The sequence below is a fragment of the Shewanella sp. N2AIL genome (assembly GCF_022690845.1).
Classification (GTDB): Bacteria; Pseudomonadota; Gammaproteobacteria; order Enterobacterales; family Shewanellaceae; genus Shewanella; species Shewanella baltica.
The window spans coordinates 57,672-173,014 of the sequence record NZ_JALBYT010000002.1; the positions used below are offsets into that span (position 1 = coordinate 57,672).

General features: G+C 46.7%; 97 protein-coding genes and 9 tRNA genes (2 of these 106 cut by a window edge). 70 read left to right on the forward strand and 36 right to left on the reverse strand.

Annotated elements, in window-relative coordinates; all coding sequences use genetic code 11:
• The 10 genes from MO387_RS01935 to MO387_RS01980 all read left to right on the forward strand — a co-directional run.
• Positions 1 to 187: the end of an FAD-dependent monooxygenase gene (locus tag MO387_RS01935; RefSeq protein ID WP_199908747.1), read on the forward strand. It extends 1,106 nt beyond the left edge of the window; 187 of the gene's 1,293 nt are visible here — the last part of the coding sequence; the start codon falls outside the window, past its left edge; it ends in the stop codon at positions 185 to 187.
• A 152-nt stretch (positions 188 to 339) separates the two neighbouring features.
• Positions 340 to 927 carry an aminoacyl-tRNA hydrolase gene (pth, locus tag MO387_RS01940; RefSeq protein ID WP_006082736.1) on the forward strand — a complete coding sequence of 196 codons (588 nt, stop codon included), beginning with the start codon at positions 340 to 342 and terminating at the stop codon, positions 925 to 927.
• A 128-nt stretch (positions 928 to 1,055) separates the two neighbouring features.
• Entirely contained in the window at positions 1,056 to 2,147 is a 1,092-nt protein-coding gene (gene ychF, locus MO387_RS01945) for a redox-regulated ATPase YchF (RefSeq protein WP_006082735.1), read from the forward strand.
• A 208-nt stretch (positions 2,148 to 2,355) separates the two neighbouring features.
• A tRNA-Met gene (locus MO387_RS01950) sits at positions 2,356 to 2,432 on the forward strand.
• Positions 2,433 to 2,527: 95 nt separating this feature from the next.
• Positions 2,528 to 2,612, forward strand: a tRNA-Leu gene (locus MO387_RS01955).
• Between the two features lie 45 nt (positions 2,613 to 2,657).
• Positions 2,658 to 2,732: transfer RNA gene (locus MO387_RS01960), tRNA-Gln, on the forward strand.
• A 24-nt stretch (positions 2,733 to 2,756) separates the two neighbouring features.
• Positions 2,757 to 2,831: transfer RNA gene (locus tag MO387_RS01965), tRNA-Gln, on the forward strand.
• A gap of 1 nt (position 2,832) precedes the next feature.
• Positions 2,833 to 2,909: transfer RNA gene (locus MO387_RS01970), tRNA-Met, on the forward strand.
• Positions 2,910 to 2,984: 75 nt separating this feature from the next.
• Positions 2,985 to 3,069, forward strand: a tRNA-Leu gene (locus MO387_RS01975).
• A gap of 41 nt (positions 3,070 to 3,110) precedes the next feature.
• Positions 3,111 to 3,185 (forward strand) — tRNA-Gln (locus tag MO387_RS01980).
• Between the two features lie 498 nt (positions 3,186 to 3,683).
• Here MO387_RS01980 and MO387_RS01985 read toward each other — a convergent pair.
• Positions 3,684 to 4,379, reverse strand: coding sequence for a hypothetical protein (locus tag MO387_RS01985; protein WP_199908824.1), 696 nt, complete (start codon positions 4,377 to 4,379; stop codon positions 3,684 to 3,686).
• Positions 4,380 to 4,850: 471 nt separating this feature from the next.
• Between MO387_RS01985 and MO387_RS01990 the strand changes: the two genes are divergently transcribed.
• From MO387_RS01990 to secF, 7 genes are all read left to right on the forward strand, one after another.
• Positions 4,851 to 5,447 (forward strand): PepSY-associated TM helix domain-containing protein, encoded by a 597-nt coding sequence (locus MO387_RS01990; protein ID WP_006086949.1) that lies wholly within the window; start codon positions 4,851 to 4,853, stop codon positions 5,445 to 5,447.
• 16 nt (positions 5,448 to 5,463) lie between these two features.
• On the forward strand, positions 5,464 to 5,976 hold the full coding sequence (locus tag MO387_RS01995; RefSeq protein ID WP_006086948.1) for a DUF2271 domain-containing protein: 513 nt from the start codon (positions 5,464 to 5,466) through the stop codon (positions 5,974 to 5,976).
• Positions 5,977 to 6,030: 54 nt separating this feature from the next.
• Positions 6,031 to 6,849, forward strand: a complete 819-nt coding sequence (locus MO387_RS02000; protein WP_107948744.1) for a DUF4198 domain-containing protein — start codon at positions 6,031 to 6,033, stop codon at positions 6,847 to 6,849.
• A gap of 367 nt (positions 6,850 to 7,216) precedes the next feature.
• Positions 7,217 to 7,693 carry a transcription elongation factor GreA gene (gene greA / locus MO387_RS02005; protein ID WP_006082729.1) on the forward strand — a complete coding sequence of 159 codons (477 nt, stop codon included), beginning with the start codon at positions 7,217 to 7,219 and terminating at the stop codon, positions 7,691 to 7,693.
• Between the two features lie 414 nt (positions 7,694 to 8,107).
• The gene (locus MO387_RS02010) at positions 8,108 to 8,731 is read left to right on the forward strand and encodes a hypothetical protein (RefSeq protein WP_011847522.1); all 624 of its coding nucleotides are present in this window, start codon (positions 8,108 to 8,110) and stop codon (positions 8,729 to 8,731) included.
• Between the two features lie 227 nt (positions 8,732 to 8,958).
• On the forward strand, positions 8,959 to 10,773 hold the full coding sequence (gene secD, locus MO387_RS02015) for a protein translocase subunit SecD (protein WP_107403985.1): 1,815 nt from the start codon (positions 8,959 to 8,961) through the stop codon (positions 10,771 to 10,773).
• 2 nt (positions 10,774 to 10,775) lie between these two features.
• Positions 10,776 to 11,678: a protein translocase subunit SecF gene (gene secF / locus MO387_RS02020; RefSeq protein ID WP_242325955.1), complete on the forward strand. Its 903-nt coding sequence runs from the start codon at positions 10,776 to 10,778 to the stop codon at positions 11,676 to 11,678.
• Between the two features lie 83 nt (positions 11,679 to 11,761).
• Here the strand turns inward: secF and yhbY are convergent, their stop codons facing one another.
• On the reverse strand, positions 11,762 to 12,061 hold the full coding sequence (gene yhbY, locus MO387_RS02025) for a ribosome assembly RNA-binding protein YhbY (RefSeq protein WP_006082725.1): 300 nt from the start codon (positions 12,059 to 12,061) through the stop codon (positions 11,762 to 11,764).
• A gap of 90 nt (positions 12,062 to 12,151) precedes the next feature.
• Here yhbY and rlmE point away from each other — a divergent pair, with 90 nt between their 5' ends.
• From rlmE to rpsO, 14 genes are all read left to right on the forward strand, one after another.
• Positions 12,152 to 12,781: a 23S rRNA (uridine(2552)-2'-O)-methyltransferase RlmE gene (gene rlmE, locus MO387_RS02030; RefSeq protein WP_006082724.1), complete on the forward strand. Its 630-nt coding sequence runs from the start codon at positions 12,152 to 12,154 to the stop codon at positions 12,779 to 12,781.
• Between the two features lie 29 nt (positions 12,782 to 12,810).
• Positions 12,811 to 14,784: an ATP-dependent zinc metalloprotease FtsH gene (gene ftsH / locus MO387_RS02035; protein WP_011847519.1), complete on the forward strand. Its 1,974-nt coding sequence runs from the start codon at positions 12,811 to 12,813 to the stop codon at positions 14,782 to 14,784.
• 210 nt (positions 14,785 to 14,994) lie between these two features.
• A complete protein-coding gene (gene folP, locus MO387_RS02040; RefSeq protein WP_107403988.1) occupies positions 14,995 to 15,828 on the forward strand; it encodes a dihydropteroate synthase in 834 nt (277 codons plus the stop codon).
• An 80-nt stretch (positions 15,829 to 15,908) separates the two neighbouring features.
• Positions 15,909 to 17,246, forward strand: coding sequence for a phosphoglucosamine mutase (glmM, locus tag MO387_RS02045; protein ID WP_242325957.1), 1,338 nt, complete (start codon positions 15,909 to 15,911; stop codon positions 17,244 to 17,246).
• Positions 17,247 to 17,440: 194 nt separating this feature from the next.
• Positions 17,441 to 18,223 carry a triose-phosphate isomerase gene (gene tpiA / locus MO387_RS02050; RefSeq protein ID WP_242325959.1) on the forward strand — a complete coding sequence of 261 codons (783 nt, stop codon included), beginning with the start codon at positions 17,441 to 17,443 and terminating at the stop codon, positions 18,221 to 18,223.
• Between the two features lies 1 nt (position 18,224).
• Positions 18,225 to 18,560: a preprotein translocase subunit SecG gene (gene secG, locus MO387_RS02055; RefSeq protein WP_006082719.1), complete on the forward strand. Its 336-nt coding sequence runs from the start codon at positions 18,225 to 18,227 to the stop codon at positions 18,558 to 18,560.
• Positions 18,561 to 18,571: 11 nt separating this feature from the next.
• Positions 18,572 to 18,658 (forward strand) — tRNA-Leu (locus MO387_RS02060).
• Positions 18,659 to 18,740: 82 nt separating this feature from the next.
• A tRNA-Met gene (locus MO387_RS02065) sits at positions 18,741 to 18,817 on the forward strand.
• A 173-nt stretch (positions 18,818 to 18,990) separates the two neighbouring features.
• Positions 18,991 to 19,446, forward strand: a complete 456-nt coding sequence (rimP, locus tag MO387_RS02070; RefSeq protein ID WP_006082718.1) for a ribosome maturation factor RimP — start codon at positions 18,991 to 18,993, stop codon at positions 19,444 to 19,446.
• Between the two features lie 29 nt (positions 19,447 to 19,475).
• Complete coding sequence (gene nusA / locus MO387_RS02075) at positions 19,476 to 20,975, forward strand: transcription termination factor NusA (RefSeq protein ID WP_107948734.1); 1,500 nt, start codon at positions 19,476 to 19,478, stop codon at positions 20,973 to 20,975.
• A 25-nt stretch (positions 20,976 to 21,000) separates the two neighbouring features.
• Positions 21,001 to 23,649, forward strand: a complete 2,649-nt coding sequence (infB, locus tag MO387_RS02080) for a translation initiation factor IF-2 (protein ID WP_107948731.1) — start codon at positions 21,001 to 21,003, stop codon at positions 23,647 to 23,649.
• Between the two features lie 57 nt (positions 23,650 to 23,706).
• Positions 23,707 to 24,165, forward strand: coding sequence for a 30S ribosome-binding factor RbfA (gene rbfA / locus MO387_RS02085; RefSeq protein WP_071938402.1), 459 nt, complete (start codon positions 23,707 to 23,709; stop codon positions 24,163 to 24,165).
• Positions 24,165 to 25,130, forward strand: coding sequence for a tRNA pseudouridine(55) synthase TruB (gene truB / locus MO387_RS02090; RefSeq protein ID WP_006086939.1), 966 nt, complete (start codon positions 24,165 to 24,167; stop codon positions 25,128 to 25,130). The genes rbfA and truB overlap by 1 nt, the downstream gene beginning before the upstream one ends.
• 148 nt (positions 25,131 to 25,278) lie before the next feature.
• On the forward strand, positions 25,279 to 25,548 hold the full coding sequence (rpsO, locus tag MO387_RS02095) for a 30S ribosomal protein S15 (RefSeq protein ID WP_006082713.1): 270 nt from the start codon (positions 25,279 to 25,281) through the stop codon (positions 25,546 to 25,548).
• A gap of 172 nt (positions 25,549 to 25,720) precedes the next feature.
• Here rpsO and MO387_RS02100 read toward each other — a convergent pair whose 3' ends face one another.
• Positions 25,721 to 27,775 carry an EAL domain-containing protein gene (locus tag MO387_RS02100; RefSeq protein WP_242325960.1) on the reverse strand — a complete coding sequence of 685 codons (2,055 nt, stop codon included), beginning with the start codon at positions 27,773 to 27,775 and terminating at the stop codon, positions 25,721 to 25,723.
• Between the two features lie 195 nt (positions 27,776 to 27,970).
• Here MO387_RS02100 and pnp point away from each other — a divergent pair, with 195 nt between their 5' ends.
• From pnp to deoD, 11 genes are all read left to right on the forward strand, one after another.
• A complete protein-coding gene (gene pnp, locus MO387_RS02105; RefSeq protein WP_242325962.1) occupies positions 27,971 to 30,073 on the forward strand; it encodes a polyribonucleotide nucleotidyltransferase in 2,103 nt (700 codons plus the stop codon).
• A gap of 192 nt (positions 30,074 to 30,265) precedes the next feature.
• Positions 30,266 to 31,168, forward strand: a complete 903-nt coding sequence (gene nlpI, locus MO387_RS02110; protein WP_107948724.1) for a lipoprotein NlpI — start codon at positions 30,266 to 30,268, stop codon at positions 31,166 to 31,168.
• Between the two features lie 99 nt (positions 31,169 to 31,267).
• Positions 31,268 to 32,848 carry a peptide chain release factor 3 gene (gene prfC, locus MO387_RS02115; RefSeq protein WP_107948722.1) on the forward strand — a complete coding sequence of 527 codons (1,581 nt, stop codon included), beginning with the start codon at positions 31,268 to 31,270 and terminating at the stop codon, positions 32,846 to 32,848.
• 90 nt (positions 32,849 to 32,938) lie between these two features.
• A complete protein-coding gene (locus MO387_RS02120) occupies positions 32,939 to 33,142 on the forward strand; it encodes a hypothetical protein (RefSeq protein WP_012089880.1) in 204 nt (67 codons plus the stop codon).
• Positions 33,143 to 33,152: 10 nt separating this feature from the next.
• Positions 33,153 to 33,917, forward strand: a complete 765-nt coding sequence (locus MO387_RS02125) for a TatD family hydrolase (protein WP_199908822.1) — start codon at positions 33,153 to 33,155, stop codon at positions 33,915 to 33,917.
• A gap of 176 nt (positions 33,918 to 34,093) precedes the next feature.
• The gene (locus MO387_RS02130) at positions 34,094 to 35,353 is read left to right on the forward strand and encodes a NupC/NupG family nucleoside CNT transporter (RefSeq protein ID WP_006086933.1); all 1,260 of its coding nucleotides are present in this window, start codon (positions 34,094 to 34,096) and stop codon (positions 35,351 to 35,353) included.
• 352 nt (positions 35,354 to 35,705) lie between these two features.
• Entirely contained in the window at positions 35,706 to 36,611 is a 906-nt protein-coding gene (locus MO387_RS02135; RefSeq protein WP_011847508.1) for an outer membrane protein OmpK, read from the forward strand.
• Positions 36,612 to 37,029: 418 nt separating this feature from the next.
• Complete coding sequence (gene deoC, locus MO387_RS02140) at positions 37,030 to 37,800, forward strand: deoxyribose-phosphate aldolase (protein WP_006086931.1); 771 nt, start codon at positions 37,030 to 37,032, stop codon at positions 37,798 to 37,800.
• 184 nt (positions 37,801 to 37,984) lie between these two features.
• Positions 37,985 to 39,316: a thymidine phosphorylase gene (gene deoA / locus MO387_RS02145; RefSeq protein ID WP_107948717.1), complete on the forward strand. Its 1,332-nt coding sequence runs from the start codon at positions 37,985 to 37,987 to the stop codon at positions 39,314 to 39,316.
• A 9-nt stretch (positions 39,317 to 39,325) separates the two neighbouring features.
• The gene (locus tag MO387_RS02150; protein WP_006082702.1) at positions 39,326 to 40,540 is read left to right on the forward strand and encodes a phosphopentomutase; all 1,215 of its coding nucleotides are present in this window, start codon (positions 39,326 to 39,328) and stop codon (positions 40,538 to 40,540) included.
• Positions 40,541 to 40,631: 91 nt separating this feature from the next.
• Positions 40,632 to 41,342 (forward strand): purine-nucleoside phosphorylase, encoded by a 711-nt coding sequence (deoD, locus tag MO387_RS02155; protein ID WP_006082701.1) that lies wholly within the window; start codon positions 40,632 to 40,634, stop codon positions 41,340 to 41,342.
• A gap of 92 nt (positions 41,343 to 41,434) precedes the next feature.
• Here the strand turns inward: deoD and MO387_RS02160 are convergent, their stop codons facing one another.
• Positions 41,435 to 42,505: an AhpA/YtjB family protein gene (locus tag MO387_RS02160; protein ID WP_107948715.1), complete on the reverse strand. Its 1,071-nt coding sequence runs from the start codon at positions 42,503 to 42,505 to the stop codon at positions 41,435 to 41,437.
• Between the two features lie 43 nt (positions 42,506 to 42,548).
• Here MO387_RS02160 and serB point away from each other — a divergent pair, with 43 nt between their 5' ends.
• Together serB and MO387_RS02170 are read left to right on the forward strand one after the other, a co-directional pair.
• Positions 42,549 to 43,529 (forward strand): phosphoserine phosphatase SerB, encoded by a 981-nt coding sequence (gene serB, locus MO387_RS02165; RefSeq protein WP_107948712.1) that lies wholly within the window; start codon positions 42,549 to 42,551, stop codon positions 43,527 to 43,529.
• Positions 43,530 to 43,657: 128 nt separating this feature from the next.
• The gene (locus MO387_RS02170) at positions 43,658 to 44,653 is read left to right on the forward strand and encodes an alpha/beta hydrolase (protein WP_107948710.1); all 996 of its coding nucleotides are present in this window, start codon (positions 43,658 to 43,660) and stop codon (positions 44,651 to 44,653) included.
• Here the strand turns inward: MO387_RS02170 and MO387_RS02175 are convergent.
• Positions 44,650 to 47,031, reverse strand: a complete 2,382-nt coding sequence (locus MO387_RS02175; RefSeq protein ID WP_107948708.1) for a PilZ domain-containing protein — start codon at positions 47,029 to 47,031, stop codon at positions 44,650 to 44,652. The two genes, MO387_RS02170 and MO387_RS02175, sit on opposite strands and share 4 nt — an antisense overlap.
• 100 nt (positions 47,032 to 47,131) lie before the next feature.
• Between MO387_RS02175 and radA the strand changes: the two genes are divergently transcribed.
• Positions 47,132 to 48,496, forward strand: coding sequence for a DNA repair protein RadA (radA, locus tag MO387_RS02180; protein WP_011847501.1), 1,365 nt, complete (start codon positions 47,132 to 47,134; stop codon positions 48,494 to 48,496).
• A 131-nt stretch (positions 48,497 to 48,627) separates the two neighbouring features.
• Here radA and MO387_RS02185 read toward each other — a convergent pair whose 3' ends face one another.
• A complete protein-coding gene (locus tag MO387_RS02185) occupies positions 48,628 to 48,999 on the reverse strand; it encodes a PilZ domain-containing protein (protein ID WP_199908745.1) in 372 nt (123 codons plus the stop codon).
• 199 nt (positions 49,000 to 49,198) lie between these two features.
• On the opposite strand from MO387_RS02185, the gene torR reads away from it, so the two are divergent.
• Positions 49,199 to 49,909 carry a two-component system response regulator TorR gene (gene torR / locus MO387_RS02190; RefSeq protein ID WP_107948704.1) on the forward strand — a complete coding sequence of 237 codons (711 nt, stop codon included), beginning with the start codon at positions 49,199 to 49,201 and terminating at the stop codon, positions 49,907 to 49,909.
• Here the strand turns inward: torR and torT are convergent.
• The gene (gene torT, locus MO387_RS02195) at positions 49,906 to 50,985 is read right to left on the reverse strand and encodes a TMAO reductase system periplasmic protein TorT (protein ID WP_199908744.1); all 1,080 of its coding nucleotides are present in this window, start codon (positions 50,983 to 50,985) and stop codon (positions 49,906 to 49,908) included. The two genes, torR and torT, sit on opposite strands and share 4 nt — an antisense overlap.
• Positions 50,986 to 51,043: 58 nt before the next feature.
• Between torT and torS the strand changes: the two genes are divergently transcribed.
• On the forward strand, positions 51,044 to 54,136 hold the full coding sequence (torS, locus tag MO387_RS02200) for a TMAO reductase system sensor histidine kinase/response regulator TorS (protein ID WP_107948702.1): 3,093 nt from the start codon (positions 51,044 to 51,046) through the stop codon (positions 54,134 to 54,136).
• A gap of 77 nt (positions 54,137 to 54,213) precedes the next feature.
• Here the strand turns inward: torS and torD are convergent, their stop codons facing one another.
• The 4 genes from torD to torE form a co-directional block, all read right to left on the reverse strand.
• The gene (gene torD, locus MO387_RS02205) at positions 54,214 to 54,843 is read right to left on the reverse strand and encodes a molecular chaperone TorD (protein ID WP_107948700.1); all 630 of its coding nucleotides are present in this window, start codon (positions 54,841 to 54,843) and stop codon (positions 54,214 to 54,216) included.
• Between the two features lie 91 nt (positions 54,844 to 54,934).
• Positions 54,935 to 57,424 (reverse strand): trimethylamine-N-oxide reductase TorA, encoded by a 2,490-nt coding sequence (torA, locus tag MO387_RS02210; RefSeq protein WP_107948698.1) that lies wholly within the window; start codon positions 57,422 to 57,424, stop codon positions 54,935 to 54,937.
• 15 nt (positions 57,425 to 57,439) lie between these two features.
• Positions 57,440 to 58,618: a pentaheme c-type cytochrome TorC gene (gene torC, locus MO387_RS02215; protein ID WP_006086919.1), complete on the reverse strand. Its 1,179-nt coding sequence runs from the start codon at positions 58,616 to 58,618 to the stop codon at positions 57,440 to 57,442.
• Positions 58,619 to 58,661: 43 nt separating this feature from the next.
• Positions 58,662 to 58,838: a trimethylamine N-oxide reductase system protein TorE gene (torE, locus tag MO387_RS02220; RefSeq protein WP_012587051.1), complete on the reverse strand. Its 177-nt coding sequence runs from the start codon at positions 58,836 to 58,838 to the stop codon at positions 58,662 to 58,664.
• A 526-nt stretch (positions 58,839 to 59,364) separates the two neighbouring features.
• Here torE and MO387_RS02225 point away from each other — a divergent pair.
• Entirely contained in the window at positions 59,365 to 60,717 is a 1,353-nt protein-coding gene (locus MO387_RS02225) for an NCS2 family permease (protein ID WP_107948696.1), read from the forward strand.
• 62 nt (positions 60,718 to 60,779) lie between these two features.
• Here MO387_RS02225 and MO387_RS02230 read toward each other — a convergent pair whose 3' ends face one another.
• The 4 genes from MO387_RS02230 to MO387_RS02245 all read right to left on the reverse strand — a co-directional run bounded on the left by MO387_RS02230 (position 60,780) and on the right by MO387_RS02245 (position 64,709).
• Positions 60,780 to 61,211, reverse strand: coding sequence for a CBS domain-containing protein (locus MO387_RS02230; protein ID WP_006082686.1), 432 nt, complete (start codon positions 61,209 to 61,211; stop codon positions 60,780 to 60,782).
• 115 nt (positions 61,212 to 61,326) lie between these two features.
• Positions 61,327 to 63,228, reverse strand: coding sequence for a lysophospholipid acyltransferase family protein (locus tag MO387_RS02235; protein ID WP_242325965.1), 1,902 nt, complete (start codon positions 63,226 to 63,228; stop codon positions 61,327 to 61,329).
• Positions 63,229 to 63,232: 4 nt separating this feature from the next.
• Entirely contained in the window at positions 63,233 to 64,357 is a 1,125-nt protein-coding gene (locus MO387_RS02240) for a UDP-2,3-diacylglucosamine diphosphatase (RefSeq protein ID WP_242325966.1), read from the reverse strand.
• Between the two features lie 154 nt (positions 64,358 to 64,511).
• Positions 64,512 to 64,709, reverse strand: coding sequence for a hypothetical protein (locus tag MO387_RS02245; RefSeq protein ID WP_242325968.1), 198 nt, complete (start codon positions 64,707 to 64,709; stop codon positions 64,512 to 64,514).
• Positions 64,710 to 65,316: 607 nt separating this feature from the next.
• Between MO387_RS02245 and MO387_RS02250 the strand changes: the two genes are divergently transcribed.
• Positions 65,317 to 65,697, forward strand: a complete 381-nt coding sequence (locus MO387_RS02250; protein ID WP_011845975.1) for a DUF2511 domain-containing protein — start codon at positions 65,317 to 65,319, stop codon at positions 65,695 to 65,697.
• 532 nt (positions 65,698 to 66,229) lie between these two features.
• Here the strand turns inward: MO387_RS02250 and MO387_RS02255 are convergent.
• On the reverse strand, positions 66,230 to 67,588 hold the full coding sequence (locus tag MO387_RS02255; RefSeq protein WP_107948689.1) for a YjiH family protein: 1,359 nt from the start codon (positions 67,586 to 67,588) through the stop codon (positions 66,230 to 66,232).
• Between the two features lie 694 nt (positions 67,589 to 68,282).
• On the opposite strand from MO387_RS02255, the gene MO387_RS02260 reads away from it, so the two are divergent.
• Positions 68,283 to 69,020: a hypothetical protein gene (locus MO387_RS02260; protein ID WP_107948687.1), complete on the forward strand. Its 738-nt coding sequence runs from the start codon at positions 68,283 to 68,285 to the stop codon at positions 69,018 to 69,020.
• On the opposite strand, the gene MO387_RS02265 is transcribed toward MO387_RS02260, so the two are convergent.
• Complete coding sequence (locus MO387_RS02265; RefSeq protein ID WP_107948685.1) at positions 69,017 to 69,910, reverse strand: U32 family peptidase; 894 nt, start codon at positions 69,908 to 69,910, stop codon at positions 69,017 to 69,019. The two genes, MO387_RS02260 and MO387_RS02265, sit on opposite strands and share 4 nt — an antisense overlap.
• A gap of 40 nt (positions 69,911 to 69,950) precedes the next feature.
• Positions 69,951 to 70,961, reverse strand: coding sequence for a peptidase U32 family protein (locus MO387_RS02270; protein ID WP_107948683.1), 1,011 nt, complete (start codon positions 70,959 to 70,961; stop codon positions 69,951 to 69,953).
• Positions 70,962 to 71,098: 137 nt separating this feature from the next.
• Here MO387_RS02270 and MO387_RS02275 point away from each other — a divergent pair, with 137 nt between their 5' ends.
• Entirely contained in the window at positions 71,099 to 71,635 is a 537-nt protein-coding gene (locus MO387_RS02275; RefSeq protein ID WP_107948681.1) for an SCP2 sterol-binding domain-containing protein, read from the forward strand.
• 104 nt (positions 71,636 to 71,739) lie between these two features.
• Here the strand turns inward: MO387_RS02275 and MO387_RS02280 are convergent, their stop codons facing one another.
• Positions 71,740 to 71,988, reverse strand: coding sequence for a YfhL family 4Fe-4S dicluster ferredoxin (locus MO387_RS02280; protein WP_107404010.1), 249 nt, complete (start codon positions 71,986 to 71,988; stop codon positions 71,740 to 71,742).
• Positions 71,989 to 71,992: 4 nt separating this feature from the next.
• Positions 71,993 to 73,360, reverse strand: coding sequence for a tRNA 5-hydroxyuridine modification protein YegQ (gene yegQ / locus MO387_RS02285; protein WP_107948679.1), 1,368 nt, complete (start codon positions 73,358 to 73,360; stop codon positions 71,993 to 71,995).
• A gap of 341 nt (positions 73,361 to 73,701) precedes the next feature.
• Here yegQ and MO387_RS02290 point away from each other — a divergent pair, with 341 nt between their 5' ends.
• Positions 73,702 to 74,544, forward strand: a complete 843-nt coding sequence (locus tag MO387_RS02290; RefSeq protein WP_006082674.1) for an HDOD domain-containing protein — start codon at positions 73,702 to 73,704, stop codon at positions 74,542 to 74,544.
• A gap of 93 nt (positions 74,545 to 74,637) precedes the next feature.
• Positions 74,638 to 76,128 (forward strand): bifunctional diguanylate cyclase/phosphodiesterase, encoded by a 1,491-nt coding sequence (locus tag MO387_RS02295; protein ID WP_107948677.1) that lies wholly within the window; start codon positions 74,638 to 74,640, stop codon positions 76,126 to 76,128.
• A gap of 150 nt (positions 76,129 to 76,278) precedes the next feature.
• Here MO387_RS02295 and MO387_RS02300 read toward each other — a convergent pair whose 3' ends face one another.
• Positions 76,279 to 76,710: a thioesterase family protein gene (locus MO387_RS02300; protein WP_106651272.1), complete on the reverse strand. Its 432-nt coding sequence runs from the start codon at positions 76,708 to 76,710 to the stop codon at positions 76,279 to 76,281.
• Between the two features lie 377 nt (positions 76,711 to 77,087).
• Here MO387_RS02300 and MO387_RS02305 point away from each other — a divergent pair, with 377 nt between their 5' ends.
• Positions 77,088 to 78,068, forward strand: a complete 981-nt coding sequence (locus tag MO387_RS02305) for a chemotaxis protein (RefSeq protein WP_006082671.1) — start codon at positions 77,088 to 77,090, stop codon at positions 78,066 to 78,068.
• Between the two features lie 165 nt (positions 78,069 to 78,233).
• Here MO387_RS02305 and MO387_RS02310 read toward each other — a convergent pair whose 3' ends face one another.
• Complete coding sequence (locus MO387_RS02310; RefSeq protein ID WP_107948675.1) at positions 78,234 to 79,490, reverse strand: adenylosuccinate synthase; 1,257 nt, start codon at positions 79,488 to 79,490, stop codon at positions 78,234 to 78,236.
• 140 nt (positions 79,491 to 79,630) lie between these two features.
• Between MO387_RS02310 and MO387_RS02315 the strand changes: the two genes are divergently transcribed.
• Complete coding sequence (locus tag MO387_RS02315; protein WP_006082669.1) at positions 79,631 to 80,521, forward strand: LysR family transcriptional regulator; 891 nt, start codon at positions 79,631 to 79,633, stop codon at positions 80,519 to 80,521.
• Positions 80,522 to 80,549: 28 nt separating this feature from the next.
• Here MO387_RS02315 and MO387_RS02320 read toward each other — a convergent pair whose 3' ends face one another.
• Both MO387_RS02320 and MO387_RS02325 read right to left on the reverse strand, forming a co-directional pair.
• Positions 80,550 to 81,374: a transporter substrate-binding domain-containing protein gene (locus MO387_RS02320; protein ID WP_107948673.1), complete on the reverse strand. Its 825-nt coding sequence runs from the start codon at positions 81,372 to 81,374 to the stop codon at positions 80,550 to 80,552.
• 336 nt (positions 81,375 to 81,710) lie between these two features.
• Complete coding sequence (locus MO387_RS02325; RefSeq protein WP_107950286.1) at positions 81,711 to 82,142, reverse strand: PACE efflux transporter; 432 nt, start codon at positions 82,140 to 82,142, stop codon at positions 81,711 to 81,713.
• A 90-nt stretch (positions 82,143 to 82,232) separates the two neighbouring features.
• On the opposite strand from MO387_RS02325, the gene MO387_RS02330 reads away from it, so the two are divergent.
• Positions 82,233 to 83,120, forward strand: coding sequence for a LysR family transcriptional regulator (locus MO387_RS02330; protein ID WP_107948671.1), 888 nt, complete (start codon positions 82,233 to 82,235; stop codon positions 83,118 to 83,120).
• A 107-nt stretch (positions 83,121 to 83,227) separates the two neighbouring features.
• Here the strand turns inward: MO387_RS02330 and MO387_RS02335 are convergent, their stop codons facing one another.
• Positions 83,228 to 83,851, reverse strand: a complete 624-nt coding sequence (locus tag MO387_RS02335; protein ID WP_107948669.1) for a TetR/AcrR family transcriptional regulator — start codon at positions 83,849 to 83,851, stop codon at positions 83,228 to 83,230.
• A gap of 393 nt (positions 83,852 to 84,244) precedes the next feature.
• Here MO387_RS02335 and MO387_RS02340 point away from each other — a divergent pair, with 393 nt between their 5' ends.
• The 6 genes from MO387_RS02340 to MO387_RS02365 all read left to right on the forward strand — a co-directional run bounded on the left by MO387_RS02340 (position 84,245) and on the right by MO387_RS02365 (position 93,639).
• On the forward strand, positions 84,245 to 85,483 hold the full coding sequence (locus MO387_RS02340) for an efflux RND transporter periplasmic adaptor subunit (protein WP_107948667.1): 1,239 nt from the start codon (positions 84,245 to 84,247) through the stop codon (positions 85,481 to 85,483).
• A 13-nt stretch (positions 85,484 to 85,496) separates the two neighbouring features.
• A complete protein-coding gene (locus MO387_RS02345; protein WP_107948664.1) occupies positions 85,497 to 88,655 on the forward strand; it encodes a multidrug efflux RND transporter permease subunit in 3,159 nt (1,052 codons plus the stop codon).
• Positions 88,656 to 89,237: 582 nt separating this feature from the next.
• Positions 89,238 to 89,915, forward strand: coding sequence for a methylamine utilization protein (locus tag MO387_RS02350; RefSeq protein ID WP_071938367.1), 678 nt, complete (start codon positions 89,238 to 89,240; stop codon positions 89,913 to 89,915).
• Positions 89,905 to 92,211, forward strand: coding sequence for an EAL domain-containing protein (locus MO387_RS02355; RefSeq protein ID WP_107948662.1), 2,307 nt, complete (start codon positions 89,905 to 89,907; stop codon positions 92,209 to 92,211). Before MO387_RS02350 ends, MO387_RS02355 begins: the two co-directional genes overlap by 11 nt.
• Positions 92,212 to 92,296: 85 nt before the next feature.
• Positions 92,297 to 93,166 (forward strand): DUF3034 family protein, encoded by an 870-nt coding sequence (locus tag MO387_RS02360; protein ID WP_107950284.1) that lies wholly within the window; start codon positions 92,297 to 92,299, stop codon positions 93,164 to 93,166.
• The gene (locus MO387_RS02365) at positions 93,163 to 93,639 is read left to right on the forward strand and encodes a group 1 truncated hemoglobin (protein WP_107948660.1); all 477 of its coding nucleotides are present in this window, start codon (positions 93,163 to 93,165) and stop codon (positions 93,637 to 93,639) included. The genes MO387_RS02360 and MO387_RS02365 overlap by 4 nt, the downstream gene beginning before the upstream one ends.
• A 78-nt stretch (positions 93,640 to 93,717) precedes the next feature.
• On the opposite strand, the gene MO387_RS02370 is transcribed toward MO387_RS02365, so the two are convergent.
• Both MO387_RS02370 and MO387_RS02375 read right to left on the reverse strand, forming a co-directional pair.
• Entirely contained in the window at positions 93,718 to 94,191 is a 474-nt protein-coding gene (locus tag MO387_RS02370) for an NYN domain-containing protein (protein WP_012089839.1), read from the reverse strand.
• A gap of 293 nt (positions 94,192 to 94,484) precedes the next feature.
• Positions 94,485 to 95,348 (reverse strand): helix-turn-helix transcriptional regulator, encoded by an 864-nt coding sequence (locus MO387_RS02375; RefSeq protein WP_012089838.1) that lies wholly within the window; start codon positions 95,346 to 95,348, stop codon positions 94,485 to 94,487.
• Positions 95,349 to 95,541: 193 nt separating this feature from the next.
• Between MO387_RS02375 and MO387_RS02380 the strand changes: the two genes are divergently transcribed.
• Positions 95,542 to 96,453 (forward strand): EamA family transporter, encoded by a 912-nt coding sequence (locus MO387_RS02380; protein WP_107948658.1) that lies wholly within the window; start codon positions 95,542 to 95,544, stop codon positions 96,451 to 96,453.
• A 72-nt stretch (positions 96,454 to 96,525) separates the two neighbouring features.
• On the opposite strand, the gene MO387_RS02385 is transcribed toward MO387_RS02380, so the two are convergent.
• The gene (locus MO387_RS02385; protein WP_107948656.1) at positions 96,526 to 97,293 is read right to left on the reverse strand and encodes a helix-turn-helix transcriptional regulator; all 768 of its coding nucleotides are present in this window, start codon (positions 97,291 to 97,293) and stop codon (positions 96,526 to 96,528) included.
• A gap of 142 nt (positions 97,294 to 97,435) precedes the next feature.
• Between MO387_RS02385 and MO387_RS02390 the strand changes: the two genes are divergently transcribed.
• Positions 97,436 to 98,599 (forward strand): multidrug effflux MFS transporter, encoded by a 1,164-nt coding sequence (locus MO387_RS02390; protein WP_107948653.1) that lies wholly within the window; start codon positions 97,436 to 97,438, stop codon positions 98,597 to 98,599.
• 82 nt (positions 98,600 to 98,681) lie between these two features.
• On the opposite strand, the gene MO387_RS02395 is transcribed toward MO387_RS02390, so the two are convergent.
• From MO387_RS02395 to MO387_RS02425, 7 genes are all read right to left on the reverse strand, one after another.
• Positions 98,682 to 101,825 carry a multidrug efflux RND transporter permease subunit gene (locus MO387_RS02395; RefSeq protein WP_107948651.1) on the reverse strand — a complete coding sequence of 1,048 codons (3,144 nt, stop codon included), beginning with the start codon at positions 101,823 to 101,825 and terminating at the stop codon, positions 98,682 to 98,684.
• Positions 101,825 to 102,934, reverse strand: a complete 1,110-nt coding sequence (locus MO387_RS02400) for an efflux RND transporter periplasmic adaptor subunit (RefSeq protein WP_107948649.1) — start codon at positions 102,932 to 102,934, stop codon at positions 101,825 to 101,827. The genes MO387_RS02395 and MO387_RS02400 overlap by 1 nt, the downstream gene beginning before the upstream one ends.
• Before the next feature lie 210 nt (positions 102,935 to 103,144).
• Positions 103,145 to 103,939, reverse strand: a complete 795-nt coding sequence (locus MO387_RS02405; protein ID WP_011847468.1) for a transporter substrate-binding domain-containing protein — start codon at positions 103,937 to 103,939, stop codon at positions 103,145 to 103,147.
• 191 nt (positions 103,940 to 104,130) lie between these two features.
• Positions 104,131 to 105,333, reverse strand: a complete 1,203-nt coding sequence (locus tag MO387_RS02410; protein ID WP_107948647.1) for a metallophosphoesterase — start codon at positions 105,331 to 105,333, stop codon at positions 104,131 to 104,133.
• Between the two features lie 294 nt (positions 105,334 to 105,627).
• Positions 105,628 to 106,098 carry a nuclear transport factor 2 family protein gene (locus MO387_RS02415; RefSeq protein ID WP_199908742.1) on the reverse strand — a complete coding sequence of 157 codons (471 nt, stop codon included), beginning with the start codon at positions 106,096 to 106,098 and terminating at the stop codon, positions 105,628 to 105,630.
• A gap of 2 nt (positions 106,099 to 106,100) precedes the next feature.
• Positions 106,101 to 106,793: a protein-disulfide isomerase gene (locus MO387_RS02420; RefSeq protein ID WP_107948645.1), complete on the reverse strand. Its 693-nt coding sequence runs from the start codon at positions 106,791 to 106,793 to the stop codon at positions 106,101 to 106,103.
• A gap of 232 nt (positions 106,794 to 107,025) precedes the next feature.
• The gene (locus MO387_RS02425; protein WP_199908741.1) at positions 107,026 to 107,949 is read right to left on the reverse strand and encodes an MBL fold metallo-hydrolase; all 924 of its coding nucleotides are present in this window, start codon (positions 107,947 to 107,949) and stop codon (positions 107,026 to 107,028) included.
• Positions 107,950 to 108,208: 259 nt separating this feature from the next.
• Between MO387_RS02425 and MO387_RS02430 the strand changes: the two genes are divergently transcribed.
• Positions 108,209 to 109,150, forward strand: coding sequence for a LysR family transcriptional regulator (locus MO387_RS02430; protein ID WP_107948643.1), 942 nt, complete (start codon positions 108,209 to 108,211; stop codon positions 109,148 to 109,150).
• 183 nt (positions 109,151 to 109,333) lie between these two features.
• Here MO387_RS02430 and ettA read toward each other — a convergent pair whose 3' ends face one another.
• On the reverse strand, positions 109,334 to 111,001 hold the full coding sequence (gene ettA / locus MO387_RS02435) for an energy-dependent translational throttle protein EttA (protein ID WP_107948641.1): 1,668 nt from the start codon (positions 110,999 to 111,001) through the stop codon (positions 109,334 to 109,336).
• A gap of 189 nt (positions 111,002 to 111,190) precedes the next feature.
• Here ettA and glyA point away from each other — a divergent pair, with 189 nt between their 5' ends.
• From glyA to ribBA, 5 genes are all read left to right on the forward strand, one after another.
• Positions 111,191 to 112,444: a serine hydroxymethyltransferase gene (gene glyA, locus MO387_RS02440; RefSeq protein WP_006082644.1), complete on the forward strand. Its 1,254-nt coding sequence runs from the start codon at positions 111,191 to 111,193 to the stop codon at positions 112,442 to 112,444.
• A gap of 256 nt (positions 112,445 to 112,700) precedes the next feature.
• On the forward strand, positions 112,701 to 113,150 hold the full coding sequence (nrdR, locus tag MO387_RS02445) for a transcriptional regulator NrdR (protein ID WP_107948639.1): 450 nt from the start codon (positions 112,701 to 112,703) through the stop codon (positions 113,148 to 113,150).
• A 146-nt stretch (positions 113,151 to 113,296) separates the two neighbouring features.
• The gene (gene ribD, locus MO387_RS02450; protein ID WP_199908740.1) at positions 113,297 to 114,451 is read left to right on the forward strand and encodes a bifunctional diaminohydroxyphosphoribosylaminopyrimidine deaminase/5-amino-6-(5-phosphoribosylamino)uracil reductase RibD; all 1,155 of its coding nucleotides are present in this window, start codon (positions 113,297 to 113,299) and stop codon (positions 114,449 to 114,451) included.
• A gap of 11 nt (positions 114,452 to 114,462) precedes the next feature.
• Positions 114,463 to 115,119 carry a riboflavin synthase gene (locus tag MO387_RS02455; protein WP_107948637.1) on the forward strand — a complete coding sequence of 219 codons (657 nt, stop codon included), beginning with the start codon at positions 114,463 to 114,465 and terminating at the stop codon, positions 115,117 to 115,119.
• 66 nt (positions 115,120 to 115,185) lie between these two features.
• Positions 115,186 to 115,343: the beginning of a bifunctional 3,4-dihydroxy-2-butanone-4-phosphate synthase/GTP cyclohydrolase II gene (gene ribBA / locus MO387_RS02460; RefSeq protein ID WP_006082640.1), read on the forward strand. 946 nt of this gene lie beyond the right edge of the window; 158 of the gene's 1,104 nt are visible here — the first part of the coding sequence; its start codon is at positions 115,186 to 115,188; the stop codon falls past the right edge of the window.

Sequence of the window (115,343 nt, forward strand, 5' to 3'; positions counted from 1 at the left end):
GGCCCAATATCAGCGCAAGCGCTATCGCGATAACCAACTGATGATGACGGCGATGGATTTGTTTTATGCAGGTTTTAGTAACGATATCCTGCCGCTTAAGCTGCTGCGTAATGGCGCGTTAAAGTTGGCAAACATCAATTCTCCGATCAAAAAGACCGTTCTTAAATATGCAATGGGGCTTAATTAATCCTATGTTGTTCTGCGTTCTGACTCAGTGCGATGACGTGGCATTTGTTGACTTGGGCTTTGAGTGCTAAAATGCCGCGTTTTTAGCAGCTATGGTCAGTTCAGTCGGCGCTCTGCGCGGCTGCCATCGACGAAATAACGATATTGAGTGTCATGAGCGAAATAAAATTAATAGTTGGTCTGGCTAACCCTGGTGCTGAATATGCGCACACTCGCCATAATGCGGGGGCTTGGTACGTATTAGAGTTGGCTCGAATTTGCGGCGTGACTTTAGTGGCCGACAGTAAGTATTTTGGTTTGACCGCCAGAGCCGTATTGCACGGTAAAGATGTCCGCTTATTGATCCCGACGACTTATATGAATTTAAGCGGTAAAGCGGTGGGTGCTTTGGCAAATTTTTTTCGTATCACGCCGGAAGAGATTCTGGTTGCTCACGATGAACTCGATTTGCCGCCCGGCGTGGCTAAGTTCAAGCTCGGTGGCGGCCATGGCGGCCACAATGGTTTGAAAGATATTATTGCTAAACTGGCTAACGATAAAAATTTCTACCGTTTACGCTTAGGTATCGGTCATCCCGGTGATAAAAACCAAGTGAGTGGTTACGTACTGGGAAAAGCACCTGCTAAAGAGCAAGAGCTTATCGATGCGGCGATAGATGAAGCCGTGCGTTCTACTGAGATTTTGTTTAAGCAAGACATGGTGAAAGCCATGAACAGATTACACTCCTTTAAAGCGGAGTAGGTTTTGCCTTTGGCGAGACTCAAGTTAATTAACTAATTAATTCAGTAATGTGCTGCCATAGGGCAGGACGACTAAACCTCGCTGATGAGTGTGACTTGTCAGCCAATAATCGAGAGAAAGGTAAGCATATGGGTTTTAAATGCGGCATTGTTGGTCTTCCTAACGTAGGTAAATCAACGCTTTTTAATGCGTTAACTAAGGCTGGCATCGAAGCGGCTAACTTCCCGTTTTGTACCATTGAACCTAACACAGGTGTTGTACCTGTGCCGGATCCACGTCTGGATGCGTTAGCTGCGATTGTGAATCCACAACGTGTGTTACCGACCACCATGGAATTCGTAGATATCGCAGGCCTCGTAGCCGGCGCATCTAAAGGCGAAGGCTTAGGTAACAAGTTCTTAGCTAACATCCGTGAAACCGATGCCATTGGTCACGTAGTGCGTTGTTTTGATGATGACAATATTGTTCACGTTGCTAACAAGGTTGATCCAGCTGGCGATATCGAAGTCATCAACACTGAATTAGCCTTAGCTGACTTAGACAGCTTAGAGCGCGCGGTTCAACGCCAGCAAAAACGTGCTAAAGGCGGCGATAAAGACGCTAAGTTTGAAGTGGAAGTATTAGAAAAAATGCGTCCAATTCTAGACGAAGCGAAAATGCTGCGCTCAATGGAATTATCTAAAGAAGAACTGGAAGCCGTTGCTTACCTTAACTTCTTAACCTTAAAACCGACCATGTATATTGCTAACGTGGCGGAAGATGGTTTTGAGAACAACCCACACTTAGACGCTGTTCGCGCCATTGCAGCGACAGAAAACGCTATCGTTGTTGCTGTGTGTGCTGCGATTGAATCTGAACTGGCTGAGATGGAAATCTCCGATCGCGATGAGTTTATGGCAGATCTGGGTATCGAAGAGCCTGGTTTAGATCGCGTTATTCGTGCTGGTTACCAATTACTGAATCTGCAAACTTATTTCACCGCAGGCGTGAAAGAAGTGCGTGCTTGGACTGTGCCAGTAGGTGCAAGTGCTCCACAAGCGGCGGGTGTTATCCATACCGATTTTGAACGCGGCTTTATTCGTGCACAAGTCATGTCCTATGAAGATTTTATTGCCCACAAAGGTGAAGCTGGCGCGAAAGAAGCCGGTAAGTTACGTGTGGAAGGTAAAACCTATATCGTTAAAGATGGCGATGTGATGCATTTCTTGTTTAATGTATAACAAGGATTATCCAAGAAGTCAGTCTCGATAAATTAAGCTAAGTACGAGCAATAGTGTGTTATTTAGCACATCTGTTGCTCACTTTGGTGAAGTAATAGCCGAACAGCTTAACCTAAGGGAAATAGCGAAAAAAAGCTGTTGACCTCGATACCTCGAATAAGCATAATACGCCCCGTTCCTCGCTGAGAGGGGCGCGTAATATCGAAGTGGCAATGTAGCTCAGCTGGTTAGAGCACAGCACTCATAATGCTGGGGTCGCAGGTTCAAGTCCCGCCATTGCTACCATTTTATTTAAGAAGCATATTCTTATATAAAATAGACGGCGATTTTACTCTAGCATTGATTGCTAGCATCTCTTCAAGATGTAAACACGAAGCTGTGCGGGAATGGTGAAATTGGTAGACACGCCAGATTTAGGTTCTGGTGCCGCAAGGTGTGAGAGTTCAAGTCTCTCTTCCCGTACCATTTTTAGAAACATCGGCGATAGCGGATGTTTGAAACAGAGTTAGTTGGGGTATCGCCAAGTGGTAAGGCACCGGGTTTTGATCTCGGCATTCCAAGGTTCGAATCCTTGTACCCCAGCCATTTTTTCTCAGTTTCCAAGTTGATTGGGGTATCGCCAAGTGGTAAGGCACCGGGTTTTGATCTCGGCATTCCAAGGTTCGAATCCTTGTACCCCAGCCATGGCAATGTAGCTCAGCTGGTTAGAGCACAGCACTCATAATGCTGGGGTCGCAGGTTCAAGTCCCGCCATTGCTACCATATTTAACTCTGTTAAAGTGATTTATCAGAGAAAAATCCAAAGCTGTTGAAAAAACAATTTTGGTACATTTTGATGCGGGAATGGTGAAATTGGTAGACACGCCAGATTTAGGTTCTGGTGCCGCGAGGTGTGAGAGTTCAAGTCTCTCTTCCCGTACCATCAAAATGCAATCTTCAGAAAGAAGATTAAACACAGTTTATTGGGGTATCGCCAAGTGGTAAGGCACCGGGTTTTGATCTCGGCATTCCAAGGTTCGAATCCTTGTACCCCAGCCAAAAGTTAAAAAGCCTGTCTTCGGACAGGCTTTTTGCTTTCTGGTTTTTCACTATATCCTTACTAATCGTTTTCACTCTCTATCTGCTTTCGCATTATTCGCAGTTTGGTTTCTTTCGCTTTCTTCGTTTAGCATTTCCCTTTTCCCTTTTCCCTTTTCTATCAATGTCCTTGCTATAGCTGGTTTGAATTTCTGTCGTTTGTTTTTATCAAGCCGTTTATAGGTTGGGTAACTCAATAATGATGTATTGGATTTTAAGTCGTCAGCAAGCTGAATAAGCCTTATCTGTTTAGTTCTGGGATTCAGAGAGTGGAGTGAAGCTTAGAGTTAGCAAGCACAACTAATCTTTGAGTGAGCATAAGCGCCAACATAAAAACCAGCGTAACGGCAGGCATAAGAAGCTGGGCTTGGATCAGAATGTCGAACTGGGGAATAGGCACTTTATAAGACGACAGTGAATACCACAGTGCCAGTTGATTAGGCACTGTGGTGATCTGTGTTATTGCTTTTTGACTTCTGGCACGACAGGCAGCGATTTTATTTCCGCTGGAACTGCTGGAACTGCTGGCATTGCAGGTGTGGCTACTTTTGCTGCCGCATCAGTGATCCTTGCTGGCAATACAGCATGCTCAGTGACAGCACTTTGAGCCGCGTTAACCTCACCGGTGGCGACTGCTTTAATGGGATTAGGTAACTGCTGCACTTGATTTGCGCCCGCTTCTAAGGCTTTTTGTTGTAACTTCTGCGGATCGGTATAGTCGGCTAATTCCTTCGGCCAACTTGGGACCAGCTTTTGCGCTTGATTACTGAATTGCTCAGAGATCACTAAGGGCGCGCCGCCCTTCATTAGCATCACTGCCATTTGGTTGGTGTCTGAGTTCCACACTAGACCGGCTTTTTCTGCCATCTCAGGTACAGGAGTATAAGTTGACACTAAATAAATAAGTGGACCTTCCTGCTGGATCTTATCGGCCGTTTTGAGCAGCGACAGAGTGGTATCGTAATTTTTACCCAGCAATTCCTGCATACGGTTTTTGATGAGTGGCTGTTCGAATAAGCCGACATCATTTGGATCTAAACCGACCAGGGGTTTGAGCAGGGCCCACATTAGTTGACCTTGGGGTGACATTAATAAGAGTGGAGCAACACAGGCGTTGAGCATTAACGCGAGCCACAGAATATGCAAGCAGCGCATTTTTTTGAGCAGAGATGTACTCAAGATGATATTTCCTTGGGAGTACCAGCAAGTCGCCGGCGGCGGATTGTAGCCGATTGTAATGAGGTAAACGAGAGGGGGGCGTAAAGTAAATTTTATCCCAAAAAGTTAGCATGAATGTTGGATTTTATCCCTATGAATCTAATGAGTCTTTACAGATGATACCGTAAATAACTTGCTGCTAATTTAATCAAAGATAATGGCTTTGCGTGTTAAATGCAGAATTGTCTGTAAGCGGTTTATTTTTCAGTCTTATTCTTCAATCCTATATTTCAGCTTCTTTTGCAGTATTGAATATGTAAAGTTTGTAAACTTTGTTCTATTTGATAATCGATCTCATTTAATCTAGCACATTAAATTAGTTTAATGCAGCTCATTTCAGTCTTAGGCTGCATAGGGAAAGCCGATTCTGGAGGTATTTCTCTTCGGGTTGCTTTTGAGAGTGCACCATTGAAATTAAGAGTCAGTAAGTCGTCTTTGTCCTTTGCTCGAATTATCCATGTATATGTGTCTATGGCGTTGTTGCTGCTGATGCTGTTTTTTGCGGTGACAGGCATAACGTTAAATCACCCTAATTGGTTTTCTCAAGCGGATCAGGAACCTAAACGGGAGCAAGTGCCCATCCCTGCCTATTTATTACCCGTTGATACACAAGATGCCCAGTGGCGCTTGGCAACGGGCCATTGGCTGAAAAGTGAATGGGCGATGGATATGGCCACTGCTGACATAGATGAAGACGAAATTAGCTTAGTCAGCAAAGGGCCTGGCACTTACCGCAGCCTGACGTTGGACCTGCTCGACGGCCAAGCCTATGTCGAAACCTTAGAGTACGGTGTCGTAGCCGTAGTGAATGACTTGCATAAGGGCCGTAACACAGGCACTGCATGGGCTTGGATACTCGATCTTAGCGCCGTGCTGATTATTTTATTTTCGCTTACTGGGGCTTACTTATTATTGCCTCAAACCAAGCGCCTCAAAAAGTCATTGTTATACATGGTACTTGTCAGCGGTAGTTGCGGACTTGTGTATGTTTATTTCGTTCCATAAGGAGTGTAGACCGAGTATGCGTCATCTTATTCGTACCATTGCGGTGAGTGCTTTGTTTGTGAGTTCAGCTGCGTTTGCGGCGCCACAAATGACTGTCGATTTAACTTTACCTGAAATTACCGAAGGCCAATATCACAGACCCTATGTGGCCGTGTGGGTTGAAAATACCCAAGGGCAACCGGTAAAAACCTTAAGCCTTTGGGTTTGGGATGAAGGCCATAAATGGCTTAAAGACATCCGTCGTTGGTGGCGTAAAGCGGGTCGTGACGATATGAGTTTTGTTGATGGTATTGCATCTGCCACACGCCCTGCGGGTCATTACAAAATCGATTGGGATTTAAAAGATGAGGCAGGCAAAGCGCTGGAACCTGCTCGTTACACTGTGTTTATTGAAGTGGTGCGTGAGCATGGCGGTCGCGATCTCGTGCGACAAAACATCGATTTAGCTGCGGGGGACTTCTCAGTGCAGTTACCCGCCACCACTGAAACCGGCGTTATCGACATACGCTTAAGCGGCATGGCTCGCTGAGCCTGCTGCTGAATATATTGCCCGTACATTACTCGTTAAACTTAAGGAAAAGGCATGAAATTACGTCTTATTGCATTACTTAGCACACTTTGTATTAGCCCGTTGGCAAGCAGCCACGACAGATGGATTTTACCTAGCCACTTTAACGTCTCGGCCGAAAGCCAAGAAGCAGTGTGGATAACCTCTGATGTGTCTGCCAGCAATCAAGTGTTTATGATGGATAAACCTTTCAGCGCCAGTGATGTGCGTGTGTTACTGCCTAATGGTGAGTCAAGCTCTCCAAGCTCAAGTTATACTGGCGGCCGTAAGTCGGTATTTGATGTGCAGTTAATGCAAGATGGCACGTATAAGTTCGAGAAAGAAGTCACGCCGCGTTATTTCTCCCGCTATAAAGTGAAAGGTAAAGAAGGCTTTGTCCGCAGTCGTTTAGATAAAAAAGCGACCGCAGCTGTCATGCCAAAGGGCGCCTCTGAATTAGAAGGTTCTTTAAATGTATCGCGGGTGGAAACCTACGTAACCCGAAATAAGCCGACGGATAAGGTTTTGGCTCCTAAGGGGGAGTACTTGGAACTAGTCCCTGTAACCCATCCAGCGGATATCGTTGAAAATGAACCCGCCACATTGCAGTTTGTTTATGACGGCAAACCCGTTGCAGGTGTGAGTGTTGCGATCATGAAAGACGGTAGCCTATACCGAAACAAGCCTGAAGAAATCGCTTTAACCTCAGATAAAGACGGTAACGTGGCCATGACCTTGCCTGCGGCAGGACGTTATCTTTTACATGCATCTATTGAACGTCCAAGCTCAGACACATCCCTTGCCGATAAAACCGTCAGTGAGATTTTCCTTACGTTTGAAGCTGGACTTGAATAGGATTCAGTCTTCCGCTCAAGTGAGTAAGCGTTATAAGTGACTCGTTATAAATGATTTAGCGTTATAAATGACGTAGCGTTCACAATTAAATGCCCACAACCTCTACGGCGAGTGGGCATTTTTATCTTCAAAACCCTTTATCTATACGGCTATTAATCAATGCAGCCACTATGATTCTATTTGGCTCGCGGATTTAGATTTCATTGCTGGTAACTCTGCTTAAGGTTGGGTAAGCTGCGTCAATGCATTGTTCTTGATGCATCAAAGGCGCATAACGATTAGAATAGCGCAATTCCACCCTCATTTGACTGTGTCGACCTTAGCGTTGGCACGGGTTGCTTTTGTTTTAAAGGAGACGAAAGAAGTTATGACTAAGGTTCCTATGACAGTTGTCGGTGCAGAACAGCTGCGTAAAGAGTTAGATATTCTCAAGTTTGACCGTCGCCCTAAGATCACTGAAGCGATTGCCTCTGCGAGAGAGCTAGGCGACCTGAAAGAAAACGCGGAATACCATGCGGCTCGTGAAGACCAAGGTATTTGTGAAGCACGTATCCGTGATATTGAAGGTAAGTTATCTAACGCGCAAATTATCGACGTCACTAAGATGGTGAACAACGGTCGTATTATTTTTGGCGCCACTGTGACTATTTTAAATCTCGATACCGACGTTGAAGTGACTTATCGCATAGTCGGCGATGATGAAGCGAATATTAAAGAAAACCTGATTTCAGTGAACTCACCGATAGCCCGTGGCTTAGTGGGTAAAAATGAAGGTGATGAAGTGTCGATTACCACACCTGGTGGCATGACAGATTACGAAATCATCTCAGTACAGTATTTATAATCAGTAAATCGATTTAGCTATAGAGTCTGCTAAATCGTGCCGAGAGTGTGATTCTCGCTCGTTCTAAAACCGCCCTAGGGCGGTTTTTTGTTATCTGCTAATTGAGTTTGTATGCGTGTTTAGGATTGCACTTTGCGTTCGAACTTAAGGTTTAGCCAAGGATGGAGAAGGCGCTTCAGGGTTGAACTTGAAAGATGGATAAAGATTAATTTGTCTCTTGGTGCACTTTTACTTAAGCTTCAATTCTAGCTTTATCATAAAGTTTCATCAGAATTAACTCAGTATTGTGTAATTGATTTAGCGCGAGTTTCGCTTTATAAACCCACAGCTAAGTATTAAAAGCTAAGCGTGACTGGGTTTATCTTTCGTTTTATAAGAGGGAACGCTTTGGTAAAACATTGGCGTACAGGATTGATGTTAGTTTGCGTGGCGATCATGTTGATCGCGCACTCGGCTAGCTATACGCCAAAAACCTCAGTACAACGCAGTGATGCCACTCGCCATTATGCTCAGAAACACACAGCTCTGAAGCAAACGGCTCAGATGAACACTGTGAGTCTTGATAGCTCAACTCCCCATGCAAAGCCAAGCACTGAGCCTCAAAGCTTGTCCGATGCCGACGCTATCACCCAAGACAATGCACAGCTCAATGCCCAATCTAATGTACAGTCTGATGCGCAAACCGTTGAAAGTTGCGGCTCATTGCATACTCATGATGCCAATCGCATCAATTCAGACTCAGCATCCCAGCCAGCACCTTGTCCAAGCTCTGATTACGTGAGTCATTCGGACGACTTAAATTTTGCCCCAATAAATTCGCCGCGCTTTATCAGTCTTGCCCAGCACGATGTGCGTGAGGTGAAGCCGGTATATGTACTCGCGTTAGACTTCACCGCCGAACCTACACTCAATGTCGTTGAACCGACCGATCTGGATATCGCATCAGATTGGACCCTTTCTGCCGTATCTTCCCCCGCTCGAATTTCGGGTTGGAAAGTCTCAAATCTTCAATATCGATTTAGCCAACAAGCCGCTTAACCCGCCTATTTAGGTGTGCTATCGACAGGAGTCCACTCCCGTTGAACTTGCATGCCATTGCATTTTTGTTCTCACCGAAACCATCTCTATCGCGGCTACATTCGCTGTGATGACTTGAGTCTAACTGGCTAGATTTGCTGGTGCTCAATGATAGGTTTCGGACTGATATCAATATGTTCGCTTAGCTTTTGATTTAAAAGTTAGGTGATAAATAGCGAGTTAATCCCATGGAAAGAAAACCTAATAAACGGCTGCTAAATCACTATTCAGCTTGGAAATATATAGTCCTTATCGTCACCATCATAGTGATGTTATTCAGTGCCTTGCCAACATTTTATGGTGAGGATGCCGCGGTGCAAGTGGGCGCTAAGGCGGGGTTAACACTCACGCCCGTAGCCCTTAGAGATAAGCTGCAAGCTGAAGGCGTGACGGTAAAACGCATCGACCAAAAAAATGGTGAAACCTTAATTGTCCTCGATGCGGATAACCAACAAACCTTAGTCAAAACCTTGGTTTCGTCTATGGTGACAGAGCCCAAAGAGTTGACCTTATCCCTTGCCAGTGCCGCGCCGAGTTGGTTGCAAAACTTAGGTTTTCAGCCGATTAAACTAGGGCTCGACTTACGTGGTGGGGTGCAGTTTCTACTCGATGTGGATGTTGATCCTGTGTATCAAACTCAGGGTGAGGCGTTAGTTGATTCGCTACGCCAATTCATCCGTGAGCAGAAGATCCGTGGCGCCAGCGTCTATTTGGATCAAACTAACCAGTTAAACCTGACGCTGCCCGATAATGACGCCCGCGCCGCCGTGCGTCAGATGATGAAACAGTCCTATCCAAATTGGCAATTATCCAATACCGATGGCGCGGGTTTACAGATTAAGTTGAGCCAAGAGGAACAAACTAAACTGCGTAATTTGACTGTGCAGCAAAACTTGCAAGTTATGCGCAGTCGTATTGAAGAACTTGGCATCACAGAAGCCTTAGTGCAGCGCCAAGGCGATCATCGAATTCGGATTGAGTTGCCTGGCGTGCAAGATCCTGCAGCCGCGAAAAACGTCATTGGTGCTACAGCGAGTCTGGCTTTTTTCGAGGTGAAAGAGTCAGGCTCTGTGAATGCCATGGTGCTTAACGACAAGTCGGGTAAGCCTATTTATGTGAGCCGCACGCCTGTGCTGGGTGGCGATCACATTGTCGATGCCAGAGCGAGTTTAGGTGAGATGGGCATGGCCGAGGTGAACATTAACCTCGACCGTGTCGGTGGGCAGAAAATGTCTGAGTTCTCCCGAACCAATATCGGCAAACCTATGGCGACGTCTTACAGCGAATACAGCCGTGATGAACAAGGTAAGGCTAAGCAAACTCAAGAGATTATCAGCGTCGCGACCATTCAATCCCAGCTTGGAGACCGCTTCCGCATCACTGGCGCTGGCACCTATCAAGAAGCGCAGCAATTAGCCCTGTTACTGAGAGCGGGCTCTATGACGGCGCCCGTGACGATTGTGGAAGAGCGCACCATTGGCCCAACGCTAGGTGCTGAAAACATTGAAAACGGTTTTGCAGCGCTTGGTCTAGGCATGGGCATTACCTTGTTGTTTATGGCGCTTTGGTATCGCCGTCTCGGTTGGGTGGCGAATATTGCGCTGATTTCTAACATGGTGATCTTGTTCGGCCTACTGGCGCTTATTCCTGGTGCTGTGTTGACCTTACCCGGTATTGCTGGCTTGGTGTTAACAGTTGGTATGGCCGTCGATACCAACGTGCTGATTTTTGAGCGAATAAAAGACAAGTTAAAAGAAGGACGCAGTTTTGCGCTGGCAATTGATACGGGGTTTGATAGTGCGTTTTCGACCATTTTCGACGCTAACTTCACCACTATGATCACGGCTGTCGTGCTGTATTCCATCGGTAATGGCCCAATTCAAGGTTTCGCCTTGACCTTAGGTCTAGGTCTGTTGACCAGCATGTTTACCGGTATTTTTGCTTCAAGAGCCTTGATTAACTTAGTTTACGGACGTGATGCTAGTCGTCATGTGAGGGTATAACCATGAAAAATATTAATCTAACAAAATGGCGTTATGTCTCCAGTGCTATCTCAATTTTATTGATGATAACGTCATTAGCCATCATAGGTGTAAAGGGTTTTAACTGGGGATTAGACTTTACCGGTGGTGTGGTGACTGAAGTTCAGCTCGATAGAAAAATCACCAGCAGTGAGTTACAACCTTTGCTTAACGCTGCCTATCAGCAGGAAGTCTCTGTGATCTCGGCCAGTGAGCCGGGCCGTTGGGTATTACGCTATGGTGATTTAAAGAGTGCTGATACTGAGCAAAGCAATGTCGATATTCAGCAGGCATTAGCGCCACTTAACTCTGAAGTGCAAGTCCTTAACAGCAGCGTTGTTGGGCCGCAGATTGGTCAAGAACTGGCGGAGCAGGGTGGGTTAGCGCTGTTAGTCGCTATGCTGTGTATTTTAGGCTATTTAAGTTATCGCTTCGAGTGGCGACTCGCATCGGGCGCTTTGTTTGCGCTAGTGCACGACGTTGTGTTCGTACTGGCATTTTTTGCGCTGACGCAGATGGAGTTTAATTTAACGGTACTGGCGGCTGTGCTGGCGATTTTAGGCTATTCGTTAAATGACTCGATCATTATTGCCGACCGTATTCGTGAATTATTGATTGCTAAGCCAAAGCTTGCGATTCAAGAAATTAATAACCAAGCGATTGTGGCGACATTCTCCCGTACTATGGTGACGTCAGGGACAACATTAATGACGGTCGGTGCGCTGTGGATCATGGGCGGTGGGCCGCTGGAAGGATTCTCGATAGCGATGTTTATCGGTATTTTAACCGGGACATTCTCATCGATTTCTGTTGGCACCTCATTGCCTGAATTGTTAGGTTTAACGCCTGAGCATTATAAGGAACAAGTGATTTCTGATACGCCTTAGTGCTTTATTTTAATTTTTAGTAAAAACAAAGAGGCCACTCAATTGAGTGGCCTCTTTGTTAACACAATAAAAATCAAGAAAAATTACTTTGCCTTTGGCAAAGCAATCTTCATTTCTGGTGATTGACGATAAATCACCAGAATATGACCAATAAGTTGCACTTTTGCGGATTGAGTTTCACGTACTATGGCATCAACGATGGCATTTTTTAGCTCTCTGTCGGCAGAGGCTACTTTCACTTTAATCAATTCATGATAAGCGAGTGCGCTTTCAATTTCAGCGAGTACACCTTCAGTCAATCCATTGGCACCAAGCAGCACCACTGGCTTTAGCGGATGCGCTAGACCTTTTAAATGCTGTTTTTGTTTGGTTGTTAAGTTCATTTCTACCAACTTTTGCTGAGTTACTGTTGAAAAACGGCTATTCTACCCTTATATAGCCTTTGTGTAACTCTCAATTGTTGCGGATTTTAAATGTCAGGTATAAAACGTACGGCCAGTTCTAATCGCTGGATGCTAGAACACTTTGATGATCACTATGTCAAACTCGCCCAAAAAATGGGCTTGCGATCTCGCGCTGCGTTTAAGCTTGAGGAGATCCAGCAAAAGGATCAACTGATTCGCCCAGGCATGACTGTGGTTGATCTCGGTGCTGCTCCGGGAGGTTGGTCTCAAGTGGCAGTTAAATTAGCGGGAGATAGAGGTAAAGTCATCGCCTGTGACATTTTGCCTATGGATCCCATCGTCGGGGTAGACTTTCTGCAAGGGGATTTTCGTGAAGATAAAGTCCTTCAAGCATTACTTACTCGCGTCGGTGATGCTAAGGTTGACGTTGTGTTGTCTGATATGGCGCCCAACATGAGTGGTTCAGATAGTGTTGATCAACCCCGTGCCATGTATTTAGTGGAGTTGGCGTTAGATATGTGCCATCAAGTATTGGCTCCTAATGGCTGTTTTGCGGTAAAAGTCTTTCAGGGGGAGGGCTTTGACGAATACATGAAAGCGGTAAAAGCAGTGTTTAAAGTCGTTAAAACACGTAAACCAGACTCTTCACGAGCGCGTTCCCGTGAAGTCTATCTTGTGGCGACTGGGTACAAGTTGTAGTAACCTAGCGTTAATAATCGCAAGACTTAATGAGGTCTAGTAATTTGAGTGACATGGCAAAAAATCTAATACTCTGGGTTGTCATCGCCGTTGTGCTGATGTCAGTGTTTCAGGGTTACTCCCCCTCTTCTTCGTCATCGCAGAAGATGGATTATTCTACCTTCTTAGATAATGTCCGTGATGGGCAGGTCGCTACTGTTGAAGTTAAAAGCGACCAACGTACTATTGAAGGTGCTAAGCGAACGGGTGAAAAGTTCACAACTATCATGCCGTTATATGACCAAGATTTAATTAATGATCTTGATCGTAAAGGCATCACCATGAAGGGCCAAGAAGCCGAAGAATCTGGGTTCCTAACCCAAATCTTCATCTCTTGGTTCCCTATGTTATTGCTTATCGGGGTATGGATTTTCTTCATGCGCCAGATGCAAGGCGGCGGTGGCAAAGGCGCGATGTCCTTTGGTAAGAGCAAAGCCAAGCTGATGAGCGAGGATCAGATTAAAACGACGTTTGCCGATGTTGCTGGTTGTGACGAAGCAAAAGAAGAAGTGAAAGAGTTAGTTGATTATCTGCGTGACCCAACTAAATTCCAAAAATTGGGCGGCCGTATTCCAACGGGCGTGCTGATGGTGGGTCCTCCAGGTACAGGTAAAACCTTGCTGGCGAAAGCCATTGCGGGAGAATCTAAAGTACCTTTCTTCACTATCTCGGGTTCTGATTTCGTTGAAATGTTTGTTGGTGTTGGTGCATCCCGTGTGCGTGACATGTTCGAACAGGCGAAAAAATCTGCACCTTGTATCATCTTTATCGATGAAATCGATGCGGTCGGTCGTCAACGCGGCGCGGGTTTAGGCGGTGGTCATGATGAACGTGAGCAAACACTGAACCAAATGCTGGTTGAGATGGACGGCTTCGAAGGTAATGAAGGCGTTATCGTTATCGCGGCAACTAACCGTCCAGACGTACTCGATTCAGCACTGCTGCGTCCAGGTCGTTTTGACCGTCAAGTGGTTGTTGGTTTGCCTGATGTGCGTGGTCGTGAGCAGATTTTGAAAGTGCATATGCGTAAAGTGCCGCTTTCTGAAGATGTCAAAGCAAGCGTGATTGCCCGTGGTACGCCAGGTTTCTCCGGTGCTGACTTAGCTAACTTAGTGAACGAAGCGGCCCTGTTTGCGGCTCGTGGAAATCGCCGAGTTGTGGGCATGGAAGAATTTGAGCGTGCTAAAGATAAAATCATGATGGGTGCTGAGCGCCGTTCTATGGTGATGTCTGAAGCTGAAAAAGAAATGACGGCTTACCACGAAGCGGGCCATGCAATTGTAGGTTGTTTAGTACCAGAGCACGATCCTGTGCACAAGGTCACTATCATTCCTCGCGGCCGCGCACTGGGCGTGACTTTCTTCTTACCTGAAGCTGACTCAGTAAGTCAGAGCCGTCGTAAGTTAGAAAGCCAAATTTCAGTCGCCTACGGCGGTCGTTTAGCAGAAGAGCTTATCTACGGTACTGAAAAGGTGTCGACTGGCGCATCACAGGACATCAAATACGCGACCTCTATTGCGCGTAACATGGTGACTCAGTGGGGCTTCTCGGACAAGCTAGGTCCATTACTGTATGCCGAAGAAGACGGTGAAGTGTTCTTAGGTCGCAGCATGGGTAAAGCCAAAGCCATGTCCGATGAAACTGCAACTATCATCGACGCTGAAGTGAAAGTCTTTATCGACAAGAACTACGCGAGAGCGAGACAGATATTGACCGATAACCTCGATATTCTGCACTCGATGAAAGAAGCTCTAATGAAGTATGAAACCATTGATTCACTTCAAATTGACGATTTAATGAAGCGTCGTGAAGTGCGCCAACCTGCCGATTGGCAAGTGGATGACCATGGTTCTAACGACAAAGGCAGCGGTCATGGTGAACCAGCTGAGAAAGCTGAAGATACTGTGACTACAGCGTCTGCTGAACCAGACTTGAAAGAGCCTGATGAATCACCTGCTAAGTAATTTGTTGTGAGATAAAAGAAAACCCCGTAAAGGGGTTTTCTTGTTTTATCTTGTTAGCAATTTGACTGCGCTGTCATTTATCCACTTTGCCATTACTGATATTTCGCCTTTGACATCAGTCACCTTAGATAGAAAGTGAAGGCTAAAACTAATGACGCTAGTTATACCTATAGGTAAAATCGTAAGTGTTCGTATTACTGGAGTAAATGCGTGTTTGAACTGATTGCTGGCACTAAACGCCTCGCGTTATCTTCGCCCATTGTGATGGGCATTCTGAATGTCACTCCCGATTCCTTTTCCGACGGTGGTCAATATTCTTCCTATGAACTTGCCTGTCAGCATGCCGATGACATGGTGGCTCAAGGCGCGGGGATGATAGACATTGGTGGAGAGTCGACAAGGCCCGGCGCCGCCGAGGTGAGCCTAGCCGATGAACTTGCGCGGGTGATCCCGTTAGTAAAATATGTGGCGACGCACCATGATGTGTGGATTTCGGTAGATACCAGTAAAGCTGAAGTGATGCGTCAAGCTGTCGCTGCGGGTGCACACCTGATTAATGATGTGCGTGCCTTGATGGAACCTGGTGCGCTCGAAGCCGCCGCAGAGTTGCACGTCCCAATATGTTTAATGCATATGCAGGGTGAGCCGAAGAACATGCAGTCTTCGCCAACTTATTATGATGTTATTGAAGAAGTTTCTGGCTTTTTAACCGAGCGGATTGACGCTTGCTTACAAGCTGGGATCCCCCGTGAATTACTCATCCTCGATCCGGGATTTGGCTTTGGTAAAAGCTTAGAACATAACTATGAATTACTGGCAAAGCTCGATTCTTTTACCAAGTTTGATTTACCCGTATTGATAGGATTGTCTCGTAAGAGCATGATAGGGAACCTCTTAGCAAAACCGACCTCAGAGCGTCTTGCTGGGAGCCTTGCTGGCGCTATGATAGCGGCCCAAAAGGGAGCTCATATCATTCGCGTGCATGATGTTGCTGAAACTGTGGATATGCTCAAGGTGTTACAAGCGACACAAGCGTATTTTTAAGCATCGTTATGCTCTCGTTAAGCATTTAATTAATATTATGATCCCAAATCATTGGGACACATTTGAGTTTGTGGGGCGATATGAAAGAACGTAAATTTTTTGGAACTGACGGTATTCGGGGAAAGGTCGGTTCAGGTCAAATGACGCCTGAGCTTGCACTGAAATTAGGTTGGGCAGCGGGTCGCGTATTATCCCGCAGTGGTACCAAAAAGGTGATCATAGGTAAAGATACCCGTATTTCAGGTTATATGTTTGAGTCGGCATTAGAAGCGGGTCTTTCTGCCGCAGGTCTTAATGTGATGTTAATGGGGCCTATGCCCACGCCCGCAGTCGCCTATTTGACGCGTACGTTTCGCGCCGAAGCTGGGGTGGTGATCAGCGCATCACACAATCCTTATTACGATAACGGCATTAAATTTTTCTCGACCGACGGCAGTAAGTTAGACGATAACTTAGAGCTAGAAATTGAAGCCGAACTTGAAAAGCCACTCGTTTGCGTTGAATCACATCTGCTTGGCAAAGTGTCGCGCATTGAAGATGCCCGTGGCCGTTATATCGAGTATTGTAAAGGTAATTTCCCTGCAGAGCACACGTTAACTGGGCTAAAAATTGTGGTCGATTGTGCCCATGGCGCAACTTATCACATAGCACCAGCTGTGTTTCGAGAGTTAGGCGCCGAGGTGATTGCCATTGGTGATAAGCCTAACGGGATGAACATCAATGATAAAGTGGGCGCAACGTCCATGGGCAAGATTTGTGAAACCGTTTTGGCCGAAAGTGCCGATTTAGGTATCGCGCTCGACGGCGATGGTGACCGCATTATGATGGTTAACAGCAAAGGCGAAGTCATCGACGGCGACCAGATTTTATATATTCTTGCCTGTGATGCGAAATCTCGCGGCGTATTGCGCGGTGGTGTGGTCGGCACCTTGATGTCGAATCTTGGGCTTGATTTAGCCTTGCAAGCACTAGATATTCCCTTTGCGCGTTCAAAAGTGGGCGACCGCTATGTGATGGAGTTACTGAAAGAACTCGATTGGCGCATCGGTGGCGAGAATTCAGGGCATATCCTTAATCTTGACCACGGCACAACCGGTGATGGTATTGTCGCGGGGATTTTAGTGTTAGCGGCCATGCGTCGCCAAAATGCCACGCTAGAAGAACTGACTTCGGCGATGGAAATGTTGCCACAGGTGTTAGTCAATGTGCGCTTTGAGGGCGAGCATGACCCACTCAAGTCAGATAAAGTAAAAGCGGCGCAGGCAAAGGTTGAATCTGAGCTTGGGGTGCGTGGTCGAGTACTATTACGTAAGTCAGGTACTGAACCTTTGATCCGTGTCATGGTAGAAGGTGACGATCATAGTGCAGTATTGGCGCACGCAAATTTGATTGCGGATGCCGTAAAATCGGCAAGCTAATATTTGCCTATTTTGTAATGAGTGCGGCTGATACCAATTTAAAATTAAGGTGTTAGCTGCACAAATGAACAGAAATCAGCTTTGGCGTGTAAAAAATAAGCATTCCAACCTGATATCTGAAAAAATTCGAATTTAGCTATTGTAACTTAATAAGTGGTTCGCTATTATTCACGCCGCTTTCAGAGGAGACAGTGATGGCACTCAGACGTCCTATGGTAGCTGGCAATTGGAAGATGAACGGCAGTGCGGCATTAGCCCAAGAGTTGTTCAAAAAATTTGCCTATAAGCTCCAAAATGATTCAGCTGAAGTGGTTTTATGCCCGCCTTCTATCTATCTAGAGAGCGTTAGGCAACTGCTAGAAGCAAACAAGGAAGCGTTAGACGGTTCACTTGTTAGGATGGGCGCACAAAACCTAAGTCAACACGACTTTGGCGCTTATACCGGAGAAGTTTCAGGTCAGATGCTCAAAGATTCAGGATGTCGATATGTGATTATCGGACATTCAGAACGTCGCCGTATGTACGGAGAGACGAGTAATATCGTAGCGGAGAAATTCGCCGCTGCACAAAAGCATGGCTTAACTCCCATTTTATGTGTGGGTGAGTCAGGTCCAGCACGTGAAGCAAGACGCACCTTTGAGGTGATTGCGGAAGAGTTGGATATAGTGATCCAGAAAAACGGCACTATGGCTTTTGATAACGCCATTATCGCCTACGAGCCACTTTGGGCTGTAGGGACAGGTAAAAGCGCTACACCAGAGCAGGCACAAGAAGTTCATGCGTTTATTCGCAAACGCCTATCTGAAGTGTCTCCGTTTATCGGAGAAAATATCAGGATTCTCTACGGTGGTAGTGTAACACCGAGTAATGCTGCAGATTTATTTGCCCAACCTGATGTTGATGGTGGACTGATTGGCGGTGCTAGCTTAAACTCTAGCGAGTTTTTAAGTCTGTGTACCATAGCGATGAGCGCATAATATGTATGAAGTTCTAGTAGTTATTTACTTGTTGGTTGCATTAGGTCTGATCGGCCTAGTATTAATTCAGCAAGGTAAGGGAGCTGACATGGGGGCCTCTTTTGGCGCCGGTGCATCAGGTACTCTGTTTGGTTCAAGCGGTTCAGGTAACTTCCTGACACGCACTACGGCAATTCTTGCCATTGCGTTTTTTACTTTAAGTCTGCTAATTGGCAACTTAAGTGCAAACCACGCAAAAAATGAAGATTCATGGAAAAATTTAGGTTCAGACACTGAACAGGTCACACAACCTGTTGAGCAAGGAACCCAAAAGTCAGAAACGAAAATTCCTGACTAGTAAAAGGTGTCGCCGAGGTGGCGAAATTGGTAGACGCGCAGCCTTGAGGTGGCTGTGACCTAACGGTCGTGCGGGTTCAAGTCCCGCTCTCGGCACCAAATATAACTAAGATAGACGAGATAAGTTCTCTCTTAGTTATTGCAAGAAATGACGATAGTCAATATACTTGCACACAGTTGACGCGGGGTGGAGCAGCATGGTAGCTCGTCGGGCTCATAACCCGAAGGTCGTCGGTTCAAATCCGGCCCCCGCAACCAGCTCCTAGTAACGAATAGTGTTTGAATTCGTTATGGTTTACAGGTTCTTGAAATTAATGACCTCGTGATTACGGGGTTTTTTGTTATCTGGGACTTTTAAATTTGTCGCATACTTCGTATGTGGCGTTGTACTAGGGCTATTAAGCCCTTTTTTGTTTTTTCGGGGGTCAATCTTGGCAACGTTAGAATTCAGACTGGCAGAAATGCTCAAAGTACCTGTGGAAGCATTAGGCTTTCAGCTATGGGGCATTGAATATGTTCAAGCGGGTAAGCATTCCACACTGCGAGTGTTCATTGATGGTGAGAATGGTATCAATATTGAAGATTGTGCCAATGCAAGTCGCCAAGTCAGTGCTGTACTCGATGTTGAAGATCCTATTTCTACAGAATATACCCTAGAGGTTTCTTCGCCAGGCGTTGATAGACCCTTATTTACTGCTGAGCAGTATGCGGGCTATGTGGGCGAGGATGTAAAGCTTCAATTGACTATGCCGGTTGACGGCAGTCGTAATTTAAAAGGCGCCATCACTGCGGTCGACGGGCAAATGCTCTCACTGAAAGTGAATGGTAAAGAGTTAGTTGTCGCATTGGATAATATCCGCAAAGGCAACTTAATCGCTAAGTTTTGATGGTTTCAAGGTGAACGAGGCAAGACGAGATGAATAAAGAGATTCTGCTAGTCGCTGAGGCGGTTTCAAATGAAAAGGCCGTTCCACGCGAGAAAATTTTTGAAGCGCTAGAGATTGCTCTGGCCACAGCAACCAAGAAAAAATACGAAGGTGATATTGACGTTCGTGTTGCTATCGACCGTAAAACCGGTGGTTATGATACTTTCCGTCGTTGGATGGTGGTTGATGATCACGGTGAAGCGTTAGAAAATCCTTACCGCGAAATCACGTTAGAAGCGGCACGATACGAAAATCCAGACATCCAACCTGGCGAGTTTATCGAAGACGATATCGAGTCCGTGGTGTTTGACCGTATTACCACTCAAACCGCTAAGCAAGTGATCGTACAGAAAGTACGTGAAGCTGAACGTGCTCAAGTGGTTGAACAGTTCCAAGATCAAGAAGGTGAGTTAATCACTGGTATAGTCAAAAAAGCAACTCGCGAAAGCGTAGTGGTTGACTTAGGTAATAACGCTGACGGCGTGTTGTTCCGTGAAGATTTAATTTCACGTGAATCTTTCCGTCCAGGCGACCGCGTACGTGCATTATTGTACTCAGTACGTCCAGAAGCTCGCGGCGCACAGTTATTCTTAAGCCGTACTAAACCTGAAATGCTGATCGAGCTTTTCCGTGTTGAAGTACCTGAAATTGCTGACGAACTGATTGAAATCATGGGCGCTGCTCGTGATCCAGGCGCGCGCGCTAAAATCGCCGTTAAGTCGAATGACCGTCGTATCGATCCAATCGGTGCGTGTGTGGGTATGCGTGGTGCACGTGTACAAGCCGTGTCGAATGAACTGGGTGGCGAACGTGTTGATATCGTGTTGTGGGATGATAATCCAGCGCAATACGTGATCAATGCCATGGCGCCAGCCGATGTTGCCTCTATCATAGTTGACGAAGATAACCATTCTATGGATATCGCCGTTGAAGCCGATAGTTTGGCACAAGCCATTGGACGTAATGGCCAGAACGTACGTTTAGCGACACAACTGACAGGTTGGGTTCTGAACGTTATGACAGTGGAAGATATGAATAAGAAACACCAGGCAGAAAGTGCCAAGGTGGTTGAATTATTCGTTAACTCACTGGATGTCGATGAAGATTTTGCACGAGTACTGGCGGACGAGGGCTTTACGTCGCTCGAAGAAGTTGCCTATGTACCTGTGTCTGAACTATTGGCGATTGACGGTTTTGACGAAGATCTCGTTGAAGCCTTACGTGAACGTGCAAAAGCGGCGATCTCAACTCGAGCTCTCGCTACTGAAGAAGCACTGGATGGTGTGGAGCCAAGTGAAGAGTTACTAGCACTTGAAGGTGTTGACAGACACTTAGCCTATGTTTTCGCTAGCAAAGGTATTGTGACTCTAGAAGACTTGGCTGAACAAGGCATTGATGATTTGATCGAAATTGAAGAATTGACAGAAGAAAAAGCAGGTGAGCTCATCATGGCAGCCCGCAATATCTGTTGGTTTGGCGAAGAAGCATAAGTCGATCAACAGGGGGATTTAACTGATGGCAGATACTACCGTAGAGAAATTGGCCACGGAAGTGGGTAAAAGTGTTGAACGTCTGATTGAGCAATTCTCTCAGGCTGGAATTAAGAAAGGCCAAGCTGATAACGTGACTGAAGCTGAAAAGCAACAGTTACTGGATTATCTGAAAAAGCAGCACGGTGGCGAAAATGCGCCAACGAAAATGACGCTGCAGCGTAAAACCGTATCGACCCTGAGTGTGGCCGGTAATGGTGGTCAATCTAAAGATGTTAAAGTTGAAGTTCGTAAAACACGAACTTTCGTCAAGCGTGATGCTAATGAGGCTACTCTGAAGGCTGAAGAAGAAGCGAAAGTCGAAGCAGAAGCTTTGGCAAAAGCAAAGGCCGAAGCAGAAGCTGCAGCGGCAGCGGCAGTAAAAGCGAAAGCTGAAGCAGATGCGAAAGCAAAAGCGGATGCAGAAGCCAAGGCGAAAGCCAAAGCAGCAGCCGAAGTAAAAGTGGTTAAAGATATGTCACCTGAAGCAGAAGCGGCTCGTCTAGAAGCAGAACGTTTAAAAGCAGCACAAGAAGCGGCGACAAAACGTAAGCAAGACGAAGAAGCGGCTAAAGCGGCAGAAACTGCTCGCCTATTGGCTGAAGAACATTCTAAGCGTTGGGCCGAAGAAGAGCGCCAACGTCTAGAAGCCGAGAAAAACGGTGATCACCACATCACGACTTCTAAAGTGGCTCGTGCTGCTGAAGATACTTCTGATCTGGATGAAGAAAAACGCGGACGTCGTGCTCGTAACAAGAGCAACGCCAAAAAACGTGGCGGCAAAGATGCTCGTGACGGCCGTGAAAAACACATGCGTAACCGCAGTACAGCACCTGAGTCTATGGCGCACGGCTTCAACAAGCCAGTTGCAGCGGTAAGCCGTGATGTGCGTATCGGTGAAACAGTTACTGTTTCTGAACTTGCGCATTTAATGGCAGTTAAAGCGACTGAAATCATCAAACAGATGATGAAAATGGGTTCTATGGTCACGATCAACCAAGTGTTGGATCAAGAGACTGCCCAAATGGTTGCTGAAGAAATGGGCCACAAAGTTGTGCTTATCCGTGAAAACGAACTTGAGCACCAAGTGCTTAAAGATCGTGACGATGAAGATGGCATCAAGCAAGAGTCTCGTGCTCCTGTTGTGACTATCATGGGTCACGTTGACCACGGTAAAACGTCATTACTCGACTATATTCGCCGCGCTAAAGTGGCTGCTGGCGAAGCCGGTGGTATTACTCAGCATATCGGTGCATACCATGTTGAAACTGAAAACGGCATGATCACTTTCCTTGATACTCCTGGTCACGCCGCGTTTACCGCAATGCGTGCCCGTGGTGCCAAGGCAACGGATATCGTGGTGTTAGTTGTTGCTGCCGATGACGGTGTAATGCCGCAAACTATCGAAGCAATTCAACATGCTAAAGCCGGTAACGTGCCATTAATCGTGGCTGTGAACAAGATGGATAAGCCGGAAGCGGATATCGATCGCGTTAAGAGTGAATTGTCGCAACACGGTGTTATGTCTGAAGATTGGGGTGGAGACAACATGTTTGCCTTCGTTTCAGCTAAGACAGGTGAAGGCGTTGACGAACTGTTAGAAGGTATCTTACTGCAGGCTGAAGTTCTCGAACTGAAAGCGGTACGTGATGGTATGGCTGCCGGTGTGGTCATTGAATCACAATTGGACAAAGGTCGCGGCCCAGTTGCTACGATTTTGGTTCAAGAAGGTACGCTACGCCAAGGTGATATCGTCCTGTGTGGTCTTGAGTACGGTAAAATCCGTGCAATGAAAGACGAGAACGGTCGTTCAATCACTGAAGCGGGTCCATCTATTCCTGTTGAAATTCTGGGTCTGTCAGGCGTTCCGTCTGCAGGTGATGAAGCAACAGTAGTACGTGATGAGCGTAAAGCGCGTGAAGTAGCCCTGTATCGTCAAGGCAAATTCCGTGATGTGAAACTGGCACGTCAGCAAAAATCTAAGCTAGAAAACATGTTCGCGAACATGACTGAAGGCGAAGTGAAAGAACTGAACATTGTTCTTAAAGCAGACGTACAAGGTTCACTCGAAGCGATTACTGACTCGTTAACCGGTCTGTCTACCGACGAAGTGAAAGTGAACATCATCGCTCGCGGTGTGGGTGCTCTTACTGAAACGGATGCAACCTTAGCGGCAGCGTCTAACGCTATCCTGGTTGGCTTTAACGTGCGTGCCGATGCACAAGCGCGTAAGACAATCGACAGCGAAAGTGTTGATTTACGTTACTACAGCGTTATCTATAATTTGATTGATGAAGTTCGTGCAGCGATGACAGGTATGCTGTCTCCTGAATTCAAACAACAAATTATCGGTCTGGCTGAAGTTCGTGACGTGTTCAAATCACCTAAGCTGGGTGCAATTGCTGGCTGTATGGTTACCGAAGGTACCATCAAGCGTAGCGCACCAATTCGCGTACTACGTGATAACGTTGTTATCTACGAAGGTGAACTTGAATCGCTACGTCGCTTTAAAGACGACGTTGCTGAAGTTCGCAATGGTATGGAATGTGGTATTGGCGTTAAGAACTACAACGATGTTCGCGTAGGCGACCAAATCGAAGTATTCGAAACCGTCGAGATTGCTCGTACTCTGTAACGATAATAAGGGCGGCTTTAGCCGCCCTTATCAATTTAAGCTATGGTAAGAAATATTATGGCAAAAGAATTCAGTCGTACTCGTCGAATCGCTCAGCAGCTTCAGCAAGAACTGGCTCAAGTGCTACAGCGCGACATGAAAGATCCTCGTATTGGCTTTGTAACCGTGAATGACGTTGATGTCTCACGCGACCTTAGCTATGCCAAAGTCTTCGTGACTTTCTTCGAGGAAGACAAAGCCGTTGTTCAAGAAAAGCTAAACGCTTTGATCAGCGCAGCTCCTTATATCCGCACTTTAGTGGCGGGCCGTATGAAGCTGCGTGTGATGCCTGAACTGCGTTTTATCTATGATAGCTCGCTCGTTGAAGGTATGCGCATGTCTAACTTAGTTAGCCAAGTGATCAACCAAGACAAAGCGAAGCAGAAGCAATTTGGTAGCGAAGACGCATCAGTTGAAGATGAAGTCTTAGGTGATGATGTTGCCGATGATGCAGATGAAACGGAAGGTAAAGATTAATGGCTCGTCGTCCAAAAGGTCGTTTTATCGATGGGATAGTGCTGCTGGATAAATCCACTGGCATGAGTTCTAACTTTGCATTGCAAAGGGTAAAGCGCTTTTTTAATGCGAACAAAGCAGGGCATACGGGCGCACTCGATCCGTTAGCGACAGGTATGTTACCTGTGTGCTTAGGCGAAGGGACTAAGTTTTCCCAGCATCTGTTAGATGCCGATAAACGTTATTTGGTCACCGCAAAGCTGGGCGAGCGAACGGATACCAGTGATTCCGATGGCGAAGTGGTGCAAACCCGCGCCATTGATTTTACTGAGGCGCAGTTATTAACCGCGCTTGATTTCTTCCGTGGTGAGACTCAGCAAGTGCCTTCTATGTATTCCGCGCTTAAATATCAGGGCCAGCCCCTGTATAAATATGCCCGTGAAGGCATTGAAGTGCCGCGCGAATCTCGCCCTATTACGGTATTTGAGCTTAATTTCATCGGTCTTGAAGGCGATGAGCTGACCTTAGACATTCATTGTTCTAAGGGCACTTATATTCGCACTATCATAGACGACCTCGGTGAAATGCTCGGTTGTGGCGCCCATGTCATCATGTTGCGTCGCACTCAAGTTGCACAATATCCCTATGCAAGAATGGTTTCCTTAGAACAACTTGAAGCGCTTGTTGCTCAAGCACATGAACAACAGATAGATCCGAGTGTACTTCTTGATCCGCTGTTATTACCTATGGATACGGCTGTGGCCGATTTCCCTGAGGTGAATGTGCCAGATGCAATCGCCCCTTACTTAATGCAAGGTCAGGCTGTTCGAGTCCCTGTTAATGCAGACTTGAAAACCGATGAACTGGTGCGTATCACTTTAGGTGACATTCGCCGATTTGTGGGGATTGGCACTATGAACGAAGACGGCCTACTCGCGCCGAAACGACTCATAGTGATCCATGACGAGCCTGCAGAAACTGATTAGCCCGCTATCCATGAACAAATTAATAAATTAGTTCATGGATTAGTCTCCACCTTTTATTGCGCTAGGGTGGGTTTCTGGGTAGAATAGCGCGCCCTCTGGCTGAGTTAGTGATCGGCTAGAGATTCATATTATTTATTTGGAGATATACATGTCACTAAGTACTGAAGTAAAAGCAAAAATTTTGGCTGATTTTGGCCGTTGTGAAAACGACACTGGTTCAACTGAAGTTCAAGTTGCTTTGTTAACTGCGCAAATCAACCATTTGCAAGCTCACTTCAAAGAGCACATTCACGATCATCACTCACGTCGTGGTCTGTTACGTATGGTTAGCTCACGTCGTAAGTTAACTGCTTACCTGAAACGTACTGACGTAGCACGTTACACTGCACTGATCCAAAAGTTAGGTCTACGTCGTTAATTTCACGTCGACTAACGCAAAAAAGGAGGCTTAAGCCTCCTTTTTTATTGCCTAAAATTCAGTAGATGATTACGTTAAGCTTTGTAGGATTTAGGCCTGAGCATGTCGATAGTATTATGCCTATGACGCTGGCCTTAACACCGCCTAAACCTTAGCGCTGATTAAATTAACCTCAAGCTCCACGTAAGCCATCCAGAGTGCTTATCGTTGCTGTCTGTGTTGCTATATACAACGCTTCAAATTCCGCTTGGGGCAGGGGTTGGCTAAAATAGAAGCCTTGGCCGACTTGGCACTGATTCTCCTTCAACCAATCCAATTGCTGCTCGTTTTCAATCCCTTCGGCCACAATGGTCAAATTAAGCTGCTTACCTAACATCAAAATGGTCGATGCGATTGCGCTATCCCCTGGTAAATCGGACACGAAACAGCGGTCGATTTTCATGGTGGTAATGGGCAAATGGCGTAGGTAAGAAAGTGATGAATATCCGGTGCCGAAGTCATCGACGGCAATACCAAACCCTGCTGATTTAAGTTGTTCAAGCTTAGCGATGGCGAGCTCAATGTCGTTCATCAGCGAGGTTTCAGTGATTTCAATTTCCAGCAGTTCTGGTTGGATCTGATAACGTAATGCCATCTGTTTGATATCGGGTACTAAACTCGCGTCGGCGAATTGCTGTGAGGCGACATTAATCGCAATCGGGATGGCATAGTTATATTTCTTCTGCCACTCCCTTAAGACTTTGCAGCTTTGCTCTATCACCCAGCGGCCAATTGGAATGATGATCCCCGTTTCTTCGGCTACGGGAATAAAAGAAACCGGACTGATGAGTCGGCCATCTTTTTGCCAGCGGATCAGAGCTTCACAGGCAATCACTTTGCCCGTTTGCAGATCGAGTTTAGGTTGGAAATACAGCAAAAATTCGTTGTTTTTTAACGCATCATGCAAGGATGCTTCAGTGCGTAAACGCACAGCGGCGCGTTCTGTCATCTGTTGTTTAAAGAAGGCCCATTGATTCGAGCCTGCAGCTTTGGCGCTGTACATGGCAATATCGGCATGACGTATTAAATCTTCTGCGCTGTTACCGTCTTCGGGATAAATAGATATCCCAATTGAGGCCGCAGGATGAATCGCATGTTCATTTAATTGGATAGGGACATTAAGCTGGATAAGTAACTTATCAACAAAGTCAGCGGCTTGATCTGGGGTGTGTACTGTGTCGGCTAAAATCACAAACTCATCGCCACCTAAGCGAGAGACTGTGCCTTTATCGCCAACGAAGCGTTCAAGAATACGGGCGATACGGGCGAGAAATTGATCGCCCAATGCGTGGCCAAGGGAATCGTTAATATTCTTAAATCGATCTAAGTCGATAAACATTAAGGCAAAGCTGCGCTTGTGTACACGCGAACGTTGGATAGTGACTGCGATGGTTTCGAGCAATAGTGTGCGATTCGGTAAGCCCGTTAACGGATCTCGGGTCGCCATTTTGCGCAGTTTGGATTGGGTTTGGCTAAATTGGATAAGAATTTGGTTGAATTTCGAGGTCACTAGGCCGAGTTCATCATCCTTATGCGCATTGGACATAGGTAAGAGGTTTTCGTCCGGTGAGTCGGGTTCAATCTTATCTATGGCCTCACTAATACGCGCGATAGGTTGAGTTAAGAAGCGATGGAAAACCACTGAAAGCACTAAGGTGAGTAAGAGTGCGCGGGCAAGCGTGGCGAAAAAACTAAATCTTAACTGCGAGAAAAGGGTGTTTGTCAGCTCTTGGGTATCGTAGAAAACCGTTAATGTGCCAATGAGCTGCTGTTGTTGGGTGCCTTCGAAATAAAAAGGCCGGTACAGCGGGCGAGAGATTTCTTTAAGATCATCAAATAATTTGTTACTTAAGCTGATAAATGTCTGCGAGTTATTCTTTTTATTATTGCTGACTGACACAAACATGGAACCATCGTCTAGTTCGAACACTGCAGAGCCGACATGCTCAACCTTAATGGCACCTTCTAAGGTTTGACGGGCTAAATTATCATCCAATGCCCAGACAGCATTTGCTGCGGGTTGTTCAACTGAATCAAGGAGTTCTTGCTGTGTAGTCGTCAGTTGTTGTTTGGTTGATACGACGACTAAAGCGATTTCAACAATAAAAATAGCAATGGCAAAAAATAGGGCAGTAAATACGACTAGGTTAGTTTGTTTCCACGTCAGTGACTTAAAACGGCCTGTCATCGGGCGCATCCTTTATGATAATTATTCACCATCTGCGAGAATTTCCGTATCAATGTAAACCGCAACTCTTTGTTGATTTAACCACTTTAGTGAAAAGTTACGTATTTGTCATCATTATCTGCTCTTTATCTATTGATCCGATTTGCAGTATACTTACGCGCGTAATTCAAGGTCATTAATTAAGGAATGGGTCACGTGAATCCTATTGTAAAGAGTTTTGAGTATGGTCAACATACAGTCACCCTGGAAACAGGTGTTATAGCGCGTCAAGCAGATGCAGCCGTTTTAGCGAGTATGGGTGACACGACTGTGTTGGTCACTGTTGTCGGTAAAAAAGAAGCAGATGCAGGTCGTGACTTTTTCCCTCTGACTGTTAACTATCAAGAAAAAACCTACGCAGCAGGTAAAATTCCTGGTGGTTTCTTTAAGCGTGAAGGCCGTCCTTCAGAAGATGAGACATTAATCGCTCGTCTGATCGACCGTCCAATTCGCCCTCTTTTCCCTAATGGTTTCAAAAACGAAGTTCAAGTTATCATTACTGTAGTATCTGTCGATCCACAAATCGAGCCAGATATCATCTCTATGATCGGTACTTCTGCGGCACTGGCTATTTCTGGTATTCCATTCAGCGGTCCTTTAGGTGCTGCGCGTGTGGGTTACATTGATGGCGAATACGTGTTGAACCCAAGTGTTGCGCAACTTGCAACCAGCCAACTGAACTTAGTGGTTGCTGGTACTGCTGGTGCAGTATTAATGGTGGAATCAGAAGCCCAAGCATTACCAGAAGAAGTGATGTTAGGTTCTGTTGTTTACGGTCACGATCAACAACAAGTGGTTATCAAAGCGATTGCTGAATTTAAAGCAGAAGCCGGTAAACCAACTTGGGATTGGACTGCACCAACGCAAGATGCCGATTTAGTTGCCCAAATCAAAGAGCTTGCTGAAGCTGGTTTAGGCGATGCGTATAAAATCCAAGTTAAACAAGATCGTTATGCTCAAGTTTCTGTTGTTAAAGCAGCAGCAAAAGAAGCCTTGTTAGCCAGCAATCCAAGCATTGATTTACGTGAAGTAGACAACTTGCTGGGTAGCTTAGAGAAGAAAGTGGTTCGTGGCCGCATCATCCGTGGCGAGCCACGTATCGATGGTCGTGAACCAGACATGATCCGTGCATTAAGCGTGTTAGCGGGCGTATTGCCACGTACTCACGGTAGCGCATTGTTCACTCGTGGCGAAACTCAAGCGTTAGTCACTTGTACTCTAGGTACTGAACGTGATGCACAGAAGATTGACAGCATCATGGGCGAGCGCACTAACCGTTTCATGTTGCACTATAACTTCCCTCCATACTCTGTTGGTGAAACAGGCATGGTGGGTTCACCTAAGCGCCGCGAAATCGGTCATGGTAAGTTAGCATGGCGCGGTATCAATGCTGTTATGCCTTCTGCTGCTGAATTCCCATACAGCGTGCGCGTTGTATCTGAAATCACTGAATCTAACGGTTCAAGCTCTATGGCGTCAGTATGTGGTACTTCATTAGCTCTGATGGATGCTGGTGTGCCTATCAAGACTTCTGTAGCGGGTATCGCTATGGGTCTAGTGAAAGAAGGCGATGATTTCGTTGTTCTTTCTGACATCTTAGGTGATGAAGATCATTTAGGTGACATGGACTTTAAAGTTGCGGGTACGCGAGATGGTATTACTGCACTGCAGATGGATATCAAGATCGAAGGTATCACTAAAGAAATCATGGATATCGCACTGCAACAAGCCTATGGCGCACGTGTACATATCCTGAACGTGATGGATCAAGCGATTGGTTCACACCGTGATGATATTTCTGATCACGCTCCACGTATCACTGTTATCAAGATCAACCCAGAAAAAATCCGTGACGTTATCGGTAAAGGCGGCGCAGTTATCCGTGCTCTTACTGAAGAAACCGGCACTACGATTGAACTGGAAGATGATGGTACTGTGAAGATCGCTTCTTCAAACGGCGAAGCAACCAAAGAAGCTATCCGCCGTATCGAAGAAATCACTTCAGAAGTTGAAGTGGGTCGTATCTACAACGGTAAAGTTATCCGTATCGTTGATTTCGGTGCGTTCGTGAACATTCTGCCGGGCAAAGACGGTTTAGTACACATTTCACAAATCAGTGATGAGCGTGTTGCTAACGTGTCTGATCACCTTGAACTGAACCAAGAAGTTGCTGTTAAAGTAATGGAAGTGGATCGTCAAGGCCGCGTACGTCTGTCAATTAAAGAAGCACAAACTAAAGAAACTGCCGCTGCTGAATAATGAGTCTTTGACTTATTATTGGCACACACTTTCTAAGTGATTGCATCAAAAGGAGATCAAATGATCTCCTTTTTTGTTTTTGGCATTAAGAAAGTCAGTATTAATCTTAATTCCCCAATAGCAGTCCTGTGGTGGGATTGCTATCATGAAGATTCTTCTGCGTATGTTGGGAATCTAAAAAGGTAGAAATGGATGAGTCTTAAAATTAGAACCGCTGTCGTTGCTGTGCTGGCGGGCGCCAGTCTGTTGTTAGCCGGATGCGCTACCACCCAGTCTCCTTTAGATAACCATAATGATGTTGAAGGTAAGTTGGTTATCGCACCTGTCATGCCCGATTATAAAGTGGAAGTGACGTTAGCGAAGCTCAACGAGATTTTGGCTACGGTCGAATTAACCAATGAGCAGAGAGCCAGATTTCATTACGATCGCGGTGTTATATACGACAGTGTGGGCTTAAGATTGCTCGCGCGCATCGATTTTATGCAAGCGCTGAAGCTGCAACCCGATCTCGCCGATGCTTATAATTTTCTTGGGATTTATTACACCCAAGAAGGCGAATACGCTAGTGCCTATGAAGCGTTCGATGGCGTGTTAGAACTCGCTCCTAACTATGATTACGCCTATTTGAATCGCGGTATTGCCTTGTACTATGGCGACCGTAACGATTTAGCCACTAAAGATATGCAGGCATTTTATGCTGGTGATAATAAAGATGGTTATCGCGCATTGTGGCTGTATTTGATTGATTTTAAAGACGATGCAGTTGAAGCTAAAAAACAGTTAGCTGGAAACCGTAAGAATTTAGACAATGATGCTTGGGCGACCGTTATCGTTGATTATTATTTAGGTACAAAAAGCCATGATGAGGTGTTTGCTGCTGCGAAAGTTGGCTTAACTCATCCAAAAGAATATGCCGAACGTTTATGTGAAGCTTATTTTTACCTGGCGAAAATGGCAATAGAAAACAAGCAATATCAAGATGCTGCTAACTATTTCCGCTTAGCATTGGCAACCAATATTTATGATTTTGTCGAACATAGATATGCGCGGATTGAGCTCGCTAAAGTCAAAGGTTTGCTCGAAGCCACAAAATAACCCTCATCTGCCAGAGCTCATCTCGGGCTTTGCCTAGCCAAGCTCGAACTGAGGCGCTATAATTTGCGCCTTTTTAGCGATACTAGTGCATAGGTTAACATGTCAGGCAATAAAGTAGAGGTCGATAAACGTCGCACCTTCGCGATCATATCGCACCCCGACGCGGGTAAAACAACCATTACCGAAAAAGTGCTGTTATTCGGAAACGCTTTGCAAAAAGCGGGAACGGTTAAAGGCAAAAAATCGGGTCAGCATGCTAAGTCTGACTGGATGGAAATGGAGAAGGACCGTGGTATTTCTATTACTACGTCTGTTATGCAATTCCCCTATGGTGGCGCCCTCGTTAACCTACTCGACACGCCTGGTCACGAAGACTTCTCTGAAGATACCTATCGTACACTGACCGCTGTTGACTCTTGTCTGATGGTCATCGACTCTGCTAAAGGTGTTGAAGAGCGTACTATTAAGTTGATGGAAGTGACACGTCTGCGCGATACGCCGATCGTGACTTTCATGAACAAACTCGACCGTGATATCCGTGATCCTATCGATCTGATGGATGAAGTCGAAAGCGTGCTGAATATTGCCTGTGCACCTATTACTTGGCCTATTGGCAGCGGTAAAGAATTCAAAGGAATTTACCATATACTGCGTGATGAAGTGGTCTTGTATCAAGGCGGTATGGGACACACGATCCAAGAGCGTCGTGTAATTAAAGGCATTAATAATCCGGATCTTGAGAAAGCGATAGGCAGTTACGCTGATGATTTGCGCGATGAGATGGAATTAGTGCGCGGCGCGTCGCATGAATTTGACCATGCAGCTTTCTTAAAAGGTGAGTTGACGCCAGTGTTCTTCGGTACTGCGTTAGGTAACTTTGGTGTGGACCATATTCTTGACGGCATCGTCGAGTGGGCGCCTAAGCCATTACCGCGCGAAAGCGATACACGCGTTATCATGCCTGATGAAGAAAAATTCACCGGTTTCGTGTTCAAGATCCAAGCAAACATGGATCCAAAACACCGTGACCGTGTCGCCTTTATGCGTGTGTGTTCTGGCCGTTACGAGCAAGGCATGAAAATGCACCATGTGCGTATTGGTAAAGATGTTAACGTTAGCGATGCATTAACCTTTATGGCGGGCGATCGTGAGCGCGCTGAAGAAGCTTACCCAGGCGATATCATCGGTTTACATAACCATGGCACTATCCGTATTGGCGATACTTTTACCCAAGGTGAAAAATTCCGTTTCACTGGCGTGCCTAACTTCGCCCCTGAAATGTTCCGCCGTATTCGTCTGCGCGATCCGCTTAAGCAAAAACAGCTCTTAAAAGGCTTAGTACAGTTGTCAGAAGAAGGCGCTGTGCAAGTATTCCGCCCAATCGATACTAACGATTTAATTGTTGGCGCCGTGGGTGTGCTGCAGTTTGAAGTGGTTGTTGGTCGTCTTAAGAGCGAATATAACGTTGAAGCCATTTACGAAGGTATTAGTGTTTCGACCGCTCGCTGGGTTTATTGTAAGGATGAGCGTAAGCTTGAAGAGTTCCGCCGCAAGTGTAGCCAAAACTTAGCACTCGATGGTGGTGACAACTTAACCTATATTGCGCCAACTATGGTCAACCTGAATCTTTCGATGGAAAGGTATCCTGATATTGAGTTTGCAAAAACCCGCGAGCACTAATTAGGTTCGGTTTAGAATAGTTGTTGAAATGGCGGTGAATTCACCGCCATTTTTGTATCTAATGAAATCTAAAAACGGTTCTGGATGTGAATGATGGCGAATTGGATCACAAAGACATGGCAGGTTTATATTCAGTGGTGCGACCGCATGGGGCTGACACCTGAAAATCGTCGTTGTTGTATGCCACGCCTTGAAGATCCGCCATTAGCGGTAAAATGTGCCAAACCGACTACGGCTGACGAAACTGCATTGCCGCCCGAAGCGCATGCAAACGGCCAATCGACCGCAGAGTGAGGTATTTGCAGTGATTGATACCCATGCACATCTAGATTTTGCCGAGTTTGATCTTGACCGCGATGCTGTGGTGCAGCGAATGCGCAGTGTTGGGGTTAATAATCTGATTATTCCTGGCGTGTCCCCCCAACACTGGCACAAACAGCTCGCTGTTGCCGAACAATATCAAACCTATTTTGCCCTTGGCATCCATCCTTGGTTTTGCCCAGAGGATGTTGATGCAGCGATCTTAGCATTAACATCTAAAGTTGCCGCGTTGCTCGAATGTCCTCGTTTTGTTGCTATTGGTGAATGTGGCTTAGATAAGCTTTATTCCTCAGCGTGGCCACAGCAGTTAGCGTTTTTTGAGGCGCAACTGACGCTAGCTAAATCCGTTAATCTGCCAGTGATTATTCATAGTGTGAAGGCACATCCCGAGGTTTTGGCCTGTTTAAAAAAGTATCAATTGCCTAGAGGCGGTGTGATACATGCTTTTTCTGGCAGTGTTGAGATTGCACAGGAATATATCAAGTTAGGTTTTAAGCTGGGAATTGGTGGTTTGATTATGAATCCCAATGCCAAAAAATTACTCAAAACAGTCACTGAACTCCCGCTCGAACACCTCATGCTTGAGACTGATTCTCCGGCTATGACGCCGATAAATGTTGCAGAAAAACGTAACCAACCCGCTAACCTTGTTCTTTTTATAGACAAAATCGCCGCTTTGCAAAAAAAATCAAGTGTTCTAATATCAGAACACTTGATGTTGAATGCAGTGCAACTGTTTGACCTTTAGCTGTTTTTAAATAAACAGGTGTAGGTCGCACTAGCATTCTGCACTAAGCGATTGAAATTAAACTCCAAAAATATGATCAAAACGACGATTTTCGACTTGGGCTCGGGTATAATCTGACTCGGAAATAGGTTGATTAACAACATAATTAAAAAGTGTTAACAATAGGGTGATGGTTAATGAATATATTGATGAGTTTAGTAGGGGTGGTCACCCTACTTGCGATAGGTTTCCTCCTATCGAATAACAAAAAAGCAATTAATTTACGTACAGTGGGTGGCGCTTTAGCTATTCAGGCCGCTTTCGGTGGTTTTGTACTGTACGTTCCTGTTGGTAAAGACATTCTGAAAGGTATGTCTGATGCAGTTTCTAGCGTTATTGGTTACGCACAAAACGGTATCGGTTTCCTGTTCGGTGATTTAGCTAACTTTAAACTTGGCTTCATCTTCGCAGTTAACGTGTTACCCGTTATTGTGTTCTTCTCTTCATTGATTGCTGTGCTTTATTACTTAGGCATCATGCAGTGGGTTATCCGTATTATCGGTGGCGCGCTACAAAAAGCATTAGGTACAAGCCGTACAGAATCAATGTCAGCAACAGCTAACATCTTCGTGGGTCAAACTGAAGCCCCATTAGTGGTTCGTCCATTCATTCCAACTATGACGCAGTCTGAACTGTTTGCGATCATGGTGGGTGGTTTGGCGTCAATTGCGGGTTCAGTTTTGGCTGGTTACGCGCAGATGGGTGTACCTATCGAGTACTTAGTTGCCGCATCATTCATGGCAGCACCAGGTGGTCTATTAATGGCTAAACTGATGCACCCTGAAACTGAAGTTGCTAAGAATGACATGAGCGATTTGCCAGAAGATCCTGACAAACCAGCTAACGTGTTAGATGCAGCTGCAGCAGGTGCTTCATCTGGTATGCACTTAGCACTAAACGTAGGTGCTATGCTGTTAGCCTTCGTTGGTTTGATCGCTATGATCAACGGTATCATTGGTGGCATCGGTGGTTGGGTAGGCATGCCTCAGTTAACACTTGAGCTGATCCTTGGCTATGTGTTCATGCCGTTAGCATTCCTTATCGGTGTGCCTTGGAATGAAGCATTAGTAGCTGGTTCTTTCATCGGTCAAAAGATCGTAGTTAACGAGTTTGTTGCTTACTTAAACTTTGCTCCATACCTGAAAGACATCGCTGATGGCGGTATGGTAGTAGCTGAAACGGGTCTAGCAATGACTGACAGAACCAAAGCGATTATCTCCTTTGCTCTGTGTGGTTTCGCTAACTTGTCTTCAATCGCGATTCTGCTTGGTGGTTTAGGTGCTATGGCTCCTACTCGTCGCCATGACTTAGCTACAATGGGTATTCGTGCGGTTATCGCCGGCTCTTTAGCTAACTTAATGAGTGCGACACTTGCTGGTCTGTTCTTAGCTATGTAAGTTATTGAGCGGCAGTCGGGGGAAACCCCACTAACTGGGTCCTGACCATGCAGGGCGGGACCCAAGTTAATTCAACCATTTTCCAGTAGTGATTCCTGTAGTGAATAGTTTCTCCAATTGAAAAACACAGAATGCAACTGATATGTAGCTGTCATTCTGTCTTTAATGTCGTAGTTCTACGGTTAAGTTAATTAATTGTAATGCAGAAGTCGCGACTTTGTTCACAATTAAGAATTTTGTGTTTGTGATTTTACGCTAGATTATTGAGATTTTTTTTAATCTAGGTAGAATGCGAGCGCCACAAAAAGAACGCTACCCTCGATGGTAGTAAACAAGATAAATGGGGTTGATGATGAAAAACGTTAAAACTTTAGCTTTAGCCGCTACTGCTGTAGCTGCAATCTCTGGCAACGCATTTGCCGCTGACCGTTCTGATATCTACGCAACAGATTACAAGTGGATGCAGTTCAACGCTATGTACTCTGTTGATGAGCACCCAATTGCTGATGGTGCCGATGCTCACCATAACTACTTAGAAATGGAATTTGGCGGCCGTAAAGGTGTTGTTGATCTATATGGTTATGTTGATGTATTCAACTTAGGAAACGAAAGCTCTGGCGACAAGACAGATAACGCTAGCAAGATATTTATGAAGTTTGCACCACGTTTCTCTTTAGATGCCATTACTGGTAAAGATTTATCTTTCGGCCCAGTGCAAGAAGTTTACTTCTCTACACTGTATAACTGGGGTGGCGGTGGTATCACTGGTGTTCGTCAGAATGATGATCCTACTAAAGATCCTGTAGCTATTGCTGGTGATGTTAACATGTCTTTCTGGGGTGTCGGTGCTGATGTTATGGTGCCATGGCTAGGTAAGACTGGCATGAACTTATATGCAACTTACGACCTTAACACTAAAGACTGGAATGGCTACCAGTTCTCTGCTAACTGGTTCAAACCTTTCTACTTCTTTGATAACAAGAGCTTTCTGTCATTTCAAGGCTATGTTGATTGGCAGTTTGCAATGGATGAAGATGTAAGTGGCTTGAATGATTTTGGCCGTACAAACAAGTCTTCAGAAGGTGGTAATGCATTCTTTGGTTTATATTGGCATTCAGACAACTATGCAGTTGGTTATGGCGCTAAGTATTACAACAAAGTATATGGTCTAAATAACCAAGCATTCGCGACTGAAAACTGGGGTGGTTTGGATAGCACTGGTTGGGGTCATTACTTCACAGCTACTTACAAGTTCTAATCACTTGTCATAGTTGCTTGTTGGAGCCGCATTATGCGGCTCCATCTTTGTTTTACCATGAGTCTTTATCTAAGCCTATTAGGCTAACAAGTGGGTTTATATAAAGGTTTGTGTTTTTCTCGCGCTAAAATGGATTTTTCGCGGAAAAGTAGGAGCAAGATTTTATTCGTATCCTCTCTTCCGGTCTTCAAGGATTCAAGTCGTGGTCACTTATAAGTTATTTTAAGTGTCAGGATGCCTATTGTTCTTTATGACTTAGGCAAGATTGAATACCTACAACAAGGTAGTTTGTATAAGCAAATTACTCGGCACCGCCTGAAGGCCCGGCCATAAAAATAATCAAAATAATGCCACCTCTTAAGCGTTGCTTTTATGCGACTGATTTCTATTCATTTAATTTTTATTTTGGAGAGCTATTATGACTGATTTAAAAAAAGCAGCACAACGCGCCATCGAGTTAATGGACTTAACGACTTTGAATGATGACGACACAGATCAAAAAGTGATCGACCTGTGCCACAAAGCGAAAACGGCTGCGGGCAATACTGCCGCTATCTGCATTTACCCACGTTTCATCCCAATTGCACGTAAGACACTCGATGAAATCGGTGCTGAAGATATCCAAATCGCCACTGTAACTAACTTCCCCCATGGCAACGATGACATCGCCATTGCTGTACTAGAAACTCGCGCTGCCGTTGCCTATGGTGCCGACGAAGTTGACGTGGTATTCCCATACCGCGCGCTGATGGAAGGCAATGAAACGATTGGTTTTGAATTAGTTAAAGCCTGTAAAGAAGCCTGTGGTGAAGTCTTGTTAAAAGTCATCATCGAATCTGGCGTGTTAGCTGATCCTGCGCTTATCCGCCGTGCATCTGAGCTTTCAATCGATGCGGGTGCCGACTTTATTAAAACCTCTACGGGTAAAGTGCCTGTAAACGCCACACTCGAAGCGGCTGAAATCATGCTGACAGTGATCAGCGAAAAGAATACCCAAGTAGGCTTCAAGCCTGCCGGTGGTGTGCGTGATGCTGCCCAAGCGGCTGAGTTCCTCGGTGTTGCAGAGCGTATTTTAGGGGCTGACTGGGTTTCACCACGTACCTTTAGATTTGGTGCTTCAAGCCTATTAAACAGCTTGCTGCACACACTAGAACTGGCTGATGCGCCTAAGCCAACTCAAGGCTATTAATCGCAAACTGTCGCTGATTAATACTATCAGCGTATAGCGAGCCTAATTAAGTGTGACCTAAATCTATTTGGCAAACTCAAAACTTCGATAGTATGAACTTGTAATATTGCTACAGTTTTGATGTTTCATTGCAAAGATAAGCACTAGCGACAGGGTTGTTAGTGTCTATCTTGGAGGCAGTATCATGTTTCTAGCTCAAGAGATTATTCGTAAAAAACGTAATGGTTTAGCGCTAAGTTCCGAAGAGATACAGTTCTTTGTTCAAGGTATAACTACCAACTCCGTATCTGAAGGTCAGATCGCCGCATTAGGCATGGCGGTGTATTTTAATGACATGAATATGGATGAAAGAATCGCTTTAACGACAGCAATGCGTGATTCTGGCACTGTGCTTAATTGGCAATCATTGGGACTCAACGGTCCTGTCATCGACAAACACAGCACTGGTGGTGTCGGCGATGTGATTAGTCTCATGCTTGGCCCTATGGCTGCGGCGTGTGGCGGTTATGTGCCTATGATTTCTGGGCGCGGCCTAGGTCATACTGGCGGTACACTCGATAAGTTTGATGCCATTCCGGGTTACCAAACTGAGCCTTCAAGTGAATTGTTCCGCAAAGTGGTTAAAGACGTCGGGGTGGCGATTATTGGCCAAACGGGCGATCTCGTTCCTGCCGATAAACGCTTCTATTCTATTCGCGATAATACCGCCACCGTTGAATCCATTTCTCTCATCACAGCATCGATCCTGTCTAAGAAATTAGCCTGTAATTTAGATGCGTTGGCGATGGACGTGAAAGTCGGTAGCGGCGCTTTTATGCCAACCTATGAGGCATCGGAAGAATTAGCTCGCAGTATTGCCGCTGTTGCAAATGGCGCGGGTACTAAAACGACGGCTTTGCTTACCGATATGAATCAAGTGCTTGCATCTTGTGCAGGTAACGCGGTTGAAGTGAAAGAAGCCATAGACTTTTTAACGGGTGCTTACCGTAACCCGCGTTTATATGAAGTCACTATGGGTCTTTGTGCTGAGATGCTGCTCCTTGGCGGTCTTGCAAGCAATGAAGCCGATGCTCGCGCTAAACTGAATCGTGTACTCGACAATGGTCGCGCCGCAGAACTCTTTGGCAAGATGGTGTCGGGTCTTGGTGGTCCGGTTGATTTTGTTGAAAACTACAGTAAATACCTGCCGCAGTCACAAATTATTCGTCCGGTTTTTGCCGATATGCAAGGTTATGCCTATAGCATGGATACCCGTGAATTAGGTTTAGCGGTTGTGACCTTAGGTGGCGGCCGCCGTAAGCCCGGCGATGCACTAGACTATAGTGTTGGCTTAACCCAAGTGTGTGCCCTAGGCGATAAAGTGGATTCATCGACGCCGATTGCCGTTATCCATGCACAGTCTGAAGCCGCTTTCGCTGAAGCGGAAATTGCGGTGAAAAAAGCGATTCACATTGGTGAAACCGCTCCAGAAAAAACACCTGAGATCTATGCCTATATTCGTGCAGCGGATCTTTAAGGAAGAATTATGAAACGTACCATTATTATGATGTTGGACTCCTTTGGAGTCGGTGCTTCTGCTGATGCAGCAAGCTTTGGTGATGTCGGTTCCGATACTTTTGGTCATATTGCTAAAGCATGTGCTGAAGGCAAAGCCGATATCGGCCGTGAAGGTCCACTTAAATTACCTAACTTAGCGCGCTTAGGTTTAGGCCATGCAGCGATGGAAAGTACTGGCGCCTTTGCCCCAGGTTTTGGCGATAATGTTGAGCTGATTGGTGCTTATGGCCACGCTCAAGAGTTAAGTTCGGGTAAAGATACCCCGAGCGGTCACTGGGAGATGGCGGGCGTGCCCGTACTATTCGAATGGGGCTACTTTAGCGAGCACCAAAATTCTTTCCCTAAAGAACTGACGGATAAGATTTTAGCCCGTGCGGGTCTGGATGGATTTTTAGGTAATTGTCATGCTTCTGGCACAACTATTTTAGAAGAGTTAGGCGAAGAGCATATGCGCTCTGGCATGCCTATTTTCTATACCTCAGCCGATTCTGTGTTCCAAATCGCTTGCCACGAAGAAACCTTCGGTTTAGACAATCTCTATCGTCTTTGCGAAATAACCCGAGAAGAGTTAGAACCTTACAATATAGGTCGCGTTATTGCCCGTCCATTTGATGGTACTGGCCCAAGTGACTTTGCCCGTACTGGCAATCGTAAGGATTATTCGCTCGCGCCACCTGCAAAAACCGTATTAGATAAGCTGAATGAAGCGGGCGGTGAAGTGGTGAGTGTAGGCAAGATTGCCGACATTTATGCTTACTGCGGTATCACTAAAAAAGTGAAGGCGAACGGCTTAGAAGCGCTTTTCGATGCGACCTTAGCCGAAGTGAAATCAGCGGGCGATAACACTATAGTGTTTACTAACTTCGTGGATTTTGACTCTCACTATGGTCATCGCCGTGATGTGGCAGGCTACGCTAAAGGGTTGGAATATTTCGATGCCCGTTTGCCTGAAATGCTCGCATTATTGGGTGAAGACGATCTGCTGATTTTAACGGCGGATCACGGATGCGATCCAACATGGCAAGGTACGGATCATACCCGTGAATATGTGCCAGTATTAGCCTTTGGCGCTGGATTGAAAGCAGGTTCTCTAGGGCGTCGTAAGAGCTTTGCCGATATCGGCCAATCTATTGCGAGCCACTTTAAGCTTGAACCTATGGCCTATGGCGAATCTTTCCTTTAGGCAAATTAGCATTTATTTCGATTTGGCGGCTGACATTTGCCGCCAGTAAACAAAGACTTAAGTCTTAATAAAATAAACAGGGGTTATTTCGATGGCAACACCACACATTAATGCTGTAGAGGGCGCATTCGCTGAGACAATGCTGTTTCCAGGCGATCCATTACGTGCAAAATATATTGCTGAAACATTCTTAGAAAATGTTGAGCAAGTGACTGATGTTCGAAACATGCTAGGTTTTACTGGTACTTACAAAGGTAAGCGTATTTCAGTTATGGGTTCTGGCATGGGTATTCCTTCATGCTCTATCTATGCAACTGAATTAATTCGTGATTACGGCGTTAAAAACCTGATCCGTGTGGGTACTTGTGGTGCGATCAGCACTGACGTTAAAGTACGTGACGTGATCATTGGTATGGGTGCATGTACTGACTCAGCGGTTAACCGTTTACGTTTCAAAGGCCAAGATTTTGCTGCTATCGCTAACTATGAGCTGATGAATGCGGTTATCGAATCAGCGAAAGTTCGAGGCACTAAAATCCGCGTAGGTAACATTTTCTCTGCGGACCTGTTCTACACTCCTGATCCACAAATGTTCGACGTGATGGAGAAGATGGGCGTGTTAGGCGTTGAAATGGAAGCGGCTGGTCTGTACGGTGTTGCCCATGAGTTTGGTGCACGTGCCCTGTGTGTTGTGACTGTATCTGACCACATCCGCACCGGTGAAAAGACTTCTGCAGAAGAACGTCAAACCACATTCAATGACATGATCATCATGACATTAGAAGCGGCGATTACACTGTAACTGTTATTCTGTAAGAGTGTGCTGAAAAAAGGGTTCGCAATGCGAACCTTTTTTTATGTCAATTTTTAGCGGCTTTTCTATAGAAATTACGATTAACCTGTGGAATCTGTGTCGAGGTCGCTTGGTTCACTAGGGTTTTTTGGTGTTGAGGGTTCGGCTACCACGGCTGTTGCTTTCGTCGCCTGTTTTACGCGGCGGACACTTTTCACTTTAGGTTTAACCTTTACAGGTGTTGCTTGTTCCGCATCGTTTGTCGCGTTTTTAACTGCTGAATTATCCTGTAACTCTAATGATTTTTCTGACGTTTTTTCGGCCTTAGTTTGCACGCTGGTCTGAGTGAGTTTATCAGTTTTGGTCTCTGTTTCGGCTTTTGGCGCCTTAGTGGGTTTAGCCGCTTTTTCTTGTGGATGATCAGTGGTCGACACCGGATGATCTTCGGTTTGCACTTGCGCTGATCCATCACTCGCACTTTCAGATGGCCCTTCAGCTGAGGATTCTTTCTTAGATTTTTTCGGCGATTGACGCAATTTAACCCGAAAGCGGCGGCGGTCAAAATCGGCGCGTTTGAAAGACAAAGAGCGTGAAAGCAACATACCAATCAAGCCTGCAACCAGCAGCATGATTTGTTGTTGCTCCATGTTTAAATTATGGGCTTCTTTGATTTCGTTGAAAAATAACTTGGTATCAAGCCTGACTTCGACATAACCTAGATTTTTCCCTTCTTGGATCACGGGCTCTACATAGGGAGGATATTTGCTTAGTAGCAAATTCATTTCTTCCGAGTCAGGATCAACTACATCCTTAGTGATGCTTTGAGCGAAGGATATCCGCATGCCTTGGTCACTGAAGATGGCGGCGGACATTACCTTAGGATCTTCTACTAAAGCGCTGGCGAGCCATTGCAACTGTTCGTCATTTTGCAGTTGTAGCGCGGGCGCGGCACCATAAGCGGTTTGCTGTACCAGTAATCTGGCCATCTTTTGAGTTTGGGACTTTAGAAGCAACTGACCTTGTAGTAGGCTTGTCTGCCACAATTGTACTAAGCCGAATATCAAGGCGAAGGCGGCGGCAATTTGGATCAGTCTACTGATTTTATGGCTTTTCTTAAGCCCTTTAAGATATAACACTTTGACCCTTAAAATGTAGAGCGCTTGCCTAATCATAATTGATTCTGAGTGAGCCCGATAGTTGGAGAATTTAAGTCCGATGGAAAGCTTGAACCAAGATGCGCTTTTTTTGTGGTTAGTCTCTGACCATTCCCCAAGGTTTGAACGCCAAGGGCAAGTGTTTGAACGTTATCAAGAGTCAGCAAACCCCGCTGGTGTTTCGCGTTTGCGGCTTATCTATCAAGATACGTTAGCGCAGGCAGGGATATCGGCCTGGATTGCGGCATTGCCTTCGTCTGACGCTATCGGTATTGCCCATATCGAACGCCAAGTCGGTTTACATTGTATCGAGTTGGCGCTGGTGAATGTGCCTTCTCAGGCACAGTTAGCGGCATTCCCTCAGTCTTTGGCTGAACTGCATATGCTCCATGTTGATTTGCCGCGCTTGAATCATCCCGGCTTATTAGTGATGGACATGGATTCTACGGCGATTCAGATTGAATGCATTGATGAATTAGCGGCTATGGCGGGCGTTGGTGAGCGCGTGGCGGCGATTACTGAACGTGCTATGCAAGGCGAGCTAGATTTTGAACAGAGTCTGCGTCAGCGCGTGGCGCAGCTTAAGGGCGCTGATGCCAGTATTATCACGACTTTGTGCGATAACTTGCCTTTAATGCCAGGGCTTGAGCCCATGCTTTTGGAGCTTAAATCCCATGACTGGCGTTTAGTGGTGGCATCTGGCGGCTTTACGCCTTTTGTGGGTCATTTAAAACAGCTTCTAAGCTTAGATGCGGCCTTTGCTAATGAGTTAGTCATCACTGATGGCAAACTCGCGGGTGAAGTGACGGGTAAAGTCGTGGATGCGCAGTTTAAGGCGGATGTGGTTGAGCGTTGCAGTGAGCAGTGGGGCATTCCAAAAGGTCAAAGTGTCGCTATCGGCGATGGCGCCAATGATATCCCTATGGTGATGGCGGCGGATTTTGGTATTGCTTTCCATGCCAAACCTAAGCTGGCAGCCGCGGCGGATGCCAATATTCGCCACCTCGACCTGCGCGTTTTACCTTATCTGTTGCAAATCTAGGCTATTCATTTATTTGAAATTTGAGCCGAGATGAAAGCCTAAGTCAGGGCTGAGTTAGAGTAATGACTCTTGTCTTTTATTGATGAGCTGGTAGTTTAGGGAGATTGATAAACTACCAGTGACTCATTTTGACTCAGCTCGCTCAAGGCTCAACATCACCCATTTCACAGTCTTCAATCTTTCTGCCGTACCGCGATGGCCAACTGCATCTACGTCAGTTATTACCGTCGGTGCCTGATTTTTCTAAGACGCCTATTCTCATGCTCCATGGCGCCATGTCTAACGGTCGGGTGTTCTATAGCCAAAGTGGCCGTGGCCTAGGTTGTTTTTTGGCTAAGGCGGGATTTGTGGTGTATGTGTTGGATACCGCTGGCAGAGGGCTCAGTTTGCCGAAAATCGATCGTGATTTTACCTTAGGGCAAGGTGAAGTGATCCGCGAGCAATTACCTTTAGTGCAGCAGGCGATTCTCGAGTTACATCAAAAAGCCTGTCAAGAACAGGCGGCTAAGCTTGATTGCAAAATCGTGCCGCCTTCGCAGGTGCATTGGTGCGCCCATTCATGGGGCGGGGTGTTAATGGCGAGCAGTCTGGCCCGTTATCCTGAGTTACAACAAAGTGTTCGTTCATTGCTGACCTTCGGTAGCAAGCGGACGATTCGGGTTAAATCCTTCAAAAAGTGGTTAATGGTTGATGTTTTTTGGAATCGTTTAGCGCCAGGTTTAGCTATGGGCCAAGGTTACCTTGCTGCCGACAAGTTGCGCATCGGTATGGACAATGAAAGCCGCGCCTCATTAGTTCAAAGTATCGATTGGGTGCGAGGAGATTGGCTCGATCACGACGATGGATTTGATTATGCGAAAGCGGCAACATTCGCTAATTGGCCACCAGCTTGGTTTATCTCAGGGCAGAGCGATACTGTGCTTGGGCATCCAGAAGATGTGGCTGATATGGTCGCAGAGTGCGGCTTTAAACGGGTGAAATCAACGCTTCTTTCTAAGGATAATGGTTTTAAACATGATTATGGTCATGCCGATATGCTGACGCATATAGATGCTAGCAGTGATCATTTTCCTAAGATTAGGGATTGGTATTTAAGTTTTGATCTGGCGGTATTAAACAATTAAGACTGTTTTTTATGGATTGCAGGGTATCTTAGTTCAACCTCTTGGGTAATATCTAACAGTTCACCGACACCAATTATCCGCCATAACTGTTCTTCTAATTGTTTAGCTTTATGGTTTGCATGAATATTAATGTATTCCAATTCGCGACGCAGATAACTCATGTCTGGCTTTTCAGTCGCACCTCGGTAAACGCGTAGGGCGAGGAATCGGCCTAACGCTTTGCTCTGATTGATAAAGGTTATCTGAGCATCCACATCACCGACTTCTGTGGCTGAAGTGCATTTCAAAAAGATTTTGCCACGAGATTGACGTATCAACTGGACAAACACTTCAATGAAATCCATATCTTGCTGGGGTTTCATCTGGCGAATAGGTTCGAGGATATCCCGCTTAAAGAATCCATCCTTTAGCAGCGGTGCTAAATTATATTGCAGAGTATCTGACGTGCCAGCGGCAAAAATATCGCTGATCTCATCCTGTTGTGTACCTACGCCTAAACACGCGACTTGAGCCGATTTTGTCGTTTTTTCAACAAAGTAGGGCACAGAATGCAAATCATGCATCAAAATATTTTTTAAACCATCGGCAAGTTCATTCGCTTCACTATTGTTCTCAGTCAGTTGTTCTAACTTTTCCTTATTATGGGCAATCAGTTTATTTAAAAACTCGACCCCCACATGGGGTGTATGGCCCATGACTGCGGTTAAATGCAGTGTTACACCATTCTTACGAGTGCGCACTAAACGGTAAGGGAGATTATCTAACTGTGTTTTACCCGCAATGGTTTGTAGTTTAGGGAAGCTTAACAGTAGCGGTTTATTCGATGAAAACTCTGTCGGATTGTCTAAGGTTAATTGCATGCCACGGCTAGATATATCTAAAGTAATTCCCGTGGCTTTTAGCTTGTCTTGCGTCACGTTGACTAAGGTTTTAAAGGCGAAACGAGCCTCTTGGCGTCGCTCACTAAACTGCATGGAAACTAACTTAATTTGATTGGCGGTTAATCGTTGTTGACCAAAGGTTTTAAGGGCATTGGCATTACTGTTGTCTTGCCAGGCTTTGTAATGCCCTCTGGCATCTTCATTGCTGATATCGATGAGCTGCAGTAAATGACTAAACTGCGATAACTGCTGTTCGACCAGTGGGCTGAATTTAGCCTCATCGCCCGGCAGGGTTGCGCGGCGATAGCCCTTATCATGATAAATTTTATCTTGGGTAACTTTAAAGATCCGCCAGCTAGGTTTGGTCGATGCAAAGCCTAGAAATAAAGGCATCATGCCCTTAGCTTTAAGCTCCGCTAAGGTGGCAGAGTAAAAATATAAGCAGCCTTGGGCATTATAGGTAAAGCTAAAAAATAGCCCGTGGTCGGGATTTTCTGGATGACTCAGCAGTGCCGATATTCGGCTTGGGGTCAGCATGGCTGGTAATTGGCTGATATCATTTTCATCTTGAAAGTAATGCACTATCTGTTGGTTGTCACGGCTGAGCAGCATGTGACTCAAACCTTGGGTTTGAGTATTGAAATACAAAGGCAAGTGGGGCAGGTGAGGTAAATAATGGCGTTCAAATCCGAGTCCTGTTGCACTCACTATCACATCATTGACATCTACCTTGTAACGCAGTTTATAGCCGCGGATTAAATTGCCGAGCATTTCACTTAAGGCTTCGCTGCCACCAAGGCGTTTGAGCCTTAGCCAAATATATTCGCCATTGGTTTGGCTATCGACAATCTGATAATCCACGCCGAGCTGGAGATCGGGATAGTAAAACTCTTCACTGAGTTCCAGTAACTTAACTTTGAGTGGTTGGTCGAGATCGAAGGGATGATTTGCGGCGAGGCGAATACGGGCACCGCCAATAGATAAATCTGCCGTGATCCCAGGTACTTCACCTCGACCGGATTGTGATGCCGCAATGCGAATACTGTAATTCATCCGCTCCTCAGCGCGGTTGAAATAACTGCCCAATACTACGCCTGGCACCATAAAAGGTTCTGGCTCGGCGGCTTCAACCTGAGTCACACCTTGGCGTAATTTTACCCGACGCAGTTGATGGGCATTGAGCACATATTCATACACACCTAAGGTATATTGGTTGCGAAACAGTGACATGGCCTCATGCATACTGCTTTTGGCTGGCTCATCTAAAAAATGTCGCTGTTGACCTAACATGACTTCAGTACAAGGAAGCTCTGATTTATCCCTGAGATCGATAATTCGGGTGCAAGGCGAAGCCAAACGACTCAATTCCATTTTCACAAGAAAACGGGTCGAATTGGTTTCATCTATCGTCAGCTGCTGAAAAATCTCTTGGAAGTTAGGTTCCATGAGTAACGGCTTGAGCTGTTCGATGAGTGCACTATGGTTATCTAAACTCATGTAGGGTTCTTTTTAATGCTTATTTTGTATTGGACTGTTAGTCTTATGTCGGCAGTATTCATCGTTACTTAAATTGATTTTATACAGATTTTAATGAGTTATGGCAAAGAATAAAACAGCGTACGTGTGTAATGAGTGTGGACAAGACTTCCCCCGTTGGCAAGGGCAATGCAGTGCTTGTCAGGAATGGAATACGATTACTGAGGTCAGGCTCGGTGCGGCTTCCCCTGGGCGCAGTACTAAGTTTGTCGGCTATGCCGGCGCGAGCAGTAATGAAGTGAAGACATTAGATCAAATCGATCTCAATGCTATGCCACGAATATTGAGCCATTTCGGGGAGTTAGACCGAGTGCTCGGTGGCGGGATAGTGCCAGGTTCAGCCATTTTGATTGGCGGACATCCTGGTGCGGGTAAGAGTACGCTTTTATTGCAAACCCTGTGTCATCTGGCCGAGCAAATGCCTGCACTGTATGTCACGGGTGAAGAGTCCTTGCAGCAAGTGGCCATGCGTGCCCATCGCCTTGGTTTACCAACCAATAAACTGCGGATGTTATCTGAAACCAGCGTCGAACAAATTTGCGAAGTTGCCCTAAAAGAATTGCCAAAGGTCATAGTGGTCGATTCGATTCAAGTGATGCACATGAGCGATGTGGCATCGAGCCCAGGTAGTGTGTCGCAGGTGCGCGAATCCGCTTCTTACTTAACGCGTTTTGCCAAGGAAAATGGCATTGCCGTGATCATGGTCGGCCATGTGACGAAAGATGGCAGTCTGGCGGGACCTAAGGTATTGGAGCATTGTATCGACTGCTCTGTGATGTTCGAAGGCGATAGTGATAGTCGTTACCGCACCTTGCGTTCCCACAAAAACCGGTTTGGCGCCATCAATGAGTTAGGTGTATTTGCCATGACAGAGCGCGGCTTAAAAGAAGTCGCCAATCCTTCGGCAATTTTCCTTTCCCGTGGTGAAGAAGAATCTTCTGGCTCGCTTGTTATGGTGGTTTGGGAAGGCACGCGGCCGCTACTTGTGGAGCTGCAGGTGCTGGTGGATAACTCGGCCATGTCTAACCCGCGCCGCGTAGCTGTGGGTATGGATGCCAACCGTTTAGCCATGTTGCTTGCCGTGATGCACCGCCACGGCGGTTTACAGATGTCAGATCAGGATGTGTTTGTGAACGTGGTGGGCGGCGTGAAAGTAACGGAAACCAGTGCCGACTTAACGTTACTCTTGGCTATGGTATCGAGTTTTCGCGGGGATATTTTGCCCAGCGATTTAGTTGCCTTTGGTGAAGTGGGGCTATCGGGTGAAATTCGGCCTGTACCCAATGGCCAAGAGCGATTAATCGAAGCCGCTAAACATGGTTTTAAGCGCGCCATCGTGCCTAAGGCCAATGTGCCTAAAAAGCCTCCTGCGGGAATGGAAGTCGTGGGTGTGTCTAAGTTATCCGAAGCGCTAGAAGCGATTTAGTCATTAGGCCGAGTAAAATGAGAGGCTAGCTAAATTTAGGCGCTAGCTGGCATTAAATGCTCCCAAGCGAGATTAATACCAGTAAGCAAAACAGCGCCATTAGGCGCTGTTTGTGTTTGTGAGCGAGTGTCTTAATCTGCGATATTGTGTTTTTCGATAAACAACATAAGTTCGCGATTCAGCAAGGAAGCATCACCTAAGTTCAGCTCCACCATACGTTTTAGGTGGCTGATGCTGTCGACGTCGATGAAGTTACACTTCAAGCCTAATTGGGCATTTTTTTGATGGACCAACTCAGTTTCCATACGGAGCTCAATATCAGATTCGGGCAAGATAAAACTGAGGGTAATAGCATCACCCGAGTGGATAAAATTTTGCGGCTCTTCGACCAGGGCACCATTTAGACTCAAATCGAGAATGGTTGTCTCCCACTGTGCAACACCTTGTTGTAGATGTGCATTCGTGGCAAATAGAATCCGCGAAAACTTGCGCCTTTCGTCCATACCCAATCCTTTTTCTTTCATAGTCTGCTAAGTGTAGTCCCATCAGTGTCCCTAAGCATATGTCATATTGATGTGACTGTAAAAGCAGAGCAATTTTTTGTTCAATAAAGCTACCGAGATCGCATATTTAACCTTTCACTCATATGCAAATATGAAAAAGTATGAATAATTCACGTAAGTAAAATAAGAGAAATTGAAAATGGCTTACAGTGTGCTGGTTGTCGACGATGAAGCGGTTATCCGTGCGCGATTAAAGGGATATTTTGAAAAGGAAGGTTATCGCGTCGTTGAGGCGGCCGATGGCGAGCAAATGTGGTACGAGTTTAATCGCCAACATATCGATTTGATCATGCTAGATATCAATTTGCCCGGTGTCGATGGTTTGAGCCTGACCCGTGAGCTACGCAGCCGCTCCCATGTGGGCATCATTCTGGTCTCTGGGCGGGATGAATCTATCGACAAAATCGTTGGTCTCGAAATGGGCGCCGATGATTATGTGACTAAACCTTTCGAGCTGAGGGAGTTGCTGGTTAGGGTAAAAAACCTTCTGTGGCGGATTTCCCTTGTGAAGCAAGCTGAGTTGGCGATCGCCGAAGAATTATCTCAACCGGACGATGTGATCAGTTTCGAAGGTTATCAACTCGAACTCAACAGCCGCAAATTACGCCATGGCGATGCGTTGATCAAACTCACCAAAGCGGAATTCGAGCTACTGGCAGCATTTGCCCTGCATCCGCAGCAAGTCTTATCCCGCGAGCGTTTAATGCAGCAAACCAGCCACCGTAATCTGGATGTCAATGACAGAACGATCGATGTGATCATACGCCGTCTTCGCAATAAACTCGACACTGAATTGTTTGTCACTATTCATGGCGAAGGCTATTTATTTGCCGCTAAAGTGGACGATTAATACGAGTTAGGTCGCACTTGGTACAGAGGGTAAAAGTCGGCCTCCGCTAGACTGAAATCTAATTGAGACAAAGTGTTAGAGGATGATGTTCGCTTGATGATCGCAGGGCCTATATCGCCAAATGGCTGAGCGCCTTCGAGTTGTTTCACTGTAACATCAATGGCGAGTTTTCCCTGTAATACGACTAGATCATCATTACTGTAGATGACTTTTTCCCGTTTGAGCCCACGCACAATGGCGGGGGATAAGTAACTGCTTACTAGCTTGACTCTGTTACTTAATCCCTTTTGTTTCAAAGTACTAATGGCGGCCTCAATCGCCACTGCGCTGCCGAGAATATAATCTGGCTGCTGAGCTTTAAGCAGCATCTGCAACTGGTCACGATACAAATTGCGATTATTATCGGCGTGCTGAATGGCACTAATCTTGACTTGGCTCCCTTCAAGCGCCTGACGTATACCTTGCTCAACTAAATCAGTGCCACCTAGATTTTCCGGTCCGGCTAGGAGTGCCAAATTTGCCGTTTGTTGCGGATGTTGTGATGTTGCATCGGCTTTGATGAAGTTACCCGCCAGTAGCCCCATTTGATACCAGTTGACGCCAATATGAGTTTTGACTTGGTCGCTATTAAGTTTATTGACTAGGGCTAGCACGGGTTTAGTCAGTGGCGCGGTAAATTGGGCAAGTAAATCAGGGCTGACTGAGCCCAGTAAGATGGCATCATAGTCGCCTTGCATACAGCTTTGCAGCTGAGCCAGTTGCTTATCTATATGGTAATAACTGCCAGCTTCGAAGAGATCGAGTGAGACGCCAAGGGTTTTCGCATGTTGGATCAGTCCATAATCAATGCCAATCCAGTAGGCATCTTTGAGGTGTGGCACTAGGGCACAAATCCGCCAAGGCTGTTGGGCTTTTGTCAGTGGTAAGTAGTTTAATGTTTGGGATTGCTGGATTTTGACATTGAATGGCGTGCGCTGCTCTAATGGCCAAGTGAGGGGTTCACTTGTCGCATAGCCTGAAAACACGAGGCCAAATGTGGCGAGTGTGAGCCATCGTTGCCAATATTTTCGCATCATCCCGTATTATCCGCTAAGCATAATCTTGGGTGGCATTGTAACAGTTTAAGGAAGATGTGTGGCTCCTTTATCTTTATCGCGAACCAGTTTAACCGGTCGATTAATGCTCGCCTTCAGTGTGTTAGGCGTATTGTTGATGCTGCTTGTTAGCTTAGGCAGCTTAAGTCTGCATTGGTTAAAACAGGCCGACAGTTACTTGTACGAAGAGTCACTCCCCGCATCCCAAGCGGCGAGGCAGCTAGTGCAAGCTTCTAATGCTTTGTCCGATGGTGTGCAGCAGTTAGGGCGGGTAGAAGATGAGCGTCAACGGGAGTTTATTGGTCGTAAACTGAGCCTTGAAAGTGTCAATATGTTTAATGGCATCAAAACCTTAACCATATTGGATGTTAACGAAGGCCAAAATCTTAACCAGCTGGCCGAACAAATCATCAGCCAATTAACCTCACTTGGCAAAAGTATGGGTCGGCGTTTGACCATGGGCGATGAACTGCAGCTTAAGGCTCATGAATTGTCCATCGCCGCAGGACATGCCTCCGAATTACTTCAATCTGAGCTCGCCGTGGTGAATTCTGCCATCTTGGCGAAGTTGAGTCAGGCCTATCCTGATATGGCAGGCGCGAAGCGCAGCGGCCGATTACTCGACGATGTGATTGAGGGCGAACTTGATATTCAAGAGCAGCTCAATCGTGCCCTTAAGTTAGTTCATCAAATTGCCTTGTTAAGTCAGTTATTTGAATCCTCCGAATTGCAGTTAGAATTGCAATTAAGTGTGCCGAATTTGCTGGCGACGTTTGCAAGCACGAATCCTTCCCCGAGTTTTACGCTTCCTGAGCCTGAGATGGCGACGGCAATGGAGAGGGCGCTTGCCCATAAGACGGATTCAGTGCCAGCTTCGAGTGACATCAATATCGATTTGATGGCGCTCGATAATGTGCCTGAGATTATTCGCGATCCGGGGCGTTTGCAGGCGTTAAAAACCGAATTAGCAGTGTTGGCGCACACACCGCAAATCATTAAATTGCAGCGGGAATTAAGTCAAACACTGCAGCAGCAACAGCGTCAGCAGCAAGAATTAGCCGAAAAACTCTATGGACTCAATACGCTGGTGGATAGAGCCCTAAATCAACAGCAACAACAGGCAGAATTGGCTCGTAGTGATTATCTACACCAATTGTCCCTTGCTAGGCTTGGGCTTTGGGGCACAGGTGCCTTGATGTTTGTGGTGATAGGCTTTGTGATCTATCGAGTCATTTATCGCGGTATCGCCCTTAGGTTAAATCAGGCGACCGAGGCTATGTCCCGCTTGAGCTTAGGTGACACGAACGTGAGTTTAGAGGCCCACGGTGATGATGAACTGACTGCGATGGCAAATGCTATCGAAGCCTTCAAGCGTAAAACTGCCCATAATCTTAAATTACAGGCTGATTTACGTCAGGTGGCAGATGAGTTGACCGAGCATAAAAAGGCGTTGGAGCAAACCGTTGCTGCCCGTACGCAGGAGCTGGCCGATACCAATAATCGCCTCGATGCCGAAGCCAAGGGCCATGCTAAAGCAAGGCAAATTGCTGAAGAGGCGAGTCAGGCAAAATCCCAATTCCTTGCGACCATGAGCCACGAAATTCGTACGCCTCTCAACGGTTTACTCGGTACATTAACTTTGCTCGGTCACAGTGATCTACCGCCAGCGCAGCAGCAAATGTTAGCGCTATCGCAATATAGCGGCACTTTATTACAAACCGTGTTGAACGACATTTTGGATTTTTCGCGTCTTGAACAAGGGAAACTCAGCCACGAGCCAAGGCCAACCGATATCAATACCTTGCTCGATGAAGTGCTGGCGATCATGGTTGCGGGTGCAAATTTAGCTGGGCTCAGCCTCAAAATGAACAAGCCTAAGTTACCAAGCTGCATCAATATCGATGGGCCTAAGTTGCGCCAAGTATTGTTCAACCTAATCGGCAATGGCATTAAATTTACGCAAGAGGGCTGCGTGACGCTAACTGTTAGTCTGCAAGGCACCCAATTGTCCTTCGTCGTGCAGGACACGGGCGTTGGTATTGTGCCTGCGGCACTTGATAAACTTTTTGTGCCCTACAGTGCTTTACCTAATCAAGGTCGCAGCCGCGGAACTGGGTTAGGGCTCGCTATTTGTAAGCAATTGGTTGAGTTAATGGATGCTAGCGGCCGCGGGATTTGGGTCAAAAGTCAACCAGGAAAAGGCAGTGAGTTTGGTTTTGAACTGGCCTTTAATGAATGCGATATGACCTATGTCAAAGCGGTAACAGAGAGGGTATTAGTGCCTACTCGCCAAGTGCTGGTGGTAGAAGACAATAAAGTGAATGCTATGGTGGCGCAGGGATTTTTAGCGCACTTAGGTCACAAGTCAGTGCTTGCTGTCAGCTGCCTGCAGGCGCTTGAATTTGTCGAGTCTAACGGCTTGGCTTTCGATGCTGTGATGCTGGATATTCAGCTCAGTGATGGCTCTGGAATTGATTTATTGCCGCAGTTAAAAATGTTGATCGCCAATCCTAGTGTGAAGTTTGCCGCCTTTACCGCCCAAATGCAGAGCGAAGATTTACAGCATTATCGCGAGGCGGGATTCGATACTGTTTTGGCTAAGCCTCTGAGTCTACAAACCCTTACTGAATGGCTTGGTGTGGCGGCTTCTCCCTTGTCTGCATCCATTTCATCATCGACCGTTAATGACCAGTTATCTGCGCCGCCTCAAGTCACAACGGAAGCTAAGATTGCAACGACAATAGCGGATGTCGATGATGAGCCGTTATTAGATCTCAAGCAGTTAGCGCAGGATAAGGACGTACTCGGCAGCGAAGCTATGATGTCTATGCTCGATCTTTTTAGTGATTCGAGTCGTGAGCAGCTTGCCAAACTGTCTCTAGCTAATCCCAAGGAAGAGGTAGCCAAATTGCTGCACGGGCTTAAGGGCAGCAGTGCCAGTATGGGATTGATAGCGTTAGCTAAATTATGTAAGGAGTTAGAGCTGGCGCTAAAAGCCAGTGCAAATAAAGACAGTGTAGATAAAGCCAGTGCAAATAACGCGTTGGAGCTTAGTGAATTTCAACGCCTTGAGTCTTGCTGGCAGGCATCCATTGCCGCCTTGAGCCAATGGTTAGCTGCACAAAACGACTGAACTTGCCTGCTCATAAACCCACCTGCTCATCAACCTATTGGATAGCATTAGTCTAAAGATAAGTCGCTCTAGAACGTTTAGCTAATCACCGCCACAGCGGGTTCAAGCTGTGCGATATCTTGCTTCACCCACGCTAAGGTGAGTGTGGCAACGGCACTATAAAAACCGTTTTTGTCGCATTGAGTGAGTTGGTTAATAAATTTTGCTAACCAAGAGTCGACGCAGGTTTGCAAAAAGCTTAATTGGACACTGTCTTCACTGTGACAACATAAGTGCGCCATATAGGCGAGCATCACGGCCAAATGGTCGGCGGGCTCTGGGAAATGACTCTGCACCTGCAGTTTGCTCTGGTGTAAAAATTCACTCATCTGCTGATGTTGCTGACCAAATAGCAGAGGTTCATCTTCACCGCTTAAATACAGGCTAGCATAGGGGGAAGCGCTGTGTTTGGTGCCAACGAGAAATAAGCCGCAGTAATCCGCCGCGAGTTCGAGTAACGTCTCATCATCTTTTATCCCATTGAGCATGCTGCGAATTTTATCCACTGACTGAGTGAAATTAGCCTCTAGGCTAAGCTGTTCCCAGAATTGCTGCGCCGCTTCGCTGGTGAGTTCTTTAAGTCTTTGCTCGTCAACTTCGCGGGCGAACAGTGATGATAACAGCTGATAAACCAAGGCTCTGGCGTGGTTGATATCGACTTGACTCATTGTATATTCCTCAACACGCCCTAGTTTTGGCGCTAAGATTGGATGCTGAAACGCGCCGTGTTCGGCGCATCTCAGCATTTTGGTTCTAAGGTTAGATTTCGACTTCGATAGGACCATCGAAGGAGCTGACCTTAGGCACTTTGCCTTGGTATTTTTCAAACTCGACTAAGCAAGTATAGGCTGAGCAAGCTTGGGCAAGTTTAGAGGTGCCTATGTCTAAAGTGAGGGTGTTAGGATCGCCATAACTACACAGGGCGCCGACTTCAGCCCCACCTTCAGTGCTACCATCTTTACCTACTGGCCCATACCATGCGCCTTCGTGAATCCGCACAATACCAGTAGGGAAGTTGTCCGATACCACAGCACCTGCCAACAGTTGGCCACGGTCGTTAAAGACTCGCACTATATCGCCATCTTTGATGCCGCGCGCTTTTGCGTCGACAGGGCTGATATACACAGGCTCACGGCCATTGACTGCGTAGGTCTCGCGGTATTCTCGCGACTCACACATTTGCGAGTGTAAGCGTTTGTCTGGGTGGCATGACTGCAACCAAATCGGATGCTTGTCAGAGCCAGGACCGCCATGGCTACGCTCGGTTTTCTCCATCCAAGTTGGGTGACCTTTACAGTCATCGTAACCGAATTGATCAATCTTACGGCTAAAGATTTCAATCAAACCTGAAGGCGTGCCTAGTGGATTGATTTCAGGATCGTTTCTAAAGTCTGCATGGCGCGTCCAGACTTCACCGTCACCAAAATGCACATAACCTTGTTTCCAGAAAGTCGCAAAGTCAGGCATCTCAAACTTGCCCGCGTTGGCGGCTTTACATTCGTTATAGAGGGTTTCTAACCACTCCATTTCGCCCATGTTACGGGTGTATTCCTTCTCTTTACCAAGTACGGCGGCAAAGCGAGTGAAGATTTCAAAATCCGACAAGCTATCAAACAGTGGCTCAACCATCTTTTGCATGGCTAAAATACCGCGGTTAGCATAGGCGCCGTACACGTCGATATCGTTGCGCTCATAGGTAGTACAAGCGGGTAGTACGATATCCGAGAAGCGGCAAGTTGCCGTCCAGTTCACATCGACAGTGACCACACACTCAAGCTTATGGAAGGCTTGCTTCATACGGTTTCTGTCTTGGTGATGGTTCCAAGGATTATTACCCGAGAAAATCATCATCTTGATATCGGGGTAAACCACTTTCGAGCCGTTTGCATCAATGGTTTTGCCGGGTTCAAGAATCGCATCAATCCAGCGGGCAACCGGAATCGTGCTGCTCGCGCCCTTGAAGTCTGAGCTATCAAAGAGTGGCTTTTGATTTTCGTCCAAGTTACGGGGGAAAGCACCTGGCGCCGCGGCACCCGATGAAGGCACCCCGATACTCGAGTAGTGATGACCATAGCTGATGCCACCACCGGGTAGCCCGATTTGGCCGATCATGGTCGCCAGTACCGCCGCCATCCAATAGGGTTGTTCGCCGTGTTGCTGGCGCTGGATACACCAACCCATCATGAATTGAGTGCGACCCTTCACTAAGGTTTTGGCTAAATCGCGGATAACATGGGCTTCAACACCACAGATAGGCGCGGCCCACTCTGGGGTTTTGGCGACGCCATCTTTAGTGCCCATCACATAGGGCACAAACTCTTCAAAACCTAAGCTGTAGCCTTGGATAAATTTATCGTCGTAGAGCTTTTTGCTGATCATCTCGTGGGCGATGGCCAGCATTAAAGTCACGTCTGTCTGTGGGTTAACGTAGAGTTGCTCACAGCCTAAATAGGCTTGGGTCTTAGTCACCACAGGGTCGATACTGATGACGCGGATTTTGCCTTGCTTCACTTTCTCTTTTAACTGCGCAAGATAGGCAAAAGACTCGTGGGTTTCCGCATTCCAACCCACTTGCAGGTTCTTATACGGATCGTTCGACCAGAGCACGATAGTGTCGCTGTGTTCTAAGATTAGCGGCCATGAAGTGCCTTGGGCATACACTTCGGTTGAACCTAACACGTAGGGCAGAATCGTTTGGCCTGCACCTGTGGAGTAGTCGCCGATTTTCTTCACATAGTTGCCGTGCATCCCCACAGCACGTTGCATATGACTCGTGCTGGAATGCAGTTGACCCGTGGCGCGCCAACCGGTTTGACCCGCATGCAGACCTGATGGACCGTATTGGGTTTGGACTTCATCTAATGAATGCTTAAACAGTGTTAATGCCTTGTCCCACGTCACGCGAACAAAGCGGAAATCACCCCGTTGATGGGTATTGCTCTTATGACCTTTGAGTAAAAAATCTAAGCGCACCATAGGGTAACGTACACGGGATGGATTGTAGACCATGCCGCGGATGCCGTTAATCATATCCGTTGGATACTTATCTAAGTCGAAGGGTTTCACTTCGGCAATGACGCCGTTTTTACGCTTCATTTTAAAGGCGCCGAAGTGTGAACCTGTGGTTAGCCATTCATCTTCATTGATGCCCGCTTTGGCTAAGGCATTTAAGGGCGCTAACACTGAGCTGCCACCTAAGACAACGAAAGAGGATGAGGCGATACCCTTTAAAAAGTCTCTTCTGTTCATGGTATTACTCCCGAATTAGTGCTCTTTTTTCACAAAAGTTGACGAATGTTCCTGCAGATATTTCTGCACTAGCGCTTGCGTGTCTTGGTCCATATTCACGAAGGCCAACATGCCTTGGAACATTCCCGGCCAAGTATTGGCGTCAAAGTGCGCCTCATCGGGTTGGGTATGGCAAACACTGCAGCTGGAGCGGAAGGTATCGCGGGCATAACCCCAAAGTGGTTGCAGCTCGGTCAGCAGATAATCCTTATCGGTCCAGATTTGTGCTTCGATACGCTGCCATTTAAGGCCTGTCATAGGATCTTCTTTTTCTTCAAAGGTTTGGATAACACCTTCGGTTTCGGCTGCGTCTTTGGTTAACTGTGCCGACAGAATGTTCACGCCAAAGTCCATGTAGATCACGCGGCCAGCACCAATCTTTTTACGCCAGCCATCGATGCCGATCTTGATGCGTTTGCCTTGGGTTTCGAGCACTTTGACTTTCGTTGCTACGTTGAGTGTGCCTGCTTCCACATCGCCTTTATCAGTGAAGAATAAGGGTTTAGTCAGGGCGCTATAGTAAGTTTGATTTGTTTCAACTGAGCTAACACCCGATCCGACTTCTGCAATCAGTTCTGGTGCGCGGGCAGTGCCCATTTCCGGTAAATGGTGAGCAATACCTTTATGGCAATCGATACAGCTTTGGTCGATTTCTGCGGCGCGTTTCATCTGTTTTTGTGCCAGCGGTGACATGGCTTCCCATTTCATCGAGTTGTAGTTGTGGCAGTTTTTGCAGGCTAAGGAGTTGTCGCGGTCGAAACGTTTCCATTCACGGCTCGCCATTTCTAAGCGTTTGGCTTCGAATTTTTCAGGGGTGTTGACTGTGTTAAATAACCAACCCCAGACGTCGTGGGAGGCTTCCATCTTACGGGCGATTTTACGGCTCCAATTATGGGGCACGTGGCAATCGGGGCAGGTGGCACGAACGCCAGAGTGATTCGACCAATGCACAGTTTCCTGCAGCTCTTGGTAGGGTTTGCTTTCCATACTGTGGCAGCTAATACAAAAAGCTTCGGTATTGGTGGCTTCGAGTGCAGTGTTAAATCCGCCCCAGAAGATGATACCCATGATAAAAGCGCTGATGCTGACGGCGCCTAAGGTCAGCGCTTTGGTGGGTTTGTTCAGTGTGCGCCAGAGGTTGGTTAACCACTTCATAATCGCGTCCTCAAAAAGTAACTATATGTTAAATAGATATAAATTAGTGGCCGACAACGCCGCCGAAGGCTTGGATCATCCAAATGATGAAGCCGTAAATACTGATCCCTGCGATAGTGAGTGCGGGGAAGAGTAAAAAGATGATGAACCCGAGCGCTTTTAATTCATTTTTGCGCGTGGATTTCTCTGATGTAGGTGTTTGTATGTTTAGCTTTGTCATTGGGGTCGACTCCGATCGAAAGCGATTTTTGATAGGAGCACTATAGAGGGGAGATATGAATGGACTTGCTTGCTGTGATGAATGGGGTTTGACAATATATGAAAGATTATGAAAACTTTTTAAGGGCGTAAGCTTAGCGCTGCTCTGGCAGACTTTCGGTGGTGATTAATGTGAGTTCAATGGGCAGTTATTGCCTAGGGTTGGGCGGTTTTTTGAACAACTGATTTCGGCTTTTGCCGCTAATTTTTTATCGAAGTGCAGGCGATGTCTTAGCTATCTTTGGGAGATTCCAGTATCATCCGCGGCCAACAACGGCTGCGTCTACATGATTAATGGCTTTTTAATCATCGCGAAGCATCACTGCTTGCAGATCATGGATTTTTCCCACAGTAGGAAAATGATGTGGATCTCTCACCCAAGTCTGATGGATTTGGGGCTCTAATCTGCCGCAGCCAGCGTCGCCAATTGCGTTTTAGGGTAATTGGTACCGACCCCATTTTAAGAGATCACAAGGTATAACAACATTATGTCTGAGCAATTGAGTTCAACAGCCGTACCCTCAGGTTCGTTTCTGGACCGTTATTTTTCTATTCAACAACGTGGCAGCACAGTTCGCCAAGAAGTGATTGCGGGATTAACAACTTTCCTCGCTATGGTCTACTCAGTGATTGTGGTGCCTAACATGTTAGGCCAAGCGGGATTTGATCCTGGTGCCGTGTTTATCGCTACCTGTTTAATTGCATCATTTGGTTCTTTGCTCATGGGTTTATGGGCAAACTTACCTATGGCGATTGGCTGCGCTATTTCGCTCACCGCCTTTACCGCCTTTAGCTTAGTGCTCGGTCAGGGCATGTCGATTCCGGTTACCTTAGGCGCGATTTTCCTAATGGGCGTGACCTTCACGCTTGTGAGTGTGACGGGTATTCGTCAGTGGGTGCTGGCTAATTTACCTAAGGGTATTGCCCACGGTACTGGCATAGGTATCGGCTTGTTTTTACTATTGATTGCGACTAACAGCGTGCAATTGATTGTGGCTAATAGTGCAGGCTTGCCGGTGAAGTTGGGCGACATTAATAGCTTACCTGTTATCGCGACTATTCTAGGTTTAGCGGCAACTATCGGTTTAGAGCGCCGCGGTATACCTGGCGGTATTCTGTTGGTGATTATCGCGTTATCGGTATTTGGTTTAGTGTTCGATCCGAGCGTGAAATACCAAGGTTTGTTTGCCTTGCCTGATTTAACCTCTGAGCATTCACTGATTGGTCAGCTCGATATCATGGGCGCCTTTAATCCTGTGGTATTGCCAATCGTATTAGCGTTAGTGATGACGGCAATTTTCGATGCGACCGGCACTATCCGTGCTGTGGCTGGCCAAGCGAATTTGCTCGATAAAGACGACAATATTGTCGGCGGCGGCAAAGCCTTAACCTCAGACTCCGTTAGCAGCATGGTGGCGGGTTTAGTGGGCGGCGCACCAGCGGCTGTGTATATCGAGTCGGCGGCGGGTACTGCGGCGGGCGGTAAGACAGGTTTAACTGCGACGATCGTTGGCGTACTGTTTTTATTGATGATGTTTTTAGCGCCATTAAGCTATTTAGTGCCAGCTTATGCGACAGCACCTGCTTTAATGTACGTGGGTTTGTTGATGCTGAGTAACGTAGCAAAACTTGATTTTGACGATAAAGTCGATGCCATGGCAGGCTTAACCTGCGCTGTGTTTATCATCTTAAGTTGTAATATCGTCACTGGTATTATGCTGGGCTTCGTGACTCTGGTTGTTGGCCGTATTTGTAGCGGCGAATGGCGCAAACTGAAAGTAGGCGTGCTCGCCATTACCTTAGGTTTAGTGGTGTTTTATATGGGTGGTTGGGCGATTTAAGTTAGGCAAACTGAGTGATTTAAACTGAGTTATTGTAAACAGAAGCGAGTGCAGTCTTAGGATTAGCACTCGCTTTGATTTTGTGCCCGGTATTCACAATAGGCCCGCAGTAAGTCTTTCCAAGTGACAATCCCAACCAACTTACCGTCTTCTAACACCGGCAAGCAGCCTATATCGTTGTCTAACAAGATGCGGGTTGCCGTGTCTAAATTGATGTGGGGCGCAACGGTAACCGGATTACGGGTCATCACTTGATGCACACGTTTTTGCAGGGTTTCTAAATCTCTTGCGGTTTCGGCGCTACTGCCCAAGTTAGGGCTAATGGCACGCAGCAGATCCCGCTCCGATAACACGCCTTCAAGTTGATACTCATCGACGACCAACAAGTGATGAAAGCTCGCTTGGTCGAAGATTTCCTTCGCCACAGTTAATCGGTCGTCCATTTCAACCGTGACGACTCGGGTGCTCATAATATCGGCGATAATGATCGGCATGATGATCCCCTGATAAGCTTGCGCATCCTAGGATGCGCTCTGTTAATGCGCTGCATTACAGTTACTTATAACAGAGTGGTGCATGTTTAGCCAACACCCATTACAAAGTTTTAACTCAAAGATCTTGAACCTCTGGCTCATCATCAGCTGTGATTGGCATCCGCTCCGATTCGGGCAAGTGCGCGCCTATGTAGCGTTGATACTTTTTGCCTTTCAGTTTGTGGGTGTCCACCAGCACTAAACCATCGATACAATCGCCAAAGTCTGCGTCGATACCAAAGGCGAGAAACTTAACCCCATCAGCCTTACACAGCTCACCATATTGCTTGTAGAGCGTCGGCACGGCGGCGCCCATACTCGCGAGTACTTGTTTGAGTTGCTTGAAGTTGCTCTGATAATCCTCGGAGAAATACAAATCATCTAACTTAGCTTTTTGGGATTTGGATAAACCAAAGGGCGACATGGAAACCGCCATCTGCTGCGCAGGCGCAAATTCCCGCGAGTAAAAGTGTACGAGCATTTCTCTGGCGCTGCCGGGCAGTTGATTGCTGATAGACACTGGGCCAAATAGGTAGCGGTATTCAGGGTGTTTGGCGAGATAAGCGCCTATGCCAAACCACAGATAATCTAAGCTGCGTTTACCCCAATACTTGGGCTGCACAAAACTGCGGCCAAGCTCTAAACCTTGCTTCACGAAGGGCATAAAGCTGTCGGCGTATTGAAACAGCGATTGGCTGTAGAGGGCGTTTTCGCCGTATTTGTCTAAGACTTTGTCGCCACTGGCAAAACGGTAGGCGCCGACAATTTCAAATTGCTCTTTATCCCACAGCACTAAGTGCTGGTAGTAGGAATCGTATTTGTCGATATCGCGTCGTTTGCCCGACCCCTCTCCCACGGCGCGAAAGGCGATTTCCCTCAGGCGACCAATTTCCCGCATGATGGGATTGCTGTCGTGGTGCTGGTAAAGGTAAATCAACTTGTTATCTTGCGTTTCCCCTAGCAGTTCGCATTGCTGCAGCGCCGCTTGCAGTTCACGGCGCGATTCGGGATGGGCGATAGCACTTTGGGTGATAAACAGTGGGTCTTTATCTTTGCCGATACGATACAAGTGATTTTTAAGCAGTTTTATCTTGGTCTTGAGTGGAAAGTCCATCGAGCGCACGGCTTCATTGGGAATAAGCTCGCCAATGCGGATCGGCATATTACGTTTGGCCTGTTTGAACATTTCCTTCACCAGCAGCAGTGTGGCGAGTGGCTTGTAAATCATAGATGCGCCGTAGAAGGTCGCAGAGTTTTTGGCATCTAAAAATATCGGCAGTAAGGGCGCATTACAGGAAATCGCCATTTTTAAAAAGCCAGAGTGCCATTGGGTATCACGCACGCCGTTAGGACGCAATCGCGAAACTTCGCCAGACGGGAAAATCAGCACAGCGCCTTCGTTACGCAGGTGCTGGTGGATTTTTTCTAAATGCTGTTTCGGTGTGCCGCCCGTCATATTGCGCACCGGCAGTAAGATTGAGTGCAGCGGTTCCAGTGCCATCAAGAGTTCGTTGGCGACGACTTTTATGTCAGGGCGAATTTCACTGATCAGTTTGATCAGCGCTAAGCCATCGAGTGAACCTATGGGATGGTTGGCGAAGATCACCACTCGGCCTTCACAGGGAATATTTGCTATCTCGTTGGCGGGCACAGTAAAGCTAAAGTCGAAACTCGCTAGCACTTGCTCGACAAAGTCCACACCCTGTAAATAGGCATATTGATTGGCGATATCATTGCATTGTTTTTCATTGAGCAGGTAACGCAGCATGGCCTTGGCGGGTTTAGCGAGCCAAGGTTTGTCGTTGATCGACGGCAGATTTTGTTCAACCATATTATCAACGGTAAAAATCATGCTCTTCGCCTTAAGCGCTGGTGGCTGCACGGCATGGTTATTATGGTTAAGGTTGCTGTTTAGCGTCTGGTCATTGTGTTCCATAGCGTTATCTGATTGATGAGTCATGTTATTTAGTTGATTCATAGTGTTAGGCAACATCCCTTGGGCGAGTTTCGCCGGTATTTGTGTTTGGCATTTGCTGCGCTGCCGTTTTTTGTTGTTTGTTTTTGTGCGTCTCAGGTGGCTGTTGCACTAACGCTATGCTGCTGAGAATATCGAGATTGAGTGTCTGTTCATTCCAGCGACACAGCTGTAATTCACCGTTAAGGGTTTCTGTGATTAAGCTGCAGTTTTCAACCCAGTCACCGTCGTTGGCGTAGATGATCTGCCGCTGCTCAGGCGTACTTTGGGGCGTGCAGTATTGTGCTGCCCTTGGGTGAGTTGAGAGTTCCGGCTGATGGATATGGCCGCAGATCACGCCGTCAACATCGAAATGCTGGGCATAGTTGAGCACCGCTTGGCGATAATGTCCGATAGCGGCTTGAGCCTTACCCACTTTGGATTTGATGTAACTTGCCAGTGACCAATAGGGATAACCTAAGCGTTCCCGCAGGCTGTGGAGATTGCGATTAAGGAACAGTAATAAGTCATATAAATGATCGCCCAATATGGCGTAGAAACGGCCGACACACACATCGGCATCAAACTGATCCCCGTGGAGCATCAACAATTTATGGCCGCCAATCCCGTGGTGAATATGTTGGCGGGCTATTTTGATATTCCACAGGCTTAGCTCGGCATAGGGTTTGATCAGTTCGTCGTGGTTGCCCGGCAGATAAATCACTTGTGTGCCGTTTTGTGCCAGTTCAATGAATTTTTGTAGCACCTTATTGTGGCTATCGGGCCAATGCAGCTTACGTTTCAGCGCCCATAAATCGACTATGTCACCGACTAGATACAAGTGCTGACAACGCGCGGTTTCAAGCAAACTGAGCAGGTAGTCGGCCTTGCAATCTTTACAGCCTAAATGGATATCCGATAGCCAAAGGGCGTTAACTGTGATGCTTGGTGTATGGGGTGATGCCGTCTGGTCTGAAGTTAATGCGGATGGGGTAAAAGATGCTGAATTGAAACGATTTGAGGGTGTTGGTGCAGATGTCAGAACTGATGTAGGTGATTGCGTCGAGCGGTTAAAGATAGGAGGTGAAAGGCTGGGGTCATTTATCTGTCCCTGCGCTGTTGTTTCAAATTCCTTGAAATTAAATCCTGTCATCTCGTATTCACCCCATTAGGCTGTTAACGAATATGAGCTTAGTGAGGGGCTTTGACTGAATGATGAAGTTTAGATGACATGCAGATGACAAAAGGTGGATTAGCCTAGACTGAACCTGTCAAGATTCACATCAGGATGCAATTAGAACCGACAGTTAGTTTGCAGCATGAATTGTCATTGTTTCCCCTGTGACTCGCCATAAACTCGTCCCTGAGGGCTCGACGACGGCATCCATGCCGCCAACGGTCACAGTTGCAACAATGCCAATCTTAATTAACACTTCAGCTGTTCGTTTAGCTAAAAAGCTATTGCCCCAAAGTGGGTTTTGCAGTTCAAAAGGGGAATAGGTCAAGTAAAGCTTTGCCTATATAAAAGTTGATGGTTCGACTTAGAAGTGATGTACCCCATCTTTTTTGTAGTTTGAATGCGTTAATCAAAATCAAAATCAAAATCAAAATCAAAATCAAAATCAAAGTCGTGGGGCTTCACCCCACACCCGACCAAGGAGGACTGCTCGTCCTATCCTCCTTGGATGCTCCATGACGTCCCTAACGGAGTTGAAAGCCCCTTGTGCTCATTGACAAATTTGCTATCGCTTCCGAAGGATGCATCCCTGCACCTGCGAAAGCTAGCTCGCCATCCATGGCGAGACTCACGCCATTTGTCTATTCGCCCTGCGGCAACTCCGAAGGGAGGTGTATTCCTTGGAGTTTTGAGTCGTTAGATAGCGATTCATCAGCAAAAAAATAAGCGTGAAAGAACGAGAAAGCTAAAACGATATCAAGTGATTACCCATCAAACTGTATAAAAAACCGCTACCGCAAAAAAGCAAATTCCTATAGCATCATTTATACCAATTGACACGGATGTGGCAGCGGCCAAGTCCAACAAGCGATTTATGCCCTGCAAACAGCGCAGCGCATAAATACTAAGACGTTAGGACTATATAAGGAAATATCATGCTTAAGCTTTTAAATGTTTTCTCCGTAAGCCTTGTTCTATTTCTTTCCGGTTGCTCTAAGCCAGGACTGGAATTAACGAAAGAGCAATATGGAGAAAAGTGGCCATTAACCGTTTCATCAGGGCATGTAGAATGCAAAAATAATGCTGTTATTTTTCATTCTAATGGAAAAACATATGCTGTAAATGGTGTGGCTAAAACTCAAGGTTACTCTGAAATTAATGCAATCTGGAAAGATGACCCCGCATTTTTTGAAATGGCAGCCGAAATTGCTAAGGCAGAAAATACTGCTGTTGATGAAGTTATAAAATCAATGGGATCGCCAACCAAAATTAGTATTAGTCCAGTTTTGGATAGCGGCCTTAAATTATGTAAGTAATGAAATTTGCCCGTCCTAACAAGGTGCGGCACTCGGGGCCTGCGGCGCTCACAAGTTCGTGCGCATGCGCACGGCGTTAATTTATAGAAATTTTAATCCGAAACTCAAAAATTAGAGTTGGGAATCTAACACGCTTTTGTCCAAAAACGTGCTGTTTATTTCTTTAAAACTTACTGACTACGCCAATGCTAGAAAGGTGAGCCATGGTGATTAGCGAGACGACCGTCCGCCCCATGGACGGGGCGGTCGAGCATCCACGGACGGACTTGCTGCGTGTCGGTGAGCGAATGCCATGGCTCATCATAAGCCAGCACTTAAAGAATTAAATGACCAAGTTTGATCCTTCAGCAGCCTATCCAGAAATTCTTAAAGTACTTCTGTCCAAAAGTGAGTTGTGTGGTGTCGAGTGGAGGTTGTACGATTAAGTCATACGATATAATCAAAACTGTCAGTTCGTGTATGAGTTACTACAAAAAAGGGGAGTCAGTTAACCTGACTCCCCTTTTAGCTGAGCTATTGTTGGCGTTAGCTTTTAGAACAGTAAATGCGCCACACCTGCGATAACAGGCAGAGTCACTAAGGTACGTAGAATAAACACCACGAAGAGCTCAACAAAGTTCACAGGGATTTTACTGCCGATAAGCAATGCGCCCACTTCGCTCATGTAGATCAACTGAGTTACAGACAAGGCCGCAATCACAAAGCGAGTCATATCCGATTCAATTGAGCTGGCCAGAATTGACGGAATAAACATATCCGCAAAACCCACCACAATCGTTTTAGAGGCTTCAGTGGCTTCTGGAATATGCAGTAATTCGAGTAATGGAATAAATGGCATACCCAGATAGTTAAAGATAGGCGTGTGCTCGGCAATAATCAGCGCTAGCGTACCAATGGCCATTACCACAGGAATAATGCCAAACACCATATCGACAACGTTTTTAACGCCTTCATTCAAAACGGCTTTGATGCCACCGGCACTGGCGGCTTTTTCTAAGGCTTTATCAAAACCCCAAGAGAAAGCGTTGTGACCCGCAGGGATCAGCTCATCATCTGGCATGCGTGGGGTATCGTCTATGTAGTTGTCTTTCTTCCACGATAGCGGTGGCAACTTAGGCACAATCACAGCCGCCGCAAAACCGGCGAGACATACTGTTAAGTAGAAGGGCACAAACATGTGCTCTAATTTAACCTGTGAGATCACCACTAGGCTGAAGGTAATCGATACTGCCGAGAACGTGGTGCCGATAACGGCCGCTTCTCTTTGGGTATAAAAACGTGCTTCGTATTGTTTGCTGGTCAGCAAAATCCCCACACTGCCATCACCTAACCATGAGGCCATACAATCAATTGCACTGCGACCCGGTAGATTGAACACGGGGCGCATGATTTTGGTTAGCAGTGTGCCAAACAGTTCGAGTAGACCGAAGTTCAGCAGCAGCGGCAACAACATACCCGCAAAGATAAACACCGAGAACAACACGGGCAGTAAGTCGTTTAAGACTAATGCACCTGTGCTTGAGGAGTTAATGGCCTCTGGGCCTAAGCCTAAATAGGTCAGCACGACAAACACCGCACCTATGATCCGCGTGATCAACCATAAAGGACTGACATTTAATAAGGCATTAAGGAAGTGATTCTGGGCCACAAACTTAGGCTTAAATGCTTTTGACAGCGAAGAGGCCAGCGCCGTAGTCACGATAATCATGGTCACTATGAGGGTTAACACGCCGCTCAATGCGCCTTGCAGTGCTTTAGAGATAATCGCGATTGGAATAGTGATCGCATCGTTGTAGCTGATAGGGGTCATAAATAACAACAGACCGATCAGCGAAGGGACGATAAAGGTGAGTATCGTCTTAATGTTTCGATTTTTATTTTCAGTAGTCAATTTTGTACACCTTAAAGTACGAGTCGTACATGGTAAATTTGAATTAATAGCCGCACATAACGCGCTGTTGACGCCAATTAAGGTGCATTTAAATTCAACTCAAAAACGAGAATGGGGAAGATTACTCGCTTAGCTTGTCTATGTAAAACGATTCGCTAGTTAGTTTGATATAAGCAGCAAAACAGCATAGTTATTTTACTTAAGTTGTCGGTGATATTAGGTCGATACTTCTGGATGGTTTCACATAAAAAATTATTATAAACATGGTGTTATGGATTGTTGTTTCTGAGGGGTTAATCGCTTGTATGATGATGTAGTTAAAACGATTGAGATGTTATTTTTGCACGAAAAAACATCAGCAACTTTGGCATTACAGCCCTCTTGGTTGGTTTTTTGTGCGATTTAAGCGGACTGTCGTGATAACACTTTCTATATAGCGTGGGTAAGCACTGTTTAAGAATGCCACGCTTATGTTCAGTGTATTTTGCTGCTCGGTACATTTTTATGCGACAGGCAGTTAAATCTGCTCAGTGAGATGAGTGATCTTCCTCAGCATCTTGATGTTTTGGAGGCTGACTAAAAAGTCGCTAATAACGATGAAAGTAAAAATATTATTCATAAAGCGGATACCCGCCGCTTTAAATCTTCTCATTTCCATGTAAGTTAGTATCATTCCTATCCAACTCAAGTATTCATGACTGCAAAAGTAGAGAAGGTTAAGATTAAAGGCGGCTCGACCCTGGCCATTAAGTTTGGTTTTCTGGGGATCTTTGGGCTTCTAATCGGTATTGTGATGACTGTTTTAGGATTCGATGATGTCGAGTCCCATCGCTTTAACTTTTTAAATCATACCCTTAGCGAGTTGGGGACTTATGGTCACTCGTCTTTTGCTGTGATCCTTAACGGGGGATTGTTTTTTGGCAGCTTAAGTCTTGTGTTTTATTGTTTGTCTTCGCTACAGCAGGTGATGTCTTTTTGGGGATATCCTTTCTTTATTAGTTTGGCGTGCACTTTTTTAGCCTTAGCGAGCGTGGGATTATTTCCCGTGAACGTGTATCACTTGCACGTTTTAGGGGTGAAATGGTTTTTCTATCTGGGAAGCTTAAGTGCAATTTTCTACTTAGCCTGGGTCTGTCTCGGCAAGTCTTATTTTGGCCGTTGGACAGGGTTATTAGCCCTCATTGTGTTGTGCAGCATGATGACGTTTCTGTATGCGCCGCAATTGGATTTAGGTTTGACCGAAGGCGATAGGCCGTTTTATCAGGAGATGGTATTGCAGCTGCCGCGTCCTAGTTTGTGGTGGCCAGCCCTACTGGAATGGATAGGGCTGGGGAGTCTATTGTGCTGGACCACTGTGCTGCTTTTCAGTCAGTTACACTCCAACCAAGATCGAACCAGCCAAGACTCATGCACAGATCAAGAGTTAGGCTAGGGAGTCGCATGCACAGCAAGGCCTGCTTCTCCAAACCAATAGCCGTTACACTGGGTTGTCTCTAGGTTCGCGTCGCTGCTAATCGCAAAATGTTGAGCATTTTCAGGCGTGTTAATTGCATCGACCAAGGTATTGGCTATGGTGATGCAGTCAAAACTACTGGGTGATACCCGAAACACATCCACCCCCATCTTTGCCATTGTCGTTATTTCACTGCGTAAATCTAAACAGCTAGCGGATTGAGTTTGGATCCCATTGAGCCTGAGCAAAGGCTGCTGCTCTTGGGTTTGCGCGAGTAGCCCTTTGCTGTATTCACTGCACACTGTTTCACAATGATCTTTGGTGAGCTGTTTGTGCCTAGCGGTAAAGCATCGCGCCGAATGGGCGAGGGGTAAATAGCCGTGGCCGAGCACTTCCACTTCAAATGACGGCTTTTGTTGGATCACTTGGCTAAGCCAAGCCTTTGAAAGTTCCACTGGCATCACAAACCTATGCATCCCAAATCGCTGCAAAATGTCTAAACTGGCGCGATTGTAGTTATTGATACTCGCGCCGCAGACGAAGGGCAGCTTGTGCTCGTTGGCGAGATAGACCGCCGCCATATCGTTCGCTTCGACCATAAATTCGCCGTTATCGACTTGGCGTTTTAGCTCAGTGTATTCCGATGGCGCTTCGATTAATGCCAGCGTTGAAATCACGACTTTTTTACCGGCCTGCTTGAGCATTTGTGCCAGCTCCAGATAATCGCCCCATTTGAGTTCGCGCCTGCGACTGCAAACGGCCTCACCTAAATACACTAAAGGGATTTGACTGGCGGCGACTTGCTGATAAAAATCGCTGACCTGTTGTTTTTGCCAGCAATACAACAGCGGGCCTAGGGAAATATGCATAACTTGTCCTTTGTTAATCTGGCGCTTTGTTCATTAATCTTTATTGCCAATCACGCTCGTAGGCGCCAAGTGTAGTGATTTGACCCTCGGAAACTTTTACAAGGGCTTGTTCCCAATGGGGTTGGTTTTGGCTTGTTGAGTACAGCTCAGGATTATCCAGATAGGTGTCTATGGCTTGACGCCAAACTCTCGTGACTTGCTCAACATAGGCTGGGCTGCGTTGGCGGCCTTCGATTTTTAGCGACACTATGCCCGCCTTGGCGAGTTCGGGCAGTAAGCTTAAGGTATTTAAACTGGTTGGTGATTCGAGCAAATACTGCGGCGAATCTTGATCTTCCGTGATGTAACGGCCTTTGCAGACTACGGGATAACCCATCTGTTCATCGAGGGCTGATTTATCAATCAACACATCGTTGAGCAGCGTTAATCGGTTCTGTCCTTCTTCCTGCCAGCGCACGTGTTTTGCTGGTGAACAAGAGCCGCCCGTGTTGGGCGATTGGCCCGTCACATAGGATGACAGTTGGCAACGCCCTTCGGCCATAATGCATAGACTGCCGAAGGCGAACACTTCTAAATCCACTGTGCTGACCTTGGCAAGATCGCGCACTTGTTTCATGGATAACACCCGCGGCAACACGACTCTGGCGATGTTAAAGGCTTCCTTATAAAAGCTCAGCGCCCCGAGATTAGTCGCACTGGCTTGCACCGACAAATGCAGTGGTAAGTGTGGATAATGTTGATGGGCATAATCGAGCAAAGAAAGATCGGCAACAATCAACGCATCCATCCCCAGTTTTGCCGCTAAATCTATGGCTTGATACCAACGATGTTCTTCGCCGGGCTTTGGGAAAGTGTTTAAGGTTAAGAAGATTTTCTTGCCGTATTTTTGCGTGAGCTCAGTGGCTTCTTGCAACTTTGCGGGGGTGAAGTTTAATCCTGCAAACGAGCGCGCGTTGGTGTCGTCTTTTAGTCCTAGATACACAGCGTCGGCTCCGGCATGCAATGCCGACTTTAGCGAGGCCAGATTTCCTGCTGGACACAACAGCTCCATAATGATGCTCCCGATAAAATGATAGCCGCTGAGTGTAGGTAAGATTGAATGGCGATGAATTGATTTAAAACAGGTTTAAGATCATAAAATCCCGATAAACTGGGATATATATGTTTTATTCTTGTAGGGTTTACGCCATGTCCGCTGTTTTTTCCGCAAAAATCGCTCAGCAACTTTTAGAATTCACTCCAAAAGCCATTGGCTTTCCCCTTGCTAAAATGCCCTTTAGCCTCAAAGCGAAAGTGATCAGCCAATTACTTGGGCTGTTACTCGCTGAGCAAGCAGCAGACGATGAACTCGGATTTTTGAGTGATAAATGGGTTGCGATCCGAGTGGATGATTTAAATCTGGCTTTTGAGGTGAGTTTTAATGGCAAGTGGCAAGTCAGAGCGTTAACCGATGCGCAGGTGACCTTTAGTGCCAACTCAGCCGAACTCATACTCGTGGCAGCAGCAAAGGAAGACCCTGACACGCTATTCTTTCAGCGTAAGTTGAGTATTGAAGGCGATACAGAATTAGGGCTCGAAGTGAAAAACCTGCTGCTCAGCATCGAATTTGCCAGTATGCCGACCCCAATTCGCCTCAGCATTGCAAAACTCGCCGCAGTGATTGATCGTCTGCAAATCGAAGCAAAACCAACGGTTATCCTCGCTAAGTCTCCAAGTTTTAATTAATTCTAACTTTGTGTTCCGAAGATATAAAACAAAAAAACCGATGAGAAATCATCGGGGCTTTTTTGAAACTGTTTGCTATTAATAATTTTGTGTCGCTGTTAAGTTTACTTTTGCGTTAGCACAGCAAATTTCACTAACAGTTCGTCGTTGGACTCGACGCGGTTTGGATCTGGGTCGATGCAATCAATTGGGCAGACAGACACGCAAGTCGGTTTGTCGTAATGCCCCACACATTCGGTGCAGCGGTCGGGATCGATTTCATAGATCTCTTCGCCCATAGTGATGGCCTGATTAGGACACTCAGGCTCACACATGTCGCAGTTGATGCAGCTATCGTCGATCAGTAATGCCATGACCTTAACCTAGTTCATGTGGGTTGCGCGTATCCTGACCTTGGGGCAGGTTACGCAGCAAAATACCGTGGCTCAAATCGACTTCTTTTGGCACGGGCAGATACACAGTGTGCCCAGAACCTAAGCCCGCTGCAACCGCTTCAGCCTTGCGATTTTCAAGTTGTTCAATCGTCAGACTGATATTGCCCTGTGGCGTCATCAGTTCGACACTGTCGCCAACGGAAAACTTGTTCTTCACTTCGATTTCAGCCAATCCCGCAAGGTTACGTTTACCCGTTAGTTCACCCACAAATTGTTGGGTGTCACTGACTGAGTAGCCATAGTCATAATTTTGATATTCATCATGCACATGGCGACGCAAAAAGCCTTCGGTATAACCACGGTGGGCTAGGCCTTCTAATTGATTCATTAGGCTGCGGTCGAAATCTTTACCCAATGAAGCATCTTCAATCGCGCGGCGATATAACTGTGCGGTGCGGGCTACATAATAGAAAGACTTAGTGCGCCCTTCAATTTTAAGTGAGTCTATGCCCATTTTTGTTAGGCGCTCAACGTGTTGAATCGCACGTAAGTCCTTAGAGTTCATGATATAAGTACCATGCTCATCTTCAAAGGCTGGCATGTATTCGCCGGGACGATTGGCTTCCTGCAGTAGGTAGATTTGATCCGTGGGCGCACCCGCACCTAAAGTCGTCGGAGTTTCGATTTGTACTGCATTAGGCATGGCAATGATGTCGCCGCTGTCGTTTTGCTGCGCTTCATGTACATCGTATTTCCAGCGACAAGCATTAGTACAAGTGCCTTGGTTTGGATCGCGTTTGTTGATATAACCCGAGAGCAAACAACGGCCTGAATACGCCATGCAGAGGGCGCCATGCACAAACACTTCGAGTTCTATATCTGGGCAACGTTGACGAATTTCTTCGATTTCATCTAAGGATAATTCGCGCGACAGGATCACGCGCTTGATGCCTTGGGTTTGCCAAAACTTGACTGAGGCCCAGTTGATTGCGTTTGCCTGCACGGATAAATGCACCACTTGATCGGGAAACGCTTCACGTACCATCATGATTAAACCCGGATCGGACATGATCAGCGCGTCTGGCTTCATCGCCACTACGGGTTCCATGTCCTTGATATAGGTTTTTAGCTTGGCATTGTGGGGTGCTATGTTGCTCACAACATACAGCTTTTTACCCAGCGCATGGGCTTCTTGTATGCCTGTGGCAAGGTTTTCCATTTTGAAGTCATTGTTACGTACCCTTAGGCTATATCTCGGCTGACCGGCATACACGGCATCTGCACCATAGGCAAAGGCGTAGCGCATGTTTTTCAGGGTTCCAGCTGGAGACAGCAGCTCAGGTTTAAACATAATCACTCTCAAATTGGTTAATTAATCGATGAATAAATGGCGCGGTGCGCGGGGGCGGGATTTTACACAATGAAAGTAGGGTTATGCAAATTGCCCTTACTAACTTTAGTGGTACTTCACATTTTACGAATATAGCGCGTTTAGCTTTGAGCAAGCAGCGAGAAACATTTCAGCTCTGGTGATGATTGATGCAGAAGATTACAGCCGATAATTAAGCCAAAATTGATAACGCAATCATACAATTTATTAACGTCCGTTGCTTTTTTCTACGTATCTAATGACGGTCAGCTGATATACTCCAACTATCCAATGTTCATGTTTACAGATTGATGGGAGCTAAGATGTCTACCGAACATCTACTGTTAGTCAGTTTATTAAAAAAGCTAAAAGATGATGCCTTAGTGCTACCGACGTTGCCTGAAGTGGCGATGCGGGTGCAAGAAGTGGTCGGACGCTCCGATGCGAGCCTTAAACAAGTGGCTGAAGTGATCGGCCAAGATGCGGCGATTTCTGCCCGTATCATTAAGGTAGCCAATAGCGCCTTGTACAGCCGAGGCGTACCCGCTGAAAGCATTAACAGTGCGGTTTCACGCATTGGTTTAATCCAAATTAAAAGCATCGCAACTTCGGTGGCGATGGAGCAATTATTCATTTCCACCAATGAAATGGTGTGGGAGGTCATGGATGAAGTGTGGCGCACCTCAATCGATGTGACCGCAGCCGCCTGTGCCATGTTGCAGATGTATAATAAACGCCATTCAACCAGTCGATTAAATTTTGATACCTTAACCTTAGCCGGACTCGTACATAACATTGGCGCTTTACCTGTGTTGACCGAAGCTGAGGCGCAGCCGCATTTATTTACGAGCATTGATCAATTACGCGCGCTCGTTCGTAAAATGCAGGGGCCATTAGGTCGTGCTGTGTTAAAGAGTTGGGATTTTTCTACCGAAGTGATGGAAGTGGTTGAGCGCTGGGCCGATTTACCTTATCTGCCCGATCACGTCACCTATCTCGACTTTATCCGTGCAGCGGCCTTCTATACAGGTGAATTACGTGCAGGCACTGAGTTAGAACAACGTCTTGGTGTGTTTGTCGCCCGCGGTTTACCCGTGACAACCGATGATTTAGCCAGTGATGAGTTTATGGAAAAATTCCATTCAATTAGAGAAAGTTACCAATAATCGTTAGGCCTAAATGGAACTCAAATGGCACGTGAACACTGAATTGCAGTGCCATTTGATAATAAGCTTACGCGGTAAAGCAGAGGCCAAGGTATGTTCGAAATCGGGTTAGTTGTTGCTTCTCTCATTTTATTGATATTTTCATTATATATACTGCAGGCAAAATATAGATCGCAACGGTCACAGCAAAAATTCTTAGCACAGCTTTGTCTACAGCTAGAGCAACAAAAGATTGAACGCCAAGCATTAAACCTTGGCACGGTTCCCCAAGAGTTTGCGCCGCTCTACCATACCTTAGATGAATTATTGAAGGCCTTACCCGCAAGCGCAGGTAAAGACAAGTTGACTGGACTAGTGAATCGCGTCGGCCTTAAACGTGCGCTGACCTCCATGATGCCGCTGACTCAAGGGACATTAGTGCTGATTGATATTTATCGATTTCGCTATGTGAATGATCTCTTTGGGTTTGTGTTCGGCGATATCCTATTAAAACAATTTGCGGAACGGTTAAACAGCTTAAGTTTATCCCCAAGATTAATCGCACGGCTCAATGGTGATGAATTTTGTCTATATTACGAGCAAGCGTTGACTGAGGAGCAATTAGTCCATTTAAGAGGCCGTTTGCAGGTGCCTTTTAGCATTAAGAACACGCCAGTCAGCGTTAAACTTCAAATCGGCTGTGTGCATTTACAAGAACACCATGCCGACACAAGTCAGATGTTACGTCGCGTCGATTTGGCGCTGAAGAAAGCCCGTCACTCTCGTAGCGCGATTGCTTACTATGCCGAGAATGATGATATTCAACAGTTAAGAGAACTGAGAATTATCGATAGTTTGCCTAAAGGTTTGCAACGCAATCAAGTGTATATGGTGTATCAAGCGAAACAGGATATTGTGACGGGACGGTGTTTTCAGGTTGAAGCCTTGATGCGCTGGGAGCATGACGAGCTTGGGGTTATTTCTCCAGGTGAGTTTATCCCTTTAGCCGAATATGCCGGCATGATTGATTTAGTGAGCCAATGGGCACTCGATCAGGTTTTAGCGCAGCAGGCAGAATGGCGCGCTGCAGGGATACAATTGTGCGTTGCAGTCAACCTATCAACACGGGATCTTGACAGTGAAACCTTGCCCCAAGAAATTGCGGCGAGATTGGCGCATTACAAACTTCCGCCCGAATCCTTAATGATTGAAATTACGGAAAGTACCTTAATGGCGGATTTAACTAAGGCGGTCGAAACCTTAGATAAAATTCGTGCGTTAGGGGTGAGGCTCGCAATTGATGATTTTGGTACCGGTCATTCTTCACTGGCTTACTTGAAGCATCTACCCGTCAATGAAGTCAAAATCGATAAAGCTTTTCTAAAGGATCTTGAGCAGGATAAACCGTCGGAATATATCCTCGAAGCCAGTATTAATATTGCTAAAAAACTCGGTTATGAGGTGACTGTCGAAGGGATTGAAACTCCTGAAATTAGAGAGATACTCGTCGCTATGGGCGTCGATACCCTACAAGGCATGTATTACGCTAAACCTATGCGTGCCGCCGAACTTGAAATGAATTGGGCTAAGCTGCATCACATTTAAATCTGCCATTCATTAAACCAACTCTGAGTAATGTTAGACCCAGTAAATCCGACACCAATTAACGTTAGGGCAGCTTTAATGAGTCGTTGCTCGCCCCATTCCTATGGGGCTCTAACGATATTCATTATCGCTTTAGTCAAATCGCCCGTATTAGTTTTGCACCTTTGAGGCAAAACCTTGGCTTAAAACGGCGATTAACTCCGCTGGCATAGGCGCTAATTGGCGAGCTTGATTCATGCACACCATTTCAATGGTGGCGGTGACGGCAGGCTTTTTACCTTGTGGGCGCCAAATCTCCTGCTGCCACACAGTGCGGTACTTGCTCTCAAAGTAAAACTGAGTGCGTACATCGATGATATCGGCAAATTCCACCCCCTCATGGCACAGCATATCGCTACGATACACTGCAAAACCCAGTTGGTTTTGTTGCCACAACGCACTTAAACGCTCGGCACCAATCACATGCTCTCGGGCGCGCTCGAAGTATTTCAAAAAGTTGGGGTGATACACCACGCCAGAAAAATCAGTATCTTCATAGTAGATTTGCACTGGGAAGGAGAAGGTCGGGCTAAATTGCGGCATGGGTTACGGCTATTTTAGATAGTTTTATTGCGCAATAGTTTAGCGGCTTATCTCTTTAAACAAAACCTTTAAAACGGAGATACAAAAGCGCTGTTATGTGAAACGCAAAGGCTATTTGAGGTTGGCGACAGGCAGGGTGAGTTTGATCATGATTTAAATGTGATTGCTGAAAAAGCAATGAGATTCGATTATGGGACGTTTTCCTCTTTTTTCGATAAAAGTAAGCCTCTGATTAATCCATGCTCAAGAAATATCACGCTAATCAGGCAGTAAAATCACACTATCGTGTCTAAGTGCGTGCCTAAATCATTAATCCCTTCCTATACTGATAGCTGGAATACCTTTCTTAAGTTGATTTGCTAGGTTGAGAGCTTTATATGAGCGAAATAAAAAAATCAGAAATATTGACCGAAAGTGGCACAAATGAACTCGAAATTATTGAGTTTCATCTGCATAAGATACTCCCTAATGGGGGCCATAAAGTGTGTCATTACGGGATCAATGTCGCCAAAGTGAGGGAAGTGATTAGGGTGCCAGAAACCTCTGATTATCCCAATGCTCAGCCGCACATGGTGGGGGTGTTCTCGTTGCGAGAAAAGCTGATCCCTTTAGTCGATCTTGCCGGTTGGCTCGGGATCTCTACACCGGAGGATTTAACCCACAAAGTCGTTATCGTCACTGATTTTAATAAGATGATTAATGGTTTCTTAATTGATAGTGTTCGTAGCATTCATCGTGTGTCGTGGGAGCAAGTTGAATCGCCGAGTCAATTTTTAGAAGCGGGTGAAAATGATTGTGTCGTTGCTGTGGTTCGCCGTGATGGTATGCTGATTATGATATTGGATTTTGAGAAGATTATTGCCGATATCAATCCTGAACTGAGTATGGATAAGTACGATGTCACGCTCGATAGGAGTGTGCTGATTAATGACAAAATGCTGGCCAAACGTGAAGCGAAAACGATTTTAATCGTCGATGACTCTGCCTTCATTCGTAAAATGATTGAAAATACGCTCCGTAGCGCAGGCTACAACATTATCACCGCTAAAGATGGTGGTGATGCTCTTGAAATGCTAATGGAATTTGAGAGCCTGGCTGAGCAAGATAATGCCTCTATTTCTGATTTTGTCAGTGCTGTTATAACGGACGTTGAAATGCCTCGGATGGATGGGATGCATCTGGTTAAACGATTAAGAGAATCCAAGGCATACCAACAAATGCCGATTGTGATGTTTTCTTCCTTAATGAGCGAGGATAACCGCACAAAAGCGATGGCCTTGGGGGCAAATGACACTATTACTAAACCAGAAATTGGCCGTATGGTCGGTATGATAGATAAATACGTATTCGAAGAGTAATGCCATTTCATTACGCTGCGATATTTGAATATCAGATACTTAGTACTAGATATGTGAATCGCAGCTACCAAGGTTTTGAGAGATTCTTCAATGACAAACGATATAAAAGTAAAAAGCCATATTCAACGAAGCGAATATGGCTTTTTTGTAGGGTAAACTTCGCGACTAGCGGATGATCATTTGATCGCGCTCAGGTCCAACAGAAACCATGCTAACGCGCACACCCATTAGGGCTTCAATACGTTCAACATAGTGTTGTGCTGCCACTGGCAGGCTCTCGAAGGTGCGACAACCGGTAATATCTTCGCTCCAGCTTGGCATTTGCTCATACACTGGGCTCAACGCGGCAGTTTGTGGCCAAATTGGGTTCTCAGTGTGCTCACCTTCATAGGCTACGCAGATTTTCAGATCTTTCATGCCTGACAGGCAATCAATCTTAGTCAGGGCAATTTCAGTTGCCGCTTGCAGCTCCACACCATTACGGGTGGCAACAGCATCGAAGTAACCCATGTCACGTGGACGGCCTGTGGTTGCACCAAATTCATTGGCGTTTTCACGGAAAGCGTCTTGCTCTTCCATAGCTGTCACTAAAGTGCCAGTACCCACAGATGAGCTAAAGGCTTTCGCCACAGCAATCACGCGCTCTGGGCGCAGGGCAGGTAAACCACTACCGATACCTGCGTAAGCCGCAGTCACGTTTGATGAGGTGGTATAAGGATATTCGCCGTAGACTAAGTCGCGGCCAGCACCTAATTGCGCTTCAAACAGTAAGCTTGCATCTTGTTTTTGTAATGCTTTTAATGGCTCAGTCACATTACAAATAAATGGACGCCATGGCGCAGTCACTTCTAACAACCATGCGGTCATTTCAGCGGCGGTTTGATTAAAATCGCAGCTTGGATAAAGTGCCTTTAATTGTGGCATTTTCCAGTCGAGCATAAATTGAATACGTTCTTGCAGCACTTCAGGTTGGTTTAACCAACCGACTAAAATGCCTTTTTTCATCACGCGATCACCATAGGCAGGTGCAATCCCTTGACGGGTTGAACCATAGGCTAAATCGCCAAGACGTTGTTCTTCTAAGGTATCTTCTAATGCATGCAAAGGTAAGCACAGGGTCGCACGGTCAGAAATGCATAACTTAACATCAACACCGGTCCCTTGTACTTCAGCAATTTCTATACTGAGTTTTTCTGGACTGATCACCATGCCAGGGCCCAATACTGCAATGCAGTTAGGGTTGAAAATGCCACTCGGTAATTGGTGTAATTTAAAGGTGCCATAGTCGTTGACTACGGTATGTCCGGCGTTGTTACCGCCTTGAAAGCGAATACTGGCAGCGGCATCCGCGGCTAAATAATCTACGATGCGGCCTTTGCCTTCATCACCCCAATTTGCACCCACAACCACGATCGACGGCATAACAACATCTCCTCATTGATTAAGACGCTATGCTAGACCCGTCATTTGAATAAGAGAAATTAATTATGGTTATCATCTCAATAAGGATTTCATATATCATTGGCTATAATTAACGCTAACACGCAGCAAAAGGAGGTTTTATGCTCGATATCCATTGGTTAAAGACCTTTGTGACTTTGGCTGAACATAAGCATTTTGGCAAAGCGGCCACGGCGCTGCATATGACGCAGCCTAATGTTAGCTTGCATATTAAGCAGTTAGAGCAAAGCACTCGAGTCAAGCTGATTGACCGTAATCCCTTTCGATTAACGCAAGCGGGATTTCGCCTGTTAGAGAGCAGTCAGAAAACGTTAATGGAGCTGCAAATTTGTCAGGCGGATCTCAATGCGATTAACGACCTTAGTCAGGGCACCTTGACCATTGCCGCCAGCGACATTATCTCGCGGTTATTGTTGATCCAGCCGTTTCAGCTCTTTAAGGCGGAGTTTCCGGGGATCGATTTCTCTCTGCTCAATACCACATCATCCCAAGCTTCTGAACTGGTGAAAAATGCTGAGGCCGATTTAGGGTTTGTGATCGCGCAAAAGGAGAGTCAGCCGCTGCATTTTACTGAGTTACAGCAGATAAAATGGTGTGCAATAGGGGACAATTTACAACAATGGCAGCAGGCAAACCTCTCTGTGGATACGCCCTTGGCTGAGCAACCGACGTTGATTTTACTGGGCCATGATACGCGAACCCGCGAATTGCTCGATCCCGCACTGCCGTCGCTGAATTTGCCTAATTACAGAATTATGGAGGTGGGCAGTGTTGACGCGCAAATCGATTGGGCCGAGGCGGGGTTTGGGGTGGCGATAGTGCCTGAGTTTTCGGTTTATACTAAGGCGAATTTGACCACTAAAGTGACTCCTCTGCCACAATTTCCCACAACCAGTTTGGGCTATATTGTGCGCCAGAATCAGATCCTGTCTAAGGCTATCAAGCAGCTGTTATATTGGGTAAATCAAGAGATCATTCGCTCGCAGCGGTAATCTATCCTTCGCTTGCAGCGATAGGGGATTAGTCTGCGACTAAGAGCAGTTTGTCATATTGGCCTGTGGCTTTTAGCTGTGATAAGCCAGCATCGAGTTGGGTCGCTAAGGTCTGCGCCTGTGGGTTTTCCTTCGAGAAAGCCAAAAAAATATCGCTGCTGTGGTTAGCAAATACTGGAATGACGTCATCATCCACGCCCATTTTTTTCAGGTTTTCCTTGGCGACTAAGTCGAACATCAATGCGGCATCTATGCGGCCAATCAACAATAAATTGATTAGCTGCTGCTGATTAGCGACGGTGACGATATTGAGCTGTTGCTGTTTGACTAACTTGGGAAAATCATCGCCATACTCATAGCTTTTAATCACCCCAATAACCGTGCCTTTAGGTAGCGCCCATTTATTGTCAGCCAAAATAGGCTTCTGTTTCTTTTGATAAAAAGATGCAGTGGCGATAAATAATGGGGTTTTACCGAAGATGAAACGCTGTTCGGTGCTGTTCTCGCGGGTGACGTTAAATACTCCGTCTACGGCGCCTTTTTCTGCCATCATCAAGGCGCGAGAATAGGGCACGACTAAGCTATTTACTTCAATATGCGATTGTTTAAAGGCGGCTTGGATTAAACGATGGGAAATGCCTTGGCCAAATTGATTGGCAAAGGGCGGCCAACTGTCTTCTGCGGCTAAGGTTATCGCCTGAGGCTGCGATTCTGAGGGCACGGCATTGCTTTCTTGGGCGAATGCCATGTTATAAGCCATGGATGCGAGTAATAAAACGATGCTAAGTATCAATGCTGATGGCAAATTTAATGCCTGCTGCATCCTGAGCTTCACTCTGTTCCCTACACGCATTTTGCTTCCATCTCCCTGCTTAATATATGGCTTTTATAGCATAAAGAATTATATCTAGACTAATGATTTGAATATTAATTATTGATAGCGAGTACTTTTGTGATGTTCATAGGATATTTCAACAACCTCAGTTCGCTGTGTGCGGGTCTATTACTTTCGTTTACTGTGTTTACCATATTTAAGTGGGATTTTGCGCTGGGCAACGAATGAACAGGCTTAGCATTTTTGCTAAGTAGAAGAAATTGAAATGGATAGGTTTCAAAACGGCCATCAAACGAACCGCTAAAGTGCTTAGTGAGGTTCGTTTGATGGTGTGTTGTGTTGATGTTGGCTGGGCTATTTGACCTTGGTGGCTTGCATCGTAAACCAAGTCTTATAGGGCTGATACTTGTCATAGCACCAATGGAATAGGGTGCTGTAGAAGAAAAAGATTAAAAAAACTGCTTCTAAGCCCATGGCTGCCAACCAGCCTATTTGTAGAAACCAGGCGATGGTCGGTATGCTAATGAAAATAAGTCCCCCTTCAAATCCAAAGGTATGCAGTATTCGGGTTTTTAAAGTGCGTTGCTCTCGATTTGCCCCAAATACCCTGTCGAATCCTAGGTTGTAGAAGTAGTTCCATACCACGGTATAAAGACTCAAAGCGATACCGACTATGACAAGCTCACTGGTTCCCTTGCCTGATATGAGGGCAGAAACCGGGATAATAATCGCGAGTGCAATCGCTTCAAAGAGTAAGGCGTTAAAGATACGTTCTGTCGTTTTCATGGCTATTTCCCATTCATTCAATGTGACTATGGCCATAATTTTATCTAGTATAGGGATAACTAATAGTTAGATAGTATCGGTAAAAGCAATATGTTTAGTCTCGAACAACTCGAAGCCTTTATGGAAACCGTAGAATCTGGTTCATTTTCGAATGCCGCAAGGCAACTTAAGAAAGCACAATCCGTGGTTAGCCAGCATGTGATGAATCTTGAAATTGACTGTGGGGTTGAGTTATTTGACCGTTCGGGTCGTTACCCAGTATTAACGGCCGAAGGCAGTAAATTACTGCCCTACGCAAGAGCGACGATTCTTCAACATCGTAGACTCAAACATACCGCCTTATCGCTTTTTGGTCGTCAATCTTCAGAAGTGTGCCTTGCGGTGGATGAAGGTATTCCGATACAGAGAATATCCGAAATCATACGGTTGTTAGAAAGTGATTTTCCTAATATCGAACTCGAATTTCTCAGTGCCTCAAGCATAGATATTATCGACATGGTGCATTCTGGAAGAGCATCAACAGGGCTGATCTTTAGTGAATTATCTATGCCAAGTAGCATAGATTTTGAGAGTATCGGGGTGATTAAATTCGATCTTTATGTGGCGAGTTCGCATCCCTTAGCAAAATCAGTTGCACCGAACATGGACGCATTGCGACTGTATCGACAATTACTCATCCGCTCACGTAATACTCAAACCAGTAGTTTTCAGCAGGCGTTTAGTCCTGATGTTTGGTATGCCGATAACTATTACGTGTTATTGGAGCTCGTATTACAGGGCCATGGTTGGTGTCTGTTGCCAGAGCACATGGCATCCAGCTCAGTTTTATCGGGCAACTTGACTCGGGTCCCTATAGAGTTTGAGCAGATAGGCTGGTATGCAAACGTCGATGTGATCCAGCATCAAGATAAAAGCAGCCTGCCATTATTGAAACGACTCAGACAACTGTTTAGAGAACTCTTGGTTGTGCAGAAGTAAATGGCTGGGCAGAAATAAAGCAAAGCATAAATAAAACCCCAGTAAGTGAGGACTCGACTGGGGTTATTGTTTGTGCACATCAGGATTTATGCATTAGGATTTATGGATCAGGACTCATCATTGCACGGAAAGTTAGCTAGCACTAGCTCGGCGACTTTGCGTAATTCATTCGGGCAAATCCCACTGGTCGCTTGTACGGCCATGCCTTGCAAAACTGTGCCTACATAACGGGCAAGCAGTAACGGCTCGGCATCTGCGGGCAAATCCCCTTCATCTTTGGCGCGTTGCAGTCGTTCGCACAGAGCGATTTCACCGTCGCGACGACGATTAATCAAGGTATCTTTAATCGCTTGCCCTGCTTCACTGCAGGTTAATGCCCCTTGAACAATCAAACATCCCTGCGGATGGCTTTTATCCACAAAAGAGCTCGCAGCCCCGAGCAGCATCGACTCGACCACCAGATAGGCGGTTTTCTGCTCAAGTGCGGGATAGAAAAACGCACAGGGGCGTTGTTCATATAATTCTATCGCTTTGAGAAATAACTGTTCTTTATTGCCGAAGGCGGCATAAAGGCTTGGCTTATTAATGCCCATAGCTTGGGTTAAATCGGTTAACGACGTACCTTCAAAACCTTTGCGCCAAAAGACTTCTAAGGCTTTGGCTAATGCATCGTCAGTGTCGAAGGCACGTGGGCGACCTACACAGGGCGTCGGGGTGACGGTTGACATCATTAGGCTCCTCAATTCTCAATTGCCCCTAGGATAGACATGGGTTTAGTCCGTGTCCAGCCACACTTGCTGACTGATGACCGACTAAGGGGATTTGTCTACTTAGTCATCCAAGGTGTCACCTAAGTTCAGCATTCAATCCGTGTCAGTCAGCGTTCGCCTCAATATTCATAAAAATGCTTTGAAGATCAAACTTGTGGCTTTCCGCCTAAGGGCGCATTGCAAAGTAAAGGTTAGTGCGCGCCTTTAATTTTATACCAATCGGTACATAAATTTGTTGACAGAGTCATTTTACGCTATACATTACCGTCCAGTACAGAATATTTTTTACCAGTCGGTATTTAAATGTGTGTGGTTCGAACAGCGTGACATGCCCGCCACTTTGAGGATAGTAATATGAAGAGCAATAAACCCTTACGAATAATGATGTTAACGGCTGTGGCCGCTTTCGTTCTTTCTGCTTGTGGTGAGCAAACAGCGCAGCATGGGCCAGCACCGAGTGCGCCTATGGTGGATGTCGCTCAAGTATTGCATGAGCGAGTGACCGAATGGGACGAGTTTACCGGCCGTTTACAGGCGCCAGAAAGTGTCACTCTTATCCCACGTGTATCTGGATATATTGACTCAGTGAATTTTAAAGAAGGCGCCTTAGTGAAAAAAGGCGAGGTGTTATTCCGCATCGATCCCAGTGTTTTTGAAGCGGAAGTGGCCCGGTTAAAAGCAGATCTTGCTAGCGCACTCTCTGCTGAGCAACTGGCCACCAATGACTTCGAACGAGCCCATAAATTGTTTTACCAAAAAGCGGTATCCGCTGAGTTACTCGATACCCGTGAGTCGAACAAACGTCAGACCGCGGCAGCAGTGGCTTCGGTGAAAGCGGCGCTGATGCGCGCCGAGCTTGATTTAGCTTATACCCAAGTACAAGCGCCGATTGATGGTCGCGTGTCCTACGCGAATGTCACCGCGGGCAATTATGTCACCGCAGGGCAGAGTGTGCTGACCAGCTTAGTCTCTACCGCCAGCATGTATGCCTATTTTGATGTGGATGAGCAAACCTATCTTAAATACGTGAAATTAACGGCCGAGAAGAAACGTAATGATCCCCGCGCTGGCGACAACCCTGTGTACATGGCCTTAGCCAATGAGCGTGATTATCAACATATCGGCATGGTCGACTTTGTGGATAATGCGATGGATAAACAGACCGGTACCATTCGCGTGAGAGCCTCTTTTGACAATGAAGACAATAGCTTATTGCCTGGCTTGTTTGCCCGCCTTCGCACCGCAGGTAGTGGCGCTTATGAAGGTATCTTGATTGACGATAAAGCCGTTGGCACAGATCTGAACAATAAGTTTGTGTTGGTCGTCGGTGCCGATGGTTTAGTCGAATATCGCGGCGTGAGCTTAGGCGAGAAAGTCCAAGGGCTGCGTATAGTCACTCAAGGTTTAGAAGCCGAAGACAAGATTGTCGTCAACGGCATGCAGCGTGTGCGGCCTAAGATGCAAATTGATCCGCACATGGTTGAAATGGTCGACAGCGACAAGCTCGAAGCATTACGCCAAGCCCAGTTAATCCTAGATAAAAACCAAGATACTTTGACGGCGCAAGCGGTCGAAACGGTTAGCCGCGGTTAAGGAATAGAACACCATGTTATCGCAGTTTTTTATTAAAAGACCGATATTTGCAGCCGTACTCTCACTGCTGTTCTTTATCACAGGGGCGATTGCCGTTTGGCAACTGCCGATCACTGAATACCCTGAAGTTGTGCCGCCCACAGTCGTTGTGACCGCTAACTACCCGGGCGCTAACCCTAAAGTGATTGCCGAAACCGTGGCTTCGCCGCTGGAGCAGGAAATCAACGGCGTCGAAGACATGTTGTACATGTCATCCCAAGCGACGTCCGATGGACGCATGACCTTGACCATCACCTTTGCCATTGGCACGGATGTGGACAGGGCGCAAACCCAAGTCCAGAGCCGAGTCGATCGCGCTATGCCGCGTCTGCCGCAGGAAGTGCAACGCTTAGGCATAGTCACCGAAAAGTCATCGCCAGACTTGACCATGGTGGTGCATTTGCTGTCACCGGATAACCGTTATGACATGTTGTATTTGTCTAACTATGCGGCGCTGAACGTTAAAGATGAGCTCGCACGGATTAAAGGTGTGGGCGCGGTACGCTTGTTTGGCGCTGGGGAATACAGCCTGCGTATTTGGCTCGACCCGAATAAAGTTTCTGCTCTGGGTTTATCACCTGCGGACATTATTGCTGCCGTGCGTGAGCAAAACCAACAGGCGGCAGCGGGCAGTTTAGGCGCTCAGCCAAGTGGTAGTGCTGACTTCCAACTCTTGATTAACGTGAAAGGCCGTTTAACTGAACTGTCTGAATTTGAAGATATCATCATCAAAGTCGGTCAAAACGGTGAAGTGAATCGTTTGAAGGATGTGGCTCGTATCGAGCTGGGTGCGACGAGTTATGCGCTGCGCTCACTGCTGGATAACAAAGATGCAGTGGCGATTCCAGTGTTCCAAGCATCGGGTTCAAATGCGATTCAGATTTCCGATGATGTGCGCGCCAAAATGGCTGAATTGTCTAAAGGATTCCCCGAAGGATTAACGTACGAAATCGTTTACGACCCAACCGTGTTCGTGCGCGGCTCGATTGAGGCGGTGATGAAAACCTTGCTTGAAGCCGTGTTGCTGGTGGTGTTAGTGGTAGTGCTGTTCTTGCAAACGTGGCGCGCCTCAATTATTCCGCTGGTGGCTGTGCCTGTATCGTTAGTTGGTACCTTTGCCTTTATGCATTTGCTCGGCTTCTCGCTTAACGCACTGTCGCTGTTTGGACTCGTGCTCGCCATCGGGATTGTGGTGGACGATGCAATTGTGGTGGTCGAAAACGTCGAGCGTAATATTGCCGCTGGTTTAAGCCCAGTTGCGGCAACGCAAAAGGCGATGAAAGAAGTGACCGGTCCGATTGTGGCAACCACCTTAGTGCTGGCGGCGGTATTTATTCCCACGGCGTTTATGAGTGGTTTAACTGGGCAGTTCTATAAACAGTTTGCCTTGACTATCACTATTTCGACCTTTATCTCGGCGATTAACTCACTCACTTTGAGTCCAGCATTATCCGCGTTATTGCTCAAGAGCCATGATGCACCGAAGGATGGTTTAACCCGTCTAATGGACAAGTTGCTCGGTGGTTGGTTGTTCACGCCTTTTAACCGCTTATTTAGCCGAGCATCCGATGGCTATGGTTGGTTAGTGCGTAAAGTGATCCGTTTTGGCGGCATTATCGGCCTAGTGTATTTAGGCATGGTAGCGCTAACGGGCGTGCAATTTGCTCATACACCAACGGGTTATGTACCGGGTCAAGATAAACAGTATTTAGTGGCGTTTGCTCAGTTGCCCGATGCTGCATCCCTTGAACGTACCGATACCGTTATCAAAAAGATGTCTGAGATTGCCCTTAATCACCCAGGTGTGGCGCACTCTATTGCCTTCCCAGGCCTTAGCATCAACGGTTTTACTAATAGTCCTAACTCAGGCGTGGTGTTTGTCGCGCTTGATGATTTTGAATTGCGTAAGAGTCCAGCGCTGTCGGCGAATGCCATTGCTGGGCAGTTGAATAAAGAGTTTGCTGGTATTCAAGACGCATTTATTGCCATCTTCCCGCCGCCACCTGTGCAAGGCCTCGGCACTATAGGAGGGTTCCGTCTGCAAATTCAAGACAGAGCCAACCTTGGTTATGAGGCCTTGTATCAGGTGACCCAACAAGTGATGTACAAGGCGTGGGCCGATCCTCAATTAGCCGGAATATTCTCCAGCTATCAGGTGAACGTGCCACAACTTGAACTGGATATTGATCGGACTAAAGCGAAACAGCAGGCAGTGTCGCTCGATCAAATCTTCCAGACATTACAAACCTATATGGGCTCGACCTATGTCAACGATTTCAATCGTTTTGGTCGAACCTATCAGGTGAATATGCAAGCCGATGAGGCGTTCCGTCAAAGCCCGCAGCAGATAAGTCAGCTGAAGGTGCCAAATCTGAATGGTGATATGATCCCGTTAGGGTCGTTTATCAACGTCAGCCAAAGCTCAGGCCCAGACAGAGTGATGCACTATAACGGCTTTACGACCGCTGAAATCAACGGTGGCCCAGCAGCAGGTGTGAGTACTGGCCAAGCGCAGGCAGCGATTGAGAAAATCCTCGCCGAAACGCTGCCAAATGGTATGACCTACGAATGGACTGAGTTAACTTATCAGCAAATCTTAGCAGGCAATACGGGCTTGTTAGTCTTCCCGCTGGTGATCTTGCTGGTGTTCATGGTGCTCGCTGCTCAGTATGAGAGCTTAAGCTTGCCATTGGCGATTATCTTAATCATTCCAATGACCCTGCTCTCAGCCCTCAGTGGAGTGTTAATTTACGGTGGTGACAACAATATCTTCACCCAAATTGGTCTGATAGTGCTGGTGGGGTTGGCGACTAAAAACGCTATCTTGATTGTCGAGTTTGCAAAGGAGAAACAAGATCACGGTATGGCACCTATGGATGCGATATTAGAGGCAGCAAGATTACGTTTACGTCCTATCTTGATGACTTCTATCGCCTTTATTATGGGAGTTGTGCCTATGGTGTTCTCCACCGGTGCAGGCGCTGAGATGCGTCAAGCCATGGGCGTTGCAGTATTCGCCGGTATGATTGGGGTGACTGTGTTTGGTCTTATCCTAACGCCATTGTTCTACTACGCACTGGCAAAGCGAGGCAGTAAAAAAGCCGAAGAGCATAAAGAGCTAACCGTCAGTTAAGCTTGTTTCCCGCGATGGATAAATGCGTACAAAAGGCCTACATCAAGTAGGCCTTTTTTGTTTGTTCGCGGCGAAAAATATGAAACCTGACTATCTTTAGTTGGGATAAGTTGGGATTAGATTGCCGGTAAAGTTACAGTCAAAGATGGATAGAGTCAGAAGTATATGGGCTTGCTTTAATTGCCTATGAACAACAAAAAGTCATTTGCTAGGGCAGTGTGTTAGTTAAATTGCTTATTGTGCATGGCAGACCTATGTTGACTAGATTCAACTGTTTTATTCAGCCAATGAACTCGCAGTGATATTTGATCTCAGTAAGCGCCATAGTCGATTCAAACGCTTGTGGTTATCCGTGCTTGAAATGTGTGTATGATGTTGTTTATCCATTATTTGTGGTCACTTTCGTGCGTAATGGCAGTTGGACGATTAGAATGATTACTGTTTTGGCGCTCTTCTATAGGTTCCAATGGAATATTCGATATATTAGTGATGTACAATGCTACACGAATAAAAATAGTTTGTTTTACGCCGTACTCAGCTAAGGTACTTGTTGACCTTGCATCACTATGCCCGAGGTAACTGATGATCTTAAATCGCGCTTTATTTGCTCTAGTTCTGAGTGTTTCTGCCTCTCTGACGCCTCAAGTCATGGCTGCTGAGCTCAATATTAAGCTGGTGGATCTACAGCAGCAGGCGATTGCCGATACTGTTGTGGAGTTGATCCCGGCAGTGATGCCCGATAAGGCTATGCCTGTTGGACATTATGAAATGTCACAAAAAAATCGAACCTTTATCCCTTTTGTGTTGGCGGTCCCTAAGGGCGCCAAGGTAGATTTTCCTAACCTAGATCGCACTCGTCACCATGTGTATTCCTTTTCCGAGGCGAAGCCTTTCGAACTTAAACTGTATGTGGGTCAAGCCGAAGCGCCGATTCAGTTCGATAAACCCGGCTTAGTCGCACTTGGCTGCAATATTCACGATTATATGCAGGCATTTATCTATGTGGCGGATAGCCCAATTGTTGCGGTGACGGACGAAAAAGGTGAGATCCAGTTTAAGGATCTTACGGCCGGTCAATATAAAGTCAAACTCTGGCATCCATGGCAGAAGGCGGCCTCCGAGCCGACTGAGCTAATGCTAACCACTGGCGCGAATCAACTCAGTTTGTCCTTAGACATTGAGCGCCAAGCTAAACCGTCAGCCCCTCCGTCGGGATTTGGCCACTACGATGCTCAAGGCAAGCCATTACATGCTAAATAGTTTTCGCGCACGGCTGATTTTAGTTTTCTTTATTGTGCTGACTCTAGTGCAGTTTGCCACGGCATTTTCCGTATTAACGGCGACCGAAAGGGACAACTTTTTACAGCAACAAAAAAGTTTAGATATTGGTGCCAATGTGTTTCTCGAAGTCCTTTCGAATCGCGGTATTCAGCTCAGCCAAAGTTTGTCTGTGCTCAGTGCCGATTTTGGTTTTAAGCGCGCGATTGCCACCGGCGAGCAAGAAACCATTGAGTCAGTGTTATCTAATCACGGCTCTCGTATCGGCGCCGACGCTGCAGTATTGTTGTCTCCAAAAGGAGAGCTCTTGACCTCGAGTCTGCCCGGACTCACTCAGGATGACATTCAATCCTTATTCGATATGACCACCAGCAATAACAATGCTTTAGCTATCCTTAATTTTGATCATGCCAGCTATCAGTTTGTGTTGCAGCCCGTGAAGGCGCCGACCTTGATTGCTTGGGTCGGAATGGGATTCCTATTGGATGAGAAAGTCGCCCAACAAGCTAAAGCCATTACCAGTATCGATGTCAGCTTTGTCAATCAAGCCACGGGGCGCACCGAAATCGCGTCAACCTTATCCGATGATGAAAAACGCAGTGTGGTAGAGCAGGCGAGCCTATTCCCCAGCCTACTGAAAATGCCCAGTGAGAACATTCCCGTGGATTATCTGTCCATGGCGATCAAACTTTATGATCATAACGGCAGCCAATTAGCCCTACTGCATCAGTCAAACCTCAAGTGGCAGCAAAGTTATCAGCATCTACGCAATAATATGTTGCTGATTTTTGCCTTGACCTTAGCGCTGGCGATTGTGATTGCGATTTGGTTGTCGGGCAGTTTGACTGAGCCCGTGCATCAACTGGTAACCTATGCCCGTAAAATTGGTCAAGGTAAGCAGCCTGGCAGTATTCAAGGTGCGCCAGCAGAACTGCGGGTGTTGGCCAAAAGTTTGTCCTTGATGCGCGACGATATTGAGGCGCGGGAAAAGGATTTAGTCTATCAATCCCGCCACGACAGTTTGACGGGATTGCTCAATCGTTTTGCGGCAAAACAGCATTTAGCGGATCTTAAACATGAGCTAGCCGGCGCTATGGTATTGCTGGATATTAAACATTTTCGCCATATCAACGACATTATCGGTTTTGCAAACGCAGATACCTTGTTGGTGCTTTTTGCCCGCCGTTTAGAGCAATTAGCCCCCACACCGGATTTACTCGCGCGATTAGATGGCGACTCTTTTTTACTCCTGTATAGCCAAGGTATTCGTCCCGAGCACTTGCTGAAATCATTGGATATGTTGGAGTCGCCATTTCCAATCCAAGGCTCAAATATCTCTCTTACCGTGCGGGCGGGATTACTTGAAATCGATGGCAACGGTGCCGATATCGATGTGTTAGTGCGCCGCGCCGAAATTGCCCTCAATCAAGCCTGTCTCGAGGAGCAACGCATTGTCAGTTATCGTCAGGGCGCCGATGAGAAATACCAGCGTGAGCTGACTATTATCCGCGATTTACCCATAGGTTTGGCGCAAAACCAACTCTATCTCGTGTTTCAACCTAAGGTGGATTTACACTTAAATCAGTGTACTGGCGCCGAGGCACTGATCCGCTGGCAGCATCCAACCTTAGGGTTTATCCCGCCCGATGAGTTTATTCAACTCGCTGAAAACTCTGGCAACATTGATATAGTCAGCCAATGGGTGTTGAAGCAGGCGATTAAACAATTAGTCGCATGGCAGCAGCGGGGTATGCTGCTAAAACTGGCCATTAACCTGTCGGCCCATGATTTAGTCGATACCCGCTTGCCGAATCAAATTGCTAGTTTATTAAAAGATAATAATCTGCCAAGCGGCGCACTCTGTATCGAAGTCACCGAAGGCGCTGTGATGAAAGATGCACAGACTGTGGTGAGCGTATTGCAGCGATTCCGTGATATGGGCGTGTCGGTCGCCATCGATGACTTTGGCACAGGGCATTCATCCTTAGCTTATTTGAAAATTTTGCCCGTCAATGAAGTGAAGATTGATCGTAGCTTTATCAAAGACATGCTCACGAATAGCCAAGATGTGATGATAGTGAACACGAGCATTCAGTTGATCCACGGTCTAGGGTTTACCGTCGTGGCCGAAGGGGTTGAGGAACCAGAAGGCGTTGAAATCCTGCGTAACCTCAATTGCGACATCATCCAAGGCTATGTGTTTTCAAAACCCTTAAAAGCGGCTGAATTTGATCTGTGGTTTGAAGCGTTTAACCATGCAAATCCCTCAGACACATAAGTTAATTTGCCCAAGACAGCGCACAAAAGGCGTTAAAATTAGACGTCTTCGAAAGAATATAGCGGAGTAGCGAGTGAACATTGCCATGAATGCATTGAAGTTGAATTCATTAGCTTGGAATTATGTGAAGGCTTTGCCTTGCCTGTGTTTACTGTTGGGCACAGTTCCTGCGTTTGCCGAAGGTAGCCGCGTGGTTGCGACTGGCGGCGGTACGACGATTGAGGGCAGTGCTGGCGGAGGCATAGTGCCATGGGCGGTGATTAACGGTTATGGCAGTAGCGATGAATGGTCCGCTACGGCGATGGCGACAGGCGTTTATGTCGATGACTTTACGCTGAAAGTGATTGGCGCTTCATTGAGTTTTGATAATCGATTCGAGCTCAGCGTTGCACGGCAAACCTTTGATTTAGATACTATGGGCGGCGAGTTAGGCCAAGATATCTTTGGGGTAAAATACAAGCTTGCCGGCGAGTTACTTTATACGGCTATGCCGCAAATTACCTTAGGTGCCCAGTATAAAAGAGTCGATGACTTTGCGATTCCTCAGGCGGTTGGGGCGCGGGATGATTGGGGGTTAGATGTGTATATTGCGGCCAGCAAAGTGTTTTTTGATGCGGTGGCGGGGCGTAATTTATTACTTAATGGGACAGTGCGTGCGACCAAGGCGAATCAAACGGGTTTATTGGGTTTTGGTACCCAAGCCAGTAATGATTATCAGTTTGTGCTCGAAGCATCTGCGGCGGTATTGCTGACGGATAATGTGGCGCTGGGTATCGAATATCGCCAGAAACCCAATGAGTTAGCTTTTGCCCGTGAAGATGATTGGCAAGATGTGTTTTTAGCTTGGTTTATCAATAAGCATCTTTCCGTGGTCACGGCTTATGCGAATTTAGGCAGTATTGCGGGTTTTGCCGATCAGCAAGGTTGGTATGTGTCGGTGGAGGGAACACTATGAGTCGTTTATTGCTGAAGCTATTACCTGTCGCCGCTTTGTTTTTTTTCACTGGCTGCGCAGTGCAAACGGCTGAATCATCGGCGCCACAGGTTAACTCAAATAATGGCACCTCAAGCCCGCAAACCTTATACCAAGAGCTAGGTGGTGAAGCCGGTTTATCGGCGATTGTCGATGGTTTACTTGCCCGTATAGCAGCCGACCCACGCATAGTGCATCACTTCCAAGAGACGGATATCGCGTTATTTCGTGAGCGCGCCATTGAGCATTTTTGTCTGATTGCTGATGGCGGTTGCGTGTATCACGGTGAAAATATGGCACTGAGTCATCAAGGGTTGAATATTACTCAGGCGGATTTTGATGCCTTAGTGGGCCATTTAATTGAATCGATGAAGGAGCAACACATACCATTATCGACCCGCAATGCCCTCCTAAAACGTCTCGCACCTATGTATTCGGACATTACCTATCATTAGATGTGTTGTAACTTTGATGGCTAAAATAGTGAACTTCAGATGCTGCTGTCGTGATGGATAGCAGCATTTTTATTTGCGCTAGAGCAAGAGCGCTGCATCGATGGGGTGAAATTGAGACGCTGCATCCCTTAAGGATTTAGCCGTCAGGGTAGGGACGCCATAGACTTGGGTTTCAACGCCATATTTTTGATGGATTTTTTGCAGCAATAAATCGAAATCGCCATCACCAGACAACAAGATCACAGTATCGACTTCACTCGCCGCTTCCATAATATCGATAGTGATCCCCACATCCCAGTCGCCTTTGGCCGAGCCATCGCTGCGCTGAATGAAAGGTTTTAACTTCACCTCAAAACCTATGTGCTTTAACGCGTCCTGGAATTTTAACTGCCCATCGTCCCCCTTGTGGATGGCATAAGCCACGGCCAACGCTATGTCGCCTTCGTAACCTAAGTGTTGCCATAATTTACGGTAATTAAATTGGCGGCCATAGGCTTCACGGCAGGTGTAATAGATGTTTTGTACATCCACAAATAAAGCGATTTTCTTCACAGAGTACTCACGTCAGTAGCAGCTAAGGGATGACTATAACACAGACTGGTGTGGCGGTTTTGAAAGGCGCGAAAGTGTGAACTTTACTGAGTCATTGCCAGTGCGAGCATGTTCTCTGTACTTACATTTTACGCTCATAATGCCAATGAACCGTTTGATTTATCAGCATTGCTACTTCATATGCTACTGAAAAGTAATCCCTTTAATGCCGAGTTTAACCAGCGTGCCTAAACGCAGGCTGTGGGCAAAGATTAACGCAGGATTGAATCGAGCAGGGGAATCGTTTTTGTTTGCTAGCGGCCTTGATGATGTTTTTGATATTCGCCCGGTGACATGCCGCTGAGTTTTTTAAAGTAACGGCCCATGTGGCTTTGATTGGCAAAGCCATTATTGAGGGCGATATCGGTCAAGGATTGCGTTGAATGACTTAAGCTTTGTTTGACCTTTTCGATGCGCACTTGCAGCAAATACTCCTGCGGCGTCATCGCAAATTGGCATTTAAACATGCGGCAAAAATGGTACTCGCTAAGCTGGGCAATCTCGGCCAGTTCAGACAAGTAAATCTGCCGATGTGAATGGCAATAAATAAACTCTTTGATCGCTTTAGCCACTTTAGGTGCTAGCCCGCCCTTGATTGGCCCCACCGACAAATTAAAGCCGGAACTTTGCAGTAACGTCACCAGCACAGTGTCGGTTACCTGTTCCATCATCAGATGGTTATCACTGGTTTGCCAATTGAGCCCGGCAACTTGATGCCGAAATAGCGCCTCTAACCTCGGATTATCGACAAAGGTCAGCTCAGGTAAACGCACTTGGCGTGGATCTTTATCAAAGACTCGCACCGCCAGTTTCTTCAGATGTTCATCGCTAAAATACAAATGCATAAACTGCTGCGGTTGTCCCAGTTGCCAATGGCTTTGACAGCCTTGGGGCATAAGGCAAAACTTGCTGGGCGCACCATAGTCGGCTTTGATATCGGTTCTGTGGGTTTCGTAGCCGCCATCCAGATACATGCTCAGCGTGTGTTGTGTGTCGTTTTGGTAATACAAACGCTCGCCCGCATTTTGATAATGGGCCCAAGATAAATCCTCCGTAATCACTTGTTTGCGAAGACAGGTTTTAGCAGATTTATCAAAACTGGTGTATTTGGGCTCCATGGGGTCCTTGTTATCTCACTGGCTAAGTGTTTTGTCTGTCCAAATTATCGCACTTATTAATGCGGCTCAACGTTCGCTCGCGATTAAAACCGCAATATCGTGTTATGACCACAAGATGGTGACATAAGGACGAAAGCCATCGCTGTATAGTTCGCCTAATTAAGTATTTTATGAAGGTGAGGGGGGACTCATTATGGCTGCTGTGATGTATTTGCTGATGATTTTTGTGTGGGGTTTTTCGTGGATTGCCATTAAGTGGCAGCACGGTGAGGTGGCGACGGAAGTCTCGATTTTTTATCGCTTCGCGATAGCGAGCCTGTTGATGTTCGCCATCGGCTTTGCCTTTAACAAGCTGCAAGCGGTAAAGCTTAGGCAGCATCCTTGGTTTGCACTGCAAGGTGTGTGTCTATTTTGTTTGAATTTTATCGCGTTTTATACTGCAACCCATTATATCGCCAGCGGTTTAACGGCGGTGATTATGGCCACTGCGCCCATTTTTAATGCGATACATGGCCGCATTTTTTACGGCACGCCCACTACCCGCAACTTTTGGTTAGGAGTCAGTGTCGGTCTGGGGGGCATTATCTTACTCTTTGGCGCCGATTTGCTCGCGACTCAGTGGTCACAAACCTTAGTGTTGGGCTTACTGTTTTCGCTGCTAGGTACGTGGTTTTTCTCGATTGGCAACATGATCAGCATGCGTAACTCGCGCGATAATGTGTCGCCTTTTACCTCGACAGCATATGCCATGTGCTACGGCAGTGCGGCGTTACTGCTGATCATCTGGTTTAAAGATTTAAGCTTTAGTTTACAGCTGACAACGAGTTATCTTGGCAGCTTGTTCTACTTAGCCGTTATCGCCTCTGTGATTGGCTTTACCGCTTATTTGATCTTGGTTGAGCGAATTGGCGCTAACGCAGCGGCGTATCTGTTGGTGATAACCCCTGTGGTGGCGCTTAGTGTATCGAGCGTGTTTGAGGATTATCACTGGACTTGGTATTCAAGTGTGGGACTCTTGCTGGTCGCGCTCGGTAACATGTTAACGCGCCGCCAACGACCGCTTGCTTGGTTTAAGTCTTCTACCACGCCAGCGCTGAAAGCCTAACGTCGCAGCTAGCGCCATGATGCACATGAGGCAAGGCTCGATTCGACGATTATAAGTCAGTCGAGCCAGTACTTATTTGAAATATTGCGCCGGTGTGGTGCCGGTATATTGCTTAAAAAAGCTGATAAAGGCACTGTCACTGGAAAATTGTAAATTAAAGCCCACCTGCGCCACCGATTTCCCCGCTGCTAATTGTTCAATGGCCGAGAGTAAACGCCATTGCTGGCGCCATGCTTGATAAGCCATTCCCGTCTGTGCGCTAAAAATGCGGCTAATTGTGCGTTCACTGGCTCCGATTTCTACTGCCATATCCTTAAGATTGGCTGGCGGTTTTTGGTGCTGTTGCAGTTGCGCAAGCCAGTTTTTTAAACGTTTATCCTGTGGGAGGGGTAAAGCCAGATTTTCTTCCGCGGCATGGCCCACTTCTTCGCAGAGCAGCAAAAAGGCATTGTGTTGAGTGCTTCTTGGTTTGTCCCAAGGCCAAAACGACATAGTGTCGATTAACGCTTTGAGTAGCGGGTTTACATGGAAAATAGTGACTTTATCGGGCAATGAAGTGACGGTTTCTGGTTCAAAGTAGAGTGAGCGATAGGCAACCACATTACGCATGGTGACGCTGTGCTTAACGCCAGCTGGCAACCAAGCCGCACGCGTTGGCGGTAACACCATTTGAGTATCGGCTAGGGTGAATCTCATCACGCCTGTGGGGGCATACAGCAGTTGTGCTTTTCTGTGGTAATGCACTCCCGAGTCGTGTTCGCCCATATCTGCGGCAATGCCAATGACCAGATTATCCAGCTGGTCTGGATTAAATTGCTGTTCAGGTAGAATAAAGGCCATTTTGTCCTATTTTTGATGTTTTTTGTCTAAGTGTTGCTAATGGACACATTTGGATTTTATCTATACTGCGCCATCTTTGACAAGTATGGAGCGACATTTCGGTAAACCAACTCATTTGGATGACTGAAATGGACTAAAAATCATGAATATAAAACCACCATTAGGGCTCGTTGTGCTGCTAATGATGTTTCCGCAAATTATGGAAACCATCTATAGCCCAGCTTTGCCTAATATTGCAGAAAACTTTGCGGTGTCGGTTGCCGCTGCATCACAAACCTTATCTGTGTACTTTATGGCCTTTGCCATCGGCGTATTTTGCTGGGGCCGCTTAGCAGACATTATTGGTCGCCGTAAAGCGATGCTCGCGGGATTAGTCTGTTATGCCATTGGCTCAGCATTAGCCTTGATGGTTAGCGACTTTAGCCTGTTGTTGATGGCCCGCATATTGTCGGCCTTTGGCGCGGCAGTGGGTTCTGTGATTACCCAAACTATGATGCGTGACAGTTATAGCGGAGAGGAATTAGCGAAAGTTTTTTCTGTAATGGGTATGTCACTTGGAATAAGCCCAGTTATCGGATTGCTATTGGGCAGTATTCTCAGCGCGTATTGGGGATATCAAGGGGTGTTTGTCGCACTCATGGTCTATGCAATCGTATTATTATTTTTGTCGGTAAAATCTTTACCCGAAACCAAACCCGCACATACTCAGAAAATCGCGATAGGCGAGTTAGCGATTAAGATGCTTAGTGACAGCGGGATTATTAACAACACCTTGTTGGTGGCGGCGTTTAATCTGATGTGGTTTAGCTACTTTTCACTGGCGCCATTTATGTTTGAGGCGCAAGGGTTATCGACGCTTGCCTTTGGTACCAGTGGCTTACTGTTAGGCTTTGGTACATTCCTTGGCAGTTATGTTAATAAAATAATGCTCGGTCGAGGCCACACTGGTGCACGACTGGTTCGCTTAGCCAGTGCTATTGCACTTGTCGGTGGATTGGGGATTTGGCTGATCCAATCGACCTTTATAGGGCTGAATAATGTTTACTTTTTAGCGCCTATGCTATTGATTGTGATTGCTTACGGTATCGCGATTCCGAACATACTCAGCTCGGCTCTGGCAAACTACCGCACCTATGCGGGCTCTGCTGGCGCACTCTTCGGACTGTTTTATTACATTCTGTTGGGACTGGGTTTAGGCGGCGCAGGAATCATTCACCATTTAGGTATAGTGATTACGTTAAGTGCACTGCTTTGTGTTAGATTAGGTGTAAATGTGGGCTTAGCCCATAAAGCAAAAAACGCTTAAATATAAATAGAAAAAGCCAAGGCACTGATTGCCTTGGCTTTTTGTTATGTGATTATTTACATTGATGAGTAGGCGTGAAGCGCTAGGCTTTAGGCGCAAGCTCCTGCTGCTTTGCCGCCGCCTCTTGTGCCGCTAACTCTTGTGCTTTAATTGCCGCTTCGAGCTTAGCTTCAACATATCCCGGTGAATGGGTCGCTGCCGAGATTAATCGATACATGGCAGGGATGACGAGTAGTGTCACAAAGGTGGCGAATGCCATACCGAAGAACACTACAGTACCCACAGCGATACGACTTTCTGAGCCTGCGCCCGTCGAGAAAATTAACGGTACAGCGCCCACTAATGTGGTGAAGGCTGTCATTAGGATTGGCCGCAAACGACGGGATGAAGCGTCGATAATGGCTTTATCGAGTTCAAAGCCGCGGTCACGCAATTGGTTAGCAAACTCCACGATAAGGATACCGTTTTTGGTCACCATACCAATCAACATGATCATGCCTATCTGGCTGTAGATGTTGATCCCTTGACTGGTTAGCAGTAGGCCTAAGAAACCACCAAACACGCCCATAGGCACAGTAAACATCACCACTAATGGGTTGATAAAACTTTCAAACTGCGCGGCTAAGACTAAGTAAGCGACCAGTAAGGCCAAACCAAATACGATGAAGATACTGCTTTGGTTTTCCTTAAAGTCTTTGGATTCGCCGGTGTAGCCAATGGAAATATCTTTAGGCAATAATTCAATGGCTTTAGCATCAAGAAACTTTAAGCCTTCACCTAAGGTGTAACCTTCACTGACGTTAGCCTTGAGGGTGATCGATTTTTGCTTATTGGTGTGACTTAATCTTTGGGCCGAAGCAATCTCTTCGATATGGGTCACTGTATCAAGCGTCACTAATTCGCCTTTACCGGAACGCATGTAGATTTGGCTAAGATCGCCAACGTTGTTAAAACTGTTTTCATCACCGCGCAAGTACACATCGTACTCTTCGCCGCGATCCACATAGGTGGTTTCGGTGCGACCGCCGAGCATGACTTCTAAGGTTTGCGAGACGTCATCGACACTGATCCCAAGCTCCGCAGCGCGTTCTTTATCAACAGTAACGATAAGCTCAGGCGTGGTTTCGGCGTAATCTAAGTCGGCGCCTTCCATCATAGGGCTGGCATTGGCTTCTTCTTTGAGCACCTGCGCCCACTTAAAGAGTTCGGCATAGTCCGAACCACCAAGCACAAATTGCACCGGTTCGCTCGATTGACCCCTAAAGCCTGGCATCATAGGGCGAACCATCACATCGGGAATGTCTTTCAATGCTTTGCTAATAATCCCAAGCGCTTGCTGTGCGGATTCGGTGCGTGTGCCCCAATCTTCAAGCTGCATGATCACAAAGCCCGTTTGATCGCCCGCACGGCCACCAAACGCGGGGGCTTGCACGCTGAAGGAGCGCAGCACACCTTGACCCAGCAAGGGCATAAGTCTGTCTTCGACTATGTCCATGTTGGCTGTCATACGGTTATAACTGGTGCCTTCGGCGCCTTTAACAAAGGCGAACAACACACCGCGGTCTTCCTGCGGCGCGAGCTGTGACGGCACTTGTTGCATTAACCAAGCACTGCCGCCGATACAGGCGAGAATAACTAAGGGCGCGAGTAGACGAAGTTTAATCGCCCGAGTAACTGCGACGCGATAGACGCTTTCCATGCGGGCAAAACCGCGATCGACCCAACGGTTAAAGCGATTCGGTTTAACATTAGCTTTCAGCAGTTTGCTGCTCAGTACAGGGGTAAGTGTCAGTGCCACTAAGGACGAGAACAGTACCGACACCGCCAGCATCACGGAGAACTCGGTAAATAAGAGTCCAACCATGCCCTCCATAAAGGAAATCGGCAGGAATACCATGACTAATACCGCCGTGGTGGCGACAACGGCAAAGCCTACTTCGCGGGTGCCTTTATAGGCGGCGAGTAAGGGCTCTTCGCCTTTTTCTATATGGTGGAAAATGTTCTCGACCACCACAATCGCATCATCGACCACTAGACCGATAGAGAGGATTAACGCCATCAATGTCAGTAGGTTAATTGAATAACCTAGCATGTTAGCGGCGATAAATGCCGAGATTAACGATACCGGAACCGTTACCGCAGGGATGAGTGTCGCCCGCGCTTGTCCGATAAAGATATACAGCACGAGTACCACTAAGGCGCCGGTGACATAAAGGGTGCTATACACCTCGTTAATCGAGCGGTCTATAAATACGGTTGAGTCGAAGTCGACCACTAGGCTAGTGCCTTCGGGCAGGAAGTCTTGTACGCGATCGACTTCTTGGTGCACTTCTTTGGCAACGAGCAATGGGTTGGCATCGGACTGGGCAATAATGCCTAAGCTGATGTTAACGATACCGTCGCTTTTGAAGGTCGAGTTTTCGTTTTGTGCGCCAACAGCCACATCGGCCACATCTTTTAAGTAGATAGGCGTGCCATCGCTGGCGGTACGCACCACAAGGTAGTCAAAATCCTTTGGCGTGTAGTACAAGCGTTTGGTACGCACCGACATCACAGTGGTGTCGTTTCGCACTTGGCCGCCGGGTGTTTCGATGTTTTCTTTGCGCAGCGCGTTCGTTATGTCTGTGACTGTGACATTGCGGCCCGCCATTTGCTCGGGTCTGAGCTTGACGTACATGACCTTGTATAAACCACCAGAAATACTGATGGAGCTCACGCCGCTGATAAGGCTAAACCTGTCCTCTAACACGCGCTGGGCGTAATCCGTTAATTGAGTGCGGTCCATCACACTCGAACTTAAATTCACATAGACGGAGGGCTCGCCCGAACCGTTGTCTTTGGAGACGACAGGATCTTTCGCATCTTCAGGCAGCCTGCGCTGGGCACGGGCCACAGCGTCACGCACATCACTTACGCCTTCGGTTAAGTTCCACCCGAGGAGGAATTTCACAGTGATACGCGAGCTACCATTACGGGTGGTCGACGTGATTTCGTCGATACCACTGATCCCCGTCAGTTCATCTTCTAGGGTTTTAGTGATCTGGCTTTCCATAATGGCCGCCGACGCACCCGAGTAACTGGTGCTAATGGTGACCACAGGGCTTTCAACGTCGGGCATTTCCCGTATCGACAATTTAGAGAAGGAGACTATGCCGAATACGCACAGCAGTAAGCTTAAAACGATGGCAACGACAGGGCGTTTAACCGAAACATCGGATAACCACATTATTTAGTCTCCGTAGCTTTTGGGCTTGAAAGCTCAGCCGCACGGGTAGATGCCTTGGCATCAAGCGTCACTTCATTGATTTTCAGGCCATCGCGCATATTCACTAAGCCTTGCACCACGACTTTGTCACCTATTTTTAAACCGTTTTCAATCAAGACTTGGTTATCGATACGCGCACCTAACTGCACTTCGGTGCGGTTGGCGATGTGATCGGCGCTAACCACGTACACGTAACGTTTAGTGCCTGAATATTCAAGGGCTTGTACTGGCACCATAGGTGCTGAAATCGCAGGGAAAGTGATAGTGGATGACATCATCATGCCGGGTTTTAAGCGATTTTTGGGGTTGTCGAATTGCACCCGCACTTTAAGGTTTAAGGTTTCTTCATTGACGCGTGGATCGATAGCGACAACTTTGCCAATAAAGGTTTCATCTGGCCAAGCGCGGCTGGTGGCCGCCACTTTCATGCCTATGCTTAATTGCGACAGGAAATGCTCTGGCACTTGTAAGTCGAGGCGCATGCTAGATAAATCATCCAGCGACATTAATTCAGTGCCTATGCTGACCATCTTGCCTTCGCTGAAATTAATCAGACCCGTATTGCCCGCAAACGGCGCAATCAGCGAGTGGTAATGTAAATCGGCTTGGGCTGAAGCTAAGCGTGCTTGGGCGATATCCACACTGGCTTTTTGTGCGTCAATCTCGGTTTGGGTGATGGCGTTACGGCTGATCAGTTTTTCAAATTCTTTGAGTTTACGTTTTTCATCGTTGAGAAACGCATTAGCCTCGGCGACGGCGGCTTGGGTTTTCATATCATCGAGTTCGATGAGCAACTGGCCTTTTTTCACCGCTTGGTTTGAGGTCACGGCGACTTGCTTAATCTTACCTGTCACTTGCGGCGCGATGATCACCGCGCGTTCGGCAGCGAGTTTGCCGATAAGCGAGATAGATTGTGCTAACGGATATTCAACGACTTCCCCCGTGACCACTGGAACGGTACGCATAAGGTGGGGAGCGCTTTCGGGTTTGGCTGCTTGAAGGACATCACTAAAACTCACCGCTGTGGCGATAACCGCAAGCAGGGCAATGGCAATAATGGTTTTTTTCATTGTAATTATTATCTCGCGCAAAGGCAGTTGAAAAAGGTGATAGCTCTAATGGGGCTATTCTAGTGAATAACCTACCCGAGTTGGGTAAAAGTTTGTAAAGGTAAGCGAACGAAAATGAAAGAAATTGTGTTTTTTGAGCATTAAGCACAATTCAACGCGGCATTTGCGGTTTTTTTGTGCAAAGGGCCAGTGCGAGAAGACTCACGTGCGCTACGGATGGACCTCTGTACGCGTTTTTTCGACTGGGGCTTGAGTCGTTTCAACCTGAGGATATTGGCTTAAAATGGAAGCTAATCGACCATCGCTGCGCATACTTTCTAAGCCTTGATTAAAATCCGTTACCAACTGCTGATGATCTGTCACGGCCAGAGACACCCCTAAGTGAAATACCTCTGTCGCTATGGGTTGACCGACTTGTTCAAAGGCATCGTTATATTCAGCTGGGCCTTTTTTAATTAAATACCTCGCTAAGTTATGGCCAATCAAGACTAAATCAATACGCTTTAAAAATAGCTTCTTGAGGTTCATCTCATCCGAATTACCTTCTTCGGTGGTGAGCCCAGCGGCGAAGATTTCGGGCGGATTAGCGTAACCGCGACCTATGCCGATCGTGTAGGGCTTGAGCTCAGAGAGCTGGCTGAAACTCAGCGGCGCATCTTTACGTTTATAAAACACGATTTGTACGGGTTGGATTGGCGCCGAATATTGGGCCCATTGCTCACGCTCTTTACGATACCAGAGTCCAATAATGCCATCGGCTTGGCCCGTTTTAACGAGTAAGGCTGCGCGAGCGAAGGGATAAAACTTGAGGCTAGCATTATAGCCTTGGCGTTTAAAGGCTTCTTTGACCACTTGGGCGACGCCGCCCTGTTCGGGTAAAGCATCGGCATAAAAAGGAGGGTAGTTAGTGGCGACTAAATGGAGTTCTCGACCCGCAAATGCGGGGTGGATAAAGCCGAGCATAAACAAGCAAAAGCCAGATAATGTGAGTAATTTTTTCCCCATATCTACTCCAGCACTTAGGTGAGTCGCACTTGGCTTGAGTATAGTCAGAGTTAATAAAAACTGGCGAACTTATGGACATTAAGATGCGTGCATGTTTGCCCTTACTTATTTATACATTCGCGCCCTAACTTATTCATGCATTAGGGCGCTAGGGCATTCACATATTATGGCGAAGATATTAGTGAGGTATCTTATAGCGAAACCTGCTCACCCTGATACAGACCGCGGCTGAGTTTGCCAGCGTCAATAAGTAACAGTTCACCGGATTGACCGTTCTTAATACTGCTGTCTATCGCAATGATTTTATTGTGATAGAGGCCAAGTACTTGCTCCTGCGATGTGTGTCCAACGACAATATGCTCGACCTTGAAATAGTTCAGTATGCTATCGATATCCGACTCTTTCAGTTCATCTTTAAAGTAACCGCGATACCAAGTTGGACCATTGGTAAAAAACAGAAAGTTGAGTAAATCATCTTTCTTCAAATCGGCTTTTTTATCATCTAAATGCTGACGAAATAGTTGGTTAGCCTCGCTGATATGTAATTTACGCTCGACCCATTCAGGGCTGATGCCACCGTGCATAAACAAGATATTATTGATTTTGACTAAGGTGTGTTTGCTGCGAAGCCATTGGCCTATTTCTGTGTCTTTGTTGTAGAGCGCATCGTAGCTGCGTTTGAGTAAATCTGCCGAGACTTGATAGCGTTCGTTGACGTAGCGTAAGTCGCCGCGAAACACCATTTGCTCGTGGTTGCCCATGAGTAGATGTAAGCGCCCGCCCGCAGCTTGAGCTTCTTGATCTAAGGCATATAAAAACCACAATACTTCATTGACTTGATGGCCACGGTCAAACATGTCTCCCGTCATCACCATATGACCGTCACCGAAGGCCCAGTGGTTATCTTTGTCGATAATCCTATGGGCTTTTAGTAAGTTAATCATCACATTAAATTGGCCATGCACATCGCTAAGGGCGACAATTTTGCTGACATGCGTAAAGGTATCGGGCTCAACCGTGGCCGCTAGTGTGTGAAGATGGGGCTCTGGTAATTCACCGCAACTGGCTGGGCGAGTTAACTGCGCCTTCGCAATCGGTGTTTGTTTTAGCTCACTCTGGCAAATCCAATAGGCAGTGTCTTGTTGAGTATCGTTTAAAAACACATAAGGGCCATCGGTGACGCTGCTTTCTTGAATCTTTAGTTCTGGCTCGGCTTCACTGGTATTGGCCGCGAATGAGTTAACGGAGAGTGAGACAAAGAGAAGCGCGGTAACAAACCATAATAGGGGCGTGAATTTTCTATGTTGCTTCATTATCCATTGGCTGGTTTGGCTCAGTCGGGTATTAGAGAGTGTGATGGGGTGGGCCCCGACGGGCATCGAATTGATTCGCATTAGACCGCATCCTTGTTCTTGTTTTAGTTATTCATTCTGTCATTTTAGACACTTGAGTTGATGAGTCTTCGAATGTGTAGTTTTACGAAGTTAATCTCAAATGCTCAATTTCAAACGTTCAGTCCCAAGGGCTTAATCTTAAGCGCTCAAGATATTCAAAACACTAAATCATACGGATAAGGCTTAACATCGACAAGTCGTGAGACGGGCTAAATTAAAGTTGCCCGCCTCATTATTCAGTTATTGCATCATGGCATTTCTATCGTGCATAACTGTTGTTATGGGTATTGGCAATTACATGGCATTGACTACGGAATGACTATCGACAAACTGCTCAAAACTGACGATTTTACCGCTGTGTATCTTCCATAAGTGGGCGACTCTGGCGCTAAAATGCTTGCCTGTTTTGACATAGGTTCCTGAATAAGTGCCGAAGGCAAAAACCTTATCGCCTTGGGCGACATAGTCTTCGATATCGACCCGATAGTTATCCCATTCAATTTCGAGGCGGGCGAACACCTTGGCGGCTATCGCGCTAAAGCCTACGTAAGTGCCCGCATAGGGAAAACCTGCCGCCTCTGTCCAGCGTGCGTCACTCGCTAATGCATGCTGAAGATTTTTGGCGTTCTCGGCTGAGCTACTTCCCTCATAGGTGCTTTTAACCAGTGCAAGATTCGCATCAGTCTGCCTTGCTGTTTCGATAAGACTTAACTGAGCAGGCTCACTCATTAATGAGCCTGTTGAAATACTATTAAGCGTTGGCATGATTATGACTCAAATTGCGCTTCAAGATGGCTTAACCACTGGGCGGGTTGGCCGTAGAAGCGGTTAATATTAATGGCGGTGATGTTGCCATCATTATCCTCTATAGCCATCGAAGGGAAACCTTGGGCGCCTATCAAATTCAATAATGCTCTAGATTCAACGATATGCTCATACAGCTTGTCGTCACCTTGGGCATAATGTTGTGCAAAGCTCATAGGGTCGATCCCAAGTTCAGCGGCTAAGCTTGCGAGATTACCTTCATCACTGGCGCTGTGACCATCGCGGTAATGGGCGAGTTGTACTGAGTGTAGATAAGCCAAACTGTCGCCACCCATAGCATCGACTGCGAGCATGGCTTTAATGGGTGGCGCAGAGTCGAGTACGACTGTGGTATCGCGCAGCAGACCATCGAAGTAGTTTTCACCAAATGGCTGGCCAGTTAGTTCGCTAATGCGCAGATCGTGGGGCATAACATAGTCGCGCCAGTTGGCATCGATTTGTTTGCGTCTTGGTCCTGTAAGCATACCGCCGCCGTGGAGCTTAATGGTAAAGCCAGCTTTTGCGGCTGCATCTAGCAGTGGCGCTGCGGCATAACACCAACCACATAAAGGGTCGATAATCGCGTGCAGAGTACGCACTTTGGCCGTTGGTGTGCTGCTGGCCGTGCTAGCAGAATGAGTTGTTGGGGTAGTCATAGTGTTAAACCTTTTGGCTTAAGTTCGTCGCTACATTAGCGACTTAAGCCCTTTGAAATCATCAATTAAAATCGTTAGTTTGGTACCGTTATTTAGGTGCAGTTATTTAGGTACAGGCATTTAGCTAAAAATGGCACGCAATCGCTCACGTGCCTGTCTTTAACTGTTTGCACTTAACTATCTTTTACACCTAACTAGCTGTACCTCATCACCGAGATAGGTATGGCTGGACTTACATAGGCCAGGTCATTTCGCCCATGTAAACTTTGGCGCTGATTTCAAGCCCTGCATCGGCTGGCATTTGTGGGTATTGCGCCAGCATCTTTTGGATTAATTCGGCTGAATCTTTCGAGGCTTTTGCTGCGACTTCAAAGGCTTTCACATAGTCACGGGTAAAACCGATGGCACGGGTATCAAATCGCGCTTCGCCTAAATAGTGCCCCGGGATCACTGTGGTCGGCAGCAGTTTTTCCATCGTATCTAAATGAGTTAACCATTCCTGACGCTCTGCGGTAGTTTGAGTGTCAGCCATCCAAACATGCGTGTTATCAAATACTTCTACGCCACCTGTAATGGTTTTTGCCGATGGTACCCACAGGAAAGTGTGTTTAGGGTGTTTATCATTAAAACCTTCGATAATCACTTGCTCACCGTCGATGGTGAAAGTGTCGCTGTGAATCGCCTTAGGTAACACTAATTCACTTGGCGCATTGTCCTTTAAAATCGGACCCCAGTAGGCGAGCTTGCCTGCCATTGAGGCTTTAATGGCATCGACTGTGGTTTGAGTCGCGACGATTTGTGCATTGGGGAAATTCTTTTTAATCACGGCTAAACCGAAATAAAAGTCAGGATCGCTATGACTGATATACACCTGAGTCAGCTTTTTACCGCTGGCCTTGATGGTATCAACCAAGGTTTGGGCATCGTTATTTTGAAATTGTGCATCGACTAACATCATTTCGTGTTCGCCGCTGATAAAGCTCGATGACACGGCAAAGATGCTGTTTTCGCCCGGATTAAAATGGCTCACTTGCAATGGTGCCGCATTGACCGCGCCGAGTCCCGCTAGCAGTAAGGTAGCGGCTAGACTGATTTTAGACGAGGCCTTCAATGTGGCGTTAACTGTGTTGCGTATAGCATAGGTCGATGTGTTCATTTTTGGCTCACTTATAGTCACAGGATGAAAGAGTAAAAAGGTTCGATTTAGCATTCATTGATTTGCAGCTGCTGCAAAAAGTGAGTTAAGTATAGGTTGCAATAATCAATAGATAAATGCGAGTATCTGCCCATATTTGTTGCATTAATCGGACGAATTGCTGGATGTACTCTTAGTTATTATTCATGTGGGGCGCGAGTATGTGAGTGAGCCTTCGAGTGATTGAACGTTATTGATTGAACGCGAGTGGAGATAAATCATGGATAGACTCGAAGCGGCTAAAGTGTTTGTCACTATTGTTGAGCGCGGCAGCATGGTAAGCGCCGCTAATGCCTTAGATATGTCGCGTTCTATGGTGACCCGTTACTTGAGCGAAATGGAAGAATGGTCCGGCGCTAGATTGTTGCATCGTTCGACGCGCAGTCTCAGCTTAACGCCAGCGGGTGAGCAAGTGCTGGATTATTGCCATCGACTGCTCGAACTGGCGAACGAAGTGCCAGCGGTCAGTCATGCTTCGGTGGCGATTCCGCGCGGATTATTGCGCATTAGCTGCTCCCAGTTTTTGGCGCATCAGATTTTAGCGCCCGTGGTGCACCAATACTTAGCCAGTTATCCGCAGGCGAGTGTGAATATCCACGTGAGTAGCCAAACTGTCGATCTGGTCGCCGAGCGGATTGATCTGGCGATTCGCATCACCAATGAACTCGATCCTAACCTTATCGCAAGGCGCTTGGGGGAATGTGAATCTGTGGTGTGCGCTGCACCGAGTTACCTTGCCGCCCGCGCCGCCGTGCTGCATCCCGAAGATTTGACCCAGCATAATTGCTTAACCTATTCCTACTTTGGCGATGTGATGTGGCGCTTTTATCAAGCCGATGTGGCTGCGAAGCAGGCTCAGGCGCTGAACTCTGATCCTAAGTTAAACCAAGGTCAGGCGTTTAATGTGCCGGTGAATGGTAATTTTAGTGCCAATGATTCTATGGTTGTGCTCAATGCCACGCTGGCAGGCGAGGGGATTGCGATGCAGCCGCTATGGGCGGCGAAACCCTATTTAGACTCGGGTCAGTTGGTGCCTTTATTGACTGAGTTTAAGCCGCAGTCCCTTGGAGTATATGGCGTGTATCAATCTCGCAAACATATGCAGCCCGCATTAAGAGTGATGATGGATATGCTGGTGGCCTACTTTGCTAGTTTGAAATAGTGCCAGTTTGAAATAGTGCCAGTTTGAAATAGTGCCAGTTTGAAATAGTGCCAGTTTGAAATAGTGCCAGTTTGAAATAGTGCCAAAGCTTGCGGCACTTATAGCGTAACGGGATGCCATAAAAAAGGAGCTTAACCCTTTCGAGTTAAACTCCTCAGATACATGCTTGACTAGATTCTAGATCTACTTAATCATGCGTTTGTATTTCAAGCGGTGTGGCTCAACCACATCGGCGCCATAGGTGTTTTTCAACCATGCCGAGTATTCTGTGTAGTTACCTTCGTAGAAGTTCACTTGACCTTCGTCACGGTAATCCAGAATGTGGGTCGCGATACGGTCGAGGAACCAACGGTCATGCGAAATCACCATAGCGCAACCTGGGAATTCCAGAATCGCTTCTTCCAGTGCGCGCAGGGTTTCAACGTCTAAATCGTTGGTGGGTTCGTCGAGTAATAATACGTTACCGCCCGCTTGCAGCAGTTTGGCTAAATGCACCCGGTTACGCTCACCACCAGACAAGGTGCCGATAACTTTTTGCTGATCGCCACCACGGAAGTTGAAGCGGCCCACATAGGCGCGGCTCGGGATTTCCATGTTGTTGATACGCATAATGTCTTGACCACCGGAGATTTCTTCCCAAATGGTGTTCTTATCATTCATCGAATCGCGGAACTGCTCAACCGAGGCCAGTTGCACAGTTTCACCCAGCTCAATGCTGCCGCTGTCTGGCGTTTCAGCGCCGGATAACATGCGGAACAGGGTCGATTTACCCGCGCCGTTGGCACCAATAATACCGACGATCGCGCCCTTAGGCACAGAGAACGACAGGTTGTCGATCAATACGCGGTCACCGTAAGACTTGGTCAGGTTATTCACTTCAATAACCTTGTCGCCTAAACGTGGTCCAGGTGGAATAAACAGCTCGTTGGTTTCGTTACGTTTTTGGTAATCGTTAGTGTTCAGTTCTTCAAAGCGTGCCATACGGGCCTTGCCTTTAGACTGACGGCCTTTGGCACCTTGGCGTACCCATTCTAATTCCTTGGCAATGGTTTTTTGGCGAGCACTTTCGGTGGCAGATTCTTGCTTCAGACGGGCGTCTTTCTGCTCAAGCCATGAAGAATAGTTACCTTCCCACGGAATACCTTCACCGCGGTCGAGTTCTAAAATCCAGCCAGCGGCATTGTCGAGGAAGTATCTGTCATGGGTAATCGCGACCACAGTACCGGCATATTCCTGCAAGAAGTGCTCAAGCCAGGCCACGGATTCAGCATCCAAGTGGTTGGTCGGTTCGTCCAGTAACAGCATTTCTGGCTTTTCAAGCAGCAAACGACAAATCGCTACGCGGCGACGTTCACCACCGGATAACACTTCAATTTTTTCATCCCAATCCGGCAGACGCAGGGCGTTAGCGGCGCGCTCAAGGACGTACTCTAAGTTATGGGCATCTTGGGCTTGGATAATCGCTTCGAGTTCGCCTTGCTCTTTCGCAAGGGCGTCGAAATCGGCATCCGGCTCGGCATAGGCAGCATAAACGGCATCGAGGCGAGTCAGGGCATTTTTTGCCTCTGCAACCGCTTCTTCAATCGCTTCACGCACGGTTTGATTCGGATCGAGTTTAGGTTCCTGGGGGAGGTAACCGATTTTCAATCCCGGCATTGGGCGCGCTTCACCTTCAATTTCGGTGTCGATACCCGCCATAATGCGCAGTAGTGTCGACTTACCTGAACCGTTGAGGCCGAGTACGCCAATTTTGGCGCCGGGGAAAAAGCTTAAAGAAATATCTTTAAGGATCTGCTTCTTAGGCGGAACAATTTTACCCACCCGCAGCATGCTGTAAACAAACTGAGCCATTTTTCTCTATCTTAAGTGACTAATGATGCGGCTAATTCTACTCGATTGCGCGCCGAACTCAACTCGACAATGAGCCAAGTTCAAGCACTATCCACAGGAATTTCATGTTTCAAATACTGGGATTGTGGTCGCGTTCCGAGTAGAATACCGCGCAACCCTACCTATAAGAATTGGCAGCTGGAGTAAGCAATGCTGAAAAAAGATATGAATATCGCAGATTATGATCCGGAACTGTTTAAGGCAATTCAGAATGAAACTCTGCGTCAAGAAGAGCATATTGAGCTGATTGCTTCTGAAAACTACACCAGTCCACGCGTGATGGAAGCGCAAGGTTCACAGTTAACCAATAAGTACGCTGAAGGCTATCCAGGCAAGCGTTACTACGGTGGTTGTGAGTATGTGGACGTAGTTGAAACCTTAGCGATTGAACGTGCTAAAGAATTGTTTGGCGCAACTTACGCTAACGTACAACCTCATTCAGGTTCACAGGCAAACAGCGCTGTTTACATGGCATTGTTAAAACCTGGCGATACCGTACTGGGCATGAACTTAGCCCACGGTGGTCACTTGACCCACGGTTCACCCGTTAACTTCTCTGGCAAACTGTACAATATCATTCCTTACGGTATCGACGAGTCAGGTAAAATTGACTACGACGAAATGGAACGTCTGGCCGTAGAACATAAGCCTAAGATGATGATCGGCGGTTTCTCTGCCTATTCAGGTATCGTTGACTGGGCAAAAATGCGTGAAATTGCTGACAAAATAGGTGCTTACCTATTTGTCGATATGGCGCACGTTGCCGGTCTTATTGCTGCTGGCGTTTATCCAAACCCAGTTCCACACGCGCACGTTGTGACGTCAACGACCCACAAAACTTTAGCCGGTCCTCGTGGTGGCGTGATCCTGTCTGCTGCTGACGATGAAGACTTGTACAAGAAGTTGAATTCAGCGGTATTCCCTGGCGGTCAAGGCGGCCCATTAATGCACGTTATCGCCGGTAAAGCGGTTGCGTTCAAAGAAGCCCTAGAGCCAGAATTTAAAGTGTACCAACAGCAAGTGGTTAACAACGCTAAAGCTATGGTTGAAGTGTTCCTTGAGCGCGGTTACAAAATCGTCTCTGGCGGAACCAGCAACCACTTAATGTTAGTTGACCTGATTGGTCGTGACTTAACGGGTAAAGAAGCCGATGCCGCCTTAGGTAGCGCTAACATTACCGTGAACAAAAACTCAGTACCAAACGATCCACGTTCACCTTTTGTGACCTCAGGTGTGCGTATCGGTACGCCAGCCATTACGCGCCGCGGCTTTAAAGAAGCGGAATCGAAAGAGCTGACTGGCTGGATTTGTGACATCCTTGATGATGCAAGCAATCCTGCTGTGATTGAGCGTGTGAAGGGCCAAGTATTGGCACTATGTGCACGTTTCCCTGTTTACGGCTAATTTGCTGACGCATCTACGCTAAGTAGATGACAGGCTGAGAGTGATCGCTTGCTGACTAGGTACTTGCATCAGTTACTTACATCAGGTACTTAACATCAGGTAGTTAACCTCAGCCCATAAATAGGATAAAATCCCATGGCCGCATCAAGCGGCCATTTTTATTGGTAAAATCTTAGGCTTAAATCCATTGCGTTTGGCTGAGATTTAACAGGTAAAGCCATTAACGCTTTACTCGCATTCACTGGCAGGAGGCTCAATGCATTGTCCATTTTGCAGCGCGACAGATACTAAAGTCATCGATTCTCGATTAGTGGCGGAAGGCCATCAAGTGCGCCGTCGCCGAGAATGCACCGAATGCCATGAAAGATTTACCACCTTCGAAGGCGCCGAGTTAGTCATGCCTAGGGTGATTAAGCGCGATGGTTCACGCCAACCCTTCGATGAAGAAAAACTCCAAGGTGGCATGTTGCGCGCCGTTGAAAAACGCCCCGTGTCTATGGATGAAATCGAGCAAGCGCTTAGCAAAATCAAATCGACCCTGCGCGCCACTGGCGAGCGGGAAGTGCTCTCAGAAATGGTCGGTAACTTGATGATGGAGCAATTGATGAGTCTCGATAAAGTCGCCTACATACGTTTTGCTTCTGTGTACCGCGCCTTTGAAGATGTGTCTGAATTTGGTGAAGCCATCGCTAAACTGCAAAAGTAGTTATTCGATTTTTGTGGCCTGTCGTTCAGTCTTCTGGTTGCGCTAGCTTTAAAAGAGGCTTTTGATTAATAGCTTCTGCAAGACAGGTTTTAAACACAGATTTACAAGACTGGTGAAAGCCGAAACCTTTAACAACAGGGTTGAACATGAGCTTGAACATAAGTTGGTCCGTACTCGATACCCAAATGATGAGCCGCGCGATTCAATTGGCGCGTAAAGGCTTTTACACCACGAGGCCCAATCCCAGTGTGGGCTGCGTTATCGTTAAAGATAATCAGATTGTCGGCGAAGGATATCATCAAAAAGCGGGTGAGCCCCACGCCGAAGTGCATGCGCTACGCATGGCTGGCGAACACGCCCGTGGCGCAACGGCCTATGTCACCCTAGAGCCCTGCAGCCATTATGGCCGCACGCCGCCCTGCGCCTTGGCACTGATCAATATTGGCGTTAAGCGTGTGGTGGTGGCGGTGGAAGATCCTAATCCGCAAGTGGGTGGTCGCGGTATTCAAATGCTGCGCGACGCAGGCATTGAAGTGGATGTGGGATTACATCGCGATGAAGCCTATGCCTTGAATTTAGGCTTTATGAAGCGCATGGAATCGGGTTTACCCAGAGTTACAGTCAAATTGGCTGCGAGTCTCGACGGTAAAACCGCGCTGTCTAACGGTGTGTCTAAATGGATTACCGGGCCTGAATCTCGCCGCGACGTGCAGCGCTTACGCTTACGTTCCTGCGCTTTGGTCACTGGGATTGAAACCATACTGGCTGACGATCCCTCACTCAATGTGCGATATCAAGAACTTGGCGGCATAAAAGACAGCGTAACCGAGGCGCAATTACTGCAGCCATTAAGAGTGATACTCGACAGTCGCGCCCGTTTGCCGTTATCGGCTGCCTGTTTGGCTATCGTATCGCCGATAATCTTGGTCTCGACCGTGGCTTATCCCGCAGAGTTTCAAGCACAATTGCCCTCCCATGTGAGTTGCCTCGTGTTACCTGCTATTGCAGGTCGCGTATCCTTACCTGAACTATTAAGCTATTTAGGCCAAAGTTGTAATCACGTGCTGGTGGAAGCGGGTGCAACCTTAGCGGGCGCTTTTTTAGCGCAGGGGCTGGCCGATGAATTAGTGCTGTACCAAGCGATGAAAATCCTCGGTGGGCAAGGGCGTAATCTATTGCAGCTACCCGATTATCAAACCATGGCGCAAATTCCTGCATTAATGTTGGTCGATGAGCGCAAATTAGGGCCAGATACCCGTTTAATCTTGAGCGTTATGCTTGATACTTCTTTAATTAATTAAGTGAGTTAACCATGTTTACTGGGATTATTGAAGCCGTTGGCACCCTGCGCAAACTGGAGCGTAAAGGCGATGATATTCGTCTTACCGTGGCGAGCGGCAAACTGGATTTAAACGATGTGCGTTTAGGCGACAGTATTGCCACCAACGGTGTGTGCTTAACGGTTGTGCAGCAATTAGCCGACGGTTATGTGGCTGATGTCTCTGCCGAAACCGTTAGTCTCACCGGCTTTGCTCACTACAAAGTGGGCACTAAGGTGAATCTTGAAAAAGCCGTCACCCCAACGACACGCTTAGGCGGGCACATGGTCAGCGGCCATGTAGACGGGATTGCTATGGTTGAGCAACGTCTAGTGCGTGGTCAAGCCATCGAGTTTTGGTTAGCCGCACCTGCAGAGCTTGGGCGTTACATTGCCCATAAAGGTTCCATCACCATTGATGGCGTGAGTTTGACGGTTAACGAAGTGGACGGCAGTCGATTCCGGCTGACCATAGTGCCGCATACCGCAGGGGAAACCACGTTAATCGACCTGCAAGCGGGCGATAAGGTGAATATCGAAGTGGATTTAATCGCCCGTTATCTTGAACGCTTGATGAATTATGATGGCAAAGACAGCAAGAGCGGCGGCGTCACCATGGAAATGTTAGCCCGTGCCGGCTTTGTGCGTTAGTGCACTGGCAATAGTACTGCTAAGGTATAGAATTTCATAACAACAGCAAAATCATAAGGTCCTACAATGGCGCTGCACAGTATAGAAGAGATCATCGAAGATATTCGTCAAGGCAAAATGGTTATTTTGATGGATGACGAAGACAGAGAAAACGAAGGTGATTTGATCATGGCGGCCGAAATGGTAACGCCAGAAGCGATTAACTTTATGGCGAAATATGGCCG

Bases quoted from the DNA above. Each gene is read 5' to 3' on its own strand.
- pth (WP_006082736.1), top strand. From the start codon at position 340: ATGAGCGAAATAAAATTAATAGTTGGTCTGGCTAACCCTGGTGCTGAA.
- ychF (WP_006082735.1), top strand. From the start codon at position 1,056: ATGGGTTTTAAATGCGGCATTGTTGGTCTTCCTAACGTAGGTAAATCA.
- MO387_RS01985 (WP_199908824.1), bottom strand. From the start codon at position 4,379: ATGCGCTGCTTGCATATTCTGTGGCTCGCGTTAATGCTCAACGCCTGT.
- MO387_RS01995 (WP_006086948.1), top strand. From the start codon at position 5,464: ATGCGTCATCTTATTCGTACCATTGCGGTGAGTGCTTTGTTTGTGAGT.
- MO387_RS02000 (WP_107948744.1), top strand. From the start codon at position 6,031: ATGAAATTACGTCTTATTGCATTACTTAGCACACTTTGTATTAGCCCG.
- greA (WP_006082729.1), top strand. From the start codon at position 7,217: ATGACTAAGGTTCCTATGACAGTTGTCGGTGCAGAACAGCTGCGTAAA.
- MO387_RS02010 (WP_011847522.1), top strand. From the start codon at position 8,108: ATGTTAGTTTGCGTGGCGATCATGTTGATCGCGCACTCGGCTAGCTAT.
- secD (WP_107403985.1), top strand. From the start codon at position 8,959: ATGGAAAGAAAACCTAATAAACGGCTGCTAAATCACTATTCAGCTTGG.
- secF (WP_242325955.1), top strand. From the start codon at position 10,776: ATGAAAAATATTAATCTAACAAAATGGCGTTATGTCTCCAGTGCTATC.
- yhbY (WP_006082725.1), bottom strand. From the start codon at position 12,061: ATGAACTTAACAACCAAACAAAAACAGCATTTAAAAGGTCTAGCGCAT.
- rlmE (WP_006082724.1), top strand. From the start codon at position 12,152: ATGTCAGGTATAAAACGTACGGCCAGTTCTAATCGCTGGATGCTAGAA.
- ftsH (WP_011847519.1), top strand. From the start codon at position 12,811: ATGAGGTCTAGTAATTTGAGTGACATGGCAAAAAATCTAATACTCTGG.
- glmM (WP_242325957.1), top strand. From the start codon at position 15,909: ATGAAAGAACGTAAATTTTTTGGAACTGACGGTATTCGGGGAAAGGTC.
- tpiA (WP_242325959.1), top strand. From the start codon at position 17,441: ATGGCACTCAGACGTCCTATGGTAGCTGGCAATTGGAAGATGAACGGC.
- secG (WP_006082719.1), top strand. From the start codon at position 18,225: ATGTATGAAGTTCTAGTAGTTATTTACTTGTTGGTTGCATTAGGTCTG.
- nusA (WP_107948734.1), top strand. From the start codon at position 19,476: ATGAATAAAGAGATTCTGCTAGTCGCTGAGGCGGTTTCAAATGAAAAG.
- infB (WP_107948731.1), top strand. From the start codon at position 21,001: ATGGCAGATACTACCGTAGAGAAATTGGCCACGGAAGTGGGTAAAAGT.
- rbfA (WP_071938402.1), top strand. From the start codon at position 23,707: ATGGCAAAAGAATTCAGTCGTACTCGTCGAATCGCTCAGCAGCTTCAG.
- truB (WP_006086939.1), top strand. From the start codon at position 24,165: ATGGCTCGTCGTCCAAAAGGTCGTTTTATCGATGGGATAGTGCTGCTG.
- rpsO (WP_006082713.1), top strand. From the start codon at position 25,279: ATGTCACTAAGTACTGAAGTAAAAGCAAAAATTTTGGCTGATTTTGGC.
- MO387_RS02100 (WP_242325960.1), bottom strand. From the start codon at position 27,775: ATGACAGGCCGTTTTAAGTCACTGACGTGGAAACAAACTAACCTAGTC.
- nlpI (WP_107948724.1), top strand. From the start codon at position 30,266: ATGAGTCTTAAAATTAGAACCGCTGTCGTTGCTGTGCTGGCGGGCGCC.
- prfC (WP_107948722.1), top strand. From the start codon at position 31,268: ATGTCAGGCAATAAAGTAGAGGTCGATAAACGTCGCACCTTCGCGATC.
- MO387_RS02120 (WP_012089880.1), top strand. From the start codon at position 32,939: ATGATGGCGAATTGGATCACAAAGACATGGCAGGTTTATATTCAGTGG.
- MO387_RS02130 (WP_006086933.1), top strand. From the start codon at position 34,094: ATGAATATATTGATGAGTTTAGTAGGGGTGGTCACCCTACTTGCGATA.
- MO387_RS02135 (WP_011847508.1), top strand. From the start codon at position 35,706: ATGAAAAACGTTAAAACTTTAGCTTTAGCCGCTACTGCTGTAGCTGCA.
- deoC (WP_006086931.1), top strand. From the start codon at position 37,030: ATGACTGATTTAAAAAAAGCAGCACAACGCGCCATCGAGTTAATGGAC.
- deoA (WP_107948717.1), top strand. From the start codon at position 37,985: ATGTTTCTAGCTCAAGAGATTATTCGTAAAAAACGTAATGGTTTAGCG.
- MO387_RS02150 (WP_006082702.1), top strand. From the start codon at position 39,326: ATGAAACGTACCATTATTATGATGTTGGACTCCTTTGGAGTCGGTGCT.
- deoD (WP_006082701.1), top strand. From the start codon at position 40,632: ATGGCAACACCACACATTAATGCTGTAGAGGGCGCATTCGCTGAGACA.
- MO387_RS02160 (WP_107948715.1), bottom strand. From the start codon at position 42,505: ATGATTAGGCAAGCGCTCTACATTTTAAGGGTCAAAGTGTTATATCTT.
- serB (WP_107948712.1), top strand. From the start codon at position 42,549: ATGGAAAGCTTGAACCAAGATGCGCTTTTTTTGTGGTTAGTCTCTGAC.
- MO387_RS02175 (WP_107948708.1), bottom strand. From the start codon at position 47,031: ATGAGTTTAGATAACCATAGTGCACTCATCGAACAGCTCAAGCCGTTA.
- radA (WP_011847501.1), top strand. From the start codon at position 47,132: ATGGCAAAGAATAAAACAGCGTACGTGTGTAATGAGTGTGGACAAGAC.
- MO387_RS02185 (WP_199908745.1), bottom strand. From the start codon at position 48,999: ATGGACGAAAGGCGCAAGTTTTCGCGGATTCTATTTGCCACGAATGCA.
- torR (WP_107948704.1), top strand. From the start codon at position 49,199: ATGGCTTACAGTGTGCTGGTTGTCGACGATGAAGCGGTTATCCGTGCG.
- torT (WP_199908744.1), bottom strand. From the start codon at position 50,985: ATGATGCGAAAATATTGGCAACGATGGCTCACACTCGCCACATTTGGC.
- torD (WP_107948700.1), bottom strand. From the start codon at position 54,843: ATGAGTCAAGTCGATATCAACCACGCCAGAGCCTTGGTTTATCAGCTG.
- torA (WP_107948698.1), bottom strand. From the start codon at position 57,424: ATGAACAGAAGAGACTTTTTAAAGGGTATCGCCTCATCCTCTTTCGTT.
- torC (WP_006086919.1), bottom strand. From the start codon at position 58,618: ATGAAGTGGTTAACCAACCTCTGGCGCACACTGAACAAACCCACCAAA.
- torE (WP_012587051.1), bottom strand. From the start codon at position 58,838: ATGACAAAGCTAAACATACAAACACCTACATCAGAGAAATCCACGCGC.
- MO387_RS02225 (WP_107948696.1), top strand. From the start codon at position 59,365: ATGTCTGAGCAATTGAGTTCAACAGCCGTACCCTCAGGTTCGTTTCTG.
- MO387_RS02230 (WP_006082686.1), bottom strand. From the start codon at position 61,211: ATGCCGATCATTATCGCCGATATTATGAGCACCCGAGTCGTCACGGTT.
- MO387_RS02235 (WP_242325965.1), bottom strand. From the start codon at position 63,228: ATGAATCAACTAAATAACATGACTCATCAATCAGATAACGCTATGGAA.
- MO387_RS02240 (WP_242325966.1), bottom strand. From the start codon at position 64,357: ATGACAGGATTTAATTTCAAGGAATTTGAAACAACAGCGCAGGGACAG.
- MO387_RS02250 (WP_011845975.1), top strand. From the start codon at position 65,317: ATGCTTAAGCTTTTAAATGTTTTCTCCGTAAGCCTTGTTCTATTTCTT.
- MO387_RS02260 (WP_107948687.1), top strand. From the start codon at position 68,283: ATGACTGCAAAAGTAGAGAAGGTTAAGATTAAAGGCGGCTCGACCCTG.
- MO387_RS02265 (WP_107948685.1), bottom strand. From the start codon at position 69,910: ATGCATATTTCCCTAGGCCCGCTGTTGTATTGCTGGCAAAAACAACAG.
- MO387_RS02270 (WP_107948683.1), bottom strand. From the start codon at position 70,961: ATGGAGCTGTTGTGTCCAGCAGGAAATCTGGCCTCGCTAAAGTCGGCA.
- MO387_RS02275 (WP_107948681.1), top strand. From the start codon at position 71,099: ATGTCCGCTGTTTTTTCCGCAAAAATCGCTCAGCAACTTTTAGAATTC.
- MO387_RS02280 (WP_107404010.1), bottom strand. From the start codon at position 71,988: ATGGCATTACTGATCGACGATAGCTGCATCAACTGCGACATGTGTGAG.
- yegQ (WP_107948679.1), bottom strand. From the start codon at position 73,360: ATGTTTAAACCTGAGCTGCTGTCTCCAGCTGGAACCCTGAAAAACATG.
- MO387_RS02290 (WP_006082674.1), top strand. From the start codon at position 73,702: ATGTCTACCGAACATCTACTGTTAGTCAGTTTATTAAAAAAGCTAAAA.
- MO387_RS02295 (WP_107948677.1), top strand. From the start codon at position 74,638: ATGTTCGAAATCGGGTTAGTTGTTGCTTCTCTCATTTTATTGATATTT.
- MO387_RS02300 (WP_106651272.1), bottom strand. From the start codon at position 76,710: ATGCCGCAATTTAGCCCGACCTTCTCCTTCCCAGTGCAAATCTACTAT.
- MO387_RS02305 (WP_006082671.1), top strand. From the start codon at position 77,088: ATGAGCGAAATAAAAAAATCAGAAATATTGACCGAAAGTGGCACAAAT.
- MO387_RS02310 (WP_107948675.1), bottom strand. From the start codon at position 79,490: ATGCCGTCGATCGTGGTTGTGGGTGCAAATTGGGGTGATGAAGGCAAA.
- MO387_RS02315 (WP_006082669.1), top strand. From the start codon at position 79,631: ATGCTCGATATCCATTGGTTAAAGACCTTTGTGACTTTGGCTGAACAT.
- MO387_RS02320 (WP_107948673.1), bottom strand. From the start codon at position 81,374: ATGCGTGTAGGGAACAGAGTGAAGCTCAGGATGCAGCAGGCATTAAAT.
- MO387_RS02325 (WP_107950286.1), bottom strand. From the start codon at position 82,142: ATGAAAACGACAGAACGTATCTTTAACGCCTTACTCTTTGAAGCGATT.
- MO387_RS02330 (WP_107948671.1), top strand. From the start codon at position 82,233: ATGTTTAGTCTCGAACAACTCGAAGCCTTTATGGAAACCGTAGAATCT.
- MO387_RS02335 (WP_107948669.1), bottom strand. From the start codon at position 83,851: ATGATGTCAACCGTCACCCCGACGCCCTGTGTAGGTCGCCCACGTGCC.
- MO387_RS02340 (WP_107948667.1), top strand. From the start codon at position 84,245: ATGAAGAGCAATAAACCCTTACGAATAATGATGTTAACGGCTGTGGCC.
- MO387_RS02345 (WP_107948664.1), top strand. From the start codon at position 85,497: ATGTTATCGCAGTTTTTTATTAAAAGACCGATATTTGCAGCCGTACTC.
- MO387_RS02350 (WP_071938367.1), top strand. From the start codon at position 89,238: ATGATCTTAAATCGCGCTTTATTTGCTCTAGTTCTGAGTGTTTCTGCC.
- MO387_RS02355 (WP_107948662.1), top strand. From the start codon at position 89,905: ATGCTAAATAGTTTTCGCGCACGGCTGATTTTAGTTTTCTTTATTGTG.
- MO387_RS02360 (WP_107950284.1), top strand. From the start codon at position 92,297: ATGAATGCATTGAAGTTGAATTCATTAGCTTGGAATTATGTGAAGGCT.
- MO387_RS02365 (WP_107948660.1), top strand. From the start codon at position 93,163: ATGAGTCGTTTATTGCTGAAGCTATTACCTGTCGCCGCTTTGTTTTTT.
- MO387_RS02375 (WP_012089838.1), bottom strand. From the start codon at position 95,348: ATGGAGCCCAAATACACCAGTTTTGATAAATCTGCTAAAACCTGTCTT.
- MO387_RS02380 (WP_107948658.1), top strand. From the start codon at position 95,542: ATGGCTGCTGTGATGTATTTGCTGATGATTTTTGTGTGGGGTTTTTCG.
- MO387_RS02385 (WP_107948656.1), bottom strand. From the start codon at position 97,293: ATGGCCTTTATTCTACCTGAACAGCAATTTAATCCAGACCAGCTGGAT.
- MO387_RS02390 (WP_107948653.1), top strand. From the start codon at position 97,436: ATGAATATAAAACCACCATTAGGGCTCGTTGTGCTGCTAATGATGTTT.
- MO387_RS02395 (WP_107948651.1), bottom strand. From the start codon at position 101,825: ATGTGGTTATCCGATGTTTCGGTTAAACGCCCTGTCGTTGCCATCGTT.
- MO387_RS02400 (WP_107948649.1), bottom strand. From the start codon at position 102,934: ATGAAAAAAACCATTATTGCCATTGCCCTGCTTGCGGTTATCGCCACA.
- MO387_RS02405 (WP_011847468.1), bottom strand. From the start codon at position 103,939: ATGGGGAAAAAATTACTCACATTATCTGGCTTTTGCTTGTTTATGCTC.
- MO387_RS02410 (WP_107948647.1), bottom strand. From the start codon at position 105,333: ATGCGAATCAATTCGATGCCCGTCGGGGCCCACCCCATCACACTCTCT.
- MO387_RS02415 (WP_199908742.1), bottom strand. From the start codon at position 106,098: ATGCCAACGCTTAATAGTATTTCAACAGGCTCATTAATGAGTGAGCCT.
- MO387_RS02420 (WP_107948645.1), bottom strand. From the start codon at position 106,793: ATGACTACCCCAACAACTCATTCTGCTAGCACGGCCAGCAGCACACCA.
- MO387_RS02425 (WP_199908741.1), bottom strand. From the start codon at position 107,949: ATGAACACATCGACCTATGCTATACGCAACACAGTTAACGCCACATTG.
- MO387_RS02430 (WP_107948643.1), top strand. From the start codon at position 108,209: ATGGATAGACTCGAAGCGGCTAAAGTGTTTGTCACTATTGTTGAGCGC.
- ettA (WP_107948641.1), bottom strand. From the start codon at position 111,001: ATGGCTCAGTTTGTTTACAGCATGCTGCGGGTGGGTAAAATTGTTCCG.
- glyA (WP_006082644.1), top strand. From the start codon at position 111,191: ATGCTGAAAAAAGATATGAATATCGCAGATTATGATCCGGAACTGTTT.
- nrdR (WP_107948639.1), top strand. From the start codon at position 112,701: ATGCATTGTCCATTTTGCAGCGCGACAGATACTAAAGTCATCGATTCT.
- ribD (WP_199908740.1), top strand. From the start codon at position 113,297: ATGAGCTTGAACATAAGTTGGTCCGTACTCGATACCCAAATGATGAGC.
- MO387_RS02455 (WP_107948637.1), top strand. From the start codon at position 114,463: ATGTTTACTGGGATTATTGAAGCCGTTGGCACCCTGCGCAAACTGGAG.